Genomic DNA, 105,465 nt, shown 5'->3' with positions numbered 1-105,465 from the left:
CTACCTTAATCCTCAAAGCAAAGGCAAAAAGGATCAACCAGAAAGAACTGGTTGATCCCATAATACGAACGGGCAGGATAGTTTAAAGCTTTCGATAAATCGTATGGCCTTACGAAAGACAATAAAAGCGCAGCTCATGATTGGAAAAGACCGAAAAGAGCACCACCAATTCCACTGGCAATTATGCAAATTTATTAGCATTAGCGCTGCGCCACTAGGCGTACTCGTCCCATTGGGCACTGCGGAACTCATGCTGGTTGCTATACAAGAAGCGCGTGCCAATTGCGACGAGCCGTTCGCTCTATATCATTCAGCGGTTACTTTGTATATTTGGTGCAGCAGGTCGTATCCCATGCCGTCAGCCAATATGTGCACCCTGGGAACACATAATCGTCCTTTAAGTATGGCCAGATGAGATTCCCAGCAAACGCAAAGCGAGTTTCAAGCTGTGGCGTTCTTCGTGTATTCGGTCAAATAATACACGGGGAATGGGAAAGTCATTTTTTCAACTATAAACAGTTGCCTGAAAGGGCAGAGAGGATTTCCTGTGTTGTCCGGGTACGCCCGATGCGTGGAAAAATGAAATTTTTTACGTAATCATGCCCGGTTTCGGAAAATCCAGTCATAGCATCAATCGCCAAAATCAGCTGATACCCATGCATAAATGCTTCCCGCGCAGTCGTATCAACGCCCAACTCAGTAGCGATGCCGCATAAGACGATGGTATCAATTCCTCGGCGGCGCAACTGAAGGTCGAGCTCCGTTCCGTAAAAAGCCCCCCATTGCTTCTTCGTGATGATATGGTCTGTCTCGGTGACCCGCATTTCCGGGACGATTTGATCCCATCCTTCAGGCAGATTCAGGGGTGGTCCAGGCGAATCCAACTTAGGACGCGGGATATCCTTCAAATCTTTACTAGATACCCGGACCAGTGCAACCATTGAGCTTTGCTCACGGAAAGTATCTGCCAAGGCTGCGGCGTTAGACACTACCTGCTCAGCAGAATAAGGGGCGTATTGATTTCCTATCCACTTTTGCAAGTCAATAACAACCAACGCTGTTTTTTGTGGATCCCATAATCGTTCCATTCTGTATGTTCTCCTCATCTCTTCGATTTGACCGTATGTCTAATTACGCGAACATATAGTCATTTGACTTCATGTTCCGTATTTTGTACTATCATTCATGAATAGTCAAGGGGGAGATTTTTCTTATGAGTGTGACAAGGGAAGAGGTTTTAAAATCGGCGATGAAGCTTTTTAAGGAACATGGGTTTCTTTCGACGACGATACAGGATATTGCCGAGGATTGCGGTATTGCCAAAGGATCAGTCTATAAATATTTCCCTTCCAAGGAAGACCTCTTCAGCGAGGTGTTTGATCAATGCCATAACGCCTATTTTGATCAAGTCGATGAACTGAAACGCTTTCCCGAACTCTCGCCAGAAGAGCAGTTTCTGCAGCAGATCATTCTGCGATTCCGTTATTTTATGGAATACAAGCATATTCTGATCGAATTCACGGAGCTCCCCATCCAACAGGATCCCAAGTTCCAGCCGCTTAGACACAAGGTTAGAGGGCGGCTCATCCGATGGCATAAAGAGTGCTTGATACAGGTTTATGGCGAAGAAATTTATCCGTTCCTGTGGGATTTGGTTTCCATCTATCGTGCGATTCTGAAGGAGTACTTATTTTGGATCGTTTATGAAGAAAAGTCTCTATCGCTTGAGGAAACGGCAAGGTTCATTTTGGATAAGCTCAATGTGCTCGTTAAGCATATGATGGCCTCTAACCTGAAGCCTCTGCTGAAACAGGCTTCGTTCGAGAGGTATTTAAGCTGGGGGCTCGAGGACCGCCAAGGGGAGAGAGAGCAGTTCCTTACCGAGCTGTTCCGGGAGATGGATTCGGCCCTTAATGTTCTTCCATCCGGCGCAAAACATCGTTCGGAGTTGAAAGAGGTTTACCATTTTATCCAGAACGAAACTCGTAAAGCGGAACCGAACTTCCCGTTGCTGCAAGCTTCGCTCTACTTTTTGGAGAGAGAGAAAGAGCTTAAAAGTCAGGTCATCCAGTTAAGGAATATTATTTATTCAGGTAGGGGGAGATAGCTTGTTATGTGAAATCAAATCTAACCCCATTGGGGACAAGAGCGAAGACTCTAGGGGTGGAGAGAACAATACGCGAGAAAGGTACGTCTAATGTTGTTACGGTTAGCGAGCATTCCGCTAACGGGAAACGTTAGTTCAATGGAAACAGCGACAGTCTAGGACTTTATTTTCTCGTCCTTAGTTGTCGCCGTTTCCATTTTATAGGATAAATTAAACACTTTGTCTTTTACTGACAGCTATTCAATTAACATCAGTTCCCTTTTTGCTTCGCATAATACTCGGTGATCAGATCGAGGAACACCTTGGGAAACGCCAAGGTGGCCATATCGGCTTCGCTGATCCAGCGGTACCCCGCTGGCAGCACATTGCGCGCGTGCTCCGTCTGCTCAGCCAGCGCAATTAACGCACCTGGCTTCGCTCCGGTGCTGTAGCTGGCCCGCTGCTCGGCAGCCAGCGGGGGGCCTCCCGCCTCCTCGGCAGGGGCGGCGACCTCCTCACACTGGAACACACGCAGATTCCAGTGAATGTGGCTGAACGTGTGCTCCGCCTCACGTACAAACCGCACCGGGCGCGCAAGCACGCCCTCTGCCAGCAAATGAGCCGCCAGATGGTCCATGGCGGGCTCATCTGGCACCGGGCCGTTGTCAGCAAGCTCATGCGGCAGCTCCCACATGCGGGCCAACAGGCCCTTGGCCGGGCGCTGCCGTACGAGCAGGCGGCCGGTGTTCGCTCCGCTGCCCTCGATGAGAGCGACGGAGCGCGGCTCCAGCCGAGGCGGCTTTGCCTTGGTCTTGACTGGCAGTGTCTCCTCTCGACCTGCCAGCCTGCCCGAGCAATGCTCCATGACCGGGCAGGTCAGACAATGAGGCGACTTCGGCGTACAGACCAGTGCGCCTAGCTCCATCAGAGCCTGATTAAAATCAGAGGCTCTTCCTTCGGGAATCAGCTCCCGTACCAGGCTTTCCATATGCGCCCGTGTGCTGCCCTTCATAATATCCTCTTCAATGAGAAAATAACGCGACAGCACACGCATCACATTCCCGTCCACAGCAGGCTCTGGTCGATTGAAGGCGATACTCATAATCGCCCCCGTCGTATACGGGCCTACTCCTTTCAGTGCAGCAACAGCTTGTGTATCATCCGGCACCTGTCCGCCGTGAAGCTCAACTACTTGTTTTGCCGCAGTTTGCAAATTCCGGGCCCGCGAATAATAGCCCAGTCCTTCCCATAGCTTAAGCACATCCTCCTCGGGCGCTTCCGCCAGCGCTTCAATCGTAGGAAAACGTGCAATAAAGCGATTAAAATACGGAATGACCGTATCGACACGCGTCTGCTGAAGCATAATTTCCGAGATCCAGATATAAAAAGGATTCCGATGACGTCGCCACGGCAAATCGCGTTTGTTACGCGTATACCAATTCAACAGTTCAAAGCTGAAATAACGCTTTTGTTCCAATGTATTTGTAGTCATCACATCACGTCTCCTTATATTCGACAATCACAAAAGCAGAGGCAATGTTAGGCTGATGTGTAATACTCAAGTGAATGCTGTAATTTGAGTCACCTGTATTCGGCAATCTCAGTCGATCCCACGCGGATGAAGACAAATAAACTACTGGCTTCCCCCCAGGTTCCGGTAAAATATCCATATCGCCAAACCCGATGATTTGCCCAATTCCGCAACCGAAGGCTTTCGTTATCGCTTCCTTGGCAGCAAAGCGCCCTGCTACAAACTCCGTTAGTCTACCCTTGCGTTCCACAGCAAGCTCGCGTTCTGCCGGGGTCAGCACTCGATTCAAAAACGCATCTGCATATTTACCTGCCAAAATATGAGCCATACGGCTTATTTCCAGCACATCATGTCCAATTCCGTAGATCATTTGGGTATTCTCCGTCCTTTATACTTTACTGGATCTATTGTAACAGTGCGTCCACACCCTGGCGAGTCACAAAGGCGTAAAAACAGCACCAAAATATGTTAAAATAAGAAAGGCTATAGATGAATGTTTGAAATTCAGCTGATATGCCCATTTTAAAAAAATTCCCGTAGAAAGGAAGGATAGGATGTCAGAAACCATTATTGTTGAAGCAGGTACCGAAGCAGGAACAGATGCGGTGATCCGGGCTTCCTGGTTTCCCTCTAAAAATACAGCCAAAAGCCTGCTCATCATCGCTCATGGCTACAAAGGATTTAAGGATTGGGGCATGTTCCCCTATATAGCAGAAGCCTTGAGTATGGATAACCATGTTGTGACCTTCAACTTTTCACATAATGGCATAGGTGAGGATCTGGAGAATTTTACCGAGCTGGAAAAGTTCGCACGCAACACCTATAGCCGCGAACAAGAGGATTTGGAACTATTGCTATCCAATCTGAGAGCACGCCATGAGTTCAGAGAATTGCCGTTGTTTCTGTTAGGACATAGCCGTGGCGCGGGAAGCTGCTTTGTATACGCTCTGGATCATCCCGGCGAGATTGCTGGCGTCATTTCATGGAATGGCGTAACAGATCTTGATCTGTTTACTTTACCGCAAAAAGAAGAAATGCGCGCCAAGGGGCGCAGCTATGTGGAGAACGCCAGAACCGGGCAACAGCTTCCGCTAGATGCTATCATTCTGGAAGACCTGGAACAAAATCGCCAGCGTTTTGCCATTGTAGACAGACTTGCCAACAGCCAGCTCCCAGCTGTACTGATCCAGGGAACCGAAGATTCCAAACGTCTACGAGAAGGCTCTGCCCTGCTCACATCCGTTCGTCCCGACATCGAATGGGTACAAATTCAAGGCGGCAATCATACCTTTAATACCGTTCATCCATTCCAGGGAGGCAGTCTTCCACTGGATCAGGCGATTACCGAAACCCGCCGCTTCATTGAGTGGATCGCCAATTAATTATTACCCCTTCAATACAAACGGCGATCCGCCGGGCGGATCGCCGCATTTATTTACTTCAGAATTTTGCAAAATCCTCGCTTGAGCATTTTAAAATTACATAATGATTAATGCTTAAACTCCTGGGATGCTTGTCCGCTTATGCGCAGTACGTGTAAAGAAGCTTTCCAGCTTTTCGCGTGCCGCCGGGTCAATTTCCTTGCCTTCCAGATAGTCACTGTTTGCTTCGTAGGAGATCCCCAGTTCTTTTTCATCCGTCTGGCCTTCCCACAATCCTGCTGTAGGCGCTTTGTCCAAAATGGCCTGCGGAACTCCTAGATAGCTGGCGAGCAAGCGCACCTGACGTTTGTTCAGCGTGCTAAGTGGCGTAATATCGACCGCACCATCGCCCCATTTGGTATAAAAGCCTGTGATGGCTTCGGAAGCATGATCTGTGCCAACAACGAGCAAATTCAGCTCATTCGCAAGTGCGTACTGAACCACCATCCGTGTTCTTGCCTTTACATTCCCTCTCACTTGCGGAGTAATCGAACGCTCAAGACCGATATCCTTTAACGTATGCTCCACTTCTACGGCAACCTTGTCCACGGCTTCCTTAATATTCGTTTCCCCGGCATATTTCAGGTCGAACGCTTTGGCAACCGCGTAGCTATGCTCGATATCTTCCTGTTGGCCGTATGGCTGGAATACACCCAACGTTTTGTATTCGTCTCCTTGTTCCTGCGTCAATTCATCTGTAGCCCGCTTGCACAAAGCAGCTGCTACGGCACTGTCAATCCCGCCACTGATGGCGATCAACAGCCCTTTGCTTCCCGTTTTCGTTACATACGACTTGAGGAAATCCACACGCTTACGGACCTCTGCCTCTACGTTAATCGTAGGCTGTACTCCCAATTCAGCAATAATCTGTTCCTGCAAACTCATCAGATAAGCACCTCTTTTTTAGGAATTTCCTTCACAAGCCAACATGCAAAAGCCCCGGCAAGTTTCGCAGGCGAAAAATGCGGGGCATAGCTTGAGCAGTCTTACCGGCAAAAACGATCAAATGCACTGGTCAAATCAGCAGCAATCTGATCTGCCGAACGATCCTCCACCTGATGACGCTCGATGAAGTGAACCAACTCGCCGTCTTTCAACAGCGCGATAGAAGGGGAAGACGGTGGGTAAGGTGCGAAAAATTCGCGAGCCTTTGCCGTTGCTTCCTTGTCCTGTCCGGCAAAAACCGAATACAGATGATCTGGCGTAATATCATGCTTCAGTGCTTCACCCACACCCGGGCGGCATTGGCCTGCGGCACAACCACATACCGAGTTCACAACCACCAGCACTGTTCCTTTACTATTAGGCAGCTTGGCCTCCACATCTTCAGAGGTACGCAGTTCCTGAATCCCAAGATTCGTCAGTTCATCGCGCATCGGCTGAACTGAATCTCTCATATATTGATCGAAAGACATAGACATATTCTTTCACTCCTTTTCCGAAAATCATGTATAGTACGTTTCTAATTTCATCCTTTGCCGTAGTAAAGGCATGGACATCTAAATTTCATTATACAATCTTTTTCACGTAATTTGCAAAAATCCGGCTATATTTTTGAACGATTATTTCTGTATCGGACTCATGACAGGAGGCTCAGAATGATCCCGGTAAGTCGGGACGGTTCTGCGCAATCGAACTTTAAACTGCGTGCCCATTCCCTCCACCGAATCTACGGCAATCGTACCGTGATGACGCTCCACTATACTTTGACATAAGGCCAGACCCAGACCTGTACCTTTCGTTTTGGTGGTGTAAAAAGGTTGGAACAGCTTTTCAAGCTGTTTTTGCGAAATTCCAGGCCCTGTATCCTTTACTTCCAGTTCCACGAAATCCCCTTCCTCATGAGTAGAAATGGTCAGCACTCCCTTTTCCCCCATGGCTTCCATCGCATTACGCGATAAATTAAGCAGCAATTGCTTTATTTCCTTAGGGTTCAAATGCAGCATCGTCACATGATCCTCCAGCTTTAGATCAATCGTCTGCCCCCTCAGATTCGCATCTGCCCACAATAAAGGCGTCAGTTCGCGAATAATATCATGCAGATGACATTGCTCCTTCTCGACAATTCGATTCTGGGCCAGTGAAAGAAAATCGTTAATAATCCCGTTCGCCCGGTCAAGTTCCTCCATCACAATGCGGTAATAATGGTTGAGGGATTCTGGGCTTTTCTCACGCATAAGCTGTAAAAAACCACGCACAACCGCCATCGGATTACGTATTTCATGAGTAATGCCCGCTGCCATCTGTCCAACCAGGCTGAGCCTCTCGAAATTGCCCAGCTCACTGCGCAGCGTCTCAAGCTCTGTAATATCTTGCAGGGCGATAATGACGCCTGTCGTTTGGTTTACATGTTTATCCCGAATAGGAAGGAAACTGGAGAAGAATACTTTGGGAGTAACATTTATAAAATCAGCACCCGCCTCTCCTTCCAATGCTTTCGCAACTCGTTCGTTAACCACAGGTAAAGTGTCAAAACCATATAACGTGCTCAATGGACGACCCACTATCTCAGGCAGTGTAATGTAGGGATCGTAGTTTCGATAGAGTTCCAGCATCGTTTTGTTCATATGTATAACTCGTTCTTCGCTGTCCAGAGTAACAAGAGATAACGGCATCAAATCCATAACTTGACGCAGCTTATCCACTTCAATTAAGTATTTGCTCGTAAACTCAGTCACATCACGCCGAAGCGTCAGTTTCTCAAAGGCATTATGCATTAGACTCACGACCGTAAAACTTGCCAGCACCCCTGCACCCATATTCCAAAACGTTGTAAGTAAGTCAGGAATGTATACAGAAACATCCTGTTTGCCCCACAGTAGCGGAAATATCGCCTTAAACAGCATATCAGCCACAACATATGCAGAGATCAGGAGCTTTTTGTCCAGCAATGTTCCTCTTTGAAAAAACTTGACATGCAGGAGCATAAAAGGAAAAAGGATAAAACCAGTGCCCACATACATTGGGGACATTTCTGTCGACTGGGCTATAATCAGGACACCCATCAGTGCGGAAGCAGCGAGCACAAAGGCAGTGCGACGTCTACCGTACATGATGCCAACAGCAAGGGGAATAATACCGAGATTAGAAGGTAGACCATACGGAGACTGATATTGAAAGAGTGTACATAGCAATATGGCTGGTAAGCAACACAAATACAGTATTCCTTGAGTGGGTCCAGGAAGCAGATTGCCGCCCCAAACCTTTTTCTTATCCCCATAATCCGTTAATATAGAGAAAAAACCCGCCGATATAACGGCAAGGAGAACTTGGAGCACACTTTCCTTCAACGCAATTAACAAGGACTTCTCCCCCTCATCATCTTTCCTTGACGCCGTTAGTTGAATTAAAGCACAGGCTACAATATATTACAATATATGTGTTAAAATTCCGGTATAGAACGACAAAATCTGCTAAATACCAGATGTATATAAGAAGATCGTTTTTACGCGTTTTAAAATCCTGTAAATTGAAAAATATACACGTTTACCGTGCCCTTAGGTTATCTAAAATGACGGTATTGCGATATGATGAAAAATTGGTTACGCCGTTCTGAATTTTTTGAAAATTTGTCGACGAAAAGGAAGAGGTTTATGACTTACGACGTTATTGTGATCGGAGGCGGCTCAGCCGGATTAATGGCTGCTGCCGCTGCCAGCAGTGAGGGCGCCAAGGTGCTTTTACTTGAAAAAGGAAATAAACTCGGGCGAAAGCTGGGGATCTCTGGTGGAGGCCGTTGCAATGTCACGAATGCCAAAGAGCTGGACGAACTCATTCGGCACATCCCCGGCAATGGCCGTTTTCTGCACAGTGCACTGGCGGATTTTGGCAATCGGGATATCATCGCCTTTTTTGAACAGCTGGGTATAGCCTTAAAGGAAGAAGACAATGGGCGTATGTTTCCAGTGACGGACAAAGCCAAAACAGTAGTCGATGCTTTGATTAACAAGGTACGCTCTCAAGGAGTCGAAATTCGGACAAGTCGTCCTGTTCAAGAGGTTATTTACAAAGAAGGTCATACAGCTGGGGTACGGCTGCGTTCCGGTGAAATCCTACATAGCCGTAATGTCATTGTAGCCGTCGGTGGCAAGTCCGTCCCGCATACCGGCTCGGAAGGTGACGGCTATGCATGGGCAGAACAAGCGGGGCATACCATTACGGAGCTGTATCCAACAGAGGTGCCATTGACCTCAGGCGAAACGTTCATCCAGACGAAAGAGCTTCAGGGACTATCCTTACGCGACATCAGTCTGACCGTATGGAATGCGAAGCAAAAGAAAGTTGTCGTCCATGAAGGAGATATGATTTTTACACATTTCGGTCTATCTGGCCCAACTGCTTTGCGGTGCAGTCAATTTGTCGTCAAGGGAATGAAAAAAGATAAGGTAAACACGGTGTTATTGACTCTCGATTTGCAGCCTCATAAACATGCCGATGAAGTCTACCGTGAGACGCTGGAGTTGGCATCGGTCGATGCTAAAAAAGCGATCAAAAACGTGCTTAAGCCTTATTTACCGGAACGCTTGATTCCATTGTTGCTCCAGCAAGCCGAACTGCGTGAGGACTTGACCTATGATCATATTCCCAAGCAGCAATGGCAAGAACTTGCTCATCGCATTAAGGCGTTTCCAATCCGTGTGAACGGTACGCTCTCTCTGAAGGAAGCATTTGTTACCGGGGGCGGTGTGAATTTGAAGGAAATTAATCCGAAAACGATGGAGTCCAAGCTGATGCCTGGATTGTTCTTCTGCGGTGAGATTCTCGATATTCACGGTTACACAGGTGGTTATAATATTACAGCGGCGTTTACGACAGGGCATACAGCAGGGACACAAGCGGCCGTAAGCGATTAAGACGCTGCGCGTAGAACTTGATCTTACGATCGCTGTTGCCACGGGATTCTCTTGATTATATAAAACATTTAAGGGTAAGAATTCCGTGGCAAAGGCGAACGCTGTCGCTTCTTCAGATTCAAATCCTCCGCTGCGCTGCATACCACCACTGCATCCTCATTTTTTGGGGGAGATAGGAAAAGGAAATGAAAAAGACTTAAATCAGTTGAATTGCTGAGTTAAGTCTTTTTTTGAGTAATCGTGTATTGAACAAGCTCTATCTTGTTTTGACATTTGCCGCTATCTTAAACCTCAATAATGATAGGTAAAATCATGGGTCTTCTCTTCGTCTGATTGTAAATGAACCGACCAACATCATCTTTTAACATCTGCTTAATCAGTCCCCACTGACTCATTTCGATTTCTGTTAGCTCGTTCACTGTGGACATAATCGTGTCGTGGATCTGACTCATGAGCTCTTCGGAATCCTTAACATATACAAAGCCTCTTGAAATGACCTCTGGCGCTGCGAGCATTTGCTTCTCATTTTTACTCAACGTCATCACAATAATCAGCATTCCGTCTGAAGAAAGTTTTTTACGGTCACGCAGGACAATATTACCTACGTCACCGGTTACCAACCCGTCTACCAAGCTATTGCCGGCTGGTACTTTAGGGCCCAGGGATGCCCTTCCCTCTTCAATTTGAATCGTGTCACCGTTATGGACGATAAATACATTCTCCATCGGAATCCCCACTGACTCCGCTAGCTGACGATGCTGATACAGCATTCTGAATTCACCATGTATAGGAATCAAATACTGTGGTTTCATCAAAGTCATCATTAATTTCAGTTCTTCCTGGCTACCATGACCGGATACGTGCATTCCTGTAGAGCTGCCTGATCCATAAATAACCTGGGCACCCAGCACATACAGGTTGTCAATGACCTGGGAAAGGTTTCGCTCATTCCCCGGTATGGCTCCCGCAGCAATGATGACCGTATCACCAGGCAAAATTTCGATTTTGGGATGCAGAGAATTGGCTAAACGTGACAATGCGGCCATCGGCTCTCCCTGGCTTCCGGTACATAAAACTGCAATTTCTTCTGCGGGAAACCGCTCTGTTTCTCCCGCCTCAATCAGTAAATCCTCAGGCATATGCAAGAAGCCCAGCTCCTTGGCCACTGACACCACATTTATCATACTGCGTCCGAGTAAAACCAGTTTCCTGCCTGTTTCCACAGCCGCGTCAATGACTTGCTGGACACGGTTAACATTAGAAGCGAACGTGGAGATAAATACCTGCTGTTTGGCTCTGGCAAATGCATCTAGAATATGCCCGCCAACCAAACGTTCTGAAGGGGTAAATCCTGGCCTTTCCGCATTTGTACTTTCGGAGAGCAGCACTTTCACCCCCTTCTTTCCTATTTCAGCCATTCGATGAAGATCGGGAAAAGGTCCGCTTACGGGAGACATATCGAATTTGAAATCGCCGGTATGAACCACATTTCCTTCCGGTGTCTGAAAAAAGACACCCAAGCAATCTGGGATACTGTGGACCGTGGTGAAAAAGGATGCCTGAATCGTTCCCGCTTGAACGGTTGAATCCGCATCTATAAGATGAAGCTCGGCATCACGCAAAAGGTTATGTTCCCTTAACTTAATCTTAATTAATTCGATGGTGAGCTTTGTCCCATAAACAGGCATGTTAATCTGCTTGAGCAGATAGGGAATACCTCCGATGTGATCCTCATGCCCATGAGTCACAATGAGCGCTCTGACTTTATCCTGATTTTCCAGCAGATAGGTGACATCGGGCACAATAAGGTCAATACCAGGCAAGTTCTCATCAGGAAACTTCGAACCACAATCGATTACGACGATATCCTGATCGTATTGGATGAAATACATGTTTTTCCCGATTTCATTCACACCGCCTAAAGCAGCAATGAGTAATCTATTATCACCAAGCATCAAGTTTATTTCCTCCTTAGAAAAAGGCTATCCATATTATTCATTTTCCACGTAAACTTATACACAAAAAGAAACCCTTGTCTCTAAAGACAGGGGTTCTCACTTGATTTACTAAATACCCACCGCAGCCGAAATAGCAGCGAAAATAGCAGCAACTAACCACAGGATGGGGAATAGCTTGAAGATTACCTTCAGCCACTGTCCAAAGCTGATCCGGGCAATGGCCAATCCTGCTAGCAGAACTCCACCTGTCGGTGAAATGAGATTGGTTAACCCGTTACCAAACTGGTACGCTGTGACTACGGCTTCACGATTGATGCCTACAAGATCGCCAAGCGGTGCAAGTACAGGCATAGTTAGTGCTGCTTCCCCCGAAGAAGATGGGACCAGGAAAGTAATAATATTATGTGCAACCAACATAATGGTTGTGAACAAGTAATTTGGCAATCCTTCCAGGATGCCTGCGAGTGCATTCAATACGGTATCGATGATCATACCCTGCTCGGCGATGATCAGAATTCCGCGAGCGAGACCTATAATCACTGCAGCGTAGATGAATTCTCCACACCCTTTTACAAAATTCTCAGCTATCTCCTTCTGGCTCATTTTGGTAACTACCCCGACAAAAAGACCGAGTGCGAAGAAAAGGGCGCCGATTTCAGTCATATACCAGCCTTTGGCCAAAATTCCCCAGACAATGGCTCCAAGCGTTACAATAAATCCACCTATAATTAATTTGTCCCGAAACGTGAAGACGACGTCCTCACCTGTATTTTCTTTTATAAATTGCTCACGATTTATAATATCACTCTGAAAAACAATGGATTTCTCCGGATTTCTCTTAACCCGGTGCGCATACCACATCGTAAAGGCAATAGAAATCATAGTAAATACAAGCCATTCAATAAATCTCAGCCAGAGCTGTGGATTCCCCTCCACTCCTGCGATCCCCTGGGCAATCAATACTGAAAATGGATTCACAGTCGAACCAACATAGCCAATTTGCGTTCCCAGAAATAGAATGAGAATAGCAGTCATAGAATCGAAGCCTAGGGCAAACATTAACGGAATAAAAATTGCATAAAGCGGAATAATTTCTTCGCTCATCCCAAAGGTAGAGCCTCCGAGACTGAATATAACCATGGCAATTGGAATAAGCAAAATCCCCTTATTCTTCAGACGTCTGGCAAGGGCTGTCAGGGCACGATCGATGGCTCCCGTCTGCAGTATAATCCCGAAGGAGCCGCCTACAATAAGGACAAAAGAGACCACATCGGCGGCATTGATAATCCCTTCAATCGGGGCGCTAAGGATTTGGGGGATTCCCTGTCTTAAATCACCATTCTCACCCGTTTTGGGTACAGTGTGATAGGTTCCCGAAACGATTGCCGTTTTGGTCACACCGTTCACTGTCACTTCATGACGCTCAAACTGTCCGCTGGGTACAATCCATGTCAACGCAGCGACCGTAATAATAATCAAAAATATTAAAGTATAGCTATGGGGTAAGGATAATTTCCATTTCTTATTCTTGATGTTCATGTTTATCCCTCATTCCAAGAATGGTTATACGTAACCTTCCCTCCCATAATGGTCAATATCACTTGGGCATCCCTGATGTCGCTAGCGGATGCGTTAAGGAGGTCGCGATCAAAAACGGCGATGTCAGCATATTTTCCAGCCTCCAGCGTACCTGTAACCTCTTCCATATAACAATGTTTGGCTCCATTAATGGTCCATGCCCTTAAAACTTCGGATGGCGGCATCCCTTGGTCAGGATACCAGCCTCCTGCAGGCGAGCCATCCGGGAATAATCGGTGAGAGGCTGCATACAGTGAATCAGGGACACTAGTGATAAATAAAGGCAGATCAGTCCCAATGGTTATTGGCACGTTAGCCTCCAGCATGGATTTATAATTATAAAAGCGGTTTTCATTGTCTTTACCTACCACAGCAGACATATAAGCATCCTCGTAAGAAGGATTCAGTAGCAGGATTTGGGCGTAGACTTCGGCAAAAATTTCGTTCTCGCCCATTCTAATCAGATCATCTGGATGAGGATACTCTAGATCACTGATCGAATGTCTAATAAGGTGATTACCTTGTTGTTCGCGGCATTTTTCAATCATCGATACTGCCTGGCGAATTGCAGCATCCCCTTCTGCAGTTAGGCAGCATTTGATACCTTGGCTGTCTGCTTCCAGAACTGAGGCTTCAATTTTTTCATAATCAACCGTTCTTAAATTCGTGACTTCAGGCATATCTGCGTAAGGCTCCAACATATCCCCTGTATGATCGGCTACAACGCCGTCAAGCATCAGCTTGTATCCTTGAAAACGAATAAGGTCTCCATTATAAAGTGCTTTATACTTGATACCGGTGCCAACATCCAATGGTTCAACAACGGGTTCAAGCGAAAAATGAAATCGGAGTGGCAGTTCTCCTGCTTCTTTCAATTCTTCTAGAATCGGCAGTAGCTCGCTATGCCGGTCAAAGCCAATATCCTTTATGGAAGTAACTCCTCGTGCAGCCAGCAGGCGGCAAAACTCTACAAACTCTTGTTTGACAAGGCTGCGATCCTGCATCATGGCTTGGAGTAGCAAAGCGCGTGCCTCAGCACTGCATTGATCCGGCAAAAATTGATATTTCTCCTGAGCCAGTCGGTTCATCCAGCAGTAGCTTTTATTTAGGTTAATGGCAATTACCGCCCGATCAGGGAACATCTCGTCCAACAAGCTTTGTTCCGGCAGCTTGCCCCATCTTTCCTCGCTCCAACCGTAAGCGGTTACATCTTTCCCTGGCGGAAGATTGTTTGCCGCTTGCAGCATGGATTCCACTGCTTCTCCAATCGAGGCTGCATGAGTCAAATCCACGCCCCGATGCATCGACATATATCCGGTAAAAAATACATGATTGTCATGAACTCCTGGCATGATAAAAGCATCACCCAAATCACAGACAACCGTTTCAGTTCCTATCCAAGCTTGTGCTTCCTCGGGACGCCCCACTGCTGCAATACATTCTCCCCGCAGTGCAATAAACCCAGGCGAAGCTTCATTTTCTAAGCCATTAAAAATAGCATTTGACAGTAGAACCTTGTCCGCTAATGTGTCCTTCTTCCCTTGCACAGTTTCACCTCCTCATTATTTATCCGCTTCATAACATAACGTAATATAACGTTATAACATTGCTTCTGCTTCTCTCATGGAGTGGAAGCAGAAGCTGCGCCGTACCTGAATAACATTACGTAACAGGCAACGGATTTATATTGAGAATTGATAACGGTCCCCAATGATGTACTGCTTACCTACATGAACGGGGCTTCCATGCTGATCATAAATAATCGTATGCATGTAGAACAACGCCTGTCCGATGGCCGTCTCTAGCAGCTTTGCCTGGTATTCATCCGCCAAAGCGATTTGTAATATCGTCTCTCCCGGTTGGTTAGGATCGATGCTGTATTTATGACGCAATAGTTCGTATACAGAGCCCTCTAACTGCTCTTCCATTAGAAATGAAAATCGGTCATAAGGATAAAAATTATTCTCCAGCATGAGCGGTCGATCACCGGCGTATCTTTGGCGCTGAATATATAACACTTTTTCTCCTTGTGGCAACTGCAACTGATGTGCAATTTCCTCATCTGCTTCTATGATTTCACGTTCTGTGACCACACTGTGTGAAGAGAGGCCGTTGGATTTGCAGGCAGCCGTAAAGCTGATCACATGTTCAATCTTCCGCCCAATTTTGGGTACATTGACAAAGGTTCCTTTTCCTTGACGTTTGGTCAGATAACCTTCATGAACCAATTCGGCAATCGCTTTTCTTACGGTAATTCGACTTACATTGTAGGTCTCGCTTAGCTCAGTTTCGGTCGGTATACGACTTCCCTGCGTATATGTTCCATTATGAATAGCAGTTTTGACCGCTTTTTGTAATTGAATATATAATGGCTCTGCTTGATCTGAATTCAACATAATGTACCCTCACTTGTCATATAACGTTATATTACTCCCACTTAGAGTATCAAATGTTACATATTCTTACAAGTGAAGATGTTTGAAAAAAGTTTATTAGTAACGGACGCCGTATCCGAATGAACCTTCTACCAGACAGCTCTGGGCGGCAACCCTCGATCCTTCTGCCATAGCGTCCTGAATATTATCCTTTTTCAAAAAACTCAGTAAAAAGGCGGTGATATAGGAGTCTCCTGCCCCCATCGTATCCACAGCGTCCACGGAATCAGGCGTTTGAAAATAGAACTTGGTACCATCATAGGCAATAGATCTATCTCCGCCGCGTGTGGCTACCAGAATTTGCCCCTCTTTTTTTCGATTGGAGCGGATATAGTTCTGTGTCTCTTCATCCGTCATATGGCTGCAAGAGAAGAATGCAAAATCGGCGTACGCAATATATCTCTCGACCTGTTCATCTACGAAATCATCTGAAAAGTCAAAAGAAAGAGGGATTCCCAGCGTCTCCAATTCAGGCAGCAAGTGCCCTGTATGACTGTACAAGCCCGTGTGAATAAGGTCGAACCCGCCAACATAGGCCTTGTCATCTTCACTCAGCTTCAGCGGGTGGAGACGTGTAACTCCTCCCTCATTGCTGCCCAGAAATACTCTGTCCCCGTCTTCCAGGGTTACACGTGCGCAGCCGTTCTCACCGCTGTGATATCTGCACCGTGAAATGTCGATTTCCAGCTCACGGAGAATGTGTTCTACATGCTGTGCTTCGTTATCATCCCCGAATACTCCAATAAAGGCTGCATCTACTCCCGCTTTTTTGGCAAACACACTGAAATTAAGCGCATTGCCGCCAGGATACATCATGCGCAGATGAACATATTTATCTACCACATTATCGCCAATGCCTAGAACTTTCATGATGGTTTCCTCCTGTTGGTAAGTGCGCTTAGTAAGCTACTTTGCCCATATAACGGCGAGTTTCCAGTGGGTGATTGCGTACATTTGCGAGTGCTTCACGATAAACACATACAATGCTATAAAATAAAACCGGGTTAAAGAACTCGACAACCTCGTCAGCAATGGTTCCGATTCCAAGCTCCTTCGCATCGATTACTTCTACTTTCTCGGCATATTGATTCAGGAAAGTCTGTGCCCGCTCATCCAATGCCCGTGTGCGTCCTTCGTTGATCATCAGAATAAATGGAGTTTCTTTATCCGTTACTTCAAACGGACCGTGGAAAAATTCACCGGAATGGATTGAAGCCGCATGAAGCCATTGCATTTCCATTAGAGAACAGATAGCAAATCCGTAGGCATGTCCATAAGAAGCTCCGCTGGTCAGGATATAGAAGAGATCTTCATTGCGGTATTTGTCAGCGAATACACTGGCACGCGGTTCGACTTGTATTTTGGCCCTGTTAATAATTCCATTGATTGCTCCCAAGCCGTTCTGGAAAGCTTGATAATGCACATAGCCTTCAGCGACTTGAAGCAGCTCAACAGTAAGCTCCAAAATAATAGCCATCGGGTTATTTTTGACATCGCTCTCATCTCCCCACTCGTAGAGGAATGAATAATCAGAATAATTGAGCAGTGTCGCTTCACTATTGTGGGTTAAGCCGATGGTGTAAGCGCCTTTCTCTTTGGCTGATTTAGCAGCCGCAACCGATTCCGGCGTGTTTCCTCCATGGGAACACACGATGACAACTGAGTTTTTACCTAATCGTTTTGGCAGCGCGTGCACAAACTCATTTGCTGTATACATGCCTGCTACCAGCTTCTTCGCTTCACTATCCAAGAAATATTTTGAGGGATACATATCGACTAATGAGCCCCCGCAAGCTACTAAATAAACCTCAGAAATCTCTCCACTTGATTGTTCATAAATCGTTTGAACCGTCTGTTGTACATTCATCATTTTTACCTCTCCTTTTTGTATAACGTTATATAACGTATTGTTTATGGGATAAATATAAGCGCTTTCACCAAAAGTGTCAAGCCCATTTATTCAATGAACTTTTAATGATCTGCATTCAAAAAGCTCTAATCCTTTTGTCGAAGAATTAGAGCTTCTATTGGGATTTGATTTATTGAGTGTTTGGTCATAACGAGATTACACCTACAAAATACGCAAAAAATTGGTCTTACCCATGGGTTTGTCCGAATAAACTAAAGTAGACAAGTACATAACAGCCCATAAAAAATCAAGGAGGAAAACACCATTAATACATTTATCAGTTATATTTTTCTCGGTCTGTCACTTTCGGCCCCCATTGGGCCGATTAATGCTGCACAGTTGGATCGAGGTATTAAGAATGGATTTTGGCATGCTTGGTTTATCGGGCTTGGGGCAATAACCGCAGATATAATCTATATGCTGCTTGTCTATTTGGGAATGATCCACCTTCTCAATGCCCCGTTTGTTAAAGCTTTTTTATGGTTATTTGGTTTTTTCGTACTTGTGTATACAGGTGTTGAAAGCATCAAAAATGCAGGTGTGATTTCAGAATCTGAATTAAGGGGAAATGGCAATACCTTAACCAATTCATTTTTGGCAGGCTTTCTGATGTCATTATTTAATCCTCTCTCCATCCTTTTCTGGCTTGGCATTTACGGGTCCATACTGGCCAACGTCGCTAATACATATCCAGTACAACAGCTAATGATCTTTAGCGGAGCGATTGTATTAGGTGTGTTACTCTGGGACGTAACCATGGCAGCCGCTTCAAGTATTTTCCGGAGGTTTCTAAAAACCGGATTACTTAAAACCATCTCTTGGATGTCTGGATTATCTCTTATCGGTTTTGGTTTTTATTTTGGTGTACAGGCATTTCAATTACTTTTTTTACACTGACGATTAACTCTCTGACAAAGTTAACGAGATTCCTTGGCGTGTTTTCGGCGAACCCATTGTACAATGAGGTCACATATTGCAATGAACAAGACCAGAAGTAAGCTGATGTAAACCCCAGGACGGCTAAGCTTATGAAAAAAGGATCCGACCACAGCCATAGCTATCAACAATAATCCAACCCAGCGTTTAATGTTGCTAGATGTGCTCGATTCCAGTAACTTACCTGAAGACAGCAAAATAAAGCACCAGTTATACAACAGCATTAACCCTGCAGCTGTTGTAATATATTCATACACTTTTCCCGGCAGCAGCAACGACATTACGATGGCTGAGATTAATCCAACAGTGATCAAACTAAGTGCATACAGAGGATATTTGCCCTTCCACTTCCGTGAAAACAATGTGGGCGCATCTCCCTCCTGTGCAAGTGTAATCATCATAGATGTCTCTGCATATAGGGAGGCTGTCATTGTTGAGAACCCTGCAATAATAAGCACTCCATTAAATAAATGAGGTACAAAAACCAGATGATCGCTGCTCAGCGCAAGCACAAATGGACTTTCCTTCGGGTTAAAGGCACTTAAGGGTACCATAGACACAGCCAGACCAATCGAAAGCACATATACTACAACGAGCGTCATCAACATTACTTTTCCTGCTTTAGGTGCATCCTCCGGTTTTTGAAGCCGATTAGACATTATTCCGAGCACTTCAATACCTCCGTATGCATAAAAGGCAAAAATAAAAGATGACCATAATCCCATACCGCCGGTAGGAAAAAAGTCTTTGTAACTGATGGGGAACTTTGGATTATATTTTCCTCCTCCGATCCAGCCTGCCAAAAGAGCAACGGCCAAGACCAGAAACATAACAATAGCTGCCATTTTAATAATAGCCAATACATTTTCAACTCGATCAAAACCCTTGTTACCAAAAAAAACAATCACAAGCCCTAAAATCCCGAAGCCTGCCGCAAAAATCCACATCGGTACCTGAGGAAACCAGAAGCGTGAGAATATAGATAGCGCCGTTAGTTGGCTCCCATTGATAAGCAATTCTGAGAACCAATACACCCAGCCACTACCGAAGCCTGCCCAATTACCAAATGCTTTTTGGGCATAGGAACGGAAAGAGCCCTGTTCTGGATGATCTGCCGTCATGCGCGAAAGAGCGTCAAACACCACATACGTTCCCACCGCTGCCAAAAAGTATGCAATGAGTACGGCTGGGCCACCGATGGAAATCGCTAAGCCGGACCCGAGGAAATATCCTGTACCGATGGTACCTGCAACTCCTAACAAGCTTAGTTGCCACCATTTTAGTTTTTTTTCTTTTTGCATACGATCCGAAGACTTACCCATAAAAGAGAATCACCCTATTCCTGAATTTGAGACCGAGTTCTCTATTTTAAGATTGCCTATTTCACCATATTTCATGTGAAGCATGACTTGGCTTTATTTATGAATAAAGAAGCACCAGAACCCCGTTAAGGTTTACTGGTGCTTTGTAAATGTATAAAATTGTCCGAGGGGTTAAGTGAAACTCAAACGATCAAACTTTAGATAAAGAAAGGGCCTTATCGGCATTTTGAATATCCATTTGTATTTGCTGCTCCGGATCATAAGCGTTATAGTAACCGTTGTTCTTCATGTAATTAAAGATTTGTTCATGAAGATTAACCGCTTTGCTCAATTGGTCACAAAGAACATTGCGAACTTCCGAACTGGTTGACTCTGTCAGCGCAAGAGCATAGTTCTTAATTCCGCTTTTAGCTGAAATTAATAAATCAGAAGCAATCACCTGATCGTTCATGGGACTCGTTCCAGTCATATTCTCAACAAAAGAGTTCACGTTAATCCTCCTTTAAAATTACACAAGTAGATTTCTAAGCTGTTGAATATCTTGTGTACCACCGTTGACATCCTGCTGCAAAATGTTTTTTAAGTTTGTGTCTGACACTAAAGGAATCATGGTTTGGGCTTTTGTGAGACAAGTTGTTTTAAATGTAAGCAGCTCATGTAATTCCAATTTTTCGTGAACTCCTAATTTTTGCATGGTCAAAACCTCCTTTCTGAAATTGTTATTCCCTGCTGTCGCTGCTATTTATGCAAATCCTACAGAGTTTCAGTTCTGGCAAAAGCTCCAACTGAGTTTTTCTCACACAAAAAAAAGCTCCTTCAAAGCCACAATAATCCATGGTCTTATAGGAACTTTTCCTTAAAATGTGCTGGACAGTGAAGACTCAAATTTCTAATCATGATTTTAGGATAAAAATCAGGTATGGATGCTTCCAGAAAATCCATCCACATCGTCCTCGGGTTGAGGATCAGAGCTGACGTTGTGCTCCTCCGTCGTATTAGTGTACGTTTGAGAGGAGCCATTTTTATAAGCTTCGCTCCAGTCTTCGTTGATCGTATGTGCTGGGATAATCCAGTCTTCCGGGTTATAACCTGGATTATGTACACCTATATTTCCTTGCAAACCGGGATATTCATCCGGTTTAGAGAAAAGAGTCCCTACCTCAATCATGCTTCCTTCATAGGCTTGGCAAATTTCCAATGCAGACAGTACATCTTGGTTCTCAATATGTACATTGAGACCTGTGTCACCGTTCGTGCTGGCAGAGTATCCAATTTCCTTTAATGTTTCACAGGCTTGAGCAGCTTGCTGCGGATCACGAAATTGAAAACGGAAAGAACCCGTATCCATGTGTTTCATCTCCTCTGAATTAGCTTATTTTGTTAATTTGTTCATTAGGTTAGGTATGTTCTTTTTTAATATAACCAACCAGAACAGTATTTTTACATTCAAATCCTTTATTTTTCAAAAATTTACTATAATGCTTTGAAATTAAATAGTTAAAAAAGCAGCTACTGTGACAAATCGCATGTTTTCGCTATGTAAATCCCTTTATGCTAGTAACAAGGGTATGGTTGCCCGGTCATCCGAGCCGAGCGGTCAAAGGATGCCCAAATCCATACATAAAGGCGGAATGAAGATGATAGATTACCGAACATTGGTGACACAGCAATCCATGCATTTGTATAGCGTGTTTGCCAAGTCATTCAAAAGTGTAAACGAACATGCGGTTGCTGGCATCAAAACGGTGGGCTTCAACCCAACGGCCTTTGCCGTGATGGAAGTTTTATATCACAAGGGCGCGCAGCCAATCCAACAAATTGGAGCAAAGCTGCTTCTGCAAAGCGGAAATGTCACTTATGTTATTGACAAGCTGGAAAGTCGCGGTTATTTGCACCGTCACCCGTGCGACCAAGATCGTCGGATTATATATGCAGAATTGACGGACGAGGGACAACGTGTCATGGACGAAATTTATCCTGATTATACACGTCAGATTGAACGTGCCTTTAGCGGAATCAGTGAAACAGAAAGAGATCAACTCATCGGCTTGCTTAAAAAATTGGGTCGTAGCGCTGATAACCTGTCACCTTATCACAAATAGAATGTATAGTAATTTTAGCAAACAAACATTTGTGAAGAAATGAACAATCTTTAGCTGTGCTAAACGTAGATTAGATTTATACTAGAAAAGTCCACCCTTATATTCATGGGTGGACTTTTTATATACCTGAATAGAGCGAAATATGCCCAAGCTTACGAGCAGCATAAGTATCTGCTATCGACTAAAATGTTTGACCACTACATTGTTAAACATAGCCGGACCGCCATCGGAAAAAAGAGTAATTTTCTGATCCTCTAATCGTGGAAATATTAAGGAGGAATAAGCTACTTCTCCATCATCTACAAACACTTCAATGCTGGTTTTATCGACGAGAATGTTTAGGTGGACCTTTTTCTTACTAGCATCAAAAGGCGCCTTGCTCTCTACATATTTCCCACTCTGATCTGGATGTCCGGTATTGGCTCTATTTACGTAGGAGTATTGCCCATCCACCGAAACACCGACATCCACATGGCGCTTGCCATCTGCTGACTCTCGAAGCCTCAGTCCCGCATTTTTGATCGTTGACCAAGATACATCCGCCTCTAACTGATAGGTATCGCCTGCTACCGGAAGCGAGTAAACACCGTCTACTTTGATCTGTCCAAATGATTTCGTAGAAGTTTGGAATCGATCCAAAGTTTTTACTGGCTGTGAAACCAAGCGATACCCAGCATCTGCTGTATGCTTCAACCGAATTTGACGAACAATCGAATCCATTCCATTAAAGCCTTCCTTTAGGGTAGGCGTGTTATTGGCATAATCCCAATTATTCATCCAGGCCAGAGCATAACGGTGACTGTATTTATCTTTGTCTTTTCCTTCCTCGAACGTAACTGCACCATACCAGTCAAACCCATAATCCAGCCACTCAGGTTCACTGTGATCAGGGAGAAACGCTTCTCCATTAAAATCTCCCGTCCAGTAGGCATACGTGTTGGGTCCGCCTGTTGGTTTGCTATTGGCGCTCGCGCCCAAAACCCATTGATAGGTTCCATCATCTGCACGCATCTGGTAAAGGTCAGGACATTCCACAAGCCCGATATTTTCCGTTTGAAAGCCACTCGTAAATTGCCAATCCTTTAAATTTTTAGACTTATAAAAGCCAATCTTCGTTCCCTCTGCCATGACCATCATCCATTGATTACGCCCAGTATCTCGGATGATTTTGGGATCTCTGAAGTCCTTTGTACCGGGATTGGACATCACAGGCTTGTTGCGGTAAGAAGTAAACGTCTTGCCTCTATCCTTACTGTACCACAAAAATTGTTCCTGCTTTCCGCCATCTGCGGAGGGCTGTGTCACAATGGCTACCAGCGTCCCTTTTCCAAAACCTGCGGTATTCTTATCATCGATCACGACCGAACCGGACCAAGGATCTCCATTCCGGTTCGTATATTTGGGAATCGCCACCCCTTCATCTTTCAAATGAACCAGGTCGGTTGATGTGGCATGTCGCCATTCTGTACCGTTCTTTTTGGGATAGTCACGATTGTATAAATAGTAATAATGATATTTTCCATCGAAATAAATGGGCCGTTGGGGGTCATTCTTCCACTTATCCGGAACGGTAAAATGATAGGCTGACCGATAGGTCGGTGTTGTATGCTTACTTTGTTTAGCTTGACTTTTTGGAGTTGCAGCAGATTTTGGGGGTTCGGCTGTATCCTGTTGGTACATACTCCAACCCATAGCTATGAATATAGTTAAGCCTGTGATGATTACAACGGATCGTATCCAAATGCTCTTGGGAGTTTTTTTTTTCATTATGACGATCCTCCTTACCTCTCATTGCATCGTTATGTACCGTCCGATGGACGACAGATCGGGTTGCTACCAATCTGCCGCCTTCGGACATACTGCATTACATATACTTACTTATTTCTTTCCATACTCATTTGGGGATTCTTTTTTGTCATTCGTTGGATCAATCGTGATTTGCCCTTGCTCCAAAATACCGTTTTTCACAACAGAGGTTTTCGAGCCTTTAATATTCAGCAGGAAGCTTGGTGCGAAAGTAGATTTGTGATCCGGGAAAAGCCCGCGATTGGTCATATAACTCGAAACGACTACGTTATTGCCTTTGCCTTGCGGGATAGCAAAATGGGCATACGTCCAGGTAATATCATCACGATCCAGATCCTGATGAAGAACGAGACCGGTTCCATTCAAGGGTTTATAAGGCCCTGTCAAGGAAGTAGAAACATAACCCAGCATGTAAATATCATCGTCACCGATCGCATCTACAGTCACCTTGGAGCCTCTCGTACTCGTAAATAAATACCACAAACCGTTCATTTTGAACACATTTGCCCGTTCAATTTCATCTGTTACCAAATTGGAAGCAATCAAAGGAGGCATTACATTTTTCAACGTATAATCATCATTCAATTCAACGATGCCCAGTGCGCCGTTAGCCAGCTCAGCTCCCTTTTTCTTGGGACTTTGCAACAAATTTTGTTGCTCTTCCGTGAAGAATTTCTTATTGCCGCCATAATAAGCTGGGTTTTGAAGCGAATCTTCGCCTTGGTAGCCGGTTTCTGTTCCTGTGTTGGCTTCAAATATAATATATTTGTGGCCTTGATCCTCGACATAGTGAGGGTCTCTAAACGTATGGTTGTCCATATCTATTCCGACGCTTTGCTGTACATTTTGATAGGTTTTCCCATCTCCACCGTCATAGATCGATTTCAAATCCTCGACTCCATCTACTTTCAGTGTCTTGTCATCAGGCTGAGAGACATTAATTTGAGCCGTGCTCAAGGTTTGTTTGCCGTATAGTTGGTTACTTGGATCAAAGGGCTGTCTGCTGGTATAGAATAAACGTACTTGTCCATCAGCGGTTAAGGTAGCTGAACCTGACCATTCTTCTGACTGATTTTTTAGAATCGGATCGTTGGCAAGCAGTTTATCATTGTCTTTAAATACTCTGCCAGCGTTTTTCCAGCCGCTCAGTGAAGTATTGCCCGCTTTTTGATAGAACAGGTATATGAATGTATCCTCGCCTCTTTTAGGATCGCCTGCCAATCCAAAAACGATATTATACCCTTTGTAATTGGCTACTGTGCCATCGGCATTTTGTAACGGCCAAGAGTCCCAGACATCAAAATCAGTCAGCTTGCCTGAGCTGTCGCGACCAATAGCAGAAGGAATATTCTTAATTATAGACGCATCGAAGGACGGAACCTCATATTTCTCTTTGCCTTGCTGTTTGAAAATATTCAGCATGTCATTACGCGTAATTTGCGTAAATGCATTGTCTGTTTTGAGATCAGATGCATCATTTTCCTCGGCAAAAGCCTGAACGCCGCCTCCTAACAGCAAGGTAGTTGCTACTGTTGCAGTGGCTGCTTTACTGAACCATTTGTTAAACTTCAAGTACTCCATCTCCCTTAATCTAATTATGCTTCTAGATTTGAAAACCAACTTTTTGGTTGATAGGGCCATTTTATATGGTATGTCAAACGATTGATATAGACTGAAAAGCCCTATTATGTGAGATAAGAAAACAGGTTACTCTATGAATTTCATCCTCATATTTTCCTAGTAATTTTCTGAAAATCCCTTTTTTTTCATTCTTATTACATTCAGAAAAATTTGCTGCTTGATTTTTTTCCGTGTTTCATATTGCTAGCTTGGTTGCTTCATTCACATGCAAAATCATTCTAAAATAAATCATACAAAGCCCAATTTGTAAGCGGGTTCAAAAAAATAGTTCCTTAGTACCCTACAGCTCCATCCAGAAACAAATTTTTTGTTACAATTTCTTAAGACTTTTTTACTATTTTGTTACCTATACCATATGAATATATCGCAGTCTCAAGGGGATTTTTATTTCCTTTTTGTATGCTGGGAAATTTATTGGTCCTATGCGAGGTGTTTTTTTGTTGAATCATTAGGAGGAGAGACCTTTGAATAAAGAGATAGCCCGGACTTTTATTCAAAGGTCCGGGCTATCTCTTTTATAATGAAAGATTTATATTATTTTTTATGCGTGTTCTCTTTGTGGTGTCTTTACGCGCTGATCTGCCTCTTCTTCCGTACCCGGCGGACGGTTCCGCAGTCCGAGCACGACAAACCAGCTAATCACTGCAATAACGACCATGATAACGAACAGGGAATGCAGACTGTTTTCCAGTACAGAACGAAGCAATCCGGCAACCTTGTCACTTAGACTCTGTGAAGCATGAGGTGCAAGCAGACCGTTAATATCCTCCTGCGTAACCCCTTGCTGTGTAAGCTGTCCTTCTGCTGTCTGGGCAGCAATGCGATAATTCAGCCATGAACCGAAGGCAGCAACCCCGATCGTTTGCCCCAACGTGCGCAGGAATGTATTCAAAGCTGTAGACGCGCCACGCAACTGGAACCCGACCGAGGACTGGGCAATAATCGTAAACACAGTTATCGAGAAACCGAATCCCAGTCCATACAACAATGTAGACAGGAAGAGCAGCCAGATCGGAGCCGTTTGGCCCATCAAGGTCATGACGAAGGCTCCCAATACAATCAGGGTCAGTCCAATCAATGAGGTTCGACGCGAGCCCAGCGTCAGCAAAATGCGTCCTCCGATCATAGAGCCAAATAGCCAGCCTATGGACATTGGAGCCAATGCGAGACCAGATGAAGCGGCATCCCCACCGTATACACCTTGAATCCATAGTGGAAGATAGCTAGTCAGTCCGATCAGCAGTGTGCTGACTAACAGGGCTGCGGCACAGGAAAAAGCGATATCCCGTATCCGAAATAGCTTTAGTGGCACCATCGGTTCCTGGGCGCGTTTTTCGATAACCAAAAACAGAATCAGGAACAAAATGGCTACGGTAGCCAAGGCCAGCAATTCAGGAGAAGCCCAACCGATATACTGTCCGCCCAGTGCCAATACGAGCAAGAGGGCCGTCATCCCGATGGTAAAGGTCACTGCTCCCGGCACGTCGATACGCGCGGTACGCTTGCTTACCTGTTCCCGCAAGTAACGGGCGATGAAGAACATAGCCAGCAATCCAAAGGGAACGTTAAAGCCGAAAATCCACTCCCAGCCAAAATAGGTAACCACATAACCACCCAAGAGAGGCCCGATCAGGGAAGAAATTCCCCATACTGAGCTGATCATGCCTTGGACTTTGCCACGTTCCTCCATTTTGTATATATCACCGATGATGGTAAAGGTAACGGGAATGACACCACCCGCACCAATCCCCTGAATGGCCCGGTAGATAATAAGCTGCTCCATAGTACCAGCTATCATACAAAGTAAAGAGCCAAGTACAAACAACGAACAACCGATTAAAAAAATGGGTTTTCGTCCAAACAAATCGCTAAGCTTTCCGAAAATAGGTGTGGTCACAGCCATCGTCAGTAAATATGCCGTAAAAATCCAGCTGAGCAAATTCACACTGCCCAGTTCACTCACAATTGTCGGTCCCGCTGGACCGATAACCGTTCCTTCAATCGCGGCCAGAAAGGTGGCCAATAGAATACCTGTCAGCACGAGTCCGCGCTTCATAGGTTTATCGTTTCCCAAGCAAATCACAAATCCTTTCCTTGTACAAACTGTGTTGTATCTGTGCAGTTTTCCCTCTCAGATGGATGATTACCCACACTGTTAATCGTAAACAGGCGACCTATATAGGCCGCCTGTTGTGTACGATGTATAATATATTATTGTCTACATATCCTTAATTTTTGTCAACTGTAATCGTATGATAACTCCCGCTATCTTCCGTTTTATAGAGATATCCCTCTTCCATACGAAGAACATGGTCGGCAAAGCGTTCAGCTATCTGCAAATCGTGGGTAATGATCAAAAAAGCCGCGCCTTCAGCAGACTGCTCTGTGCACATATGGAGCAGGATGTTTGCCCCTTCGTAATCCGTTCCCGCAGTTGGCTCATCCAAAATGTAAAGCTTTTTGGGTAGGATGAACTGTGCCGCAACGCTCAAAAGCCTTTTTTCGCCTCCACTTAACAGGTATGGCGAAGCCTCTAGCCTGTGGTTCAGCCTGGCGGCGGCCAGCAAATGATGCGCCCGTTCCACATATGCGGCGGGAACTGGCTCCCCGTTCCGTAAACCAAGCTTGGCGCGCACGTTATACAAGCACTCTTCCCACACCGTTGCAGCTGCAAACTGATGCTCTGGCTGCTGGAACACATAGCCGATTTCGGTAGCCAGCTGGTGAATGGGCAGCTTCGCCATATCCTGCCCCTCCCACCACATGCACCCCTTCGGTGCAGGGAGTAGGCCCATGAGCAGCTTGCCGAGCGTGGTTTTACCTGAGCCGTTCTCGCCCAACAGCACGGCTCGTTCGCCAGGTGCAAGGGCAAGACTCACGCCCTTGAGCGCCGGGCGCTGGCTGCCGGGGTAGGTGAAGGGCAATCCCTTCACCTCCAGCAACGGCTGTCCAGCGCGGTCCGCCGCTGACCCGGGATTCACTCCCGGGTCACGCGGCATGTCTCCCCTTCCTGTAGGAGAGGGGAGCAGCCCCAAGGCGGCCAGCTGCGCACCATGTTCGCGCAGCAGCGTTTCGGGCGGACCCTGCAGCTGCACGGTCCCGCCCTTCAGGACGATGATGCGCTGCGCTGCCCGCGCGCCATCGTCTATGCGGCCGGACGCGGTAACTACCGTCCGGCCTTCGGCATGGAGCCGCCGACATAACAGGACGAAGTCGCAGACAGCCGGCGGGTCTAACTGCGCAGCTGCGTCGTCGAACACGACCAGCGGCGCTTCCAACGCCAGTACCGCTGCAATCGCGGTGCGTTGGCGCTGGCCTCCCGAGAGGCGCCGCACGAAGGAGTCGCGCTCGGGAGCTAGGCCGACGGCCTCCAGCGCAGCGGCAATGCGCTGCGCTATTTCTGCCGGAGGCACGCGCAGGTTCTCCGGCCCAAAAGCAATCTCGTCTTCGACGATTCCTTGCACCAGTTGAGCATCCGGGTCCTGAAGAACGACGCCGACAGTGGTGGCGACAGTAGCCAGATCGGCGGTATCGGGGTCCATCCCGTACACGGTCAGCTCACCCGTTCGTTCGCCCTCGCCAGAACGGGATAACCCGCCATGAAGCAGCTGGCATAGCGTAGACTTTCCACTTCCGCTGGCTCCGACAATGGCTACATGCTCGCCCACCGCAATGTCCAGTGTCAGGCCATATAACGCTGGCTCCACCTGATCATCATACCGATAGCCAAAATTCTTCAAGGATACGGCTATTTTACTGTTCAAATTATCATCGCTATGTTCATTCATAACTGAGATATCCTCGATCCCCATTGTTAAAGATATAACCACGTGCATAGCCACCCACGGCTATGCACGTGAAGCACGTCCCAGTTCAAACCGTTTTAACAGTCCCGTACGATTTAAGGCATCGCCCAGCACTTTCGTCAGCAGACCGCACAGGACAATGCCGCTCAGGATACGAACGACCAGTGCAATCGTCAGCACCTTCCACCCCCAATGCATATAGCCAAACAAATTGGCTGCCACAATAAACCACAGCGGAACCATAGCCCCACCCACTAGCATCAGCGAAACCGCGTTCCAGCGCCGATACCGCAACAAGGCAAATACCAACTCAGCCGCAATCATATAGCAGACAGCCGCCGCAATAATAGAAGCAATTCCATAGGCAGAGCCCATAAAAGACTGCACTACCGCACCAAAAGCATAAGCAATAACCGCCGTACCCGGCTTACGAATAATATAATAGGCCAACAAACCGTATATCATGTACAGACCGACAATAGCGGAAGTTGCGATAGGCCCTCCCAGACTGTTTAATGTTTTGTTAATGATCGACAAATACACAGTCATGACGCCGTTCAACGTGGCCAGCATCGCCATGAGTACGATATCCAGCGTTGTAAACTTTGCAAACATACGAGATTCCTTCATATGTATTCTTGACTCCTCTCCCTATCTAATCTATAAGATTGCAGCTCTGATCCTTATACAAGCTGCTACTGTATAAATGTATTCATCTGCAGCCTCATTGTCAACCTAATTATATTTAAAAGGTTGACAATAAAAACAAAAATAAGAGGCTTCACTTTATAAGTTCCACCCTAAAACAGCCGTAGCTACTACAGCAGTCACAGCACATAAGTTGCCTAAACGCCCATTCTTCAGTGTACGAAGATAGGTCCGTTCCGCATAAGCGCCGAAACCTTTGCCCTCCATAGCCAGCGCCGTCTGCTGAACCCGTCTTACAGCATTCACCAATACGGCAGCCGCATACCCGCTCCACCATGATAATCGATGGCTCCACCCTCGCGGTGGTTCCTGTCCACGAACACGCCGCGCTGCCATAATCGTTAGCCCTTCTTCTTCCAATAAGGGGAGAAACGTCAGTGCCACTGAAATACCGAACGCAAACCGATAAGGAACACGCAAGCGCAGATTCAGTGCCTGCACAAAATCTCGGGGATCGGTCGTCGAGAGATAGATATAAGATGCCAAAAACAACACAAAAATCCGCAACGTTAACGCCCCTGCGATATCCAGTCCCTCTGCTGTAATGACAATGGGTCCCCATGAAGCCACGGGATGTCCTTCTCGAATCGCTAGGATAGACAATATAAAATACGGAATACCTAAACCAATTAGGAACGACATAGCCCGAAGCTGGCGTGCTAAGGTCAAACGTGCGCCCAAGCCAGCCACAGCAATCAGTACAGCCAAGAGAACTGCTTCCCGCAGCGTCGAATCCCAAACCATCGACAGGAGGCTAAAGCATCCCACCCATATTAGCTTACTTAACGGCCCTAGCCTGTGCAGTGGTGATGAACCGCCGTTATACTGAAACAGCATTTCGTTGTGCCTCCAGTCTGAGCCATTCTTCATGCAGTAAAGAATACATCAGCATATCCTTAAAGCCTGTAGATGTATGCTGTACCTGCCGCAACAGTCCTTCCTGTGTCCAGCCCATCGAGGACAGCAGAGCTTGCGAGCCTGTATTGCGCGGGTCCACCAGCGCTTCGATCCGATTCAACCGAATCGTGTTATACCCGAATGACAGCACCAAGCGTAGCGCCTCGGTCATGTAACCCTGTCGCCAATAAGGCTTGGCTATCTCATAACCAATCTCAGCTTTATAAGCTCCCGCTGTCTGCCAATAATTAAAACCACAGCTTCCAATCAACTGCCCGTTCTCCTTCAGCTCTATTCCCCAGCGCAGCGCATCCTCCGTCTTCGCCAGCTCATTCAACAGCTCAATCATATCCTCTGCGTCCTCACGTCCTGACATACCAGAAAGGTTCATATAACGGTGAACCTCCGGGTCAGACCAGCAAGCGAACATGGTAGCCACATCTCCGCTTTCCATTCTTCGCAGCCGAAGACGCGGACTCTCCAGCGGTGGTATATGCCCCTTACATGCATATGCACACATGTTTAATCATCCTTCCAGCATTTAAAATGACAATAAATATACGCTACATTTAAGCATACACCTTCAACAAACACAACCTTATTTAAAGCTGAGAAACTTATATATATAGAAGATGCCCTTCTGTTCCTAGGATTAGGAATTAGAAGGGCATCTTCTATTTTTATAAAAGATTAAACTGCGGTGCGCGTCGGTTTCTTCACAACATCCTTGTACAGTACGTCCAGCATCGACTGAATTTCCTGTAATTCATCGATCCCTGCACCGGTAATGCTGTACATATCATCATGCGGTGTCAGAAAGTTTTCCTGCGTCAGGTTTTCAAGCTCCTGCTTGACCTCACGTTCTCCTACACGGTAACCGCGCTCTTCCAACACAGGTTGAATATCTCTTATCGTGAGATCGTTCTGATGTGCATAAGAAAGCATCTGTATACGGATAAACAAGTTCTGAACATCTGCATGCATAATTGTAACTCCTCCCTGGCCTAGGCCAACCATGTTACACTGTTTTTACCCATAGAGGATAAGCTGGAAACAGATGAGGGCAACCCTTGCTGAATTTACTTTCGATATTGTTTGCCCCGCTAAAACGTATAGTTTTCCACTTGACTGAATATACACAATCGTTATATCTTAAATTAATTAACCAATGGTAAAAGCGAATTGCATAATTACCTATTTTTGGCGATTTATACAGCACTTCATGTGAAAATTTAATGTTAGGAGCGTGAACTCTACATGTTTCAAACTATACCTTACGAAGGCACACGTCATGAACAATTCGAATCCGTTCTCGGGCAACTCCGGGCACTGATTCATGATGAATCCAATACCATTGCTAATCTGGCAAATGCTTCAGCATTACTCGGTCACTTCCTTCCAAATATTAACTGGAGCGGTTTCTATCTTTATGATGGCACTGAGCTTGTACTTGGTCCTTTCCAGGGCTTACCTGCATGTATACGGATTCCATTGGGACGTGGCGTATGCGGTACCGCAGCAGCAGAACAACGAACGCTTGTTATAGATGATGTACATGCGTTTCCAGGACATATTGCCTGTGACGCTGCTTCCAATAGTGAAATCGTTATTCCCCTTGTCAAGAATGGGGAGCTGATAGGAGTGCTGGACATTGACAGCCCACTTAAAGGTCGTTTTGATCACGAAGATCGTGTATTCCTAGAGGAATTTACGGCTATTCTGTTAGCCAGCCTATAACCAAAAATAGCGCATATATATCGTCTTCCTTCGCCACAATATAGGAGGGTCTGAAACCCAAAACTATCCGGCGAAGGAGATTGATGATCAATGTTCAACAACATGGCTCCACAACAACAACTTCATCAATGTGAACAAATTATTCAGCAATTGGCACAACAAACACAGCAAGGAACCGCCATGTATCAGCAGTTGCTGCAACAAGAGCAACAAAATGCATCCAGCCTTGAAAACCTGATGCAACGTGAACGTAATGCAGCTCAAATGATCCAAACCGCAATCCAGGACCACCAAAAAGCTATGCAACAATACCAACAAGTTATTCAACTGTGTAGTCAGCTGGAAAACACTATCCGCTCGAGCAGCCAAATGACTCAGCCTGGATTTGGCGATAACTATGCTTCCCGTAGTATGCAACCATCCACCTTTAGTGCAGGAAGCCATATGAATCACAGCTTTCCGCAGCATATGGGGTCGACCGGACAGCATTTTGCAGGCAGTGGTAACATGCAGCAGTTCGGAAACAGCAGTCAGCAAGGCATGAGAACAGTACCAAGCAGCATGTAAGCTGTTTTACACAAAAAAAGGGTGAACAGCAGGCCGTCAAATCGGCTTGTTGTTCACCTCTTTTTCATATCATTTAAGCCCTTTCATCAGCTGTTGCTAGTTTAATTCCCGTTCGGCCAGCACCTTCATTCCGTCTCGCAAATACTCAGCCAGCCCGGGGCGATAGCCTTCATACATTTTATTGAAATCCTCATGCTCGACATACAAGTCTCCCAGCCCGCTATAAATTTCTGCGGTAGGAGTATAAAATCGGCTTACCCATTGAAGATGACGGCGGATCAGCGCCTGTACTTCTTCACTGTTATGCTTCAATCCTTTATTCATGGCTTCAGCCAGCCGTCGATGAATCTGGTCAGCCTCTGCCTGTGAATCCAAATAATCCTCTTTGCTCCAGTTCTCCGTCGCCGTCTTGCTCTCCTGAATTGTTTTCTGAGCCTCTTGACCATAACGGTCTGTCAAATCATGTTCATACATTTCCTGCTTTTCCGGGTTAAACCCTTGGTACATTTGCTCTGGTTTCATTGCTTGTTCCCCTTTCAAATGAGCCACCGTTTCGTCGATGGTTTGTAGGAGAGTATGCAAGCGGAAGACTTTGGCCTCGACCTTGGCTCGATGCTCTTGCAAAACCTCGGCCTTTTGTTCCTTGGTTTGCTCCAGCATATTTCCAATTTCAGATAAAGGCAAATCCAGTTCCCTATATACCATGATTTGCTGAAGCCTCAACAGTTGTTCCTGTTCGTAATAGCGATATCCATTATTTCCAATATGATGCGGTTTCAGCAATCCTATTTCATCATAATAATGCAAGGTTCGTACGCTGATTCCCGACAGATTAGATACTTCCTTCACCGTATAAGCCATTCCGCTTCACCTCCCTTGCTTGACAGTCTACAGTCTCACGTGGCGTGAGAGTCAACGCCCCCACTTGCCCACCTTGGTACTACACTTTTACCCTATAAGCGCATTGTGAACCGCTCATTTACCAACCATTTTTCATACTTGCGACCTACAATCGGCATCTTTAGATAACTATGCAAAAAAAAGCCCACCAACGAGCATTTTCAAATATGCTGGGGGCTCCATATATTCGATTTGACTTAACCACTATTTACAGATCAAACGATACCTAAGAGAGGCTTTTTCCCATAACCACACGATCATAAAAAGCTATCTTTTGAATAATTTTCTCCAAATTGTGCTGCGTTTGTGCCACATGTTCCTCCACCTTCTTTTTGTGGGCTACAAGGAAATCTCTTCTCTCTTGGATTGTGGCTTCTCCTTTTACATTTAGCTCAAGGTATGCCTTAATTTCTTCAATGGTCATCCCTGTATCTTTCATAGCCATAAGGAACCTGATCCAATCGATTTGTTTTTCGGTATATACCCTTCTTCCCCCTTCATCCCGACCGACATCAGGTAATATGCCTTCTTTTTCATAATAACGAAGGGTAGATGCGGGCAATCCGCTCTTGATTTGAACTTCTTTAATGGAGTACATGGTTATTCCCCTCCTCATTCTTATATTTTCTCTTCAAGTCAGCTTTAACGATAAGTATAAGTTTTCATAGTAAAGAGTGCAAAATTAAGATTCCTACTACCTTACAGCAGCGAGGCAACCTTCTTATTGCCCGTCAGTCCGGACAGAAAATAGAACGTGGGCATTTGTGCCTCATAACCAAAATCGTCAACATGGCTGATAATATCGTCCACAATCTGGTCGGTCTGAAGACCTTCACGTGCTAATCGAGTTCATACCCGCACCGCCTTATATTGCATCCAATTCTACACACCAAACGCCACCTCATACAGCATGGGAATCGATTGCCACCACAGCTTGCTCCTTATCCGGTATTACTAAAAATTTTATTGCCAACTAGAATATTATTTATGAATATATATCGGTAATTCTTTATAATTACCCTCACACACCCCTCAATAAATAAACACATATTGGTAATTACTTGTATACTTTTCAACAGTTTACTAAATATATGCGATTGCTTCTCTAAGCCTATTCTTTTTTATCATAACTATTTAGTATTATAAGGATATAAAAAAGGAGGTTATCATTTGAAAAGTACAGGTATGACACGTCCCCTAGATGCGTTAGGCCGTATCGTTATTCCCAAAGAAATGCGAATTTCCATGGATTATAATGTGGGTGATCCTGTTGAGATTTTTGCAGATGAGGAAACTGGTATTCTCGCCTTTCGAAAATATACTGGGGTGACGTGTAAAATGTGTGGTTCAACAGAACAATTAACTTATTTTAGAGACAGCTTTATTTGCGGGGAATGTATTGAGAGTTTAAAGAAGGGGGTAAATTTCAGCCCAGTCCTAAGACCAGCCAAATCAGCTTTATCCAACTCACAACGATCTAATAAAGAGTCCAAACGTCTGCGGCGATCGACACAACAGATGATCGAAAGTCTAAAAGAATTAATGCAAAAGCACCCCAATGCAGCACAGCACGAATATGCCAAAATACTTGAGGTTTCCCAAGCCCGTATATCCCAGCTCAAAAAAATGCTATAACCACAGCTTGATACCCTACATAGATATACACCAGTGATTTCATCATGTACAGCTACTTTTGAACCGTGATACGCAGCATCATAGCTAACCGACAAAATGCAAAAACGTCCATGCGAAAATTCCAAACCAGGTATAAAGACCCACTGAATGACTTACAAGCGAGAACGCCTATAGCAAAAGGCAGTGCTACATTTAATATTGGTTCCTGAATTAAAAAATGGCCTTCTTTAATTAGAGAAGGTCATTTCATTTATTTATTCATTTTTCTGTAGTAAAACATCCTATACTTTTTCTTTTCGTCAGTTTTTCGTCATTTCATTACATCTTCTCCTCATAAAAAAATAGTATTCGTTTTATAGATAGAGAAAGGATGTGTGAACCTAATATGAACAAACCTGCTCAAATTTTTTCTATTCTTATACTTTCCGTAAGTGTAAGTGTGTTTGCTGGTTGTGGAAAGCAGGAAACAACAGATACATCTACCAATGAAACAGTACCAACAACCTCAGAAACGGTAGTCAAAGAAGGAACAGATCAACCAGCCGCCCTGCAAAGCTTAGACGAGATCAAATGGAATGATGTTAAAGATCCTCTAATTGAAGATGCCATGATAACAAAACTCAAAGCAGTAATAGCTGCCTTCGTGTCAAAAGATTTGGAACAATTCCATGCTACGCTCGGTCCAGACGTTGGAACAGGTCACGATTACCTCTTCGATCATCCGGTGAAGTTTACTGGTATTGCTGGAGCTATAAAAGAAAATAATCGGACATTGATACCCGTTGTAGGGGAACGGCTGAATAATGAAGAAGGATATTCACCCGATATACGATATACCTTCTACTTTGAAAAAGATAAAGATGGCGCATGGCAAATTGTTTCAATTGATTAACTAAATTCTCTAAGATGCATTATCTCGATTTGTAGCAACATTGCCCATTCCAACGAGTACGTTTGCACATATGATGCCTTGTCAAAACATTCTTCTCATCGTTCGATGGGGCCGTTACAACCACATTTCGCGACCACTACTGAAGTGACATTCAATATTGGACCAACCAAAAGGCGTCGCCTGCAAATGCACGCGATGTCTTTTGGGTTAGCCACTGGCTCTGAACATAAATATTAGGATTTGCTAGCCATGTCTGCAATCTGGTTAAGCCACTCTTTACGCGTATCTTCATCAGATTGAGGTACCGACTCGAAAAATAGATGATACATGACGTCAAGTCCACAGTATTCAAATATACCTTTGTCGGACGTCAGGCGAAGGGCTTGATCCATGCCATTGCTGGCATATTCCGCATGTGATTTTCCTTGTGTATTGAGGATAATGGCTTTCTTTCCCTTGAGTAATCCCATCTGCACTCCATTTACATATTTATAAGGAAATCCGTAAGAGAATACGCGGTCTATATAGCCCTTCATAATGGCTGGCATCCCCGTCCACCAAATAGGATAAATAAAGGTGATTACCTCTGCCCATTGCAAATACTCCTGCTCCCGTACAACATCCTCTCCAATGCCTCCAATGACCTCGCTGCTGCTAACCACAGGTTGAAAATTGATTGCATATAGATCACGAACAACCACATCATGTCCTTTTTGCTTTAGCCCCTCGACTGCTGTGTTCAAAATCGCATGATTAAAACTTCCCTCAGATGGATGTGCGTAAATAATAAAATGTTTCATTGGTTTTCCTCCGTTTACTTTAAAGTAAGTGATTGATCAATTACTTAATTTTGTACACCTTCAATTAACTGAATATGCTCAATCCATAGTTCCGATAAAGATACGTTTGAGTAACCTTGAGCGGTATCCTGCTCATGAATAGCACCTCCATTGCTTGTTAATTGAGTTAGTAATTGATCAATCACTAACTCAATTGGCCTCAGTATAGTATATTCCTTTTTACTATGCAAGGGCTTTTTGTTCAACTTGTCAAAAAAATTATTTAAACATCTGATCCAAAGGCAGTGTTATTATCGCTGTTCAAAGAAAATAAAGTACCCCAGTTGATGCACATTAGGGTGTGATGTAGAGCAATCACTTAATATGACTTTATAATGTCATGTTATAAGGTGTATGCTACCGAGAGAGGTGAAGCGTATGCCGTTAAGCAGACATTTTGAAATCGTTTATATGTTACTCCATAAGAAAAAAGTGACTGCTGATGAATTGGCAGAACATTTTGAGGTTTCCACACGAACCATTTATCGGGACATAGATGTCTTAAGCGCAGCTGGGATTCCCATCTACAGCAGTAGAGGCAAGGGTGGCGGAATATCATTGATGGAGGGTTATGTCTTTAACACCTCTTTACTGTCCGAGCAGGAACAAGATGATATCTTAATGGCCCTTCAGAGTGTGGCCACCGCTACCATTCCACAGGTAGAAGAAGTGCTGAACAAATTGAGTAGGCTTTTTAAAAAAGACATGGGTAACTGGATCGAGGTAGATTTTTCGCCATGGGGAAGCCAAAACAGTCAGAGACAGCTATTTACACTCATACGCAACGCAATAATTACAAACCATGTTATAAAGTTCCGCTATTATAACGTCGCCGGGGAACAGAGTTATCGTAGCGTCGAACCTGCCAAGCTATTGTTTAAAGATAAATCCTGGTATGTGGAAGGTTACTGTTTAAATACCGAAAGTCATCGTGTATTTAAGATTAGCCGAATGAAAGAGATTATAGTTTCCGAAATTAGTTATGAGCCAAGAACGGTCGTAGCATCTACAGATACAAAAATGAACAATTTGCTTGATACCATTGAAGTAACTCTTCACATTTCTGCTCAAGGTGCTTACCGCGTATACGATGAATTTGCCGAGAAAACAATTACTCAGAAGGAAGACGGCTCTTATACCGTCACGGCACAATTTCCCGTAGGCAATTGGCTGGACAGTTATCTGCTGTCCTTTGGTCCCCTCCTTATAAAGGTTAGCCCCGAACAAGTACGTACAAGAATATTGTCTCATTTAGAAACGATGAAAAGAAATTTAAATGATCCTCTATAATATGACACCATGTAGTCATATTATCACTGCTATGATGAGTTTGAAGTTATCGCTCACAACATACTCACCATAGGAGGTTGAAGAATCAATGAATCCACATAGACCCATGCCACCAGCAGTAGAAACTTACTTTACATCAGCGAACAAATCCCGGCTTGAAACATTTACTTCCGCTTTCGATAAAGATGCGTTGATCTTGGATAATCATCGCGAAATCAAAGGTATGGAAGCCATAAAATCATGGTGTGAAGCAGAAATATTGGGGCCGAATGTCACCTTCGAGATCGTGGATACGGATGACACAATTAATACCGTCGTCGTAACTGCGAAAGTAGACGGAGACTTTGATAAATCGAATCTTCCCGATCCACTCCTACTCAAACATCAATTTCTAGTAAACAACAATAAAATTAAAGAACTGATTATTACACTCCCATAAAGTAATTAAAAGAGGATTTTGCAAAATCCTGAAAAAACAAGAAAGGGAAAACCGTATATGTCCGCTTATGTTGTTTTTATACGTGAACAGAGTACCGATCAAACTGAACTCCAACTCTATTCTCAGTTGGCACCGGCAGGTTTGGCGGGACATTCCGTCAAACCCCTAGCAATGTATGGCGCATACCTGGTCCTCGAAGGACCCGATATTGAAGGGTTGGCCATCCTGGAATTCCCCACTTTTGAGGAAGCACAAGCTTGGTACTTTAGTCCAGCCTATCAAAAAGCCCTAAAGCATCGACTGCGCGGAGGGCGGTACCGAGGTATCATTGTCGATAGTGTGTAAGGTTCGCAAAACAAGTGAACTCGGAGTGAAGATACCTAGAGGTAGTTCTCAACCACATTGTGAAAATCAGGAGGAATTATTCGCATGAGTTTTCAATTAGAAAACATTGTAAGTGAGTTTAAAGGTAAAAAGGCCTTGGTCACAGGCGGTACCAAAGGAATGGGAGAGGCTATTGCTAAGAGACTTACGGCTGCAGGTGCTACTGTAATTACTACGGCTCGAACTACTCCAGTTAATTTAGAAAATCCGGATCTATTTATTCCAGCCGATATTAGTACGCCTGAAGGTGTAGATAAAGTGGTAACCAGCGTTCTTGAGCGCCTAGGCGGTGTAGATATTCTTGTCAACAATGTTGGAGGCTCGTCAGCCCCATCCGGGGGAGCCCTTATCTTGACAGACGAGCATTGGCAGCAAACTTTTAACGCCAATCTGTTTGCTGCTGTCCGTTTAGACCGTGGACTGCTGCCGGCTATGGTTGAAAAGGAAGCCGGTGTTATTATTCATATTTCATCCATTCAACGTCGCTTGCCGCTATATGATGCAACATTGGCTTATGCTGCAGCCAAAGCAGCTTTAACTACTTACAGCAAAGGGTTAGCCAAGCAGTTTTCGCCTCAAGGCATTCGTATTAATACAGTTGCGCCAGGCTTTATCGAAACGAAGGCAGCACAAAGTTTGATTGATCGGATTGCTGAGACGACAGGTGACCGAGAAAGTGCATTAAAGCAACTGATGGACTCGTTGGGAGGAATTCCAATTGGTCGTCCAGGACTACCAGAAGAAGTCGCTGAGCTTGTTGCTTTTCTGGTATCTGACCGGGCCGCTTCTATTACAGGAAGTGAATATAATATTGACGGCGGAACAGTACCAACGGTCTAAAACTCAAGCTAAATACGCTTTATCAATAAGCCCATAACCGTATTTGGAAGCAAATTAATTTTCCAATTTATAAGGGTGTGGGCTCTCTTTGATCCTAAACAGCTCTGCTAAAACCGTGGAGGCTTTGTAGCAGCCGATTTTGCTCCAATCGCAATTAGAGTTTGCCTAAGTTCATCCTGAGTTACCTTTGCCATTTCTTGTGCAGTAGGATATTTCGGTTTTACTGCGTTTCCATTCCTTCTCAATGCGGAACTTTTCAGAGCCTCGCGAACGTGATGTAATCGACTTGGGCAGGCTCTGCCGATTCGATCCGAAGTGCCCGGTTGATCTGTCCCCGGTGATATTGTCCATGTAAGAGGACCTGCAACAGGCTGTCCCGGACGGACGTTCGGAACGGAACCCCGCTCTGGTTCGCATAGTCGATCATCTCATCCAACTCGGATTCCTCGAGCCCTTCGATATAGACACGATATTGTTCGGCGTTTTCTTCGAACATCGTCCGGATCGCCGACAGGTCTTCAGCTTCCTCCCACAACGAATATTGCGCGCTGCCCTTGCCCTGCAATCGGGACAGCCAGACTCGTTCCGCGACCGCGACGTGCCGAACCAGCTTCAGAAGGTCCTTGTTCTTCGTCTCACTCTCCTCGAGCGCGTCCAAGATGCGTCCGTCCGCCCAGTACAGGTGGTCCATCATGCACTTGATCGTCTTCATTTCGGTTTCCCCCTCTTCATCTCATCGATTACTTGAACCTACTGTTAACCGTTAGTTTAATCATTTGAATGAACTAAAACAACCTTTTTTGGGGTGAATTCCTTGTTGCTGTAAACTTCCAAGGAGAAACGTGCAATTTCAAAGGGTTTAGTGGCTTGTCGCTCCCTTTTGGGAAGAACTCATGGGAGATTAAGCCTACTCTGGTTGCTGCACCATCCTCATTTTACGTTTAGCCTTGAAAGATCTTTGATACTTTAATTTCATAACCCTTCTCAGGCACTGCCTTTTTTAAAAAATCATTTGGCTAGGTCTATTTTGTTATTGTCTTTTTGGGGCTACGACCATCCTTCATTATATTCCATTTTTAAATATTAATTAAAGAACATACGCGGGTAGCAGTAGTGATTTAAAAGAGCCTTATCTTAATCTAGCACTAAGAAAACACTTTATTTTCATCTGATAATCACGTAGAAGGTGCCAAAAAAGCCTATCTAATGAACAGACATACGCAAAACGTATTATCTATGTCCATCAGATAGGCTTTTATATAACTACTACCGTTTAATAACGATCAGCTTTGTTTCCAGCATTTCTTCCATGGCATACTTTACGCCTTCGCGTCCGGTGCCACTTTGCTTCACACCACCATACGGCATATGGTCGACACGGAAGCTTGGAATGTCATTGATCACCACGCCGCCAACCTCAAGCTTGTCTGCTGCATCCAGCGCAGTCGTGATATTACGTGTGTAAATTCCCGCCTGCAGGCCATAGATCGAATCATTCACATGGTTTACGGCTTCATCTATAGAGCTAACAGAATGAATCAGCACAAGCGGGGCAAACACTTCACGACAGGATACCTTGGAAGTCGGGTCCACATTAAGCAAAACCGTCGGCTCCAAAATACCTCCCTTGGCTTGACCACCCAGAGCGATCCTCGCACCTGCTTGAACGGCTTCTTCCAGCCACTCACGGACACGTTCGACATCCTTGGCTGAAATAAGCGCGGATACATCCGTGTCCGGCTCTAGCGGATCTCCCATTTTTAAACGTTGAGTTGCTTCTATAAATCGGGATACAAAGGTATCATACAGTTCATCGACAACGTAAATACGTTGAACTGATATGCACACCTGCCCTTGATTGGCAAAGGCTCCACTCACACAACGGTCGATGACCGCTTCCACATCCGTATCACGGTCGATAATAACGGCCGCGTTGGAACCCAGCTCCAGCGTGACCCGCTTCAAGCCAGCCTTGGAGCGAATTTCTGTACCGACCGCCGGGCTACCGGTAAAAGTGATATAGCTGACGCGCGGATCAGTGACAAGTACGTCGCCATTGGTTTTACCATCGCCGCTGATCACGTTAAGAGCGCCCGCAGGCAATCCAGCCTGCTCTAGCAGCTCCGCGATTAGGTAAGCCGACAACGGCGTCTGCTCCGCAGGCTTTAATACGACTGTATTGCCTGCTGCCAGCGCGGGACCCACTTTATGAGCGACCAGATTCATCGGGAAGTTAAATGGTGTAATAGCTCCTACTACTCCGACAGGTTCTTTGAGCGTGTAGGCCATACGGCCCTCGCCGCCCGGTGCGGCATCCAGCGGAATGGTTTCCCCGTGAATCCGTTTGGCTTCTTCAGCTGCGAACTTGTAGGTTTGCACCGTCCGGTCAACCTCCGCCAGCGCAGCTTTCCATGGTTTTGACGCTTCGCATGCAATGATGCGCGCTGCATCCTCACGCCGCTCTTCCAGCAGGTCAGCCAGCTTCTCCAAAATGGCTGACCGCTGGTGCGCTGGCATGGCCCGCATCTCCGAGCGTGCATCAGAAGCCGCCTGAATAGCAGCCTTGACATCTTCTGGCGTGGCCTCTGCCACCTCAGCAATGATTTCCCCGGAATACGGTGATTTCAACGTCGTGTACGTTGAAGCTACCTTCCATTCTCCTCCAATAAATAAATGCTGCTGCATGCTTTTTCCTCCTTTTCTCTATATTAACGTCTCTTTTACCATCTATTTTACCGTCAGCACCGGACAAGGTGCATGCTGAATCACATGATGGCTCACGCTGCCCAGTATCATTTCAGAAACAAGTCCTTTTCCCCGTGTTCCCATAATGATCAGATCCACCTTTTCCTGATCTGCAATTTCACAAATGATACTCGCCGGATTACCATGACCCGCCAACATACGGCAAGGGATGTCCGCGTCCTTTAAATAGTCGGATGCAGGTTCCAGGATATGACGACCTTCTTCTTCGATCTGCTCATCCACATCGACCCCAATCGGAGGCTCATTCATGGATAAAGCCGGGTTTACATGCAATACAGTCAGATGCGGGTTCCCCTGAAGCTGCTTAGACAACGTTTTGGCGGTCTCCAACGCCCTCATCGCGTGTTCCGAACCATCAATTGCGACCAGAATATGTTTGTATTCGCTCATCCTCTTTTTCCTCCTCAGAAGTTCGATCTTAGTGTGCATCCACCTGAATATCCTGCATATGTCGACGACGTCCGATCAGCACAACTACACCAATCAGTACCATCAATGCTCCAAAATAAAACGGGGTTTCTGCTGAGTACCACTCTGACAGCTTCCCTGCAAGCCACGGCGAAATGGCCCCACCCAAAAAACGCATGAAGCTGTAGGCCGCAGATGCTGTCGAGCGCTCCACTGGAGCAGCCTGCATAACAGCAGTTGTAATCAATGTATTGTTAATCCCCAGAAAAATACCAGCTACAATGACGGCGACAATGACAGTCGTTGGCGAGCCAGCTACCGTCCCAATCGCCATAACACCTAAATCAATGGCAAATAGCGTCAGCATGATACTAATGGAAGATACCACGCTCAAGCGTGCTTGAATCTTTGGTGCTACAAACACCGAGGTAAAGGCTAGCATAATTCCCCAGCCAAAAAATACATAACCCAAACCATGCTCGTCCAGATGCATTACATATGGAGAATACGCCATCAACGTAAAAAATCCAAAGTTATATAACAACGCTACAATACCGAGCGTGAGTAAAGCTGGATAACTAAGCGCTTTGAACGGATCGGCAATGGAACCGCGTTTTTTGGGCTTTGGAATCGAAGGCAGCATAAACGTAATGAACAAAAATCCCACGACCATTAGTCCGGCTACACCGAAAAACGGACCACGCCAGGAAATGGAGCCTAACTCACCGCCCAGCAGCGGACCCACTGAAATCCCGAGGCCCAAGGCCGCTTCATACAAAATAATTGCTTTAGCTGTTCCAGAAGTAGACAGACCTACAATCGCAGATAACGCTGTTGCGATAAACAAAGCGTTCCCCAAGCCCCAGCCTGCCCGGTAGCCCACAATTCCGCCAACTGTATTGGCCGTGCCGCCAAGTCCAGCAAACACAATAATAAACAAAATCCCGGTTAGTAACGTCCATTTGACACCCAATCGACTAGATACGACGCCCGTAATCAGCATCGCAACGCCTGTTACCAGGTTATAGCTGGTGAACAGCAATGACACTTGGCTTTTCGTAGCATGAAGCTGATCGGCAATGGCCGGAAGAATCGGATCGACCAATCCCAGGCCCATAAATGAAATAACACAAGCAAAGGCGACCGCCCATACCGCTTTAGGTTGAGACAGCAAGCCTGAGCGTTCTTTTAGCTCTTCAGGTAATGCATGTTGTGAACTCATATTATGATGTTACCTCCACATCTGAATGTAAATGTTCTTGTTATGATGGGTTGTGATCAAGTTCCTCATCCAAAAGGGTTTTGCGTTCACGAACCCTGACCCGCAACTCCTCCAACTCAGTCTGGAGCAAACGGATGCTGTTGATTTTTCCCTCCATTAATTCCAACTGTTCGTTCAGTGTACCTTCCATATCCTCCAACATGGCCCGTCGCTCGTTCGGTTGCAAATGCTCCGTTCGCTCGCGATATTCCTCCCGCTGACCCTTGAGCATTTCCGCTGCGGACATGTAACGCTGAAGCTCTTGCAAGGAGAATCCAAGTACTTCCTTGGCACTCACTATTTTTTTTAGTAAATCCACATCCTCCTGCGTATACAGGCGCATATTTCCTTCACTGCGTTGCGGGGAGGGCAATAATCCGATCTCCTCATAATAACGAATAGTTCGCTTCGTCAGACCACTTTGCTTGGCGACCTCATCAATTTTATACGTAACCATGACACCCACCTTATGAAAAAGATTATATATAAATACTACGCCTATATAACGTTAACGTCAACGTGAACTTTGATATAAAAAGAAACCGCCTCTATTGGAGACGGTTCCTGTTTTGACTAGCACGGTCATAGACCCGAAGCATCGGCGCTCAAGCCCATGAATATAGCTTTAGATGAAAATGGTACGTGTGATGATAACCAGCAAAATGAAGAGTACCAGAATAACACCAGTGGAAGTAAACATGTTGTAGCCGCCACCACCGCAACCTCTTTCTACTTCACCCATCTTAAGTTCCTCCTCCCTCTGTCGATTACAACAAATCGCCCGAAATCAGATTCATGAGCTACGAATTAGATGACGAATGCTTTGGAAATAATAACGAGCAGAATGAAAAGTACCAGAATCGCTCCTGTAGATGTAAAAGCTCCATAACCAGCGCCTACTCCAGACATGGTGATTCCTCCCTTCATGGTTTACAAGAGCATCTTATGCTTATGCCATCATTCATGATAGGGACAAATGCCGCGCCTGCCGCCCAAATCTAGGTTTGGTATTGTATAGTCCTGTTATTCTTCGGACCCGAGCATGCCGTGATATAGGAGGTTTCGTGCCTGCTTGGCAAGCACAGACGGACTTTCACGTCCAGGTAGCAATTTCGTTAACGTCAGCCGTTCAATCAAGCCGATCACGCATTCTGCTATCAGTTCAGGGTCCAGTTCCTCACGGCACGAGCCCCATCGTTGCGCAGCCAGCAGATGCTTTTTGATATGCTCGGCCATTTCCGCCTTAATGCGCACCGAGTCTGCCGCCTGGTAAAATCCGACACGGGTGATCGCCGGATTGTTAGACAACACGCGAAAAATAGCCTCCAGAAACACTTGTCCCCGTTGCAAAATTTCAGCTTCGCTTTGATCCGGACCTATCTTCATGCTTTGAACCGTTTCATTCACCAAAGTACGAAAGCTCTCCACAAGCTCATCATACATCTGTTCCTTGCTTTCAAAATGAATATAAAAATCCGGCTGCGTCAATCCTGCGCGTGCCGCGATCGAACTTACCTTTGTCTGATAAAACCCCGTCTGAGCGAACTCTTCAGCCCCTGCTTCCAGTAACAACCGTCGACTCTCCCGACTTCTGACTCCTGCTCCCATCACGGTCTTGCCCCCTTACGCCACAAATCTATCGTATTATAAAGTTCCTTTGCAGTAAGAACAACGGGCTTGAGGATGATATATACCTGTCCTTCAAAAGTCCTAATACAGAAGGACTGAAAGTTTTGGAAAATCAAGGGCATCTCCCTACAAGGTATAATTAACCAATCTGACGGTGAGCGAGCAGGATTTATTACGCTCAGTGATGAGGACAATATTTGCGCATCATCTCAATCGTCGTCAGATCATCATCCAGCCCCCGTTGTTGCAAGCCGTCGATAATTTGCTGACGTTCCTGATCTTTGACATTTTGACCGAATTTAAACTTGGCGGTCCAATCCTCCGGTACAATTTTGATCAGAGCGACCCCTTTCAAACGTGAGGCATACCGAGAATCGCTAGCATCAATCGTGTCATACCCGCCTTCCGGTTGCAGCTTACTCATAAAAATGGAAAAGGCCGATGCTTTTTCTTCCAAATCCACTACATGCTCCGCATGACCACGAACGGTAATGCTTTTAAAAAATGAAGTCGCCGGACATGCCATATGTTCATCCGTAAAATAAGATGGAATGAGCGCATATTCTTTGGCGGCTGAAAAAGTAACCCGATTATCCTCTTTCATCTGTTCCATCTTTTCTCCAGCACGGCTGCCATGAATATAAAAAACGCCATTTCCATAAGCGAAATTCAAGGGAACCACACGCGGAAAACCATCCTCGCTGTTCATGCCTAAAAATCCGAAACTGACCTCGCTTAGAAACTGCTCTATTTCCTCTAGTTCTGCCACCGCAAATTCTTTCCTTCTCATAGAGAACTCTCCCTCCATCTATTGACCAATGATACATTTCAGATTATGTTGAAAATGGATTCATAAAAAGACCCAATATGAACGAAAGTGAGTGGCCCAATCGAAGGAGAAGAGTATGGATATTACGATTGCATATCAGCGCGCGCTTCAAAAATATCATCTAAAATACTTGGCATTGTATCATGCTCTTCGTGAGGGAATCCTCAATGGTTCCCTTGCGAGTGGTACGCGTCTGCCTTCCACTCGTGATCTGGCTGTGATGTATGGAATTTCGCGAGGGAGTGTTAAAGAAGCATACGATATGCTGCTGGCAGAAGGATATGTAGACTCGGCAGTAGGCAGAGGAACCTTTGTTATGCAACAGACAGCGGTGCTACCAAACCCATCTCAAATCGGCCTGCAGAATCAGAATCCACCCGTTTCCAAGCAAAAATCCCCTACGCTGTCAGCATGGGGACAACGAATCATGCAGATCGAAAGGGAACGAAACTTACAGTCGTCTCCTGTTTCTGCTACAGATAGAGACCGTGCACAACAGCCTTTGATTTCTTTTCAGGCAGGAGAAGTTGTATTGGAGGGCAATTCACAGATCGCATGGAAAAGCGCACTGACTGCCGCTGGAAAAGATCTGCAAAAGCCCTCGGCTGACGAAACTACTGCGCCAGTGAGCGGTGATGAATGGCTACGTGAAGCGATTTGCCATCATGTTGGCAGAACACGCGGAATTACGGCCAGCCCGGATCAAGTCGTATTATGCAGTGGTTCCATGGAAGTAATCACGTTATTAAGTCAGTTGCTTATTCATGAACAAGATCGAATTGTATTGGAGAATCCTTGTTATTCCGGCATCTACCGTGCAGTTACTGCCTCAGGCGGACAGATACTCGCTGCCGAAATGGATCAACACGGAATTGTCCCACAGGATTGGGATTCCAAATTGCTGTTTGTTACACCTGGACGACAGTTTCCAACCGGGGCAGTTTTGCCATTAACACGACGTCAACATATTTTGCAATGGGCAGCATCCAAGGGAGCGTGGATCATTGAGGACGATTATGACAGTGAATTCCGCTGGGCAGGACGACCCATTGAACCGTTAAAAGCACTGGATTGCGCAGAATGTGTCATCTATGTCGGTTCCTTTTCCAAAAGCATGTTCAGCAGCCTTCGGCTCGGGTTTGCAATCCTGCCCGTTGAATTAGCCCAAGCGCTGACAGCTGCCAAACGACTATACGATCCCCTGCCGCCTGCCCGCTTGGAACAGCGCGCACTGGCACGTTTTATGATGCGCGGCGACTACGTTCGCCATGTGCGTCGGATGACTCGCATATACAGGTCTCGCTACGACGTGTTCCAGCGGGAAATACAGCAGTTGAATGAACTGTTTCACTGGCATCAGAACAATTGCGGACTACATGCCTATGCCATCTGGAAGCATGATTCTGCCCAGTATCATCATTTGATGCAGACAGCACGATTTTACGGAGTCACATGGCGTGATGCCGCTGATTACCAACTGACACCGGGACCTCCATCAGCTTGCTTTATCTTTGCCCATTTAACGGAGCAACAAATTATTGAAGGGTGTAACCGTCTGCGCCAGGCTTGGAACCATGTTAAAAATCAGTGAGGAACCCCTTATTTAATCACTAGCCCCAAAAGGCCCACAAAGGATGAGGCCTGATGCGGTGAAATGATGCAGCCATTCAAGTCTTCTATCTCTACTTGTAATCCATCAAATTCGCAATCACTGAGATCAATTCCCTTGAGCTTGGACCCCGACAGGGTGGCTTGATCCAGATTGCAACGGGCAAAAGAGGTTTTTTGTAGTGTTAAATGATACAGATCTGCACTTATCAAAGAACAATCCTCAAAACCAACTTGCTTGAAATTAGCAAAACGGAACATCGAATAATCCCCTAAACAATCCGAAAAACGAACGTTTTGGAACCTGCTTCTCGAAAAATCCGTTCCGAGCAATTTGCAGTTTCTGAACTCTACCCGATGGATAAAGGAACCTGAAAAATTAACATTCGATAGATCGCATTTATCAAAAATAACGTCTGTCCATTCACTTTCCGGCAATGACGATTCCATGATCGTTACATTTTTAAAAGTCATCTTCTCTAATGAAACCTTAACCGCTTCCATATTGTCCAAAATGATATCCTCTACAGACCCTATACTGAGTTCGTCTTTGGATCGTATGGAGCGCATTTCTTCATTTAATACGGGTAAATCCGCAGGAATCTTTGGCAACTCCATTTTATTTTTCATTATATCTCTACCTCCACGATTGAGAGCCCTCTAGGATATCTATATGAATCTATTTTCTATCAATTCTCATACATAGGGTAGCAAAAGTATTTCTCACACATATATTAACGTAGTGAGCACGCTCACGAACCTTTGTTAGGAGGTTGATAACATGGCAGTACAGCTATCTAATCAAGTGTTCTCCATCTCTGTCGGAGATTACGGGGATCTCTCTTCCTTGCGACTGGTAGGGGACACTTTTAATACCAACTATGTTATGAACAGCTCCAACGCACCTAAACAGAATACGTCGGATCATCAATGGCTGGGTGAACTCATGTTCACCTATCGTCTCGGCAACGGAGCGTGGACTCGGGCATGGACAAGCAATTCTGCTGATGCGCGCCAGATCACCTCTTCTGGAAACAGTGTCCAGGTAGCCTATCAGAATTCATCAAACCATCAGGGAATACGTAATTTCATTTTACATGAAACTTATTCGTTGGTTAACGATTATTTGCACTGGCAAATGAAAGTAACGAACAGCTCTAATCAAACGCTGGAGATCGGAGATTGGGGACTGCCACTTCCGTTTAACGAGTACTGGTCGGGTGGCAATAATGAACAAATTTATGAAACCAGAGTACTCTCACACTCCTTTGTAGGCCATAACAGTTCCTTTATTACCGCTGGACGACCTAGCGGCATCGGACCGTATGTACTACTAATCCCTGATGCCTCAACGGGGGCTGGTCTCGAATATCAGGACCATTGGAGAACTGAGGAGCATCCCGGCAGCACATGGGCTATGGAGCAAGGGGGCTGGTCTGAAGGACTGAATGTGTTCTATATCCACTCCAATGTCATCAAGAGCACCAACCGTGGCTATCTTGGAAGCACCAGTCTGTCGCTGGCTCCTGGTGAAAGCAAAACGTATGCTTTTAAATTTTACAAGGTAGCGGACGAGCAGGCCGTAAAGGACAGGCTGTACAGTGAGGGACATGTGGATGTGACCGTGGTTCCGGGTATGATCTTCCCAACCAATCTCAAGGCTAAATTCGATCTGCATACCAGCAAATCCATTACCTCTGTCACCGCGCAATATCCGTCGGAAACGACCATCAGCTATCTGGAAACAGCCCCTACAAACCATAAAATATATGAACTTACACTGGGACGACTGGGACATAACAATATTACGGTTAACTATGGTAACGGCGAAAAAACCGTTCTCCAGTTCTATGCCATCGAGCCAATCGAAGCTGCACTTCAGCGTCACTCTACCTTCATGGTCAACAGCACCCAATGGAACGTTCCGGGCGACCTGAGGGATAAGGTCTTTGATGACTGGATGATGCAGTACAAGGCCAAACGCAACAGCTTTGCTGGTTACTGGGGCTGGGGTGACGATTGGGGGCTAACTCACGGTCAGTTTCTGGCGGAGAAAAACGTTCAGAAGCCCGTGGCATCTGAGATCAAGGCAGTCGATGATTATTTGGAAGTGGCCATCTGGACGAATTTGATGGAAGGCCATCATAGCGATTATCTGGTTCCTGATTTCCTGATGCCGCAGCCTAATACGACACCAACGTACCGGGGCTATGCCTATCCGCACATTTATAATACGTTTTTTAGCATGTATAAACTTGCCAAGCTGTATCCCAACCTGATCAGCTATCGCAATAGCAAAAACACATATTTGCTACGTGCTTATCATATTTTTAAAGCGTTGTATGAAGGCCCTGTTGCCTATAACTGGAACACGGGACTCATGGGTGAGCTAACTACACCTGATATTATTAAAGCGCTTCAGGAAGAAGGCTTGACCACCGAGGCTAACGACCTGATTGCCAAAATGGCTACCAAGTACAACAATTTCAAGAATACCACCTATCCTTATGGCTCTGAGTATAACTATGACAATACAGGCGAAGAAGCCGTATATACACTCGCCAAAATGAACAACAACACGACGATGATGAGCAAAATCAACGCCAAAACGCGTGCTGCACGCGGTCATATGCCTGTCTGGTACTATTACGCCGATCCGGTCACCATTACCGGAGAGAATTGGTGGAACTTCCAGTACACGACCTCACTGGCCGGCTATGCGATGGATGACTGGACACGTCGTTATTCGTCCAAGCCTGAAGTGGATCAGCGTCTATCCTATGCCGCCAAGCTGGCGAACATCGGGGCGATTAACTCGGGACAGATCAGCTCTGATCCTGCCAATATCGGGGCGGTATCGTGGACATATCAGGCGGGCAAAGGCAATTATGGCGCACTCGGTCTGGACGGCGGCCCTCTCTTTAACGGATGGCGTGGCATGTCCGGGGAAGCCGATCTAGGGCTGTTTGGAGCCATTAAAATTCTAAGCTCGGATGTTGCTGTCGATCCCATATTCGGTTTGTTCGGTTATGGCTGTGACGTTACAGAAAGCAATAACAGCTATACGGTTACTCCAAAAGACGGCGTATTCCAACGTCTGCATCTGATCACCCAGAAGCTGAGTCTGGAGTTGAACCGGGATCAATATAGCTTGGCCATCGTGTCCAAGTCCAAGAACAACATGCGCCTGACACTGAAAAATATGACCCCAGGCACGACTCATACTACCGTTATGAGCTTGACCGGACTCGCGGCAGGTACGTATGACGTGCTCGTAGACGGCACAAAAACCGGATCAGTCACGGCTGCTAACAGCTCTGCGATCACGGTCAGACTGAATATCGGTACGGCAGCCAACTATGATATCCGTATTCAGTCGAGTACAGGTAATCCGTCTCCCGCTGGAGACATCATAGCCCGTTATGAATTTGACGAAACGGCCGGATCTACCGCAGCCGATTCGTCAGGTTATGGACAGCAGGCCAGTGTAAATGGAGGCGCGTGGGGAGCCGGACGGAAAGGCAATGCCCTGCACTTTAACGGTACAGACGCCTATGCTAGCCTGCCCGGTGGTATCGTTAGCAGCCTCAATGACTTTACCATTGCCGCGTGGGTACGGGTGAACACGCATAACGGCTGGGCACGCCTGTTTGATTTTGGAGCAGGCACGGATCGGTATATGTTTTTGACACCTAAGGCCGAGGGAACTGGTATGCGCTTCGCTATCACTATCTCGGGGAACGGAAAGGAACAACAGTTGAATGCGCCGGAGCTAGCAACAGGGGTTTGGAAGCATGTCGCCGTGACTTTGTCAGGCAATACTGGAACGATGTATGTGGACGGTGTAGAGGGGACGCGTAACACGAACATGACGCTGAATCCTTCCAGCCTTGGACTGACAGACCGGAACTATATTGGAAAATCCCAGTTTGATGATCCCTATCTGAACGGCGCAGTAGATGAACTGATCATTTACAACAGAGCCCTGACCGCTCAGGAAATCCGGGGCTTGGCCTCGGCAAGTAGCATCATTACAGCCCCTGATGTGGGAGTCCAAGCATATGCTGAGGGGGCAGATTAGAATGCATTATGCATTCATTTCATGCCATTAACGTTTTAGATTGTGAATGATTTGTACCGTGAATCATCTGTGTCGTGAATCATTTGCGTCGTAAATGATTGGGATCGTGAATTACTTCTGCTGGTGCTTCTCATTGCCTCCACCCCGGATTTCTTATATTAATTCTGTAATCAGGGGTGAAATCCGGGGAGGTGATGCTTCCGAAGTGAGCCGCCCTATGGAAAGCATTTAAATTGACGCCTTACCGGGACGATCAGCGGCAATTTTTCCATCGGGAGGGCGTTTAGCTCCGTCTAATGCGTGTCGTTCTTGGTCTTAAGCGAACCAGCTCTTCACTGGTGAGTTGCCTAGTATAGGAGCGAGGGGAAGATCCTGTATCTACCCTGAGCACCCTGCCTGCCCCGTTGGGGCGGGCTACCCGTGTGTTGAATACCTGCATGAACCACTGCACCGGAAAGGCTATAGATAAGCGACCATCTGCCGTGCCTGCATAGTTGACCGCAGTTGCATAATTATCTGACTGTCTGAGCCATACAGAGCCAGAATCCCCAGGTAGTGATACGGGAGTCGTACCTCTAATAACCGTCTGATCTTCGAAGGTCAGCAGGCCTAACTCTCCGCCATAATTGATTTGCAGGTCCGTATAGACGGACTCTACCGTGCCATTGACTCGTCCGGTCGTACGCCCAACCTTCTTCAATCTTTCTCCTATGCGATATGCGGTAACATGACCTGGAATCGCTCCTACCGTAGCATAACGCGGATTGAGCAGGTTGTTACGGGTCGGAAGCGAAAGCGCCGCATCAATCAGGTTCGTACCAGTGGGGTTCAAGCGTACGTAACGATACAGCCTTCCTATACGATCCTGAGTAACCGTCCCCCCATCGGCTCCGCCTGGCTGTATTGTAGCCTCCCGATTGTCTGTATTGGAGGGATTGAGGACATGGTTATTGCTAAAAAGATAACGCGTCGCCGGCGCTCCAGTTGGGGCAACGATGAGTCCGGTTGAACCGGAGCCTTCAATCGTCCCGACACTGTAGCCGGCGATGACCGGGCGTATGCGCACTTTGTAGTCCGTGGCATTGGCTCTGATCTTTCCAGTCTTTACAATTCGGACTGGAACGTTCGTTTTCTTTCCTAATGCGGTGGCCGACAGGAGTCCAGTAGAGGCCGACGCTAGACGGTCCGTATACACAATGACAGCGGCTCCCTTTTTGGGATGGGCAGGGTCCCTGTATCCTACGCCAATGCCGTGGACACCGGACATTTTTAAGACTCGCTTGGCCATCCGCTTTTTCACTTGAAGCGCGGCCGAGAAGGTAGCCAACATAATCATCTCCTTTTACATTCAGATGAAATATTGTATGGCTAGAGACGCTTCGCGTTCCATTTGATCTTACGATCGCTGTATTGAAAAGCATATGAAAACATCCCAAAAAATGGTATACTCATTTCCGAAATTGACATCTTATCATTGGATCTTAATGTTCAAGGAGGTACTTTATGTTTTCAATCATGTTGACTTACAGCATACAAGCAATTGTAATTACCCTAATTATCTTTGAATTGTTGAGAAAAAACGAAAAGAAAATAGGTTGGGGATCGCTTTCACTGCTGCTAACTCTTCTTGGTATGGCTGTTTCTTTCGAATTTGGCAATTACATATTGGGAGACCAGTTGCTTTCCTTTTTAGGATTGCCCGCCTGGTCTAGCAGTGTTGATAATACTAGGTTTCACTACACCATTTATCTATCCAGTATTTTTTTTATTCCCAGTTTAATCATTGGATATAAAAATCCTAAAGAGTTTGGAGCTACAATCGGAAAACGGATTTCTAGTATATATCTAACTTTGATCATCATTTCGCTTTTATTTTTTATTATAAGTATTTTCTCGAAGTAACGTTGGATGTGCGTCGTTCCAAAACAAAAGCCTTCCTGAGCGGAGGGTTTCTGTTTTTATCACATCAAGGAGCTGATATTATCTATAATTCATTTACCTCAATATTTTTTGCTGCGTTAACTGCAATCACCCTCATAACGCTGCCAAAATTAGAAGCTAGGGTGAGTAAGAGAACAATGTTGAAAGTGAGAATTTCCATAATAACAACAGTTCTGCTGATCGGAGTCGTGTTGTATATCATTGACCCTCAGTGGTGGATCATTGTAGCCTTTGCAATTTTTTTTGTAACTCTTCCTATCTTTTTATTGAAACGTTGGCGCGAAAAAAGCTAAATCAGAGAAAAAGCCTTCCTTGTTGATAGGAAGGCTTTCCACCTTATCCCTTAACCGCTCCCTCCGCGATACCCTCCATAATGAATTTCTGGAAGAATGCATAGATCAGGATAACCGGGATGGAGGTCAGTACGAGTGCGGCCAGAATAAGCGACCAATCCTTGTTGTACTCTCCAAACAGCATATTGGTCGAGAGAATCAGGGTGTAATGGTTCACATCCGTCAGCATCAACAATGGAAGCAAAAAGTCATTCCAAATCCACAGAAAATCCAAAATCGCGATGGTAACTGTAATCGGCAGCAACAAAGGAAATATAATGCGAAAGAACGTTTGGAACTCATTACAGCCGTCCATTTGTGCGGATTCTTCCAGCTCACGCGGGATGGATTTGACGAATCCATGATACAAAAAGATCGCCATATTCACACCCAAGCCGATATAGATGAGGGCTAGGCCGTACGTACTCCCTTGAACGGACAAATCTTTTGCCATTCGTGTAAGCGGTATCATAATAGAGTGAAACGGCACCAGCATCGATGCGACAAACAGGAAGAAAATCGCACTGCTCAGTTTTCCCTGTGTACGAGACAGCTTGTAGCCTGCCAGTGCCGAACAGATCACAATGCCACCAATGCCGATAAAAGAAATAATCGTGGAATTAAGGGCGCTGTTCAGTAAATGAGTCTGATGAAAAGCCTGACTGTAATTTTCAAAGTGAAGCTTCGTCGGCAGCGCCGTAAAGGATGCAAACATCTCACCCTGTGTTTTAAACGAGTTAATTAACGCCATGTAGATTGGAAAGAAGGACACGACAGCGCCCACGCACAGAATCAGCGTAATCAGCAAGGAATTGGCTTTCTTCAGCCTCATGCCTCCACCTCCCTCTTCTTCATGACGCGTAGCTGGATCAGAGTAAAGATTAGCACAATGGCGAACAAAATAACGGATTTGGCGCTCGCATACCCATAACGGAAGTTGTTGGAGAACGCCTCCTCATAAATGTTCATTGTAATCACCTGTGTACTGCGCCCCGGTCCCCCGCCAGTCAGTCCGTATACAACCTCATACACCTTGAAGGCACCATTCAGCGTCAGGAAGAAACAGATCGTAATCGCATGAGTAATCATCGGCATCGTTACGCTTCGCAATGTCTGAAATGCGTTCGCCCCGTCAATAATAGCAGCCTCCTTCAAGCTTTGTGGTACACCTTGAAGCGCAGCCAGATAGATGATCATCATATAGCCGACACCATTCCAGAGCGACACGACAATGATAGAGAAAAAAGATACTTTTGGATCGCCCAGCCACGATTGGCCCAAAAAGGCGATAGCCGTCTTTTCGGCGATCTGTGGCAGCACGGAAGAAAAAACGAATGTCCACATAAATGCGCTAATAATGGTACTGATCATATTGGGCATGAAAAATATCGTCCGGAAAAATCCTTTGGTACGTGTACGCGACTCAATCAACACTGCCAGTGCCAGTGCCAGTACATTTTGCAGCACAATCATCACTAATACGTATTTAAGGGTAAACCAAAGGGAATTGAGAAAATCGGGGTCTTCCTTCAACGATTCCACAAAGTTCCCCAAGCCGATAAAGCTGTAATTGGGATTCAATCCGTTCCAGTCTGTAAAGCTGTAGTACATGCCGCTGATCGTTGGAATGAGCAGGAAGATAGCATAAAAGATCAGCGCCGGGGCTGTAAACGCCAGTAGCATGACGTATTTTTTATAGATTTTAAAAGGCATGGAGTCTCTCCCTCCTGGTGTAATTCTGTAGGTTACCGTTACTTGTTCACTTTGTTATAGGATTTCCATGCCTTATCCAGCGCCTTAATGACGTCATCCTGCGAGAGCTGACCCGCATAATAGGATTGTAGCGATTTCCCTGCCTCGTCCTTGACCGCTTGCGGGATAGATGGATCTTGGTACGACTTGCCTGCTTTCACGTATTCGGTAGCGTCATTAACCCAAGGATAGCTTTTAAACGTATGCACTTTGGAGATCGGGTTAAATTTCAATGCTTCATAGAACGCGCTAGAATCCTTGTCATCCAGCACATAGTTAACAAAATCGAGTGCAACCTCCTTATTCTTGCTTGTAGAGGATACAGCCAGCGAAGTCGAAGTGGACAAATTAATCAATGTCGCATTGGGATCATCATTGATCGGCAGCGGTGCTACCCCAAAATCCATCTTCGGATCAGATTTTAAAATCGTTTCCGCAAACCACGGTCCCTGAATCCACATCGCCGCTTTACCCGAGGCAAACGCAGCCGATCCATCATCCCCGCCGATTTCCAGCGCCTTGTCCGTACCGTTGCTATTCACCAGATCAATAATATCGAACATGCTCTTCATTTCGGAAAAGGAGCCTTTATCCTGATTCATCCGGTCGATAAAATCCTTATTCTGCGTGTTCATCATCGCACCCGCTGTCAGCGGCACGAACAGCTGTGGAATCCAGGATTCCTTGTAGGACAACAGGAACGGTTTCACATTGTTCGCTTTCAGCTTCTCGACCACAGCCTTCATTTCGGTCAACGTTCCCGGCGGCTGCAAATCCAAATCCTTAAATATCTTTTTATTGTACAAGTAGCCCCATGAGATCGTTTCCAAGGGAACCGCTACGACCTTTCCGTCTTTGGTTGTCACCGAAGGCTTCACACTATCCATCAATTTGTTAACAAAAGGCTGGCCGGATAAATCCTCCAAATAGCCCGCTTTATAAAACGGAGGAATTTCATTCACCGCGTGTAATGCAAATACGTCCGGCGCATCGTTGGATGCGAGTCTTGTCTTCAAAATTTGTGCGGCGTTGTCAGCAGGCGGCATCTCCAGTTGAACCGTAACGTCGATATTTTTATCTTTCTTCTCTTTCGCTACGAACGCATTAATGTATTTATCGTAGTGCTCCTTCAAACGGGGCTGAGCAATAAACATTTTGAGATTCACCGTTTTGCCGTCTCCACCGGAACCGCTGCTGTCACTGCCTGAAGAATTCGCTCCACACCCGGCCAATAACGTGCCAACCAGCATCGTGCTCAATACACATTTCCACAACTTCATGAAAAATGACCTCCCCTAAGTTGAAAATAACGTTTTTTGTATACGCTTTCATTATAGAATGGGAGGTCACTTCTGCCATTGGACACCCTTAGCTTATTGGATTGGACTTTTTTAAACTTCCTTCCTCATTTCACCGGGTGCCATGCCAAAATGCTTTTTAAATACCCGATAGAAATAAGACACATCCTCATATCCTGCCATCTCCGCAACTGCTTTAATTGAAATCTGTTTATTGACCAGCCATTCCCGCGCTTTTTCCATTCTTCGCTCTACGATGTAGTCTGTTACATTTTGACCATACTCCTGCTTAAATACCTTGCTCATATACTCTTTGCTCACAAAAAAGTTTTTCGCCAACTGCTCCAGTGTAATCGGCCCAGCAAAGTGACTGTCGATATATCGCCGTACCTCTTCTAAATTCAGCTTGTTTTTGTATTTCCGCTGCCGAATGAGCTGATCCAGTTCCTGAACATAGCACGACGATACGAATTCCAACGCATGTTCCACAGAGGATACGGCATCCTGCGGCAGTGGAAATCCTGCCTTTGCCGTAGAAGTATCCAGCCCGTTATCCACTGCGAGCTCTTTCAGCAGGGAAAGAAGCTCCTGCACCAGCCTGCCTAGCATATGTGGACTTGGTGCTCCGTAACTCTCCAGCTCCTGCATAACCTGCCTGCAGGTTAAGTTCACCCCGTCACAGTTCAGCTCATTAAAATAAAGACGCAGCAGTTGCTTATACTGGGTCAGCTTATGAAAAAACTCATAATCCAGCTCTGTCGCTTCTTGCTGCTGTTCAGCCACCTTGACCTCCAGATCGTTTTTGCATTTGAGTAGCACTGCATTCAGCTCTGCAGGATTGACTGGCTTTAACAAATAATCGACGGCCTTGTAACGGATAGCATGTTTGGCATACGCAAAGTCATCATATCCGCTCACGACAATGATTTTTACATCAGAACAATGGTTATTTAGCGCTTGCAGCAACTCCACTCCGTCCGCACCCGGCATGTGCATATCAGTAATCACAATATGGGGAGCTAACTCCCCGACCAGCCTGAACGCCTCGTCTCCGTCTTCAGCCTCCCCCACTACCAACATTCCAAGTTTTTCCCATGTGCCAAATGTCTTTAGAATATCGCGGTTCCACGGCTCATCGTCCACAATTAATACTCTGATCATACTTTTCCCTCCTCTGCTGAGGTGAATGGAATGCGGATGGTGACACGTGTACCGACTCCCTGCTCACTATCTATCGTCACTCCGTAGCGCACTCCAAAATTCATCCGTATGCGTGAAGACACATTGCTCAATCCGATATGACTACCCTGCGCCCAGATCGGTTCCTCCGACGCGTTTTCCAGCTTTGCCCGTACTTTTTCCAGCTTGTCCGGGGCCATGCCGTTTCCATTATCGCAAACTGTAATACACACATCTTCTTTCATAATCTCCACCCGAATCCCCATTCTCCATGCCCCCGCCTTTCGGTCAAGACCGTGCTGAAACGCGTTTTCCAACAACGGCTGAAGCGATAGCTTAGGCAGTCGAATATCCATCGCCTGTTCTTCCGTCTCCACCTGAAACACCAATCTTTGTGGAAATCGCCGCTGTTGGATGCGCATATAGTGTCCCACATGGTCGAGCTCTGCGCGTAAAGAGGCCAAATCCTGAGGTTCCCGTACCACGTAACGGAACATCTCACTCAGCGACCGAATGACTTCATAGGTGTCCTCCGGCTTTTGCGAAAACACCATACTTCCGATCATTTGCAGCGTATTTTGTAGAAAATGTGGATGAATCTGTGCTTGGAGCGCCTTCAATTCAGCCGTCTTTTTTTGCAAATTTATACTGTATTCTGCCTGAATATGCTCGCGAATTCGGCCTGCCATCCCATGCAGACTTCTTTCCAGCAGCCCGATCTCATCCGGGCGTGTACTTGGCTGTCCAATCGGTCCTTTGATCATATCCAGCTCCTGTACGGAACGCGCCAAATGAACAATCGGTCGTGCAGTCCGCCATGCGATGAAAACGGCAATGCAGATGGAAACCAGGATTGAAATCACGCCGACGATAATACCATACAGCATGGTTGAAAAGGCGCTGTGGTTAATGGAGGAAGTGGGTACGATTTTGACCAGCTTCAGCCCAACTACATCCAGATCATTATAGAACACATAATGTTCAGCAGTTTGAATCATCCCGGGGCCCGGCTTAACGTCACGAAGAGCTGACAGCACACTTGCAGGAGGAGGCGACTGCCGAGCCTGTGCTGGATACATAACCCTGCCATCTGCATCTGTAATAAGCACCTGATGCTGATCCCCTCGTCCCAGCAGGCCCAGCGTCTGATCGAATTGAGACCACAATACATCCAAAGAAATAGCTCCCGTCTGCTTTTGGTCTTCAAAACGCCGAATACTGCGCGTCAGAGTAAAGCGTTCCGGGTCAGTAGAGCTTGGGCGAATCAAATAATCCTTATTCGCTTGCCACATCTCGGCATACTGTGGGGGAATACCGCTCACCGTCGTAATTTCATTTTGCATGCTATTGAAGGTAAACAAGGTTTGCGATTGCTTCGAATAAAGCTGGATGCCGATCACATGACTTCCGGCCGAATAATACACATTCGCCATCGTATTCAGCATTTTTCGCTGGGCATTAAATTGGCTTGAAAGATTGTCAGGCTCGCGCTCATTCAAATAATCGCTCAGATCAGGACTGATCTGAATGCTGTAAATCAGATGATTCAGACGATCTAGCTGATCGCTGATATAGATCCCCGTCCATTTCATATTGGACATGTTCGTCTCTACCACTTCCGTTTCCATGGAAGCTCTGCTTTTCTCCGCAGCCAGCACCGTGACAGCAATGACCGGCAGCACAGACAAAACAACCATCGTCAAGATCAGCTTGAGCTGAATGCTACGTCGATACGGGGCCGTCAGCGCCCGGAACCAGCGAACTGCTCGGGTTGGCATAGCGATGCACTCCTCTTTCAGCCATATGCGAAAACGCCCCGCAATTCGCAGGGGCGCTTCATGTACCGGATACTCCCGGGGAAAACCTATATGATATTATTCGTAAGTTGGTTTCAGCTCATTATTCATCATTTACGCTTCTTCGATAATTATAACACCCCAAGGCTCTAATGGAAGCGTTTCTCCTTGGGTAACCGCATGCTCCCCAATCAGCTCCTTGCCGTCTCCATGCGGATAGACCACCGAGCCTGCTTGTTCAGAATAGTTAAAATAGTACCGGATTGTCCGTCCTAGCTCATTCGTGCCGGATTTAACAATGATCGGATAAGACGTTTCCTGATCCAGTCCCCATACTCCTGCCTTTTTGGCTACAGAGCTGAATAGTTCGCGGATGACCGCCGGGCTGACGATACAGCCGATATAGGTCGCTGTTCCCTGACCATAGCGGTTTTGCGTAATTGCTGCATATTTGCCCCAATGCGGGTGATCGTAATAGGCCAATACTTCGGCGGTCGTCGGGGTAATCAGCTCCATCCACGTATCTACCTGATTGTCCTCTGGTGCCACCCCAAAAGGATTATTCTTAAGCGTCACTTTCTTCGGCTCCACGAACAAGCTGTAATGAATGCCGCAGGCTTCGCTAATCACGCCCGGCTGTCGGGACGTTCTCACCTGCACATGCTCGTTGGTAAATCCGCTTCGGAATGTGTATACTACATGACCACCTTTTTCCACATATCGGTTCAGCTTCTCCAGTAGTGCATCTGGGGCAGAATAGAGAACCGGGACGATCAAGAGATCATAGTCGTCAAACGATTCTGTACCTGGATGAACAATATCTGTCCCGATATTCAGTTTATACAACTCGTCATACAAACGACGTACGATGTCATTGTAATTCAACGGACTACTCATATTAAATTTAAACCAGTCAATTGACGTCAATGCTTCGTTGCTGACCAGAATCGCCGTTTTATTTTTCTTTTTCAAGTTGACCAAATGCGGAGACAATCTTGCAAAATCCTTCCCTATGGTCTGTGCTTCCTCATACACTGGATTCGGCTCAAAATCATGGCTCAGCAGACCCTTCCAGTAGGTTTCGAAGGAATTATGGATGGAATGCCAGTGCCAGTATGCCACCATATTGGCCCCTGAAGCCAGATGGCTGAACGCTTGCAGACGCAATTGCCCCGGATAGGGAACCCAGTGGGTAAAAGCCTGCGCTTCCGTTTCCAGCACTAGATAGTTGTTATTTTTCGTCGAACGTGCCACATCGCCACCGAAGGAAATTTCAATACCAGTCAGGTCATCCTGTGATGGATGGTAAATATCCACCCCAGTCACATCAAAGGCTTGCGATGCCGCAAAGTGATCCACGTCTGGCTGAACACCAAAGGAATGACCTCTCCATTCAAAATCAAAGTTTTGCGTAATAAATTGGTCCTCCCGCTTATATTCCTTCACCAGCGCGACCTGCCATGCCAGAAAGTCCGTCACCAGCTTGCGCTGGAATTGGGAAAAGGCTGCGCCCAAACTTCCATTAATCGTTCCGACCACTGAAGGAAAGTCCTCCCAGCTATTGATGCGATTACTCCAATAGTCCAGACCAAATTTGCGGTTTAGCTCCTCCAGCGATTCGAACCGCTCTCGCAGGTACTTTACAAATTGCAATTGCACATTAGGCCCACTCGTGTTGTAATGCTTGGTCTCATTATCCGTCTGAAAGCCAATGACCGCCGGATGCTGACTCACCCGTCCGATCAGCTTGCGTATGATTCGCTCGGCATGAAACAGGTACACCGGGTTCGTAATGTCCATAATCTGGCGAGCACCATATTTGCCCGGCCCTTGAGGCGTTGTCGCCAATACATCAGGATGCTCCTTCACCAGCCACGTGGGTACGGCATAGGTGGGCGTCCCCACAATGGCTTCAATGCCCGCCTTATGCATGGCGTCCAGCACCCGATCCACAGAAGTAAAATCAAACACGCCATTTTGCGGTTCATGCGTACTCCAGGTGGATTCCGCAATCCGCACCACGTTGATGCCCGCATCCTTCATCATTTGGATATCCTGGTCCAAACGGTCATATGGCATATATTCATCATAATAGGCAACACCGTACAGTAGCTTTTTCATCAAGTCGTCCTCCAATTAGGTTCATCAGGATTTTGCAAAATTCGATTCCAGCCACTCCGAAGATCGGAGCACTAAGTGCATTCCATATACGGGCTAGTACAAATAGAGTACTGATAATTGAAACAGATATGTCAACATAATCCGCATCACTTTCAAAATGTCTATATATAAGCACTTTCTTTTATATAAAAGCTTATACAATAGTATTTGTAAGCGCTCTTTTATTATAGTTAAATGTTAGATACAATGAGATTGTCTAAGCGGTGTAAAATTTGCCCTAATCGAAGGTGATCTGATGATATTAAATCCTGATGTTGATCCATCTCTATTTCATGATTGCCAATGGCTGCCCATTATTGACTGGAATGTGAAATTTTTTGGCGCCCATATTCACCGGGTCCAAGCGGATTGGTGCATGCCGGAGGAATCTCATATCGGTTTTGAAATTGCACTCATTTTAGAAGGTCGTCAGGAAACGATTATGGAAAATAACATATATTCGGTTGGAGAAGGTGATATTTTAATCATTCCGCCGGGTTTTAAACATGTGAGTCAGTGTGTTTCCCCAAACGGCATGTACTATTTTAGCTCTCATTTTAATGTCGATGATCCATTATTCCGTCAGGAAATGATTAAAAGCAATCAGCTCTTTTTTCCGGCGGGTACTGAAACGAATGCCAAGCTGCAAAAGGTTGTCCATAGCTGGATTGGCATGGTGCGGGAAAGCGGAGAATATACGACAGCAGACCGTTTTCGCATGCAGATTGCCTTATTTGAGCTATTCGGGATATTCTCGCAAATGATATCTACCAGTTTGGAGCCCAGAATTGCGCCTTCATCCGTTCAATATGCCAAGGCCATCATGGAAGCTATTCAATCGAGGTTTAAGCCTTATCGGGAAGATGAATCTGGCGAGCAAGCGTTCCGACTTGAAGATGTGGCGGCTTCTCTCGGGATCAGTCCTGGCTATGCCCAGGAAGTGTTCCGCAAGGTATACGGCTATTCACCACGTCACTATCTATCGGAAACCAAGTTGCATGAAGCTAAGGTGTTGATCCAGCAGCCCAATCTACCACTCAACAAGGTAGCTTCCCTGCTCGGATACTCCAGTCTGGCTCATTTCAGCAGACAGTTCAAGCGCTGGACAGGCACCAGCCCACTTAAATACCGCCAAACGTTAAAGCCGATTACTAATGAACAAAGGATTAAGATATAAGGACGGATAGCAAAGGCTCCTCCGTGTTATTCAACAAAAAAAGAGCGTGACACCGAATATTGCGGTTGTCGCGCTCTTTTGACTCTATTTTCTATAAGCTGTACCCGTTGCCTTAATGATCTAAAATCTTCACCAAGCTCTCATCATCGGATCACAGCCTAATATCCCCTATATGCTGGTGCACCACATACATCATCCCCATCAGGAATACGGCCAAAGCCAAGTAACCGATGCCGAATTTCCAGCGCGATGATGCGGGTACTTCGTAATACTTATCATTTTCAAACGGAATATAATCAATCCCACACAGCAATCTGAGCTGGTACGCATCCGGCGTCGGTATATGTTCCACACCGTTCAGCCATACATCCTGGACAAGACACTGCTGTGGCAGCAGAAGTGTCTGCTCCACATCCAGACTTTCCATATACACCGTCACATATTGCTGCCCCTCTAAATCCGAGTAGGTATTAAAAGATAATCTGCGCGTGTGCTCCGGTCCAGGCAGCGGATATCCTTGTTCATACAGATGCTGTACGTTCACCAGTGGCTTTTGCAAAAAGGATTGGACCTTAGCCTCTTCTTTATTGCGTTTAACATATTTTTTGTACAAATCGTAGGCAAAGAACGCCCATATCAAGAAAAATAAAAAGGATTTTAAATATACTACGACTACAATTCCACCCAATAGACCCACCAGCCACAGCCAACGCGTCACTGCCGTGGAAATCCGTCCTCCGTCGAGCGGATGAATCGGCAGCAGGTTGATCAGGTTCAGGAAAAAGCCGACATACGAGAGCGCATACAACAGGGGACTGTCTGTTGCATAGGCTCCTGCGTATACTGCCATAGCCCCAATCGTCCCCAGTAACGGGCCGCCCATGGCCACATAAGCCTCTGTCTGCGCATCCAAAGGTTGACGTTTCATGGTGATCAGCGCACCGAGAAAAGGAATAAATAATGGTGCTGATACGGGAAGCCCCTTGCGCTTGGCGGCCAATACATGTCCCAGCTCATGTACAAACAACAGCAACACGAAGCCGACCGCAAATCCCCACGGGTAAATGATCGCATATGTGCTAATCGTTATCGCCATAGATATCAGCGCACCGCCAAATTTACTGAATTTTAAAAGGGCAAGTAACGACTTGCCTTTCAGAAGAAGCAATGCTGCTGCACTACCAAGGTACCATTTGGATGAGCCGGATTTGGAATCGGTCTTTTTCTCTTCATTTTGCAAAAGTATCCGTCTCCTTTCTCTAACACTTCCATTGTATCCTGCTATGTGCAGCTTGTAAAAACTTCTCTACCTTCATTACTGTACAGCGTCTGTACGTTTCATCAATTCAACATACTGAATTAACTCTGCCTTTTGTTGCTCTAAAGTATGAATTCTGTTCGTTAACCCGACAAAAAAATCTTCAATTTGGTCTCTGATAGCATTGGCCGAATGCCCAGTCCATTCATGCAGACGCCCATATAATACACGTGCCGCTTGTTCATCTGTGCGAAGTTTGGCGAGTAGCCAGGTCAGCTCCTTTTCGGCAAGCAATAGCTCTTCCAGTTCGACCCGTAATTGTCCGTTCAAATTACTGGCCACCTCCTATGTATTCATTTTTCTATATCGTTAGTACCTTGTTATTAGCGTTATTAGCTAATATCTGCCTGGATAAACTGCTCTATTTTGTACTCGAGATTGTAAAGAAATTCATTAGTCGTCCGTAAATGCCACTGACTAAATTCCATCATGGAGGAGTCAAGCTGTGTTACAATCGGCTGCAACCGCCGACTCTGACTACTGTGCAAATAGCGTGAAAGCCTGGCTCTGACACGTTGGAAATCTGCATCACATTGTTGCGCATTCGCCTTCCATTTTTCAGCTACAGCGAGTAGATGCTCCGGCATGACTTGAATCGTACCTGCTGAAGCAGATGTTGCCGCCGTTACCAGCGCTGCCTTTTGGAATTGAGTTAAGGTCTGTCCTAATTGATGTATCCAGCCGTCCACCGTTTCCATTAGGTTAAAGTCAGATGGAATACGCGGAGATTCCGCGATTCGTTCGCCTGTTACAGGATCATATAGCGGGTTGGATACATAGCCATTCTTATCAAACTTATAATGATTGAGTGAGTGATAGGAAGGCCCACCCAACGTGTTGTCCACTCTCTCTTTTAGTCCTAAGCCTTCATTAGCTGTTTGATAATTATTGTCAATATGGTAGGAAGCTCCTACGTGAAGATCGTACCCTCCCCCAATAAAGCTAGCTATCATATCACTGGGATGCAGAAAATTCGTAATTTGATGGTCAAACTCACCATTTTCTGCTTTCTCTCTGTACTCCGGTGTCAGACTGGAAATGACTGAAGGCGCACAGAATGTAACCGCATTTAACCCTGTATAAGCAGCTACATATTGTGCATTCCCTCCTCCCAGCGAATGTCCAGTTAGCGAGAAGTTGTAGTTTTTGTACTTGTTTTGTATATCCTTCGCATAGTCCTCTGCCTGATAGAACTGGTTCGAGCTGCCGAACAAAGCCTTATCTACGCTTTTTTCTTTCTCTCCCATCCAGTTGTTAAACGCCGTGAACCCTAAAGCGTCGTCCATTTTTTTCATTTTTTCATTATATTCATCTGAATGAATATTCAAACTACCGTGAATTTTGCGGTTAATTTCAGGAAGAGCAAGAGTCACATCGTTATACAGATCCTGTGGATCATCCGTTTCCGTCCCACGATAGGCGATAACGGCCTGTTCCGTTTCTTCGTTGTAAAATGTGACAGCGGCAAGTCCCGAATCCTCGCGATCGAGCGTGTCTAACACTTTCCAGCCAGGTAGTTCATCTACTGCTTTACCTGATTCCCTCTTTGTATAGGCCAGTTCTGACATTGTTTTATAAGTCTCATCATTTACAGAAAGTGAGGTTCTCATAGAAAACTCCTTTTAAATGCTAATAAAATATGGTTATTCCCTCTTTTTATATCCTTTTTCTATAAGAACATCCTTCAACTCAGGACTATATAGAAAATTTGAAATTTCTTGAGTTTTATAATCTACAGCAATATCAAATGTCTGTTCTTGATGTTCTTTCACATTACCTTTGAAATCAATTTTATTGGAGACATAAGTAGGTAATTTATGTTCATATGTGATTTCTACATCAAGGCCATATTCGTCTTTCATATGCTTAATTGCCGTAGCTTTCGCCTTACTGACCAGTTCAGCATCTTCGTCTTTATTCACCTTGTGGCATCCTCCCAGTATTAAAATAAGGGCTATCAACACCATCATTCCTTTTAGATATCGGTGACTGATCCTAATCATCCCTTTCATATGCGTAACATCCATTTTATATCCACAAAATCCCTTTTATAAATTGTACCTTTTCTTTCCAAAGACAATCAATACGCCATAAGACATGGGATAGGGTTAAGTCTACGGTATCAAATCGGTGTGGAAACCTTCCGTTCTTAGCTGATAAGTTTTATTTCTCGTATAATATCATCCATATTTTTCAATTACATTCCCCACATGTCCATCCTCCTGTCTGTTCTGTTATCATGTAAGAAAACGGAATAACCCAGGAAAGGATTACGAACCATGAGTTTTGAACTTACCCGACGAGCCATCAGACAACTATGCAGTCAAGCCGCTTATGACGACGGGGATGCCTATTACCGGGCCAAAAGAGTGGCCTTTACACAAATAGATCATGATGAAGGGGTATACGAAGCTACGGTCAAAGGAAGCAGCTTTTATGCTGTTGCGGCGATGATCCGATCCAATGGAAGTATCCGAGCAGAATGCACCTGTAGCACATTTCAGAACACCGGTCGATATTGTAAACATATCGCAGCTGTTCTCCTTAACGCCCATGATATACGCCGTGGAAAGAGTCTGTCTGTGCGCTCCTATGCCTCCAGACTTCATCCCGGTACTGCCCCAGATACAGCAGGAAGCATGGATTCAGACGGGATGTACACATCTACAGATGCTTCATATGATCACACTGCTAGAACAGCACGATCCTCTGACATCACACAAGGCGATCTCCAGCTGACCGACAGTATGTTAAAACTATTTGAACGCAAGCGACCGCTTCGCAGCACGCCTACCCTGCTGGATACTCGTGCGGTCTTGGATTTTCAGTTCGTGATCCGACCTTTTGCCTACGGTTACCAAAAATATATGTTTGGTGTAGAAATGAAGGCTGGTCCCAAACGATTATATATCGTCCAGAAAATTCGTCCGTTTCTGGATAGTATTGACCGTGGGGATAGCTACATGTTCACGAAAAGCTTCTCGTACGAGCCTGAGCTGTACCGCTTCCGACCTGAACATGACGCTATTCTCCAGCAATTATCCCAGGTGTGCCACCATGAGCGTATGATTCGGGAAACCTCAGGTACGTATTCATCTTCAGGTAGTCATATGAGCGGTGAACGAATGCTCCTCATCCCGCCTGCGGCTTGGGAAAAGCTGCTCCCCTTGCTGACAGCAGCACAGGGCGTCTACTTTGAAATTCACGGAAACATGAACGAGGGTATTCCCCAGTCCGACCTGATGCTTCCGCTGCAATTTGAATTTGATGAGGTTGAGGCCGAAACCGAAGGCTACCAGCTAAGCATACAAGGATTGGATGACTTGACCATCATGGAAGACTATGGTGTCGTCATTGCCGATGGCAAGCTTGTCAAACAGAAAGCCGACCCCTTACGGCGTTTGTCCGAGCTAAAACGGATGGTAGAAGTACACCACAGGCGAAAAGTTCAGATCGCGCCAGAGCAGATGGAATCTTTTATGGACAAGGTTGTACCCGGGTTAATGAAGCTCGGACGTGTTCATATGACACGTTCCGTCTCAGATCGGGTCACACAGCAGCCATTGAAGGCCAAGCTGTATCTGGACCGAGTAAGAGACAAGCTGCTGGCAGGGCTGGAGTTCCAATATGGGGATATCATCATCAACCCGCTGGAAACAGATGCACGAACGCCTGGTAACGACCGAATTCTGATACGTGATGGGGAACAGGAGCAACGGATTTTGGAGCTGATGGAGCATAGCTCCTTTGCCAGAACAGACAGCGGATATTTTATGGAAGATGAAGATGCAGAGTATGATTTTTTGTACCATACGGTTCCGCAACTGGAAAAGCTGCTGGACGTCTATGCTACAGGTGCAGTCAAAGCAAAAATAAACAATACTCTGCCTACCCCAAGGATACGCGCGGAGTGGGATGAACGTACAGATTGGCTTGAATTTAAATTTGATATGGAGGGCATACCGGAACCGGAAATTCGCAAACTGCTCAAATCGTTAGAGGAAAAACAGAAATATCACCGTCTGCCGAATGGTGCCTTGCTGCCGCTGGAAACAGAGGAATACAAGGAATTGATTCGGTTCATGAATGAAACAGGTATCCGCAAAAGTGATCTGGATGCAGCCCAAATTCGTGTTCCCGTCACGCAAGGACTGTACTTAATTGATCCTCACGATCATGGGAAAAACCTGACTTTGGGTAAAACCTTTCGCCAGCTACTGGAAAATATACGCAACCCAGACCATCTCGACTTTCCAGTTCCAGACATGCTTGCCCCAATCTTAAGAGATTATCAGGTTTACGGCTTTCAATGGCTTAAGACATTGGCGCATTACCGTTTTGGGGGCATTTTGGCAGATGATATGGGGCTGGGTAAAACGCTGCAAAGTATCGCCTTTCTCGTCTCAGTATTGCCGGAAATCCGCAGCCAGCAGCTTCCAGCCATGATCGTGTCCCCTGCATCACTGGTGTACAACTGGCGGAATGAGCTGGAGAAGTTTGCTCCACATATCCGCGTTACTATCGCAGATGGCAGCCCGGAAGAACGCGGCCGGATCATACGGGATGCCGCCAGTTATGACGTCGTCATTACGTCCTACCCGCTGCTACGACGCGATGCAGATGTGTACAGCAAGCCATCGTTTCATACGCTCATTCTGGACGAGGCACAGGCTTTCAAAAATCATGCCACCCAGACGGCACAGGCTGTTAAGGATGTAAAAGCTCGTTACCGTTTTGCCCTGACAGGAACGCCAGTAGAAAATACGTTGGAAGAGCTGTGGTCCATCTTTGACGTTGTATTTCCTGCGTTATTTCCCGGCGGGAAAAGAGCGTTTCACAACCTGCCTCGAAATGTGATTGCCAAGCGGGTTCGTCCTTTTTTGCTGCGCCGTCTCAAAAGTGATGTCCTCAAGGAGCTGCCGGAAAAAATCGAATCCGTGCAGGTATCCCGGCTTCTGCCAGATCAGAAAAAGCTGTATACGGCCTATCTGGCCAAGCTCCAGCATGAAACGTTAAAGCATCTCAACGAGGAAGGATTTCAGAAAAATCGGATCAAAATTCTCGCAGGTCTAACCCGGCTTCGTCAGCTCTGCTGTCATCCTGGCTTGTTCATCGAAGGATATACGGGAAGCTCCGCCAAATTTGAACAGCTGTTGGAGATCATTACGGAATGTCTCAGCTCCGGGAAACGGATGCTCATTTTTTCACAGTTCACCACGATGCTTCAAATGATCGGACGCGAGCTTGCTCGAGAAGGAGTGTCCTACTTTTACCTGGATGGGCAGACTCCCGCTCTGGAACGAGTCGAACTGTGCAATCGCTTCAACGAAGGAGAACGCGAGCTGTTCTTGATTTCCCTAAAGGCAGGAGGTACTGGCCTGAACCTCACCGGCGCAGATACAGTCATACTGTATGATCTATGGTGGAATCCCGCTGTAGAGGAGCAGGCTACCAACCGTGCACACCGAATGGGCCAGAAAAAAGTCGTGCAGGTTATTCGTCTCGTCGCCCAAGGCACAGTAGAGGATAAAATGTATGAACTGCAACAAAAAAAGAAAAACATGATCGACCAGGTCATTCAGCCGGGGCAAGAAACCCTTTCGGCACTGACCGAGCTGGAGATTCGCGAACTGCTCATGATCTAGCTAATTCCACATGCACAAAAAGGTCCAATCACGGTAGAAATCTTCCCGTATTGGACCTTTTTGCTTCTAATATGATTGTTTGGATCGAGCAGATTAATCCTGTTTTAATACTCTAGGTTCAATGGGAACCAGGTTAGACTCAATCTGGGTGCGCTGAGGCTCATACCATTCAGGCAGCATCAGCTTGTGCCCCAACTCATTCAATTCCTCATCCACCGTAAATCCGGGCGGATCGGTTGCGATCTCGAATAGAATACCGCCTTGCTCGCGGAAGTATACGGCATTGAAGTATTGGCGATCTACAATGCCACTAGTCCCAAAACCCTGCTGGTGAACCCATTCGTTCCACGCTTGATGCTCCGTATCATCCTGCGCGCGCCAGGCAATATGGTGAACCGTACCGGCACCGCCATTCCCCCACGGGACATCTTTGACCGGAATATCGATCAGGTTGCCCAGATCACCTGTCGTCTGATAGCGGATGTAGCCTGCATTTGCGTCTTCTCCGATGAGAGTCATCCCCAGGACGTTCTCCAACACCCCTTGCGTATGTTTGGAATCCGCACTGTACAGTACCGCCCCGCCAAAGCCCTTGATCGCTTTATCCGTAGGCACACCCCCGGCTGTCCACTTGTTCAACGGGCCACCTTCCCGCTCCACCAACTCCAGATGTAAGCCCTCGTTGTCTCGGAACTGGATGAATGACTCGCCAAAACGATTAGCCTTCGTGAAAGATACCTTCAAGCTGTGCAGACGGTTTTCCCAGTATTCCAAAGCACCGGATGGCACGACATACGTCGTAATCCCAACCTGTCCGCCTCCAATCTTACCCTTGCGTGTACCCGGAGCTGGAAAAAAAGTAATGATTGTTCCCGGGCTGCCCTCTTCATTACCAAAGTACAAATGGTATACTTCTGGAGCATCAAAGTTGATCGTCTTTTTAATCAATCGCAGACCAAGTACGCCTGCGTAAAAATCAACATTGCCCTGCGGGTCGCCTGCAAAGGACGTGATATGGTGAATTCCAGCGGTTTTCAATGACATCTTTATCACTCCTTCATTAACATGTTGATTTATTTACACAAATGATTTACAAATTTCAAAATCCATTGTAGCTGACAAATTGTCCAACCGGCTTGCGGTATCCCCGTGCCCGCTGACCCGATTCGTCCTCTTTACCCAAGGTAATCATCATCACGGGTACAAATTGCTCTGGAATATTCAATACTTCCTGCACCTTCGCCGGATCAAAACCGATCATCGGGCAAGTATCCCAGCCTTTGTCCTTGGCAATCAGCATAAATTGCATAGCCGACAGGCTGGCATTACGGATCGCTTCTTCTCTCTGGAAGACAGGTCCCCGCTCGCGATAAAACTGAGTTACCGATTCCACTGTACTATCATATTCCTGCTTGCTCAGGACACCTAAATTCAGGAATCCTTCGTTGAGGTCAGCTACCTTGGTATAAGCTTCTGTATCCCCCAACACTACAATGGTCGCCGAAGCCGTTAATATTTTATACTGCTTACTTGCCTCATCATGCAGTCTTTGTTTGGTATCCGCATCCTGCACTACGATATAACGCGCATGCTGTAAATTAAAAGCCGATGGAGCAAACTTCACCAACTGAAATATTTCTTCTAGTTCTTTTGCATCTATAGTAACATCAGGAATAAATTTAGAAGCTGATCTTCTCTCTTGAATAATATTCACCAGTTCGCTCATGTTAAGTTCCACTCCTTGATATTATTTTCAAATGAATTATCTTTAAATTAAGAATATATCTATTTGTGATTTCTGTCAAGTAAAACTATAAGTATTTTTGGATACAAAAAAAGGGCTTCACTCAGCCCTTTACAGATCCGTTGCCCGTATTCTCATCGTAATCGCTTCACGTTGCGCTTTGGTTAAGCTCTTGAAGACCAGCTCATACGAATGGTCGATCATGCTGTACAAATCCTCCAGTGGGAAGGTAGCATCAACCTCAATCGTATTCCAATGCTTTTTATTTAAATGATAGCCTGGCTTAATCGCCTTGTTTTGTTCACGCAAATTTACCGCAATGACTGGATCACATTTCAAGGATACATGGCTAATACCATCCTTTTCAGTCAGGAGAGCAAACATCTTGCCCCCTACTTTGAGTACCAGGGGATCAGCACCAAACGGGTAATCCTTAACGGCCTCTTTTTGGCTCAAACCATATGCTACAATTTGCTCAAACACCAGCCTTCTCTCCTCTGTTCCGAGTTATTTGTTCTACGAACCTACCTATTTGCGCCCTATTATATCACCTTCATACGCTACATATACACTAAGTCCGTGCTACATTTAGGGGAACTGTGCTAAAGGTGAACCACTACGGATACCGTCGCACACACTGTTCGGATTGGCTCTATATGGGACAGGATAACTGGTTCGCGAAAAATAATAATGACTACTGTTAGGCGCAATAAGGTAGCGCCTATTTTCCTCTTAATTCACTTCATCCCCCTTTAATCATCCATGTAAAAAAGTGTTTTATTTATATAAGCTTATACGGAAGCGAAAGCTTTTTTAAGCGGCAAAAAATAAATAAAGGAGATTTTTTTCGTGAACTCAAACACTGCTCTTATAAGAAAAGGCGGTGCAAATGTGTCGTCTTCCAAACGTCTCCCGTGGGTCGGGTTGCTGGCTTTAGCCATGGCGGGATTCATCTGCATTCTTACAGAAAGCCTGCCTGCTGGATTACTGCCACAAATTGCACAGGATCTAGGGGTCAGTTCATTAAGATTAGCGGGGCCTTTGCCGATGCTTTCAGACTGCACGCTCGATACTTCCGATCTATGTAAAATTGTAAGCATTACGAATAAACTCAATATAGTCAAAGAGCGTTAACCTGTCAACACGAAAAACGGACGCTGTCCTTGAAGAGACGGCATCCGTGTGAATATAAGAAGCGCTTTAGATCGAAAAGCTCGTTTTCTTCAATTCTTCCGTGCTGAACAGAATATCGTAATCCTTGATGTCTTCCCGCCGAACAAATTGCTCCGCAACTTTCCGAACAGACGCTTCATCGGGTCCATGAATCATGGCGTATAAATTATACGGCCAATCGGGGTGCGTCCGGCGCTTGTAGCAGTGGCTGACTTCCGAATAATCGGCCAGCCTTTTTCCTGCCTCAGGTATATGCTCCTCAGGAAGTACGCAGATGAACAGGCCATTTGCTGAAAATCCCGCTTCCCTATGCTTTAGAACAGCTCCGATTCGTTTGAGTGCTCCTCCTGCCTGCAGTGCCTGCAAGCGCAGAAACACCTCTTCCAAGCTGCAACCTGTCTTATTGGCAATCTCGGTATACGGTTCAGTTGACAACGGAAGATCTCCCTGCAGTTCGCGGATCAGCTGCACATCCGTTATTTCTATTTTACATGGTTCCTGTTTGGAGGTTGCGACTCCATTCAAGTTCGGGCTGGGTGTAATGGCTGATGCATCAGCCGTTTCTTCCATATTCAGAAAGACCTTTAGTTTGAATAATTGCTCGGAGGGAAACTCATATAGCAGCGGCCCTCCCGCCGCTTCACGGATCGTTTCAAGAATAGCCCCCCGTTCTTCCTCGGTCCGGGAAGTCAGCGTGAACCACATATTGAGCCTGCTGCGCCGGCGGTAGTTATGGGTTACGCCTCTATACCTGTTGACGACAGCAGCGGTCTGGTAAAAAAGCTCCTCCCTGACTGCCATCGCATACAAACAGCCTCTAAATCCCAGTCCCGCCGGATTAAACACCCCGCCGATCCGCCGGATGAATCCCTCTTTCTTCAGCCTTTCAAGCCTTTGAAGCACATCTTCCTGGCGTAATTCCAGTTCCTCCGCAATGGCATTCCAAGGGCGTCTGACCAGAGGAAGCCCGATTTGCAGCCGATTCAGCAGCTTCCGGTCGTTCGAATCCAGGTCCACTATTCCCACCTCCCCAGCTTACAGCGCCGCCGATCTTTTGTAACACCACGGCTCTTCGGCCATGAAATTGCCGCCGCTGTAATAGTACGATCTCGCCCGGCAGCCGCCACAAATGCCCACATCGGGGCAGGAGCCGCATTCTCCTTCATATTTCTTGAAGTCCCTTAAATCCCGAAACACCGGATTATCCCGCCATATTTCATCAAAAGGCTGCTCGCGAACATTCCCCACCTTGACCGGCAGGTACGGACAAATATGCACCTCGCCATTCGGCAGCACAGAACAATAGGAGACCCCGGCCAGACAACCGCGCGTGTACCGCATTTCCAGCCCCATGCTCTTGGCAAGCGGCATGAACTGGGGAGCGCATGTCGGTTTGATTTCAAGGGATGTTGACTTCTGTTTGGACAGAACACTGCGCAGAACCGAGTAATACCGTTCCCGCTTCAGCCCGTCTTCTTCGATATGGACGGCCCGTCCGGTCGGGACGAGAAAGAATGGGTGCAGAGAGGACACATGAAGCTCCTCGGCAAGCTGGGCAACCTGCACGAAGTCATCCATATTTCCCTCGGTCAGCGTCATGTTAATCTGCACTCTCAGCCCGGCTTCCCGGGCATAACGAATGCCCTCCAATGCTTGCTGCCAGCCTTCTGGCGCATTCCTGAACCGGTTGTGATACTCAGGCGTGGCGCTGTCTATGCTGATCGCAATGCCCCCCAGCCCTGCTTTTTTCAGCTCCGCAGCTTTGGCGGCGGTCAGAAGCGTGCCGTTGCTGCCAAGTGCGGGACGAAGGCCGATAGACGAGGCATACTCGATCAATTCGCAGAGATCTTCACGGATCAAGGGCTCGCCGCCGCTGAATATGAGAAGCTTGAATCCAGCCTGCTTGATCTGATCAATGAGCCGGATGCCTTCCTCCGTGGTTAGCTGGTCTTCTACAGACGATGTCGGCCCCGAGTCGCGATAGCAGTGTTCGCAGTATAAATTGCATTTCTTGGTCACATTCCAGGAAACGAGCATGCGTATTCAGCCTTCCTTTCCAGTGTTATACGATTCCAATTTCACGGTCATTTAAATAACAGGATGGGTCCTCCGCCCAGAAATCACCGCTTACCGAAGCCCGGGCCCGGAAATTCCCGTTACAGATATCCAGCCAATTGCATTCTCTGCAGCGTCCCTTTAGCAGCGGTTTACGGTCGCGCAGGCCGACCATTAGCGGATGAGCGGCATCACGCCAAATCTCGCTGAATTTCTGCTTGCGGATATTACCGATTTCGATATCTCTCGTGAACTGATCGGGATAGACGTTGCCGTGCCAATCCACGCAGCCGATGGCTATTCCGGAACGGTTGCCGCCGTTTCTCTGAAGCAAGCCAAGCAGTTCAGCTGCGCGCTCCGGGTCGCGCTCCATCATCCGCTGGTATAAGTAAACGCCATCCGCATGGTTATCAACGGTGAGCAATTCCACCGGTTTGCCTTTGCCATGCAGGTCCACCGTTTTAGCCATAATCCGGTCAAGAGCATGCCGGGATTGTTCATGGGTAACATCCTCTTGCTGCAGGGCGCTCCCGCGGCCGGAATAGACGAGATGGTAGAAGCAGGCCCGAGGAATATTTTCCCGCTCGATCAAATCAAGGACACCATCCAAGTCTTCATATGTATGTCTGCTGATCGTGAACCGGACCCCTACCTTCTGGCCGATGACCAAGCAGTTTCGGATACCCTGAAGCGCCTGCTTAAAGGCTCCTTTTCGCCCGCGAAATTCATCATGGCGCTCTTCCAGCCCATCCAGGCTTACACCGACATATTTAACCCCTGCTTCTTTTAGCATCTTCGCTCTGTCCATGGTAATCAATGTGCCATTGGTCGATACTACCGGCCGAAGCCCTTTGCTTGACGCATAAGAAATCAGCTCATAAATATCTTTGCGGATCAGAGGCTCTCCACCGGAAAAAAGCAGTACCGGCACCTGGAAGGCGGCCAGATTATCAATAAATACCTTAGCTTCCTCCGTCGACATTTCATCGGGATCATGGGCAGGACAGGCATTCGCATAACAATGTTTACAGGTTAAGTTGCAAGCCCGTGTCGAATTCCATACGACGACAGGCCCTCTGCCCGCGGAAACGCCATGAGGTTTGTGGCCCGGCTTAATGGTATAACGAAGGTCATCGCCTTCTCCCTTCATACCGGTAAGTAGTTTCGTTACATTAATCATTTCCGTTCCCTCATCTCCCTATAATTAGATACCAGTTCTTTTTATCTTAAGATAACTTGTGAGAATAAGGATATGCGCTATTATCTTGCTCTCGCGCCGCATTAATGCTTGGGTCTGCAATAAGAAGAAACGTCTGACGGCGTCTTATTAGAGCTTATGCTTCCGAAGTAGCGATATGAGTATCGCTTTTAGGTACGTTTACCCGTAATGCTGCGGGTATCAAAAAGGTCGTGGCCGAAATGATTTTTTCTTACAGCTGAAAAAGTGCTAGCAGGTTTCACGGTTACACACAGCCATGACATTCAGCGTGAAATTTGGCAAAAGTATATATTTGTTGCCAGCATGAGCGGAACACTTCTGGCATTGGCTAATCGTAATATGTCATATCCGATACTTGAAACGGTGTATGCCCGATTAAAGGTCTATGAGCGTTTGCTGGACACAACTAATATTAGATAACTGGTGAATTCCTGCCGTTGAATATGTAGTAGGTGGCCATTCAAATAAGCAGATCCTTCTATGATGAAGGATCTGCTTTGGATTTTCCTATACCTGTCCTCTGCATGCTTGCTCAAGCCCTTGAAGTAATGCCTCCATTTCCTGTCTAGTTTCAGCGTTTGTAATGATGCCTTCTGAGTTCAGCTTTAATGTGATATGCGGAATAATGACCTTTCCATTCTCCACAATCTCTGCGTTGATCATTTGCAATGTGAGCAGCAGCGAGGCATGCGCCAGATGGCCGCCCATAGGAGACGGTGACGCGCTAATGACCGCTGTTGGTTTATTTACAAATTCACCTGAAGATACAAGCCAATCCAAGGCATTTTTCAAAGCACCCGGTACCCCATTTCCATATTCCGGTGTACAGATCAGCACTCCATCCACTTGTTTCAATTGTTCCCGTAGCCCTCTTACGGAAGCTGGCCCCTCATCTACATCCAAGTCAGGGTTAAAATGCGGGAGATCTTCCAACCCATCATAGACTGTGAACATCATATTTTCAGAAGCCAGCCCCATAGTAGCCTTCATAAGTGCTGTATTGGAGGACTTTTGACGAAGGCTACCCGATATAGCCAATACCTTAATTTTCTGTTCCAACCGTATCATCTCATTTCTCCGAACTTGATCTGATCTTGCATATTCAGTGTACTATAGCTAACAAGAGAATTAAAAAGTGGATGAGCGTCAGCGATTTTTCCTGTGAACAAAAGGGCAATAAAAAAAATGCCTGCGGTTTCGCAGGCATTTGTGATATATCAATAGTCACTATACTAGGGCGGAATCTGTAGTGCTGAATCAAGTATCCTTCTCTTGCTTGCGTTTTATCCCAATCAGATCAAGGAAGAAAACAAACAACGGAATACCTACAATCAAGCCCCAAATTCCAATCAGATGCTCAGAGAAAATAAGTACGACAAAGGTAAAGAAAATCGGTAAATTCGTTTTGGATGACATCAGCTTCGGATTTAAGAAATAGGCCTCAATCGCATGAATCACCACGATCAATATAACCAGATAAATTACATATTGAATGCCACCGACACTGAAAGCGATCAGGCCGAGCGGTGCCAGTGAGATAAACACACCTGCCACCGGAACTAATCCCAGTACGAAAATGATGAGCGCAAGACCGAGCAGATTAGGGAAGCCCATAATCCAGAGCGCAATCGTGGTCAATATACAGTTAATAAGTGAAATCAGCAGTTGAGCCTCCAATACCTTCCCGAACGTACCCAGAAACATACGGCCAAAATGACCCACTTCCTTGAAAAACCAGCCCAGCTTGCTATCTACAAACGTAGCTGTAAAGCGTGTAATATAGGATTTTTCCATCAGGAAGAACAAGCTCAAAATAATTGACACCAGAAGCTGTGTTCCCAATTGACTGACCTTCATTACTGCACTCAGGCCAGGCTCAAATAGCCGCTGAACATTCAGTGTGTCCATAAATTCGATAATCGTTTCGTTCCATTGATTACGATCAGGATACATATACGCTTGCTGAATCATGAGATACACCTGCTTGACCTGTACAATGATTAGCGGCACCATTCGGTAAACGCCCCACACCATAATCAGGATCAGCAGACCATACACCAGTAGCAGTACGACCATTGACGGTACATTGACAAACCGCTTGACCAGCTTATTCACTCCGTTATATATACTGCCAATCAAGATCGTAAGCAGCAGTGTTAACAACATAATATTCATCATGCTTCTTAACATAAACAACAGCAAAACGATTATCGCAAGGACGGCTATCCGCCTGACGCCCGCATGATTCATCCAGTTTCTTACCATTCGTCTTTATTCCCTCTCTCCCACTTGACTGTCACCCTTTGCAATCTTTCCCGGCATTAACTTTCTCTTTTTAACAATTTACTGTTAGCGATCAATAGAGAACCTACCATGACTAGAATAGCAATGGACCACCAGAATGTATTTTTAGCATCATCATGGTCCACAATAATGAGCCTGATGACGGCCGTAATCCCAATATAGATGAAATAACGTAATGGAAAATGAAAATTGGTTTTAAAGTACTTAACTATTAATGCTATGAATTCAAAATACAAGAAAAATACAAGCAGCTCTTCCGTGAATTCATAGTAATTTTTGTCGGCCTCTGTGTACAAAAAAACATAAGAAAAAATGGACCATGTTTCTTTTAGAAGTAAGAAGCTTAAAATCAGCCCGACCAGAAATAGCGAGATATTTAAGATCATTTGCAGAAAACCAGGTAACTTCTCAATATACTTCATTAATGCATTCAATACAGATCCCCTCACTGGTTGTACAATATCATCTTTATTTATATTATCGGTGGTATACGTGAAAAATGCTACATTACTTTTGGGGTCACCTTAATGAAAGTTTATATTCGCCCCTGCAATATAACCAATGGAGATAAAAATAAGCGTCCATATCAGAGAACCTGCGCTTGCCACCAGCATATATTTTCGGACAGGCATCGCACTAAGCCCTGACAAATAGCTTGTTGCATGTCTGACTCCTGGGATAAAATAACCAAACAAAATGGTCCACAACCCAAAGCGCGCAAACCACCCCTTAACTCTTGCAAATCGCTTCGGTGTCAATCCAACCCACTTGCCGTGCTTATCCACCAAGGGCTGGCCCAGCTTTTTGCCTAGCGTGTAGCTGATCATCATCCCTGTCATTGCACCGATGAAGCTGACTAAGATAGACACCGAATAATTCAGTACCATAATAGAAGATAAATAGCCGACAAACACCATAATAATTTCATCTGGAACCGGTAGGCCAATAATCCCAAGAGCAAGAAGAGCAAAAATAGCGATATATCCGTATTGTGTAATCATGCTGATGGCCCATTCCATAGGAGCGCCACCTCCTGACCGATTATTTTTTGAAGGACGGGAAGGGAATACGGCTAACCATCAGGAACGACAGCACTACCATTAACGCAAGCAACAACCCCGGCTTCAAATGCTCACTCCATAAAAACATAAAGGACAAAATCACTCCCGCCGCCGTAATCGGCATACCCACAAAGCCTTTACTAAAAGCCATTAGGTTGAATCTTGCCAATCTTACCGCACCACATATGACAAACAAAACAGCCACAAGTGGTCCTACCCAATGGGTATCTCCCAGCTTGTATAACAAGATCAAGAAAGCAGGGGCAACCCCAAATGAGACCACATCCGCCAGCGAATCGAGCTGTTTGCCAAAATCACTGGAACAATGCAGCAGCCTTGCCAGTAAACCGTCTAATACATCCCACAAAGCAGCCACCACCACGAGAATAAAGGCGGTCATGTATTGCTCATGAATCGTGAAATACAGGGATAAGACCCCTGCCCCCAGGTTTGCAATCGTGCATAGTGAGGGCAACCAATTCCATTTCATACTCTTAACTCCTTTGCCATAGCTTAGCCTCCGAATATAACAACAAAACGGACGCCGTCCTTGGTATTCTCCACCTTAAAGTGGAATTCGTGCAAATCCAAAATTCGTTTGACGATCGACAGCCCGAGCCCTGTCCCACCTGTCTGGCGGCTTCGGGACAGCTCAGCCCGGTAAAAGCGATCCCATATCTGCTCCAGTTGATCATCAGGAATGGTCTCACCTTTATTTTCAATGGAAAAGGAACTGATTTCCCCATCACCTTCGATACGAATCGTGATTGAGCTTCCTTCCTCAGCATGTCGTATGGCATTGACAACAAAGTTGATAATCACCTGTTCCATCCATCCTACATCGGCATGGATCGGCATCTCATTGGCGGGGATAATGACTACTTCCAGCTTTTTCTCCTTCAACAAATGGAATAGCTTGTCCACGACCTCCTCCACCAGCTCACTCAAGATAAAGGTCATCTTGCGAAGCTTGAGAGTACCCGATTCCAATTTGGCGAGGTCCAGCATATCTTTGACCAATCGCTCCATTTTGTCCGCTTCCTCTACAATGACTTTCATATAATGATCCTGCTTCCCGGCGCTAACCCCATCTTGTAATCCTTCTGCGAAGCCTTTAATGATACTCAGCGGAGTTTTCAGTTCATGAGAAGCGTTGGCAAAAAAGTCTTGTTGCACAGCCTCCATCCTCTGCTTCTGTTCCATATCCTCCACTAATTGCTGATTGGCCTCCTGAAGCTCGCGCAAAGCGGTGTCCAGGTTCTGGGACAGGGTATACATGCTGTAGGACAAGCTGCCCAGTTCATCATTCTGCCGGATTGGTGTATGGGCTGTAAAATCGAGCTTAGCCATCCGCTTGGCGGTATTATTCAAAGCAATGAGCGGGCGGGTCACCATCCGAGAATAGAACAGAGACAAAATTAGAATGAGTGCAAATCCTCCGATCCCTAAGTACAGATAAAACCAGCGCAAAGCCTCATTCGTCTCACTGATTTCCTGCAACGATGTCACAGTGAACAGGAGGTCGATCTCGCCTGTGCTCTGACGAACAGGATGGACTATAACTGCATTGCGTACCCCTGTCCAAGGTTCCGTCCAATCTTCCTCCAACACTTCGAAATTCTTAAGCTTCTCCAGATGCGACTGTGATAAAGGGAACCATTCCTCCAGCGCACTAAACAGTAAACCTTGTCGCTGACTCCATGTTTTCAGATCCGGCAGTACAATCTCTGTCACCGTACCGGAAAACCTTACACTGCCACCTGTGCTTGCCTCTTCCAAAGTTGATCCTATACTTTTGAAGCCAAGCTTCTGTATGCCGGTTGGATAAATTAAATTGGCGGAGGATATGCCTTCCGTTCCCAATCCCTCACCTTCAACCGTTACCGTATCGCCAGGCTGAAGCCGGGCAGCTCTCAGCTCATCTCCATACTCACTCATAAACAGAGACAGCGATATTTTAACGATTTTACCATCTGCTTTTCTTACATTGATATGAAACGCATCATCCAGCTTTACTTTGCCGTCCAGCGTTACAATCGCCAACTGGTTTTTATTCTGAAGCATAAAACGAGCTGCCTCACGCGAAACCCTGCCCGATCCCCAAGCCTCCTGGACATAACTTTGACCGAAGCTATGCAAACGACTTTCCACACGCCCAATCTTCTGTTTCTGATAAAAATTTTCAAAAAACAACAATTGACTTAAAATCACCATACCGTAAAAACACAGGAAAAACACAACCGTCATAATGAACAACTTAAAGGTAACTCCCCGTTTGTTCATTCTTCCTCCTCAAACCTGTAGCCAGTACCAAAAATAGTGCGGATATGGCGTGATTCACGTCCCAGCTTACTTCTCAGCTTTTTGATATGCGTATCGACAACTCGTGTATCTCCTTCAAAGTCGATGCCCCACACTCGGTTCAGTATCGCATCCCGTGAAATAACGATGCCTTTATTATGTATAAGCAGCCGCAGCAGCTCATACTCCTTGGGCGTCAGCTCGACTTCTGCCTGATCCACCTCAAGCCGATGAGCCATCGTGTTGAGAATGGCACTACCGAACCGCAAGATATGCGACTCTGGCTGCACATGTCCTTCCACCCGTTTCATCAGCGCGTTGGCGCGGGCGATCAGCACCTTGGGGCTGAAAGGTTTGGTCACGTAATCATCGGCTCCCAGTTCAAAGCCTAATATTTTATCATCATCACCGGATTTGGCTGTCAACAAAATGATCGGCACACCTGAACGGCTGCGCACCTGGCGGCACACCTCCCAACCATCCAGTTCCGGCATCATAATATCGAGTATAATCAGGTCAGGCTGCACCGAATCAAACCAGATAAGTGCATCTTTTCCATTGCCTGCTTCATAGACTTCCCAATTATTTTGTTTAAAATAATCCGCAATCACTTCACGAATACGTATTTCATCCTCGACAAGAAGAACTCTTTTCTTCAATCGACTTCCCTCTTTCGGTCATTCTAGGACACCAGTATATCAAAGACATGTGTTCTTTATGTGTTCTTGACACTTCTTATCAGCAAAAGTTCTCATCCGCAAATTTCACCTTGGATTAGGGCAAATTTGTCATCGCTCAGACCATCTCTTCCTCTAAGATCCTACCCTATAATAAGTTGAGATACAAAAAGCCTGACAGGAGGGTAACACATGAGCAATCAAACCATTCAGTGGTTTTCCACTTCCAAAGCTAAAGCTTGGCAATCCCAAGCTCACCATTTGACCGATACCCAAGAGAGTGCCAACCTAATCCTTACAGGAGAAACATATCAGCTTGTAGAAGGCTTTGGTGGCTGTTTTAATGAATTAGGTTATGTGGCCCTGAATCATTTGAAAAAGGACGACCGAGATCGGGTGCTTCATTCTCTCTTTCACCCAGAGGGCGAGCACAAATTCACGATATGCCGACTTCCTATTGGAGCGAGTGACTACGCGCTGGAATGGTATAGCCACAATGAAACAGACGGCGACGTGGAGATGAAGCATTTTTCCATCGAGCGCGATCAGCAGTATCTCATTCCTTTTATTCGAGAAGCGTTACAACTCAATCCGGACTTAAAGTTGTTCGCTTCACCCTGGAGTCCGCCGACATGGATGAAATCACCGAAAGCCTACAATTACGGCACGCTGCGCTGGGAAAAGGATATTTTGAAAGCGTATGCATTGTACTTTGTCAAATTTGTTCAGGCTTACCGGGAGGCAGGGATTACGATCCATCAGATTCATGTTCAAAATGAAGTCATTGCCGATCAGAAGTTTCCTTCCTGTGTATGGACCGGAGAGCAACTGCGTGAATTTATTCGCGACTATTTGGGTCCTGCTTTTGAGGAACACGGACTGGATACGGAAATTTGGCTGGGCACCATTAACGCACCCGATCCGTGGGAGGAATTAATGAAAAAGACTTCGACCGGATTCGATGAGTATGCCCATACCGTGTTAAGTGACCCCCAGGCCTACAAATATATTAAAGGTGTAGGCTACCAGTGGGCAGGCAAAAATGCCATTCAGCGCACCGTTGCCAGTTATCCTGAGCTTCGTTACATGCAAACCGAAAATGAATGCGGTAACGGAGAGAACTCATGGGACTACGCCAAATATGTATATAATCTGTACCAGCACTACTTCACCAATGGTGTGAATGCTTATATTTACTGGAATATGGTTTTGGAACCGAAAGGCAAGAGCACATGGGGCTGGGAGCAAAATTCGATGATTACCGTTGATCCAACGGATCGAAAACCTGTCCTGAATCCAGAGTATTATGTTATGAAGCATTTTTCTCATTTTGTATTACCGGGTGCCCGACGCATCGGACTTCGCGGCTCATGGACTGGAAATGCAGTTGCTTTTCAAAATACAGACGGGCAAAGAGTGCTAGTCATCGCCAATCCGTTCAAGGAATCACGTGTACTGAATCTGTCTCTCGGAAAAACAACACACCGCTTGGAGCTGGAGCCAGAGTCCTTTAATACGATCGTGATTCCTTCTTAACGCCGCAGTTTTCTGGAATTATGCATATATTAGGAATATTACGTTCCTGTTTTCCGGTCCTGCGTAATCATCATGCTTCACTGTCCAGTCGATCTGTATCCATATACGTATGCATAGTTTCCAAAATGGATGTATATCCTTTTGCGTATAGTAACTATAAATAGTATACTTGGAATAACTATGGACAGGAGGTCGATGAATATCACTACTGTAAAAGACCGGATTGATTTGAAGCTGATTAATTGTGATAAGGAATTGACTCTCGCGGTCATCGGTGGAAAATGGAAGCTGATTATTTTGTGGCATCTCGGTATGGAAGGCACCAAGCGGTTTGGTGAATTGAAGAAGCTGATTCCCCATATTACGCAAAAAATGCTGACTAACCAATTGCGCGAGCTGGAAGAAGATAAACTCATTCTACGTAAAGTCTATCCTGTCGTCCCTCCGCATGTGGAATATTCACTGACAGAGCATGGCGAAAGCCTGATTCCGGTACTGAGAGCAATGTACGATTGGGGATCAAACTATCGCGAGAACGTGATTTGGAAAGAAGAAGAAGCGGTTCAAGACGTCACACCCGTGTGACCAGCAAACAAGCATTTTGCGAAATGCTAAACTATATTTCTCGTAGAGGCGACCCTGGGAAGATCTGGGGTTGTTTTTTTGTGATATAAAGACATTCTCCAAGATAATAAAAGATATGGATGCAAGTATCCGTTTCCATTGGCATTAAAGATCGTTTTCCGCTACATATCCTCATTTTACACTTGTATTCGTGATTTACATTACATCCGCTGTGACGTATGATTCTTCCATCCCTATTTACAGTGAACTCGAGAAGGAGGCCATTCTAGCATGAGCATGACGCTTGCCCAGCCCACAACGTCCCAAGCGACCCAATTACGCATTGGTTCCATGGAAATGATTCAATACGATTATCGTCAATTTCCTGACTCGAAACCCTATCAACACCATTGCTGTGGCTTGCTTACTATGTCGTGTAACGGCGCTCAAGGTCTGGCAGAATATGAGTTACCTGAAATTAAAGGCGCCTTTGACCTCGTCCGCTGGGCTTCCGTGTTTACCTCACTCAAGGGTCTGTCCTTAACCGAGGCTGAGCAATATATTCAGCACCACGCTGATCACTGGGGGCCTGATAAAACAGAGCTGGCTCTATCTGCCTTATCCGATCTGACTGCCCATGCGAACCTGCACATTCTCTCCCCATTAGCGACCATCCTCCCCCCTCGGATTAGTCGTTCGTATCTCATCGAGCATGGCCTGGTCTACTATTCATTCTAAATATCGTCCACCACTCCATTAGCAATCTACTTTCCAGTTCATGCAAAAAAGCCTGAGACTGTTTATCACAGGCCAGGCTTTTACACTTTCAGCACAGAGTTGATCACACTTGCAGTTTACCTGCACGAATATCGTCTGTCATTCCTTCATAAGGTGCTTGGGAAATTAATTGTTCGTTGTTCACACCCGCATTTTCGATGAATGTAATATCTGCAAATTCAGGCACCACATACTTTGGATACGTTTCATACTTTTCACGCGATTCTTCCATTAGCGGAATAAAATCGTTTTGGTAGCGCACAGTGATTTCCGGATGCTCATGAACCCATTTAGGGAAGAAAATAATGCCGTGCATACGTTTTTCCTCAGGCATAAAATTCAGAGAAACGTCAGTGCCTGTCGGTTCGGTCCACGATACTTTATACACATTTTCCACCAGTTTCGCCAGATTGACCTTCTGATCACGTACCCAGCGGCCACCTACCATACCACTATGAATGCGATAATCGATCGTATCTTCATTTTTAATATATATTTCGTACTCCCAACCATTCTCATAGGTGTAGATCATGTGGCTGCCGATAAACTTGTCCATCTTGCATCCTTCTTTCCTCAATTATAATTTTTCATGAATTGAATGGGATACCAAAGATAATAAATATTCAATTCAAACATGTAAATATAAACATGTTTTTAACTACATATAAATTGTAGCACTGTGGTATACTAGTGTCAAATACCGTTTTACGAGGAGAGCTACGTTGAAACGCACTTTAAAATATGCCATTTTGGGCCTAGTTCACAAAGAGGAAATGAGCGGCTACGATATTACGAGCCAATTCAAGCAGGAAATCGGACAATTTTGGAGTGCCAAACACAGTCAGATTTATCCCGAGTTAAAAAGGCTGACTGAAGAGGGACTCATTGAATATCGCACCTCCATTACAGGAGCCAAGCTGGAAAAAAAATTGTACTGCATTACCCCCAAAGGAACCCAAGAGCTGACGGAATGGCTGCTAAGCCCCAAGGAGTTACCGGAAACGGAAAAGGATGAGTTTATGCTTATGCTGTATTTCTCAGCGGCCATCCCCAAGGAAGAGAACAAGCGATTGTTCGAGGACCAGATTGCCAAACGTAAAGAAAAACTGGAGTATCTGTACGAAAGTAAAAAATCCCTCCAACAGCTGGACGACAACCTTCAATCCCCCAGATCTAACCAATTCGGTCATTATCTGGTGCTGAGCCGTGCCATTAATCGGGAAGAAAGCTATATTACGTGGCTGGAAGAAACACTGTTCCTGTTTGAATAGCCTAAAAAACCTTCAACGCCACGTAGATTCGTGGTATTGAAGGTTTTTCTAAAATACGTGCAAACTAGTCTGCCGTCGTAATCGAAGAGCCGTAATCTTCAATATGGATATCTGTGCTAAACCGTACAGGAATGGTGCTAAAAGTGGTATCCCAATCCTCTTTGACCTTACGCCAAACTTTAGGATGCTGAATCCTCAAGGCTTCTCCGAAACCTCCGACGTCAACCTTCAGCTTTTGCATTTTAGCTAACGTTTGTTCAGCTAATGAATTCACTCTCTCCTGAAAAAGACTCTCCTCTTTTCCAAGCACTTCGTTGCTACGCAAATTTTCACTTTTGTTTAAAACCTCCGAAATGCGTCCCTCTGAGGTCATTTTTACCTGAAAGAAAATGTCATCCCCCTGAACGATGGCCTTGATCTTGCTTTTCACCGCTTTGATCTCATATGCTATATTTTTCCCAGTCTTCGGATCGCTGCTTTTCAGCACGCCTCCCTTCAGATCGCCTTTGATCCACATAAGACCTTCAACCTCTGACTCATTCAGATAACCACCGTAGGTTTGCGTCTTTCCCTTAATGATTCCCGCACCTGCGAGCTTGATTTCATTCTCCGCCGTAATGACATTAGGTAATATAAAGCTTCTTTCACCCTTCATGGGTCCGATCACTTTAGCCAAAGCCACGGGCTTTATCAACCGCGCATTCCGTTTACGGTTTTGGAATATATCCTTTAAAATATAAGCAGGAATCTGACCAGGAATTTTCTCCTGAAGCGTATTCCCCGCCTTGTCTGTACTAATCAGCAACTGTACGCTGAGCCGAATATCATTATCCCCCAAGGAAAAGTCCAGTAACTCATACAAGGGAATCTTGCGAAGCAGACTTGAGCTGATAATAATCGTTTTCAAATGTTGCCCGATGGGAGGACGATTGGTCCGCAATGAAATTTCTCTGATCATTTCAAAAATGGAATCTCCCGTTTCCGTAATATTAAAAAATTTTTTAGCTTGTGGAGAAGAAGTGTTGGATCCACCGCTTTCTTCTGGAATGATAAATTGAAAGGTTCCTGTAATTAACTCCTTCTTTGGATAATCTCCTCCTTTTCGATTAATTTGTTCTTCTTGCAAAGATTCTTCCGCTATATCCATAGCAATGCCTGTCTCCAGATTCAGATCCTCCACCGGAGAACTGCTCCAGCAGCCTGAAAGTATACTGCATATCAGGAGAGCAGCCATTCCGAGTAATGCTGACCGTGCCCTCGTCATGACCGCACCCTCCTCCAGCGAGAAATAAGCAGCAGTGGCAGTGGAAGCAGAGCGAATAAAATGAAAGCTGCATTCCCCAGGATCGTTCCGAAAGAAAATAACTCATTCAGATTTTTGGGAATTTGGGACAGGAAGTAGATGATCGGAAGCAAAATGAACAGCGTCTTGGAATACGAGCTATTCAAAATTTGAGAAACTCCGAGCGAAGCGCAATAAAAAGCAATACTAAATGTGGAAAAAATTTGCATGATCCAAATGGTCAACAATAAGGATTCGAACCGTTCCAATAACAGGTACTCCACTTCAAAACTGCGAGCCAAATCTAAAAATGGCCAGGTTCTGCTCAAGACTCCTTCGAACGAAAAAGCGCCAATGCACAGGATCAGCGTTGCTGTATAAAAAGCGACCGCGATCCCGATCGCCAGTCCGATTGCCTTGGTTGCTTTCTCGGGTTTTTCCATCCGACAAAAAATAATCAGCAAGGACTCTGTCCCCGTTAATGTCAGGATTGTAGTCTTGAGCGTTCTAAACACTGGCATCACCCCCTCCGACAAGACAGGACGCAAATTATTCAATTCGAAAATATTTAAACTCAGCAAGCATATCAACAAAAAGATAGCCGTCGTAATCGGGAAAATTAATTGGCATATTTTACCTAAAGAGCTTACTCCTCCCATGCATAGGTACAGAGAGAGCCACATAAAAGGTGCTGAAATCGCCCACGCCGGAGTGCCTTCAAGCAGAAAGAACGACGTTACTTCCTCCACAGATCGGATTTCAAATGCGGCTATACAAACAAAATAAATAACAATCAGCATACCAATCCCTTTGCCAATGACTTTGCCTGTTATCCGCTGAACATACTGGTAAAAGGTACTTTCTGGAAACCTTGAACTTAGTTTGATCATAATCCATCCGAGCAGGAAAGTGCCCGCCCCTGCTAAAATGACAGATATCCACGCATCCGGTGTTTTTGCAACTTCAGTTGCTACTCTGGGAAGGGTAAGCAACCCGGCAGCCAGCATAAAGGAAACCACAATTGCCGTTGTCTGCAACGTTGTAATTTTATCCGCTTTTTTCCCACGGGCCATCTTGCTCCCTCCTGTGTCGAGCTCATCCTTGTCGCTTAGGATCTTTATGCTTCAATAGAATGGGTCTGTTTTTCATAAATTGTATCGGTGCTCGTATGAAGTAATCTTTCCAGTCTTTCAACGAACGGGGGGTCGTCAGACTCAGGAACGGCACACCGAAGCTGTGTAATTTAACCATATGAATGCTCAGCATCAGGAAAAACATGATCACGCCATACAACCCGAAGGTGGCCGCCGTAAACATGGCTCCAAAGCGCATGACACGCATGGAAATCCCAGCGCTGTATACAGGGGAGGAAAAGGAAGAAATCGCCGTGACTGCAACCACAATAACGAGGATCGGACTTACAATCCCGGCGTCAACAGCGGCCTGTCCGATAATCAAACCGCCGACGATGCCCATCGCTGGACCGATGGGTTTGGGGAGCCGAAGTCCCGCCTCACGTAAAATTTCGATAGAAATCTCCATAATCAGGGCCTCAACCAGCGTCGAAAACGGAACCCCCTGTCTTGCACTGATAATGGAAATGACCAGCTTGGTTGGAATCAATCCGGGATGAAACGAGATAAAGGAGATATAGAGCGCCGGGGCGAACAACGATATGAAAGTTGCTATAAAACGAAGGAATCGTATAAGCGACCCCGGTATCCATCGTTCATAATAATCTTCTGGAGACTGAAGCATCATCCCGTACGTTACTGGCATAAGAAGCGCAAAAGGTGTACCGTCCAGCAGAATCGCCACACGTCCCTCCAGTAATGCAGCCATGACCCGATCCGGTCTCTCTGTATTTTGAATTTGCAGAAAGGGGCTAAGAAAATTATCCTCAATAAGCTGCTCCACATAGCCCGACTCCAATACCTCATCCATATCAATGGTTTTGACCCGCCGCTTCACCTCATCCACAAGCTCCGGGTCGGCAATGTCTCTGAAATACACCACCATTAGCTGTTTTTCCACTCTTTTTCCAACTTTGAAGGACGACATGGCCAGTTCCGTACTTTCTCCATGTCTGCGCAGCATTGCGGTATTATCGCTGAGGGTCTCGGTAAAACCGACTCGTGGTCCTCGCAGCACCGATTCCGATATAGGGTCTTCCACCCCTCGTGTATTCCCTTTGGGTGTACCCAACACAAAAGCCCCTGGTATGCCCTGAATCATGAGTATGACAGAACCGAACAGCACCTTTTGCAAGGAGAACTGCACCTCTAACGTATACTCTGTTTCCGATACCAGCATGACCTGACGAATAAACATATTCCGAAGCTCTTCTCCTCTCGGAAGATCTTCCCCCCCTTGCCCGGAACTCCCCCAATCCATCAGTGGCTTTAAAATGTTCTGATCCATGCCAACCTTATCTGTTAAGCCATCCACAAAAAAAAGCGTGCCTACAGCGTTCAGTTTTTCCAGAAAAAAAGATCGTTCGTTTACATCCGACATTTCCGAGACGGCTTGTCTGACTTTTTCTATATTCGCCTCATAATCTTCGGTAAAGGTTCCCTTTTCCTTCTCTGCCTCACTTACAGACGGGTTGCGATCTGCCTGCTCCGAACGGTCTTCTTCTTCTAGAAGCTTTAATCGTTCCATACGTCTGCTCTCTCGACCATCCATCGCTTTAATTTGTCGTACCGTCAGAAAAATAATCAAAGGTATGATGAACAAAAAGGCAGCTTCTATCCATACGTTCCATTTGGGTATATGAGTTCCGATGACCTGCCACACGTTCTTTCCTCCTTTACTTCCATAGGATTTGTATATAGATTTACCTGGATTAGAAAAAAGATGCATGGACGATAGGTGGGATGGAATAAATTTCTTTGCTCACAAAAGGAATAAAAAGGTGAATTTGATAGATGAACTGTAGTGTCAAATGTAGAAATCCATGATAATATCTATTCATTCTATGACTAATGTCACAAATTCGTTGAATTCGTGGGCCATTATTCGAATCTAAAAAGGAGTTGTAGGTATGAAGAATCATTTTTGGAAGAAAACCGCTGTGTTGAGTTTGTTAGCGGTCATTTTGTTAGGTGGAACGGCAATCAGTCCCAAACAGGCACATGCAGGTTATGAGCCTTATATTGGGGAAATTACGGTGTACCCGTACATGTTCGCTCCTAAGGGATGGCTAAAATGCGAGGGCCAGATCTTGAGCATTGCTCAGAATTCAGCATTATTTAGCCTGCTGGGCACTAATTTTGGCGGCGATGGAATGAGCACATTTGCATTGCCTGACTTGCGCGGAGCTTCCCCGTTGCCAAATGTAAACTACTACATCGCAACCGAAGGGGCATACCCGTCCCGCCCATAAGATGAATACGCTCAATAGTGTGCTATTTAATAAAGAAGAGGTGATAGCGTGCTCGAAGGCAATAACTTCACACGCAACAAATTGAAACCCTATCGGTTGCTGGTTCCATTGCTGCCATTCATCGGCGGTGCGTTCCTGCTCATAGGGACGAATGAGGCACATGCTGCCGGTTGGGAAAATGTAGTGTTGCACAAGCCTGTAAGCTCAAGCGGTTACACGCAACCCTATGATCCCTCCAGAGCGGTAGATGGGTCAATCGAGCCAACAAGCCGCTGGTATCAGGCAAGCAATGGTGAAAAATGGATCCAGGTAGATCTGAGAGATTGGTATACCGTAGATCGATATGTTGTTACAGGTATGGGTGTCCATTATGGATGGAACGATCAACGTGATCCATACAGTTTCCGATTGCAGACAAGCAGCAACGGAATTAATTGGGTGACTGTAGATACCGTCCAGAATAATGAAAGCTCTAATGTTGAAAAGAGCATTGCCCCTGTAACTACACGATACTTGCGATTAACTATTGATCAAGGAAATGCAAGAAACAATCAATGGACTTCCATCATGGAATTCGCAGCTTATGGGGAGCAATTGCCTATTCCACAGGCTCCGGGCCATTTTGCAGGAACCAAAAATGGAAATACAGTGGAGTTAAGCTGGGATGCTGTTCCTTATGCAACATCATACAAAGTCATACGAGATAGCGTAACGCTCTATACAGGCAGCTTAACCCAATTCATAGACACTTCAGCCTTGCCGCCAGGTGAAGCAATTTATACGGTTCAGGCTGTGAATGCTAAAGGGGAGAGCACTCCCTCAGAGGTTAAAGTGATTATACTTACCGATGCCGAGAGAGTTGCACAGGCAAAAGCCGCTCTTGCTTTAGGCTTTGCATCTGGAGATACAGCTGATTCGGTATCTCAAAATCTGACACTACCCCTCACTGGATTGAATGATACGACGGTGAGCTGGAGTTCGGATACTCCTGACGTCATTACGAATGAGGGGGCTGTCACACGCCCGCGGTACGATCTGGGTGACCGAAAAGTAAAACTGACAGCTACGATTGCAAAAGGAATCGCCTCGGATACTCAAACTTTCGAAGTTACCGTACCGAAGATAACTGCACATGATACATTGGATCAAGCAGCAGGTGCCCTCTCGCTTGGCGATTTGTCTGCGCTGACAGAAAATATATCTCTCCCATTATCCGGTTATGGTGGTACGCAGATCGAATGGTCCTCGTCCAAACCTCTTGTTATTGCAGCAGATGGAACACTCACCAGACCCTCTTATAGTAGTGGAGATACTGACGTTATCCTAACGGCTACCCTGCAACTTGCAGGCTTAACGAAAACAAAGAATTTTACTGCGCATGTATTCCGTCTGCCCATGAGCGATACAGAAGCCGTTGACGCAGCATACAGGGCGCTTGAGTTGCCAATGACTACAGTAACCGGAGACGTATATTTGCCAAAAGACGCATTGAATGGTGTTCAGGTGTCATGGTCATCGACTCAGCCCCAGTTCCTGGATCATACGGGGCATGTAACATTCCCAAGCTATGTGCAAGGCGATCAGACCATCACGCTGGAAGCAGTTGTGTCACGAGGCGGGGTTGAGCTGCGAAAAACATTCAGCCTGCTCGTGCCCGCACTGCCCGTAAGTGCTGATGAAGCCGTAAATTTGGCAGCAAATACACTAAATTTGGATTATCCGCAAGGGATTAAGGATTCCATTGCTCTGCCTCGTACAGGAGCATTTGACACCCAGATTGACTGGTCTTCGGATCAACCGGATATCCTCAGCAATAGTGGTCAGGTGAATCGGCCTAAATATACAGACGGTGATGCGAATGTACAATTAATTGCCATTATTTCTAAAGGTGCAGCTTCTGTACAAAGAACATTCACGATCACAGTGCTGAAGGCATTGCCGAATACACCTTACGTACGATTGAACGGCAGTAATCCAATTGTTCTGGAAACCGGCGACAGCTTCACTGATCCAGGAGCCAGCGTACTGGACAGTGTTTACGGCAATATCCTGCTCCCTGAGCTTTCAGGTAGCGGGAAGGTTGATACAAATGTACCTGGTGTATATGTATTGAACTATGCTTATAGCGACAACGGGGGTTGGACGGCAGAGCCTGCAGAACGCCATATAAACGTGCTGCCTCGTGCTGTTACAGCCGCAGCAGGCAATGAGGATATAGCCTCTGTGATCGTTACAGGCGCCTTACCGAACGCACGGCTTGAGCTGTACAATGCTCAGCAGGAGCTTATAGCGGAAGGAATTGCTTCCGGAGAGGGTAGATATACATTTATACCCGTTCCTGAAGGAGCCACCTACTATGTGCTACAGAACGTAAATGGCATGAAGAGCGCTCCGTCAGGGCTAGTGTATCCGCAAGGGTTAACCGCGCAGCGCGTTGCCGATTCCATCACAAGCATAACACCTCCTACAATAAGTGATACATTGCTCAGGTTGCCTGTTGTACCTGATGGTTTCCGTGTGACCATCAGCAGCAGTAGCCAGCCAGACATCGTGCGTACAGACGGAACTATTGTTCAAGCAGGTACTCCTTCCGTTGTAACTATCATGCTGGATGTTATGAGGGTAAGTGATGGTTCTCATGCTTTGACGCAAGCCATAGAAGTGACCGTTCCTGCCAAGGTAATTGCGAATACAGGCAAATCTAACAAAGATAAGACTGAGGATCTATCTACTTTCGTGCCACAGATCGGATTTTCCGAACAAGGGAAAGAGTTCTCCCTCTTTGTTCCTTCGCCGGCATTTCTGGATGAGCAGATACAGCAAGCACTTCGTGAGGGCAAAGCATACGCAGACATTCGTTTGGAGCAGGAAAAACAAATGAGTCGTGTTCTCCTTCCTCATTCTTTACTGAATAAGTGGGATAAGATGGGTGCATCGGTAATATCCCGATATGGAACACTGAGGATATCCAGTGACACCTTAACCAGCATGGCCTCAGGTCAGCAGGACGTTACATTGTCATTCCAGCAGGTAGATGTACAGCGTGCACAGCAGATCCGTGATTGGGCTGAGCAACAATCCAGCCTGACGCCGATGGGTCCGGTTACAGACATCAAAGCTAATGTGACAGGGACATCGACCATCATTCTACCGCTGGATAACGAATCCTTAGGTGAGTTACACAATGCAGAGCCCCAGTTCTCCATTCTTGTTATTCATGAGAATGGCGAGCGTGAGATTCTAAAAGGTACTGCTGTAATGGATTCAAAAGGGATTTTGTCGGGTGTGAGTCTGAATACGACCGGGTTAGGTACCTTTGCCATCGCCACAGATGCAAAGCCTCAAACCGGTCATACCCGTGTGCAAAATGCCCCAATCAATTCGTCAGATTCGCAAGAGCTAGCTCAAGTATGGCCAGATGTACAAGGCCATTGGGCTGCGAAGTCCTTGCAATCTCTTGCAGACAAAGGCTGGATACAAGGCTATAAAGACGGCAACATACGTCCTGAGCGCGCTGTAAGCCGTGCAGAATTTGTAGCCATACTGACCAGAGCATTGGGAACTGCTGGAGATGAGAGCCCTTCTACCTCATTTACAGATATGAAGGGACACTGGGCTGGATCAGCTGTGGATTCTGCTTACCGTCAGGGATGGATTCAAGGGCTAACCGCTCAAACTTTCGGACCTGATGAAAGCCTTACCCGTGAACAGGCGATGGTGATCCTGTCACACGCGATGCAGAATCAGACATCCATTTCCAGCACTACTGCACTGCAATCCTACAAGGATGAGCAGCAGATTTCAGCGTGGGCCTCCGCAGCATTCCAAAATGCAGTATCCTCCGGCTGGATCAGCGGTTATCCAGATGGAACGCTCAAACCAAAAGCGGCTATCAGCAGAGGTGAGATGGCTGAACTGTTAGTACGTATGCTTAAATAAGAATTTTCAAGTTTCATAGATCAGATGAGTATAGCCAATACAACGCGGCCTCCAAGCTTTTCGGGGGGCCGTATTTTTTATGTGTATTTTATGTAGGAGCCTTCAACAATCATTTTTGCTTGGTCATTCACCCTTTTCGCTTCAGAAAATATATTATGAGTATCTGCGAAACGGGGCGATGAACCACCTGTCACCTCTACTGTAGGAAGAACGATCTGGAGGAGATATTTGAGCATGAAACATAAAAAACCGTTCAGGTTCAGTGGTGCATCAAAAAAAGATGAAGACTGTAAACCAACAAGAGTAAATAGAAGTATCGAAGATCTTCTCAGGCTGATTAATGAAATGACCGCGATTATCCCCATCGTGTTCGCAAACCCTTCTGCGGCTAATGTATCTTCCTTGCAACAGGTTTTAAGACGTCTGTTGTCTCTGGCGAAAAGCTTAAGGCTTCGCGGCGGGGCCAAGGCAGACTTACTGGCAGCGCTGGAGCTTGCTATTGTTGCGTTAGAAGCTACACCTTTCTCGCCGATCGGCGTAGGTACTGCACTGCAACAATTGCTGGATGCGCTATTGTCCATCGTTTTACAAGAATCCCTCGATCCTGCTCTTAAGGACAGCTTAATCAACGCGATCAGAATCGCTGGAACGATGGTTAGCAACGTATTAGGTGAAACATACTTGTCAGGGGAGCCCGGTGCACAAGGACCCCCAGGGCCTCCAGGGGTTCCAGGGCCTCCAGGACCTCCAGGAGCGGTGGGACCCGGCGGTGCGCCTGGGCCAGCAGGTGGACCAGGGCCACAAGGGCCTCCCGGACCTATCGGAGCGGCTGGACCTGTTGGCCCTGCCGGGCCTGCGGGGCCAGTTGGGGCGGCTGGACCTGTCGGCGCCGCTGGGCCTATCGGGGCCGCCGGACCGGAAGGCCCTGCCGGACCTGTCGGCGCTACAGGTGCTGTCGGACCTGCCGGGGCCACGGGTGTTACGGGCGTTACAGGAGTTACGGGAGCCACCGGCTCGGGGGCAATCATCCCGTTTGCTTCGGGCGGACCTGCTATACTGACAACCGTTCTTGGCGGATTGGTAGGGACTACAAGTTTAATCGGCTTTGGAAGCTCAGCAACAGGTATTAGCCTCGTAGGCGATACCATTGACCTCACAGGCACACTTGTAGGACCTCTGATTAACTTTGCTTTTTCCATACCACGGGATGGCGTAATTACATCTATTTCTGGTTACTTCAGTACAACGGCTGCACTGACCCTTTTAGCATCATCCGTTAGCATTACTGCCCAGTTGTTTAGTTCCCCCACACCTAATAACATCTTTACAGCGGTTCCCGGAGCTACCGTTACATTGGCTCCCCCGCTGGCTGGCATCATTGCTCTAGGAACGATCTCTAGTGGTATTACTACCGGATTGGCTATACCCGTAACCGCGCAGACCCGCCTACTTATGGTCTTCTCAGCAACAGCTACAGGAGCCTCCCTCGTCAACACCGTGGCGGGTTATGCAAGTGCAGGCATTACCATTACCTGATCCAAGACGAAAAAAGGGCCCAACAGGATTGTCCCTGTCGAGCCCTTTTTATTTGTATTCCATCAAACGAACTAAACCGTTTCAAGCGATATTTTTACTTCTTCTCCCTCTTCACAAACGGCGAACGTTTTAACTTGTCCGTGATCAGGCTCTTGAACGATGCCTGTCTGCAGATCAATTTTCCAGTCATATAAAGGATCATAGATATAATGACCAGATACTATCGCCTCTGTAAGAGGACCTCTTTTGGGATGAGGATTGATATTTTCAACGGCATAAAGCTCATTCTCCGAAGTGCGAAAAACAGCAATTTCGGCACCTTTGATGTGGATGGTACGTCCTATTCTGATCGGAAAATCCTTACTGTGACCGACGACAAGCCATTCGGCATTTTTGATCATTTGCTTGATCGCTCCCTTCCTCAGGCATTTTAGATACAATTACACAATAGACGGAGTGACAACCTCAAATAGATTTTTGCGTGTATCCTCATCATTGATGATCTTTTTCCAAGGGTCTTCGACCTGTTGTAGTGCAAATTCGATGCGTTCTACTAAAGCTTGTCGATTAGCTGTATCCTGAACGACTGCTTTCTGAATCTCTTCCAGACCGATCCGTTCCACCCACTCCGAAGTACGTTCCAGGTATTGTCCTGTTTCGCGGTAGAGTTGCATTACGCTACCTACAATATCAATCAACTCGGCGTCGGTTTTCACTTTACAGAGTGAATCAGCCAACCGCGCTTTAATACCGCCATTACCACCGATAAAGATCTCCCAGCCCCCATCATTACCTACGATTCCGATATCTTTGGTACATGATTCCGCACAGTTGCGTGGACATCCATTAACCGCTAATTTGAATTTTGCTGGGAAATCCAGTCGTTCGAATTTCCGTTCCAACACTTCTCCCATTCCCATCGAGTCCTGTGTGCCAAACCGACAAAATTGCGATCCAACACAGGTTTTAACCGTACGAAGTGACTTCGCGTAGGCATACCCCGACGGCATATCGAGTTCTTCCCATACTTTAGGCAGATCCTCTTTACGGACACCGATCAAATCAAGCCGCTGTCCCCCTGTTACTTTAACGACCTTAACGTTGTATTTAAGAGAAACATCTGCTATCTTCTTCAAATCTTCTGGGGTCGTTACACCGCCGTACATTCTAGGAACAACTGTAAACGTTCCATCCTTTTGAATGTTTGCGTGCAATCGCTCATTTACAAAACGGGAATCCCCCTCATTTTCATAGGTATCCGGGTTAATCATTCCCAGATAGTAATTCAGCGCCGGCCGGCATTTGGAGCAACCTTCATCATTATGCCAACCTAGTACATTCATAACTTCACGTGTTGTTGTCAGCCCCTTGGTTTTGATCGCTTCCACAATCTCGTCCCGGCTCAATGTTGTGCAGCCACATATTCCTTGTTTGGCTGACGTCTTGAAGCTGTCTCCAAGAACATATTGTAGAATCTGCTCTACGACCGGCTTACATCCTCCACAGGAGCGCGTTGCTCCGGTACATGCTTTAATTTCATCGACTGTAGTCAGTCCATTTTCATTAATTGCATCAACAATGGCCTTTTTAGTTACACCGTTACAGCCACACACAATTTCATCATCGGCCATCGTTTCAGCGGATGATGTTTTCGACCCGTGATTGCTGCATCCAGTACCCATGAGCTGTCCATATATTTCATCTGTCATCAATGTTTGCTGACGCACATATTTTTGAAGACTAGCAGATTCGCTCACATCGCCAAACAGTACAGTTCCAACAATCTTATTTTCACGAAGCAGCACTTTTTTGTAGGTGCGCTTCCACTCATCCTTTGCAACAATCACCGTATGTTCAGGCTTGGTTATGAATTCGCCAGCTGAGAAAACATCCACCCCTGAAATTTTGAGCTTGGTGGAAACCACCGATCCCATATAACCTTCAGTTTCCGCGCCTGCCAAATGTTTGGCAATGACACTTCCCTGCTCAAACAGCGGAGCTACCAGACCATAACAGATTCCGCGGTGTTCAACACATTCCCCTACAGCATATACATCCGGCACAGAGGTTCTCATCAAATCATCGACTACAATACCACGGTTCGTTTCCATACCACTTTGCACAGCTACCTGAATATTAGGCTTGATCCCAACCGCCATAACGACCAAATCCGCTTCCAGCTCGCTTCCGTCTGAAAACCGCAATCCTTGTACCCGATCTTGACCGTACACCTCCGAAGTTTGCATTTGCATAGCAAACTTGATTCCCTGGCGTTCTAGTTCTGCTTTTAGCATCGCAGAGGCTTCCCGGTCCAGCTGACGTTCCATCAAATCCTCCATTAAATGAACGACCGTAACATCCATACCCAGGTTGACCAAGCCTTTAGCTGCTTCCAGCCCTAACAGACCTCCACCAATGACAGCTGCCTTTTTAAAGGTCTTTGCCGCCTCAAGCATTGTCGAGCAATCGGCGATATCTCGGAAACCAATGACACCCGGTAATTCTTTACCCGGAATAGGCAGAATAAACGATTGTGAGCCAGTAGCCACCAAAGCCACATCATAATCAATTTCCAGTCCGTCTTCGGTGTGAATCTTCTTGTTCTCACCGTCGATGCTTTTCACCATTTTTCCTGTATATAAAGTAATCCCTTGATCCGCGTACCATTGCAAATCGTTCAGTATGATATCATCAATCGTTTTACTACCTTCCAATACATAAGAGAGCATGATCCTGTTATAGTTCGGATGCGGCTCATTTCCCAAGACTGTAATTTCATACTTATCCGTTAATTTTAAAATTTGTTCGACCGTATTGATACCAGCCATCCCGTTCCCTATAACCACAAGTTTCTGTTTACTGTTTATCATATACCGGTTCCTCCATTCATTCGACGATACTCCCTATCCGACGACATCTCCTACGTTCCTATGAATATTGCTTATGCTTCTATTCTAATACAGCAGATAGAGCTATATGTGATCAGAATCACAATGTAGTTCAAATTAAGAATATTTAGGGATTTCCCTATTCCGTTTCAAGGGATAAAGGTAAGAGCCGGAACTCATACATCATAAATACTCAAGATAGCTCCAAACAAGAATAGAAGTGTCATCGAGTGAATCTTTCCAATTCATGTGTAAATACAAGCTTTATAAGGAATACTTTAGGGACAACTTGTATCTTAAGGGGAAATGAATTGAATCGTTTGGAGGTGGTCATCTTGTGGTCTAAAATAATTTCTTATATTCCCAGCTGGAGTACACTCTTTCAAGCAGGCCTCGCGTTGATTATTCCTTTAGGGATTTATTATATAAACACCTCGATTTATTCTTTTGTTGGCAGTAAGGGGGCACAATCCAAACATTCTTCTGATCGTCCGCTTTCCGACGAGCAAAACGAAGGCCACGCTGATCAGCAGCATGCACCAAGCTCCAAAATTACAGGAAATTTTGATTCCGATTTAAAGTCGATCCAAGAGGCTATAGGTGAAAATAGTGATGTGCATTTTCGCGAGTTTATGGTAAAAAAATTTCATGCTCGGTCCGTGTTAGTCTTCATAGAAGGCATGCAGGATGAAAAGCTTATGAGCACTCAGGTATTGGAGGTCTTGATGTTTGAGGGCCAGCAGGACCCACAGGAACAGCCAGAAAGTATAAGTAACTCTTTTATAAAAGATAGCTTGATGCCACTTACGCAAATTAGTGAAGTTACCAGTATGGAGGAACTGCACGAGTTCATCCTTTTAGGTCATACCGCCTTATTAATTGAAGGAATGAAGGAAGCACTACTGGTGGGCTCGCCTAATGGCGCCATTCGCTCCGTCAATGAACCAACCTCTGAAGCATTACTTCGGGGTCCCAGAATCGGTTTTACGGAAGTATTAAGTGAAAATACTTCGATGCTTCGACGCCAGGGCTTAAATAAAAGTCTGGAAATGAAGAAATTCCAAGTGGGAAGCCGAATCAAAAAAGATCTTGTTGTCGCGTACATCAAGGATATTGTGAATCCGGATCTCCTTGAAGAAGTAAACCGCAGAATATCAAAAATAGACATGGATTTTTTGGCTGAATCCGGTTATGTGGAGCAACTTATTGAAGACAATTATTTAAGTCCGTTCCAGCAGGTTCACAACACAGAGCGACCCGACCGTGTCATTAATGCATTGCTGGAAGGAAGAATAGCCATTCTGCTGGACGGGACTCCCTTTGCACTTATTGTCCCGGTGACCTTCAGTATGCTGCTTCAATCTCCCGAGGATTATTATGAACGCTGGATTCCAGGTTCACTTTTACGTTTGCTGCGATTTTTTGGAGCTTTCATAGCGCTGATGGGCCCTGCTTTATATATCTCTTTTATTTCGTTTCATCCCGGTTTGATTCCGACCAAGCTGGTCATTAGCATCATTCAGACCCGTCAAGGCGTCCCTTTTCCTTCCGTCATTGAAGTCATGATTCTGGAAATTTCGATCGAAATCCTGCGGGAAGCCGGCATCCGATTGCCCAAACCCATTGGTCCTGCGATGGGCATTGTGGGAGGCTTGGTCATCGGCGACGCTGCTGTAAATGCGGGCATCGTTAGCCCCTTCCTGGTGATTGTGGTTGCGGTTACTGCCATTTCTTCGTTTTCGATACCGACATACAGTGCGGGCATTACCTTGCGTCTTTTGCGTTTCGTCGGCATGTTCTTTGCAGCAATCCTGGGTATGCTCGGAACCATATTGTTCTTTCTGTTAATTTGTATCCATCTGACGAAGTTGAAAAGCTTTGGCGTACCGTATGTAACTCCCTTTTCCCCCATGCGACCAAGCGATTGGAAGGATATGTACATCCGGGCTCCTATATCTCTGATGAAACGAAGACCTGTTATGATGAAAACGCAGCAAAAAAAGCGCAGATCATGATGCCAAGACGAAGGAGGAGCTACTGTGTTTAGACGCTCTGATGATAAGATCACAACGAAGCAGGCGGCTGTATTCCTGACCAATACCGTATTGGGCGCAGGGATTTTGACACTGCCGAGGGGTGTAACTGAACAGGTACAGACTCCAGATGCATGGCTTTCTGTCCTCATCGGTGGAGGTATTGTCATATTCGTCGTCTGGCTCATGGTGAAATTAAGTCAACAGTTCCCCGGAAACACCATATATCAATATTCCAGAAGAATCGTGGGCACGATTCCGGGAGGATTTTTAAGCGTGTTATTAATTATATATTTCATAATCATAGCCGGCTTTGAAATCCGTGTGTTAGCTGAAGTGACCATGTTTTTTCTGCTCGAAGGCACACCCATCTGGGCGATTGTGATTCCATTTATCTGGGTAGGGAGTTATTTGGTTTTTGGAGGCATTAATCCCATCGCGCGACTGTACCAGATTGTACTTCCAATCAGTCTTTTCTTTCTGCTTCTCTGTTTTCTCTTTAGCTTAAGGATTTTTGAAATTGATCATCTTCGTCCCGTATTGAGTGAAGGGGTTTTACCCGTCATCAAGGGGCTGAAATCAACTATCCTTGTTTTCAGTGGATGTGAAGTCGTCATGACACTGGTCGCTTTTATGCAGCACCCCGAGAAAGCATTTAAGGCCATGGTAGTGGGGATCAGTATCCCTTTAATTTTGTACTTTTTGACCGTAGTTATGGTGATCGGCGGGCTATCGGTAGATTCCACTGTGACAAGTACTTGGCCTACCATTAATTTGATGCGCAGTTTTGAAATCCCCGGATTTCTTTTTGAACGTCTAGAGTTTCCACTGCTAGTGATCTGGATGATGCAAATGTTTTGTAATTCCTGCAGTTTTTTCTTCAATGCATCCTTAGGTGTTTCACAGGTGTTTGGTTTTAAATATCGTTATGCGGTTTTCGGTTTAATCCCGCTAATCTTTATCTCCACAATGACTCCTGTTCGTATGATGGAAGTGTTTAGCCTGGGCGATGCGATCGGATACATGGGAATCCTATTATTTATTTTGATCCCGGTATTTCTCTCCATCATGTTCATGATCAGGAAGAAGGGAATGAAGCAAAATGTGTAGACGGCCCATCCTATCTTTACTGCTTGCCTTCATTCTGCTTATAACTCAAGTCGGCTGCTGGAGCAGCAAAGAAGTAGAGGAACTTAGCATATATACAGGACTTTCTCTGGATAAGGGGGAGCTCACTCCATTGGAACAGGATCTGGAGAAGAAAGGCAGCCGTTACTTCAAGAAAAATAAAATTACGGCCAGCGTACAAATCGTCCCCAAAAAATCATCTGGAAGCCCAAACCAACAAGGCGGAGGAGGGGGACAAGAGCCAAACTATAACAACATAACTGGCACAGGAGATTCTTTGCTTGAAATCTTCCGCCAACTCTCTCTCCGTTTGGATCGCCCCGTTATTGGTCACCATCTAAAGGTCATGGTGGTTTCCACCGATTTGGCAAAAGAACAGACGATGCAGCAATTGATGGATTTTGTGCTTCGTGATAATGATATTCGCCCGAGTTGTTTGGTCTTTTTAAGCAAGGGACGAGCAGCTAGTACTTTAGTTACCAAATATAAGGAAGAAGTCCCATCCATTCATATTCTGTATATGCTTCGTAACCATTTCAGAACCAGCAAGGTAATGAGGGGAGTGAATCTGTCTGAATTGGATGGGATGATGCATTCCAAAAAAAGCTATATATTGCAAAACATCACTGAATCCGATGGGGAATTGGAATTTTCAGGTGCTGGTATTATTAAAGGAGATACCGGTCACTGGATAGGCAGTTTGGACCAACAAGACGTGGAGAGTATTGGATGGATTACAGGTGATGTTAAGGGCGGAGCTGTCAAAACGTATGACAAGCGGAATGAAGCCATCACTTACGAAATCAAATCGGTAAAAAGCAAGATAACAACGAAGGTGACCGAGAGCAACGATATCTCGTTTCACGTAAAAATTGAATCCAAAGGCCGCTTAATTGAAAA

General features: G+C 45.9%; 95 protein-coding genes and 1 pseudogene (1 of these 96 only partly in view). 30 read left to right on the top strand and 66 right to left on the bottom strand.

The window, feature by feature from the left end:
• Window positions 1-509 precede the first annotated feature (509 nt).
• The gene (locus G9G53_RS14010) at window positions 510-1,088 is read right to left on the bottom strand and encodes a hydrolase (RefSeq protein WP_029515795.1); all 579 of its coding nucleotides are present in this window, start codon (window positions 1,086-1,088) and stop codon (window positions 510-512) included.
• Window positions 1,089-1,213: 125 nt separating this feature from the next.
• Here G9G53_RS14010 and G9G53_RS14005 point away from each other — a divergent pair, with 125 nt between their 5' ends.
• Window positions 1,214-2,107 carry a TetR/AcrR family transcriptional regulator gene (locus G9G53_RS14005; protein ID WP_165148399.1) on the top strand — a complete coding sequence of 298 codons (894 nt, stop codon included), beginning with the start codon at window positions 1,214-1,216 and terminating at the stop codon, window positions 2,105-2,107.
• 250 nt (window positions 2,108-2,357) lie between these two features.
• On the opposite strand, the gene mutY is transcribed toward G9G53_RS14005, so the two are convergent.
• Both mutY and acpS read right to left on the bottom strand, forming a co-directional pair.
• The gene (gene mutY / locus G9G53_RS14000; RefSeq protein WP_165148396.1) at window positions 2,358-3,578 is read right to left on the bottom strand and encodes an A/G-specific adenine glycosylase; all 1,221 of its coding nucleotides are present in this window, start codon (window positions 3,576-3,578) and stop codon (window positions 2,358-2,360) included.
• A 4-nt stretch (window positions 3,579-3,582) separates the two neighbouring features.
• Window positions 3,583-3,987, bottom strand: a complete 405-nt coding sequence (gene acpS, locus G9G53_RS13995) for a holo-ACP synthase (protein ID WP_029515799.1) — start codon at window positions 3,985-3,987, stop codon at window positions 3,583-3,585.
• Between the two features lie 184 nt (window positions 3,988-4,171).
• Between acpS and G9G53_RS13990 the strand changes: the two genes are divergently transcribed.
• Window positions 4,172-4,999, top strand: coding sequence for an alpha/beta hydrolase family protein (locus G9G53_RS13990; RefSeq protein WP_029515800.1), 828 nt, complete (start codon window positions 4,172-4,174; stop codon window positions 4,997-4,999).
• 114 nt (window positions 5,000-5,113) lie between these two features.
• On the opposite strand, the gene nadE is transcribed toward G9G53_RS13990, so the two are convergent.
• From nadE to G9G53_RS13975, 3 genes are all read right to left on the bottom strand, one after another.
• Window positions 5,114-5,923, bottom strand: coding sequence for an ammonia-dependent NAD(+) synthetase (nadE, locus tag G9G53_RS13985; RefSeq protein ID WP_025722646.1), 810 nt, complete (start codon window positions 5,921-5,923; stop codon window positions 5,114-5,116).
• Between the two features lie 101 nt (window positions 5,924-6,024).
• Complete coding sequence (locus G9G53_RS13980) at window positions 6,025-6,459, bottom strand: BrxA/BrxB family bacilliredoxin (RefSeq protein WP_029515801.1); 435 nt, start codon at window positions 6,457-6,459, stop codon at window positions 6,025-6,027.
• 141 nt (window positions 6,460-6,600) lie between these two features.
• Window positions 6,601-8,340 carry a two-component system sensor histidine kinase NtrB gene (locus tag G9G53_RS13975; RefSeq protein ID WP_039270619.1) on the bottom strand — a complete coding sequence of 580 codons (1,740 nt, stop codon included), beginning with the start codon at window positions 8,338-8,340 and terminating at the stop codon, window positions 6,601-6,603.
• Between the two features lie 291 nt (window positions 8,341-8,631).
• Here G9G53_RS13975 and G9G53_RS13970 point away from each other — a divergent pair, with 291 nt between their 5' ends.
• The gene (locus G9G53_RS13970; RefSeq protein WP_029515803.1) at window positions 8,632-9,891 is read left to right on the top strand and encodes an NAD(P)/FAD-dependent oxidoreductase; all 1,260 of its coding nucleotides are present in this window, start codon (window positions 8,632-8,634) and stop codon (window positions 9,889-9,891) included.
• 284 nt (window positions 9,892-10,175) lie between these two features.
• Here G9G53_RS13970 and G9G53_RS13965 read toward each other — a convergent pair whose 3' ends face one another.
• The 6 genes from G9G53_RS13965 to G9G53_RS13940 form a co-directional block, all read right to left on the bottom strand.
• Entirely contained in the window at window positions 10,176-11,846 is a 1,671-nt protein-coding gene (locus G9G53_RS13965; protein WP_029515804.1) for a ribonuclease J, read from the bottom strand.
• A gap of 111 nt (window positions 11,847-11,957) precedes the next feature.
• The gene (locus G9G53_RS13960; RefSeq protein ID WP_069012135.1) at window positions 11,958-13,388 is read right to left on the bottom strand and encodes a YfcC family protein; all 1,431 of its coding nucleotides are present in this window, start codon (window positions 13,386-13,388) and stop codon (window positions 11,958-11,960) included.
• Between the two features lie 2 nt (window positions 13,389-13,390).
• Window positions 13,391-14,974: an amidohydrolase gene (locus G9G53_RS13955; RefSeq protein ID WP_069012136.1), complete on the bottom strand. Its 1,584-nt coding sequence runs from the start codon at window positions 14,972-14,974 to the stop codon at window positions 13,391-13,393.
• A gap of 135 nt (window positions 14,975-15,109) precedes the next feature.
• Entirely contained in the window at window positions 15,110-15,823 is a 714-nt protein-coding gene (locus G9G53_RS13950) for a GntR family transcriptional regulator (protein WP_029515807.1), read from the bottom strand.
• 96 nt (window positions 15,824-15,919) lie between these two features.
• On the bottom strand, window positions 15,920-16,732 hold the full coding sequence (locus G9G53_RS13945) for a fructoselysine 6-kinase (protein ID WP_165148393.1): 813 nt from the start codon (window positions 16,730-16,732) through the stop codon (window positions 15,920-15,922).
• 28 nt (window positions 16,733-16,760) lie between these two features.
• On the bottom strand, window positions 16,761-17,732 hold the full coding sequence (locus G9G53_RS13940) for an SIS domain-containing protein (protein WP_238437995.1): 972 nt from the start codon (window positions 17,730-17,732) through the stop codon (window positions 16,761-16,763).
• A gap of 303 nt (window positions 17,733-18,035) precedes the next feature.
• Here G9G53_RS13940 and G9G53_RS13935 point away from each other — a divergent pair, with 303 nt between their 5' ends.
• Window positions 18,036-18,668 carry a LysE family transporter gene (locus tag G9G53_RS13935; RefSeq protein WP_029515810.1) on the top strand — a complete coding sequence of 211 codons (633 nt, stop codon included), beginning with the start codon at window positions 18,036-18,038 and terminating at the stop codon, window positions 18,666-18,668.
• A gap of 20 nt (window positions 18,669-18,688) precedes the next feature.
• Here the strand turns inward: G9G53_RS13935 and G9G53_RS13930 are convergent, their stop codons facing one another.
• From G9G53_RS13930 to G9G53_RS13915, 4 genes are all read right to left on the bottom strand, one after another.
• The gene (locus G9G53_RS13930; protein WP_165148390.1) at window positions 18,689-20,029 is read right to left on the bottom strand and encodes an amino acid permease; all 1,341 of its coding nucleotides are present in this window, start codon (window positions 20,027-20,029) and stop codon (window positions 18,689-18,691) included.
• A gap of 190 nt (window positions 20,030-20,219) precedes the next feature.
• Window positions 20,220-20,519, bottom strand: coding sequence for a spore coat protein (locus G9G53_RS13925; RefSeq protein ID WP_165148387.1), 300 nt, complete (start codon window positions 20,517-20,519; stop codon window positions 20,220-20,222).
• Window positions 20,520-20,537: 18 nt separating this feature from the next.
• Complete coding sequence (locus tag G9G53_RS13920) at window positions 20,538-20,723, bottom strand: hypothetical protein (protein ID WP_029515813.1); 186 nt, start codon at window positions 20,721-20,723, stop codon at window positions 20,538-20,540.
• A 219-nt stretch (window positions 20,724-20,942) separates the two neighbouring features.
• Entirely contained in the window at window positions 20,943-21,377 is a 435-nt protein-coding gene (locus tag G9G53_RS13915) for a hypothetical protein (RefSeq protein WP_165148384.1), read from the bottom strand.
• 289 nt (window positions 21,378-21,666) lie between these two features.
• Between G9G53_RS13915 and G9G53_RS13910 the strand changes: the two genes are divergently transcribed.
• Window positions 21,667-22,131, top strand: coding sequence for a MarR family winged helix-turn-helix transcriptional regulator (locus G9G53_RS13910; RefSeq protein ID WP_013369372.1), 465 nt, complete (start codon window positions 21,667-21,669; stop codon window positions 22,129-22,131).
• A gap of 174 nt (window positions 22,132-22,305) precedes the next feature.
• On the opposite strand, the gene G9G53_RS13905 is transcribed toward G9G53_RS13910, so the two are convergent.
• From G9G53_RS13905 to G9G53_RS13870, 8 genes are all read right to left on the bottom strand, one after another.
• Complete coding sequence (locus G9G53_RS13905) at window positions 22,306-23,898, bottom strand: glycoside hydrolase family 32 protein (RefSeq protein WP_165148381.1); 1,593 nt, start codon at window positions 23,896-23,898, stop codon at window positions 22,306-22,308.
• Window positions 23,899-24,009: 111 nt separating this feature from the next.
• Complete coding sequence (locus G9G53_RS13900; RefSeq protein WP_165148378.1) at window positions 24,010-25,509, bottom strand: glycoside hydrolase family 68 protein; 1,500 nt, start codon at window positions 25,507-25,509, stop codon at window positions 24,010-24,012.
• Between the two features lie 610 nt (window positions 25,510-26,119).
• On the bottom strand, window positions 26,120-27,634 hold the full coding sequence (locus tag G9G53_RS13895) for an MDR family MFS transporter (protein WP_165148420.1): 1,515 nt from the start codon (window positions 27,632-27,634) through the stop codon (window positions 26,120-26,122).
• A gap of 172 nt (window positions 27,635-27,806) precedes the next feature.
• Window positions 27,807-29,366 carry an ABC transporter ATP-binding protein gene (locus G9G53_RS13890; protein ID WP_165148375.1) on the bottom strand — a complete coding sequence of 520 codons (1,560 nt, stop codon included), beginning with the start codon at window positions 29,364-29,366 and terminating at the stop codon, window positions 27,807-27,809.
• 60 nt (window positions 29,367-29,426) lie between these two features.
• The gene (locus G9G53_RS13885) at window positions 29,427-30,014 is read right to left on the bottom strand and encodes an ECF transporter S component (protein WP_165148372.1); all 588 of its coding nucleotides are present in this window, start codon (window positions 30,012-30,014) and stop codon (window positions 29,427-29,429) included.
• A 156-nt stretch (window positions 30,015-30,170) separates the two neighbouring features.
• Window positions 30,171-30,929, bottom strand: coding sequence for an energy-coupling factor transporter transmembrane component T family protein (locus G9G53_RS13880; protein ID WP_165148369.1), 759 nt, complete (start codon window positions 30,927-30,929; stop codon window positions 30,171-30,173).
• Window positions 30,913-31,509, bottom strand: coding sequence for a GNAT family N-acetyltransferase (locus tag G9G53_RS13875; RefSeq protein WP_165148366.1), 597 nt, complete (start codon window positions 31,507-31,509; stop codon window positions 30,913-30,915). The genes G9G53_RS13880 and G9G53_RS13875 overlap by 17 nt, the downstream gene beginning before the upstream one ends.
• 170 nt (window positions 31,510-31,679) lie before the next feature.
• Window positions 31,680-31,973, bottom strand: coding sequence for a hypothetical protein (locus G9G53_RS13870; RefSeq protein WP_165148363.1), 294 nt, complete (start codon window positions 31,971-31,973; stop codon window positions 31,680-31,682).
• 273 nt (window positions 31,974-32,246) lie between these two features.
• On the opposite strand from G9G53_RS13870, the gene G9G53_RS13865 reads away from it, so the two are divergent.
• Window positions 32,247-32,726, top strand: a complete 480-nt coding sequence (locus G9G53_RS13865) for a GAF domain-containing protein (RefSeq protein ID WP_029515824.1) — start codon at window positions 32,247-32,249, stop codon at window positions 32,724-32,726.
• Between the two features lie 90 nt (window positions 32,727-32,816).
• A complete protein-coding gene (locus tag G9G53_RS13860; RefSeq protein ID WP_029515825.1) occupies window positions 32,817-33,293 on the top strand; it encodes a hypothetical protein in 477 nt (158 codons plus the stop codon).
• A gap of 96 nt (window positions 33,294-33,389) precedes the next feature.
• On the opposite strand, the gene G9G53_RS13855 is transcribed toward G9G53_RS13860, so the two are convergent.
• Together G9G53_RS13855 and G9G53_RS13850 are read right to left on the bottom strand one after the other, a co-directional pair.
• Window positions 33,390-34,154 (bottom strand): MerR family transcriptional regulator, encoded by a 765-nt coding sequence (locus tag G9G53_RS13855; protein WP_165148360.1) that lies wholly within the window; start codon window positions 34,152-34,154, stop codon window positions 33,390-33,392.
• Between the two features lie 265 nt (window positions 34,155-34,419).
• Window positions 34,420-34,791 (bottom strand): MerR family transcriptional regulator, encoded by a 372-nt coding sequence (locus G9G53_RS13850; RefSeq protein ID WP_029515827.1) that lies wholly within the window; start codon window positions 34,789-34,791, stop codon window positions 34,420-34,422.
• A 572-nt stretch (window positions 34,792-35,363) separates the two neighbouring features.
• On the opposite strand from G9G53_RS13850, the gene G9G53_RS13840 reads away from it, so the two are divergent.
• On the top strand, window positions 35,364-35,828 hold the full coding sequence (locus tag G9G53_RS13840; RefSeq protein WP_029515828.1) for an AbrB/MazE/SpoVT family DNA-binding domain-containing protein: 465 nt from the start codon (window positions 35,364-35,366) through the stop codon (window positions 35,826-35,828).
• Window positions 35,829-36,213: 385 nt separating this feature from the next.
• Window positions 36,214-36,720 (top strand): hypothetical protein, encoded by a 507-nt coding sequence (locus G9G53_RS13835; protein ID WP_165148357.1) that lies wholly within the window; start codon window positions 36,214-36,216, stop codon window positions 36,718-36,720.
• Window positions 36,721-36,953: 233 nt separating this feature from the next.
• On the opposite strand, the gene G9G53_RS13830 is transcribed toward G9G53_RS13835, so the two are convergent.
• Window positions 36,954-37,520: an NAD(P)H-dependent oxidoreductase gene (locus tag G9G53_RS13830; RefSeq protein WP_165148354.1), complete on the bottom strand. Its 567-nt coding sequence runs from the start codon at window positions 37,518-37,520 to the stop codon at window positions 36,954-36,956.
• A 417-nt stretch (window positions 37,521-37,937) separates the two neighbouring features.
• Here G9G53_RS13830 and G9G53_RS13825 point away from each other — a divergent pair, with 417 nt between their 5' ends.
• The 4 genes from G9G53_RS13825 to G9G53_RS13810 all read left to right on the top strand — a co-directional run bounded on the left by G9G53_RS13825 (window position 37,938) and on the right by G9G53_RS13810 (window position 40,512).
• Window positions 37,938-38,849: a helix-turn-helix transcriptional regulator gene (locus tag G9G53_RS13825; protein WP_165148351.1), complete on the top strand. Its 912-nt coding sequence runs from the start codon at window positions 37,938-37,940 to the stop codon at window positions 38,847-38,849.
• Window positions 38,850-38,937: 88 nt separating this feature from the next.
• Window positions 38,938-39,288 (top strand): nuclear transport factor 2 family protein, encoded by a 351-nt coding sequence (locus tag G9G53_RS13820; RefSeq protein ID WP_165148348.1) that lies wholly within the window; start codon window positions 38,938-38,940, stop codon window positions 39,286-39,288.
• An 18-nt stretch (window positions 39,289-39,306) separates the two neighbouring features.
• Entirely contained in the window at window positions 39,307-39,633 is a 327-nt protein-coding gene (locus G9G53_RS13815) for a DUF1330 domain-containing protein (RefSeq protein ID WP_238437996.1), read from the top strand.
• Window positions 39,634-39,717: 84 nt separating this feature from the next.
• Entirely contained in the window at window positions 39,718-40,512 is a 795-nt protein-coding gene (locus tag G9G53_RS13810; protein ID WP_165148345.1) for an SDR family oxidoreductase, read from the top strand.
• Between the two features lie 256 nt (window positions 40,513-40,768).
• On the opposite strand, the gene G9G53_RS13805 is transcribed toward G9G53_RS13810, so the two are convergent.
• The 8 genes from G9G53_RS13805 to G9G53_RS13775 all read right to left on the bottom strand — a co-directional run bounded on the left by G9G53_RS13805 (window position 40,769) and on the right by G9G53_RS13775 (window position 47,366).
• The gene (locus tag G9G53_RS13805; protein ID WP_029515829.1) at window positions 40,769-41,224 is read right to left on the bottom strand and encodes a DinB family protein; all 456 of its coding nucleotides are present in this window, start codon (window positions 41,222-41,224) and stop codon (window positions 40,769-40,771) included.
• Between the two features lie 554 nt (window positions 41,225-41,778).
• Entirely contained in the window at window positions 41,779-43,197 is a 1,419-nt protein-coding gene (locus tag G9G53_RS13800; protein WP_165148342.1) for an aldehyde dehydrogenase family protein, read from the bottom strand.
• Between the two features lie 42 nt (window positions 43,198-43,239).
• Window positions 43,240-43,668 (bottom strand): universal stress protein, encoded by a 429-nt coding sequence (locus G9G53_RS13795; RefSeq protein ID WP_165148339.1) that lies wholly within the window; start codon window positions 43,666-43,668, stop codon window positions 43,240-43,242.
• 28 nt (window positions 43,669-43,696) lie between these two features.
• Complete coding sequence (locus G9G53_RS13790) at window positions 43,697-44,908, bottom strand: MFS transporter (RefSeq protein WP_029515832.1); 1,212 nt, start codon at window positions 44,906-44,908, stop codon at window positions 43,697-43,699.
• Window positions 44,909-44,948: 40 nt separating this feature from the next.
• Window positions 44,949-45,404, bottom strand: a complete 456-nt coding sequence (locus tag G9G53_RS13785) for a MerR family transcriptional regulator (RefSeq protein ID WP_069010957.1) — start codon at window positions 45,402-45,404, stop codon at window positions 44,949-44,951.
• 350 nt (window positions 45,405-45,754) lie between these two features.
• Entirely contained in the window at window positions 45,755-45,856 is a 102-nt protein-coding gene (locus tag G9G53_RS26485) for a hypothetical protein (protein WP_014599460.1), read from the bottom strand.
• 114 nt (window positions 45,857-45,970) lie between these two features.
• The gene (locus G9G53_RS13780) at window positions 45,971-46,555 is read right to left on the bottom strand and encodes a TetR/AcrR family transcriptional regulator (RefSeq protein ID WP_069010956.1); all 585 of its coding nucleotides are present in this window, start codon (window positions 46,553-46,555) and stop codon (window positions 45,971-45,973) included.
• 199 nt (window positions 46,556-46,754) lie between these two features.
• Window positions 46,755-47,366 carry a pyridoxamine 5'-phosphate oxidase family protein gene (locus G9G53_RS13775; RefSeq protein WP_069010955.1) on the bottom strand — a complete coding sequence of 204 codons (612 nt, stop codon included), beginning with the start codon at window positions 47,364-47,366 and terminating at the stop codon, window positions 46,755-46,757.
• A gap of 115 nt (window positions 47,367-47,481) precedes the next feature.
• Between G9G53_RS13775 and pdxR the strand changes: the two genes are divergently transcribed.
• On the top strand, window positions 47,482-48,996 hold the full coding sequence (gene pdxR, locus G9G53_RS13770) for a MocR-like pyridoxine biosynthesis transcription factor PdxR (protein ID WP_165148336.1): 1,515 nt from the start codon (window positions 47,482-47,484) through the stop codon (window positions 48,994-48,996).
• Between the two features lie 8 nt (window positions 48,997-49,004).
• Here pdxR and G9G53_RS13765 read toward each other — a convergent pair whose 3' ends face one another.
• On the bottom strand, window positions 49,005-49,643 hold the full coding sequence (locus tag G9G53_RS13765) for a pentapeptide repeat-containing protein (protein ID WP_029515839.1): 639 nt from the start codon (window positions 49,641-49,643) through the stop codon (window positions 49,005-49,007).
• A 151-nt stretch (window positions 49,644-49,794) separates the two neighbouring features.
• Here G9G53_RS13765 and G9G53_RS13760 point away from each other — a divergent pair, with 151 nt between their 5' ends.
• Entirely contained in the window at window positions 49,795-53,094 is a 3,300-nt protein-coding gene (locus tag G9G53_RS13760) for a DUF5695 domain-containing protein (RefSeq protein ID WP_165148333.1), read from the top strand.
• 283 nt (window positions 53,095-53,377) lie between these two features.
• Here G9G53_RS13760 and G9G53_RS13755 read toward each other — a convergent pair whose 3' ends face one another.
• On the bottom strand, window positions 53,378-54,424 hold the full coding sequence (locus tag G9G53_RS13755) for a hypothetical protein (RefSeq protein ID WP_165148330.1): 1,047 nt from the start codon (window positions 54,422-54,424) through the stop codon (window positions 53,378-53,380).
• 173 nt (window positions 54,425-54,597) lie between these two features.
• On the opposite strand from G9G53_RS13755, the gene G9G53_RS13750 reads away from it, so the two are divergent.
• Both G9G53_RS13750 and G9G53_RS13745 read left to right on the top strand, forming a co-directional pair.
• A complete protein-coding gene (locus tag G9G53_RS13750; RefSeq protein ID WP_165148327.1) occupies window positions 54,598-54,996 on the top strand; it encodes a hypothetical protein in 399 nt (132 codons plus the stop codon).
• A gap of 2 nt (window positions 54,997-54,998) precedes the next feature.
• Entirely contained in the window at window positions 54,999-55,328 is a 330-nt protein-coding gene (locus G9G53_RS13745) for a hypothetical protein (RefSeq protein ID WP_165148324.1), read from the top strand.
• Between the two features lie 43 nt (window positions 55,329-55,371).
• On the opposite strand, the gene G9G53_RS13740 is transcribed toward G9G53_RS13745, so the two are convergent.
• The 6 genes from G9G53_RS13740 to G9G53_RS13715 form a co-directional block, all read right to left on the bottom strand.
• Window positions 55,372-56,199, bottom strand: a complete 828-nt coding sequence (locus G9G53_RS13740) for a carbohydrate ABC transporter permease (protein WP_165148321.1) — start codon at window positions 56,197-56,199, stop codon at window positions 55,372-55,374.
• Window positions 56,196-57,080 carry a carbohydrate ABC transporter permease gene (locus tag G9G53_RS13735; protein WP_165148318.1) on the bottom strand — a complete coding sequence of 295 codons (885 nt, stop codon included), beginning with the start codon at window positions 57,078-57,080 and terminating at the stop codon, window positions 56,196-56,198. The genes G9G53_RS13740 and G9G53_RS13735 overlap by 4 nt, the downstream gene beginning before the upstream one ends.
• A gap of 38 nt (window positions 57,081-57,118) precedes the next feature.
• On the bottom strand, window positions 57,119-58,399 hold the full coding sequence (locus G9G53_RS13730) for an ABC transporter substrate-binding protein (protein WP_165148315.1): 1,281 nt from the start codon (window positions 58,397-58,399) through the stop codon (window positions 57,119-57,121).
• A 111-nt stretch (window positions 58,400-58,510) separates the two neighbouring features.
• The gene (locus G9G53_RS13725) at window positions 58,511-59,578 is read right to left on the bottom strand and encodes a response regulator transcription factor (protein ID WP_165148312.1); all 1,068 of its coding nucleotides are present in this window, start codon (window positions 59,576-59,578) and stop codon (window positions 58,511-58,513) included.
• On the bottom strand, window positions 59,575-61,374 hold the full coding sequence (locus tag G9G53_RS13720) for a sensor histidine kinase (RefSeq protein WP_165148309.1): 1,800 nt from the start codon (window positions 61,372-61,374) through the stop codon (window positions 59,575-59,577). The genes G9G53_RS13725 and G9G53_RS13720 overlap by 4 nt, the downstream gene beginning before the upstream one ends.
• Before the next feature lie 132 nt (window positions 61,375-61,506).
• Window positions 61,507-63,513 carry a beta-galactosidase gene (locus G9G53_RS13715; protein WP_165148306.1) on the bottom strand — a complete coding sequence of 669 codons (2,007 nt, stop codon included), beginning with the start codon at window positions 63,511-63,513 and terminating at the stop codon, window positions 61,507-61,509.
• Window positions 63,514-63,808: 295 nt separating this feature from the next.
• On the opposite strand from G9G53_RS13715, the gene G9G53_RS13710 reads away from it, so the two are divergent.
• Window positions 63,809-64,729, top strand: coding sequence for an AraC family transcriptional regulator (locus G9G53_RS13710; RefSeq protein ID WP_165148303.1), 921 nt, complete (start codon window positions 63,809-63,811; stop codon window positions 64,727-64,729).
• Between the two features lie 151 nt (window positions 64,730-64,880).
• Here G9G53_RS13710 and G9G53_RS13705 read toward each other — a convergent pair whose 3' ends face one another.
• From G9G53_RS13705 to G9G53_RS13690, 4 genes are all read right to left on the bottom strand, one after another.
• The gene (locus G9G53_RS13705) at window positions 64,881-65,969 is read right to left on the bottom strand and encodes a site-2 protease family protein (RefSeq protein WP_029515850.1); all 1,089 of its coding nucleotides are present in this window, start codon (window positions 65,967-65,969) and stop codon (window positions 64,881-64,883) included.
• A 75-nt stretch (window positions 65,970-66,044) separates the two neighbouring features.
• Window positions 66,045-66,317, bottom strand: a complete 273-nt coding sequence (locus G9G53_RS13700) for a hypothetical protein (protein WP_165148300.1) — start codon at window positions 66,315-66,317, stop codon at window positions 66,045-66,047.
• Between the two features lie 62 nt (window positions 66,318-66,379).
• Window positions 66,380-67,657: a lipase family protein gene (locus G9G53_RS13695; protein ID WP_165148297.1), complete on the bottom strand. Its 1,278-nt coding sequence runs from the start codon at window positions 67,655-67,657 to the stop codon at window positions 66,380-66,382.
• Between the two features lie 33 nt (window positions 67,658-67,690).
• Complete coding sequence (locus tag G9G53_RS13690; RefSeq protein ID WP_165148294.1) at window positions 67,691-67,969, bottom strand: hypothetical protein; 279 nt, start codon at window positions 67,967-67,969, stop codon at window positions 67,691-67,693.
• A 357-nt stretch (window positions 67,970-68,326) separates the two neighbouring features.
• Here G9G53_RS13690 and G9G53_RS13685 point away from each other — a divergent pair, with 357 nt between their 5' ends.
• The gene (locus tag G9G53_RS13685) at window positions 68,327-71,692 is read left to right on the top strand and encodes a DEAD/DEAH box helicase (protein WP_165148291.1); all 3,366 of its coding nucleotides are present in this window, start codon (window positions 68,327-68,329) and stop codon (window positions 71,690-71,692) included.
• A 93-nt stretch (window positions 71,693-71,785) separates the two neighbouring features.
• Here the strand turns inward: G9G53_RS13685 and G9G53_RS13680 are convergent, their stop codons facing one another.
• From G9G53_RS13680 to G9G53_RS13670, 3 genes are all read right to left on the bottom strand, one after another.
• The gene (locus G9G53_RS13680; RefSeq protein ID WP_029515855.1) at window positions 71,786-72,736 is read right to left on the bottom strand and encodes a ring-cleaving dioxygenase; all 951 of its coding nucleotides are present in this window, start codon (window positions 72,734-72,736) and stop codon (window positions 71,786-71,788) included.
• Window positions 72,737-72,791: 55 nt separating this feature from the next.
• Complete coding sequence (locus tag G9G53_RS13675) at window positions 72,792-73,418, bottom strand: nitroreductase family protein (protein ID WP_029515856.1); 627 nt, start codon at window positions 73,416-73,418, stop codon at window positions 72,792-72,794.
• 129 nt (window positions 73,419-73,547) lie between these two features.
• The gene (locus G9G53_RS13670; protein WP_029515857.1) at window positions 73,548-73,919 is read right to left on the bottom strand and encodes an MmcQ/YjbR family DNA-binding protein; all 372 of its coding nucleotides are present in this window, start codon (window positions 73,917-73,919) and stop codon (window positions 73,548-73,550) included.
• Window positions 73,920-74,285: 366 nt separating this feature from the next.
• Here G9G53_RS13670 and G9G53_RS13665 point away from each other — a divergent pair.
• A pseudogene (locus tag G9G53_RS13665) lies at window positions 74,286-74,489 on the top strand (MFS transporter); the annotation flags it as partial.
• A gap of 147 nt (window positions 74,490-74,636) precedes the next feature.
• Here the strand turns inward: G9G53_RS13665 and ahbB are convergent.
• The 10 genes from ahbB to G9G53_RS13615 form a co-directional block, all read right to left on the bottom strand.
• Entirely contained in the window at window positions 74,637-75,626 is a 990-nt protein-coding gene (gene ahbB / locus G9G53_RS13660) for a siroheme decarboxylase subunit beta (RefSeq protein WP_029515859.1), read from the bottom strand.
• Window positions 75,627-75,644: 18 nt separating this feature from the next.
• Window positions 75,645-76,646, bottom strand: coding sequence for a radical SAM/SPASM domain-containing protein (locus G9G53_RS13655; protein ID WP_165148288.1), 1,002 nt, complete (start codon window positions 76,644-76,646; stop codon window positions 75,645-75,647).
• A 25-nt stretch (window positions 76,647-76,671) separates the two neighbouring features.
• Window positions 76,672-77,844: a radical SAM/SPASM domain-containing protein gene (locus tag G9G53_RS13650; protein WP_165148285.1), complete on the bottom strand. Its 1,173-nt coding sequence runs from the start codon at window positions 77,842-77,844 to the stop codon at window positions 76,672-76,674.
• Window positions 77,845-78,390: 546 nt separating this feature from the next.
• Window positions 78,391-78,951 carry an NADPH-dependent FMN reductase gene (locus G9G53_RS13645; RefSeq protein ID WP_029515862.1) on the bottom strand — a complete coding sequence of 187 codons (561 nt, stop codon included), beginning with the start codon at window positions 78,949-78,951 and terminating at the stop codon, window positions 78,391-78,393.
• A 189-nt stretch (window positions 78,952-79,140) separates the two neighbouring features.
• Window positions 79,141-80,148 carry an AI-2E family transporter gene (locus tag G9G53_RS13640; protein ID WP_029515863.1) on the bottom strand — a complete coding sequence of 336 codons (1,008 nt, stop codon included), beginning with the start codon at window positions 80,146-80,148 and terminating at the stop codon, window positions 79,141-79,143.
• Window positions 80,149-80,204: 56 nt separating this feature from the next.
• Window positions 80,205-80,621, bottom strand: coding sequence for a phosphate-starvation-inducible protein PsiE (gene psiE, locus G9G53_RS13635; protein WP_029515864.1), 417 nt, complete (start codon window positions 80,619-80,621; stop codon window positions 80,205-80,207).
• Window positions 80,622-80,711: 90 nt separating this feature from the next.
• A complete protein-coding gene (locus G9G53_RS13630) occupies window positions 80,712-81,206 on the bottom strand; it encodes a DedA family protein (protein ID WP_029515865.1) in 495 nt (164 codons plus the stop codon).
• 22 nt (window positions 81,207-81,228) lie between these two features.
• Window positions 81,229-81,738 (bottom strand): CDP-diacylglycerol--serine O-phosphatidyltransferase, encoded by a 510-nt coding sequence (pssA, locus tag G9G53_RS13625; RefSeq protein ID WP_029515866.1) that lies wholly within the window; start codon window positions 81,736-81,738, stop codon window positions 81,229-81,231.
• A gap of 23 nt (window positions 81,739-81,761) precedes the next feature.
• On the bottom strand, window positions 81,762-83,531 hold the full coding sequence (locus tag G9G53_RS13620) for a sensor histidine kinase (protein WP_165148282.1): 1,770 nt from the start codon (window positions 83,529-83,531) through the stop codon (window positions 81,762-81,764).
• Window positions 83,528-84,208 (bottom strand): response regulator transcription factor, encoded by a 681-nt coding sequence (locus tag G9G53_RS13615; protein ID WP_029515868.1) that lies wholly within the window; start codon window positions 84,206-84,208, stop codon window positions 83,528-83,530. The genes G9G53_RS13620 and G9G53_RS13615 overlap by 4 nt, the downstream gene beginning before the upstream one ends.
• A 210-nt stretch (window positions 84,209-84,418) precedes the next feature.
• On the opposite strand from G9G53_RS13615, the gene G9G53_RS13610 reads away from it, so the two are divergent.
• The 3 genes from G9G53_RS13610 to G9G53_RS13600 all read left to right on the top strand — a co-directional run bounded on the left by G9G53_RS13610 (window position 84,419) and on the right by G9G53_RS13600 (window position 87,064).
• Complete coding sequence (locus G9G53_RS13610) at window positions 84,419-85,762, top strand: glycoside hydrolase family 30 protein (protein WP_165148279.1); 1,344 nt, start codon at window positions 84,419-84,421, stop codon at window positions 85,760-85,762.
• A gap of 195 nt (window positions 85,763-85,957) precedes the next feature.
• Window positions 85,958-86,347 carry a winged helix-turn-helix transcriptional regulator gene (locus G9G53_RS13605; protein ID WP_029515870.1) on the top strand — a complete coding sequence of 130 codons (390 nt, stop codon included), beginning with the start codon at window positions 85,958-85,960 and terminating at the stop codon, window positions 86,345-86,347.
• A 270-nt stretch (window positions 86,348-86,617) separates the two neighbouring features.
• Window positions 86,618-87,064 (top strand): hypothetical protein, encoded by a 447-nt coding sequence (locus G9G53_RS13600; protein WP_029515871.1) that lies wholly within the window; start codon window positions 86,618-86,620, stop codon window positions 87,062-87,064.
• A 103-nt stretch (window positions 87,065-87,167) separates the two neighbouring features.
• On the opposite strand, the gene G9G53_RS13595 is transcribed toward G9G53_RS13600, so the two are convergent.
• On the bottom strand, window positions 87,168-87,659 hold the full coding sequence (locus tag G9G53_RS13595) for a phenolic acid decarboxylase (RefSeq protein WP_029515872.1): 492 nt from the start codon (window positions 87,657-87,659) through the stop codon (window positions 87,168-87,170).
• A 166-nt stretch (window positions 87,660-87,825) separates the two neighbouring features.
• Here G9G53_RS13595 and G9G53_RS13590 point away from each other — a divergent pair, with 166 nt between their 5' ends.
• On the top strand, window positions 87,826-88,374 hold the full coding sequence (locus G9G53_RS13590; RefSeq protein WP_165148276.1) for a PadR family transcriptional regulator: 549 nt from the start codon (window positions 87,826-87,828) through the stop codon (window positions 88,372-88,374).
• A 64-nt stretch (window positions 88,375-88,438) separates the two neighbouring features.
• Here G9G53_RS13590 and G9G53_RS13585 read toward each other — a convergent pair whose 3' ends face one another.
• From G9G53_RS13585 to G9G53_RS13575, 3 genes are read right to left on the bottom strand one after another with little or no spacing between them, the layout of a single operon-like run.
• Window positions 88,439-89,638: a Ger(x)C family spore germination protein gene (locus tag G9G53_RS13585; protein ID WP_165148273.1), complete on the bottom strand. Its 1,200-nt coding sequence runs from the start codon at window positions 89,636-89,638 to the stop codon at window positions 88,439-88,441.
• Window positions 89,635-90,729 (bottom strand): GerAB/ArcD/ProY family transporter, encoded by a 1,095-nt coding sequence (locus tag G9G53_RS13580; protein ID WP_165148270.1) that lies wholly within the window; start codon window positions 90,727-90,729, stop codon window positions 89,635-89,637. Before G9G53_RS13580 ends, G9G53_RS13585 begins: the two co-directional genes overlap by 4 nt.
• 22 nt (window positions 90,730-90,751) lie before the next feature.
• Window positions 90,752-92,452 (bottom strand): spore germination protein, encoded by a 1,701-nt coding sequence (locus G9G53_RS13575; RefSeq protein ID WP_165148267.1) that lies wholly within the window; start codon window positions 92,450-92,452, stop codon window positions 90,752-90,754.
• 247 nt (window positions 92,453-92,699) lie between these two features.
• Between G9G53_RS13575 and G9G53_RS13570 the strand changes: the two genes are divergently transcribed.
• The 3 genes from G9G53_RS13570 (at window position 92,700) to G9G53_RS13560 (ending at window position 98,516) form a co-directional block, all read left to right on the top strand.
• Window positions 92,700-93,041 (top strand): phage tail protein, encoded by a 342-nt coding sequence (locus G9G53_RS13570; RefSeq protein ID WP_029515877.1) that lies wholly within the window; start codon window positions 92,700-92,702, stop codon window positions 93,039-93,041.
• A gap of 48 nt (window positions 93,042-93,089) precedes the next feature.
• Window positions 93,090-96,980: an immunoglobulin-like domain-containing protein gene (locus G9G53_RS13565; RefSeq protein WP_165148264.1), complete on the top strand. Its 3,891-nt coding sequence runs from the start codon at window positions 93,090-93,092 to the stop codon at window positions 96,978-96,980.
• Between the two features lie 234 nt (window positions 96,981-97,214).
• Window positions 97,215-98,516: an exosporium glycoprotein BclB-related protein gene (locus tag G9G53_RS13560; RefSeq protein ID WP_165148261.1), complete on the top strand. Its 1,302-nt coding sequence runs from the start codon at window positions 97,215-97,217 to the stop codon at window positions 98,514-98,516.
• Between the two features lie 71 nt (window positions 98,517-98,587).
• Here G9G53_RS13560 and nirD read toward each other — a convergent pair whose 3' ends face one another.
• A complete protein-coding gene (gene nirD / locus G9G53_RS13555) occupies window positions 98,588-98,917 on the bottom strand; it encodes a nitrite reductase small subunit NirD (RefSeq protein WP_165148258.1) in 330 nt (109 codons plus the stop codon).
• Window positions 98,918-98,956: 39 nt separating this feature from the next.
• Window positions 98,957-101,386: a nitrite reductase large subunit NirB gene (nirB, locus tag G9G53_RS13550; RefSeq protein WP_165148255.1), complete on the bottom strand. Its 2,430-nt coding sequence runs from the start codon at window positions 101,384-101,386 to the stop codon at window positions 98,957-98,959.
• Between the two features lie 353 nt (window positions 101,387-101,739).
• Here nirB and G9G53_RS13545 point away from each other — a divergent pair, with 353 nt between their 5' ends.
• The 3 genes in view from G9G53_RS13545 to G9G53_RS13535 are tightly spaced (at most 24 nt apart) and all read left to right on the top strand, a layout consistent with a single transcriptional unit that may run on beyond the window.
• On the top strand, window positions 101,740-103,419 hold the full coding sequence (locus G9G53_RS13545; RefSeq protein ID WP_165148252.1) for a spore germination protein: 1,680 nt from the start codon (window positions 101,740-101,742) through the stop codon (window positions 103,417-103,419).
• 24 nt (window positions 103,420-103,443) lie between these two features.
• The gene (locus G9G53_RS13540) at window positions 103,444-104,547 is read left to right on the top strand and encodes a GerAB/ArcD/ProY family transporter (protein ID WP_165148249.1); all 1,104 of its coding nucleotides are present in this window, start codon (window positions 103,444-103,446) and stop codon (window positions 104,545-104,547) included.
• Window positions 104,540-105,465, top strand: the 5' portion of a protein-coding gene (locus tag G9G53_RS13535) for a Ger(x)C family spore germination protein (protein WP_165148246.1). It continues 274 nt past the right edge of the window; only the first 926 of its 1,200 coding nucleotides appear in the window; it begins with the start codon at window positions 104,540-104,542; its stop codon lies beyond the right edge, outside the window. Before G9G53_RS13540 ends, G9G53_RS13535 begins: the two co-directional genes overlap by 8 nt.

The sequence above is a fragment of the Paenibacillus sp. EKM206P genome (assembly GCF_011066155.1).
GTDB classification, from domain to species: Bacteria; Bacillota; Bacilli; order Paenibacillales; family Paenibacillaceae; genus Paenibacillus; species Paenibacillus polymyxa_D.
The sequence above is the reverse complement of the archived record's forward strand: the minus strand, read 5'-3'. Positions and strand labels throughout refer to the sequence as shown.

Coding starts and splice junctions, on each gene's coding strand:
- G9G53_RS14010 (WP_029515795.1), bottom strand. CDS start 1,088: ATGGAACGATTATGGGATCCACAAAAAACAGCGTTGGTTGTTATTGAC.
- G9G53_RS14005 (WP_165148399.1), top strand. CDS start 1,214: ATGAGTGTGACAAGGGAAGAGGTTTTAAAATCGGCGATGAAGCTTTTT.
- mutY (WP_165148396.1), bottom strand. CDS start 3,578: ATGACTACAAATACATTGGAACAAAAGCGTTATTTCAGCTTTGAACTG.
- acpS (WP_029515799.1), bottom strand. CDS start 3,987: ATGATCTACGGAATTGGACATGATGTGCTGGAAATAAGCCGTATGGCT.
- G9G53_RS13990 (WP_029515800.1), top strand. CDS start 4,172: ATGTCAGAAACCATTATTGTTGAAGCAGGTACCGAAGCAGGAACAGAT.
- nadE (WP_025722646.1), bottom strand. CDS start 5,923: ATGAGTTTGCAGGAACAGATTATTGCTGAATTGGGAGTACAGCCTACG.
- G9G53_RS13980 (WP_029515801.1), bottom strand. CDS start 6,459: ATGTCTATGTCTTTCGATCAATATATGAGAGATTCAGTTCAGCCGATG.
- G9G53_RS13970 (WP_029515803.1), top strand. CDS start 8,632: ATGACTTACGACGTTATTGTGATCGGAGGCGGCTCAGCCGGATTAATG.
- G9G53_RS13965 (WP_029515804.1), bottom strand. CDS start 11,846: ATGCTTGGTGATAATAGATTACTCATTGCTGCTTTAGGCGGTGTGAAT.
- G9G53_RS13960 (WP_069012135.1), bottom strand. CDS start 13,388: ATGAACATCAAGAATAAGAAATGGAAATTATCCTTACCCCATAGCTAT.
- G9G53_RS13950 (WP_029515807.1), bottom strand. CDS start 15,823: ATGTTGAATTCAGATCAAGCAGAGCCATTATATATTCAATTACAAAAA.
- G9G53_RS13945 (WP_165148393.1), bottom strand. CDS start 16,732: ATGAAAGTTCTAGGCATTGGCGATAATGTGGTAGATAAATATGTTCAT.
- G9G53_RS13940 (WP_238437995.1), bottom strand. CDS start 17,732: ATGATGAATGTACAACAGACGGTTCAAACGATTTATGAACAATCAAGT.
- G9G53_RS13930 (WP_165148390.1), bottom strand. CDS start 20,029: ATGGGTAAGTCTTCGGATCGTATGCAAAAAGAAAAAAAACTAAAATGG.
- G9G53_RS13920 (WP_029515813.1), bottom strand. CDS start 20,723: ATGCAAAAATTAGGAGTTCACGAAAAATTGGAATTACATGAGCTGCTT.
- G9G53_RS13915 (WP_165148384.1), bottom strand. CDS start 21,377: ATGGATACGGGTTCTTTCCGTTTTCAATTTCGTGATCCGCAGCAAGCT.
- G9G53_RS13910 (WP_013369372.1), top strand. CDS start 21,667: ATGATAGATTACCGAACATTGGTGACACAGCAATCCATGCATTTGTAT.
- G9G53_RS13905 (WP_165148381.1), bottom strand. CDS start 23,898: ATGAAAAAAAAAACTCCCAAGAGCATTTGGATACGATCCGTTGTAATC.
- G9G53_RS13895 (WP_165148420.1), bottom strand. CDS start 27,634: ATGAAGCGCGGACTCGTGCTGACAGGTATTCTATTGGCCACCTTTCTG.
- G9G53_RS13890 (WP_165148375.1), bottom strand. CDS start 29,366: ATGAATGAACATAGCGATGATAATTTGAACAGTAAAATAGCCGTATCC.
- G9G53_RS13885 (WP_165148372.1), bottom strand. CDS start 30,014: ATGAAGGAATCTCGTATGTTTGCAAAGTTTACAACGCTGGATATCGTA.
- G9G53_RS13880 (WP_165148369.1), bottom strand. CDS start 30,929: ATGCTGTTTCAGTATAACGGCGGTTCATCACCACTGCACAGGCTAGGG.
- G9G53_RS13875 (WP_165148366.1), bottom strand. CDS start 31,509: ATGTGTGCATATGCATGTAAGGGGCATATACCACCGCTGGAGAGTCCG.
- G9G53_RS13870 (WP_165148363.1), bottom strand. CDS start 31,973: ATGCATGCAGATGTTCAGAACTTGTTTATCCGTATACAGATGCTTTCT.
- G9G53_RS13865 (WP_029515824.1), top strand. CDS start 32,247: ATGTTTCAAACTATACCTTACGAAGGCACACGTCATGAACAATTCGAA.
- G9G53_RS13860 (WP_029515825.1), top strand. CDS start 32,817: ATGTTCAACAACATGGCTCCACAACAACAACTTCATCAATGTGAACAA.
- G9G53_RS13855 (WP_165148360.1), bottom strand. CDS start 34,154: ATGGCTTATACGGTGAAGGAAGTATCTAATCTGTCGGGAATCAGCGTA.
- G9G53_RS13850 (WP_029515827.1), bottom strand. CDS start 34,791: ATGTACTCCATTAAAGAAGTTCAAATCAAGAGCGGATTGCCCGCATCT.
- G9G53_RS13835 (WP_165148357.1), top strand. CDS start 36,214: ATGAACAAACCTGCTCAAATTTTTTCTATTCTTATACTTTCCGTAAGT.
- G9G53_RS13830 (WP_165148354.1), bottom strand. CDS start 37,520: ATGAAACATTTTATTATTTACGCACATCCATCTGAGGGAAGTTTTAAT.
- G9G53_RS13825 (WP_165148351.1), top strand. CDS start 37,938: ATGCCGTTAAGCAGACATTTTGAAATCGTTTATATGTTACTCCATAAG.
- G9G53_RS13820 (WP_165148348.1), top strand. CDS start 38,938: ATGAATCCACATAGACCCATGCCACCAGCAGTAGAAACTTACTTTACA.
- G9G53_RS13810 (WP_165148345.1), top strand. CDS start 39,718: ATGAGTTTTCAATTAGAAAACATTGTAAGTGAGTTTAAAGGTAAAAAG.
- G9G53_RS13805 (WP_029515829.1), bottom strand. CDS start 41,224: ATGAAGACGATCAAGTGCATGATGGACCACCTGTACTGGGCGGACGGA.
- G9G53_RS13800 (WP_165148342.1), bottom strand. CDS start 43,197: ATGCAGCAGCATTTATTTATTGGAGGAGAATGGAAGGTAGCTTCAACG.
- G9G53_RS13795 (WP_165148339.1), bottom strand. CDS start 43,668: ATGAGCGAATACAAACATATTCTGGTCGCAATTGATGGTTCGGAACAC.
- G9G53_RS13790 (WP_029515832.1), bottom strand. CDS start 44,908: ATGAGTTCACAACATGCATTACCTGAAGAGCTAAAAGAACGCTCAGGC.
- G9G53_RS13785 (WP_069010957.1), bottom strand. CDS start 45,404: ATGGTTACGTATAAAATTGATGAGGTCGCCAAGCAAAGTGGTCTGACG.
- G9G53_RS26485 (WP_014599460.1), bottom strand. CDS start 45,856: ATGTCTGGAGTAGGCGCTGGTTATGGAGCTTTTACATCTACAGGAGCG.
- G9G53_RS13780 (WP_069010956.1), bottom strand. CDS start 46,555: ATGGGAGCAGGAGTCAGAAGTCGGGAGAGTCGACGGTTGTTACTGGAA.
- G9G53_RS13775 (WP_069010955.1), bottom strand. CDS start 47,366: ATGAGAAGGAAAGAATTTGCGGTGGCAGAACTAGAGGAAATAGAGCAG.
- pdxR (WP_165148336.1), top strand. CDS start 47,482: ATGGATATTACGATTGCATATCAGCGCGCGCTTCAAAAATATCATCTA.
- G9G53_RS13765 (WP_029515839.1), bottom strand. CDS start 49,643: ATGAAAAATAAAATGGAGTTGCCAAAGATTCCTGCGGATTTACCCGTA.
- G9G53_RS13760 (WP_165148333.1), top strand. CDS start 49,795: ATGGCAGTACAGCTATCTAATCAAGTGTTCTCCATCTCTGTCGGAGAT.
- G9G53_RS13755 (WP_165148330.1), bottom strand. CDS start 54,424: ATGTTGGCTACCTTCTCGGCCGCGCTTCAAGTGAAAAAGCGGATGGCC.
- G9G53_RS13750 (WP_165148327.1), top strand. CDS start 54,598: ATGTTTTCAATCATGTTGACTTACAGCATACAAGCAATTGTAATTACC.
- G9G53_RS13740 (WP_165148321.1), bottom strand. CDS start 56,199: ATGAGGCTGAAGAAAGCCAATTCCTTGCTGATTACGCTGATTCTGTGC.
- G9G53_RS13735 (WP_165148318.1), bottom strand. CDS start 57,080: ATGCCTTTTAAAATCTATAAAAAATACGTCATGCTACTGGCGTTTACA.
- G9G53_RS13730 (WP_165148315.1), bottom strand. CDS start 58,399: ATGAAGTTGTGGAAATGTGTATTGAGCACGATGCTGGTTGGCACGTTA.
- G9G53_RS13725 (WP_165148312.1), bottom strand. CDS start 59,578: ATGATCAGAGTATTAATTGTGGACGATGAGCCGTGGAACCGCGATATT.
- G9G53_RS13720 (WP_165148309.1), bottom strand. CDS start 61,374: ATGCCAACCCGAGCAGTTCGCTGGTTCCGGGCGCTGACGGCCCCGTAT.
- G9G53_RS13715 (WP_165148306.1), bottom strand. CDS start 63,513: ATGAAAAAGCTACTGTACGGTGTTGCCTATTATGATGAATATATGCCA.
- G9G53_RS13710 (WP_165148303.1), top strand. CDS start 63,809: ATGATATTAAATCCTGATGTTGATCCATCTCTATTTCATGATTGCCAA.
- G9G53_RS13695 (WP_165148297.1), bottom strand. CDS start 67,657: ATGAGAACCTCACTTTCTGTAAATGATGAGACTTATAAAACAATGTCA.
- G9G53_RS13685 (WP_165148291.1), top strand. CDS start 68,327: ATGAGTTTTGAACTTACCCGACGAGCCATCAGACAACTATGCAGTCAA.
- G9G53_RS13680 (WP_029515855.1), bottom strand. CDS start 72,736: ATGTCATTGAAAACCGCTGGAATTCACCATATCACGTCCTTTGCAGGC.
- G9G53_RS13675 (WP_029515856.1), bottom strand. CDS start 73,418: ATGAGCGAACTGGTGAATATTATTCAAGAGAGAAGATCAGCTTCTAAA.
- G9G53_RS13655 (WP_165148288.1), bottom strand. CDS start 76,646: ATGCTCGTTTCCTGGAATGTGACCAAGAAATGCAATTTATACTGCGAA.
- G9G53_RS13650 (WP_165148285.1), bottom strand. CDS start 77,844: ATGATTAATGTAACGAAACTACTTACCGGTATGAAGGGAGAAGGCGAT.
- G9G53_RS13645 (WP_029515862.1), bottom strand. CDS start 78,951: ATGATACGGTTGGAACAGAAAATTAAGGTATTGGCTATATCGGGTAGC.
- G9G53_RS13640 (WP_029515863.1), bottom strand. CDS start 80,148: ATGGTAAGAAACTGGATGAATCATGCGGGCGTCAGGCGGATAGCCGTC.
- G9G53_RS13630 (WP_029515865.1), bottom strand. CDS start 81,206: ATGGAATGGGCCATCAGCATGATTACACAATACGGATATATCGCTATT.
- pssA (WP_029515866.1), bottom strand. CDS start 81,738: ATGAAATGGAATTGGTTGCCCTCACTATGCACGATTGCAAACCTGGGG.
- G9G53_RS13620 (WP_165148282.1), bottom strand. CDS start 83,531: ATGAACAAACGGGGAGTTACCTTTAAGTTGTTCATTATGACGGTTGTG.
- G9G53_RS13610 (WP_165148279.1), top strand. CDS start 84,419: ATGAGCAATCAAACCATTCAGTGGTTTTCCACTTCCAAAGCTAAAGCT.
- G9G53_RS13605 (WP_029515870.1), top strand. CDS start 85,958: ATGAATATCACTACTGTAAAAGACCGGATTGATTTGAAGCTGATTAAT.
- G9G53_RS13600 (WP_029515871.1), top strand. CDS start 86,618: ATGAGCATGACGCTTGCCCAGCCCACAACGTCCCAAGCGACCCAATTA.
- G9G53_RS13595 (WP_029515872.1), bottom strand. CDS start 87,659: ATGGACAAGTTTATCGGCAGCCACATGATCTACACCTATGAGAATGGT.
- G9G53_RS13585 (WP_165148273.1), bottom strand. CDS start 89,638: ATGACGAGGGCACGGTCAGCATTACTCGGAATGGCTGCTCTCCTGATA.
- G9G53_RS13580 (WP_165148270.1), bottom strand. CDS start 90,729: ATGGCCCGTGGGAAAAAAGCGGATAAAATTACAACGTTGCAGACAACG.
- G9G53_RS13570 (WP_029515877.1), top strand. CDS start 92,700: ATGAAGAATCATTTTTGGAAGAAAACCGCTGTGTTGAGTTTGTTAGCG.
- G9G53_RS13560 (WP_165148261.1), top strand. CDS start 97,215: ATGAAACATAAAAAACCGTTCAGGTTCAGTGGTGCATCAAAAAAAGAT.
- nirD (WP_165148258.1), bottom strand. CDS start 98,917: ATGATCAAAAATGCCGAATGGCTTGTCGTCGGTCACAGTAAGGATTTT.
- nirB (WP_165148255.1), bottom strand. CDS start 101,386: ATGATAAACAGTAAACAGAAACTTGTGGTTATAGGGAACGGGATGGCT.